This is a genomic window from Plantactinospora siamensis (genome assembly GCF_042434095.1).
Lineage (GTDB): Bacteria > Actinomycetota > Actinomycetes > Mycobacteriales > Micromonosporaceae > KBS50.
Genome location: NZ_JBHLUE010000036.1, coordinates 6,154 through 121,496, shown reverse-complemented (window position 1 = coordinate 121,496; position 115,343 = coordinate 6,154). Strand labels below are relative to the sequence as shown.

Here is a 115,343-nt window from a genome sequence, read left to right as displayed (position 1 = left end):
GCGACCGAGCTGACCATCGGGGTCGACCCGGCCGCGCCGCAGATCGCCGTCGACGGCGTACCGGTGGACCGGGAGATCCGCGGGCCGGAGGTGACGGCGGCCGTGTCGGCCGTGTCGGCCGTGCCCGAGGTACGCCGGCTGCTGGTCGAGCGGCAGCGCGAGCTGATTCTCGCGGCCGGCCGGATCGTCGTGGAGGGCCGCGACATCGGCGCCGTGGTGGCGCCGGACGCCGACCTGAAGGTCTACCTGACCGCGTCGGCGGACGCCCGCGCCCAGCGGCGCAGCGCCGAGTCCGCCGCGGACGTGGCCGCCACGGCCGCCGACCTGGCCCGCCGGGACCGGCTGGACTCCACCCGCAAGGCGTCCCCGTTGCAGCAGGCGCCCGACGCGGTGGTGCTGGACACCACCGAGCTGGGCATCGACGAGGTCGTCGAGCGGCTCCGCGAGCTGCTCGCCGGCCCGGTGTCCCGGTGAGCGGGGCCGAGGGCTGGGTCGAGCTGGGCGAGCCCGCCGTCGAGCGGGCCGAGCCCACCGGTCCGGTGCCGGTGGTGGCCGTCGTGGGCCGGCCGAACGTGGGCAAGTCGACGCTGGTCAACCGGATCATCGGCCGCCGCCAGGCGGTGGTCGAGGACACCCCCGGGGTGACCCGGGACCGGGTCCCGTACGACGCGCAGTGGGCCGGCCGGCAGTTCGTGGTGGTGGACACCGGCGGCTGGGAGCCGGACGCCAAGGACCGGGCCGCCGCCATCGCGGCCCAGGCCGAGATCGCGGTGGCCACCGCCGACGTGGTGGTGTTCGTGGTGGACGCCACGGTGGGTTCCACGGACGTGGACGAGGCCGCGGTGCGGATGCTGCGGCGCAGCGCCAAGCCGGTGCTACTGGTGGCCAACAAGACCGACAACGCGGCGCTGGAGATCGAGGCCACCTCGCTGTGGTCGCTCGGGCTCGGCGAGCCGTACCCGGTGTCGGCGCTGCACGGCCGGGGCTCGGGCGACCTGCTCGACCGGATCCTCGAGGCGCTGCCCGACCCGCCGCCGATCACCGAGCCCGGCGAGCGCGGGCCGCGCCGGGTGGCCCTGGTGGGCCGGCCCAACGTGGGCAAGTCGAGCCTGCTCAACCGGCTGGCCCGGGAGGAGCGGGCGGTGGTCGACTCGGTGGCCGGGACCACCGTCGACCCGGTGGACAGCCTCGTCGAGATCGGCGGCCAGACCTGGCAGCTGGTCGACACGGCCGGGCTGCGCAAGCGGGTGAGCCAGGCGAGCGGCACCGAGTACTACGCGAGCCTGCGCACCGCCGGCGCCATCGAGGCCGCCGAGGTGGCGGTCGTGCTGCTGGACGCCAGCGAGCCGATCAGCGAGCAGGACCAGCGGATCATCACGATGGTGGCCGAGGCCGGCCGGGCCATGGTCATCGCGTTCAACAAGTGGGACCTGATGGACCCGGACCGCCGCTACTACCTCGATCGGGAGATCGACCGGGAGCTGCGCCGGGTGCCGTGGGCGATCCGGCTGAACCTGTCGGCCAAGACCGGCCGGGCCGTGGACAAGCTCGCCCCGGCGCTGCGGACCGCCCTGCGCAGCTGGGAGCAGCGGATCCCCACCGGGCAGCTCAACCAGTGGCTCACCGCGCTGGTCCAGGCCACCCCGCACCCGGTACGCGGCGGACGGGCCCCCCGGGTGCTGTTCGCCACCCAGGCCGGGGTGTCCCCGCCGCGGTTCGTGCTGTTCACCACCGGTCCGCTGGACGCCGGCTACCAGCGGTTTGTCGAGCGCAAGCTGCGCGAGGAGTTCGGCTTCGAGGGCAGCCCGGTCGAGGTGTCGGTGCGGCCGCGCAAGAAGACCGGGCCGGGCGGCCGCGGCAAGGCGCACGGCTGAGTCCCGGTCCGGCCCCCCTTCCGGTACGACTCGACGGGTCCCCCGCGCGGACGCGTGCATTGCCGTCGCGCGAGACCCGGCCAACCCTCCTGGATCCCATCCTCCTAGGATGCTTTACGGAGTGTACGGCACACGACCTGACGGCATCGGCTTGCCGAGCAAAGAGCCCGCCGGGGCGGAAATGGCGCGGCGGGGGGCGCATGCGCCGGACGAGGCGGCTGCGCTACGCTGTACCGGCTGCCAAGCGGGAGACCGCGGGCGGCATCGGGACGTGGCGCAGCTTGGTAGCGCACTTGACTGGGGGTCAAGGGGTCGCAGGTTCAAATCCTGTCGTCCCGACGAGAAGTAGCAGGTCAGGGCCTTGATTCACTCTGTGAGTCGAGGCCCTTTCGCTTGCCCGTCTCACAGTCCATCACGTACGCGCGTACTGGACTCCGAGGAGTCAGCCGAACAGCCCCGTATCGAGGTGATCGGCCGCCACCCGCAGGTGACCGATGTCCGGGTGGACGTAGACCCGCTTGGCGAGCGTGCCGCCGTCCGCGTGCCCCGCCCATGCTGCCAGCACCACGTCCGGAACGCCTACCGTCGCGAGGTAGGTCAGGCAGGCGTGCCTGGCGTCGTACAGCCGTACCTTCCGCACCCCGACCTTCGCCATCAGCTCGTACGTCCGCCGGCGGAACCAGTCGGTGCGCTGCGGGGCGCCCAGCTCGTCGACCAGCACGTAGCCGGTCACCTGGTACGCCTCGCCCGCCTCCAACTTCTCCGCCTTCTGCCGGGTCCGGAACGTCTTGAGCGCCGTGGCCACCGCGGTGGGCATCGGTAGCCCCCGCTTGCCGGCCGCCGTCTTCGCCGCCTTCTCCTCGACCTGGCCGTCGACCAGCGTCCGGGTGTTCGTCCCGGCCGCCAACGTCCCGGCCTCGAAGTCGACATCTGACCAGCGCAGACCGCACACCTCGGCCGGGCGCAGACCCACCAGCGACAGCAGGCACACCGCGTACAGCCGCTCGCCTGCGATCCCCGCCAGGAACGTCTTGACCTCCTGCTGCGTCCACGGGCTGCGCGCCGCCCGGGCCTCGGCCGCCGCCTTCGCGGCCGCCCGGGGGATCGTCACGTACTGCGCCACGTTCCGGACCACCAGCTGCTGGCGCACCGCCACGTTCAGCGCCGTGCGCAGCCGGCCCAGCGTGAGCCGGACCGACCGCACCGACAACCCCGTACCAGGCTTGCCACCCCGGCGCCGACCCTCGGTCAGCATCCAGTCGACCAGGCCCTCGATGTCCGGCTCCGTGACGCCCTGCAGCAGCCGGCCGCCCAGCTTGGCGTGGACGGGCAGCAGGGCGTCACGGTAGTTCGCCGCGGTTCCCTTCTCCACGTCCCGGGTGGCCGAGGCCAGCCACCCGTCGAGGAACTCACCGACCGTGATCTTGTTCGGTCGCACGTACGTGCCCCGGTCCGTTTCGTGCTTGATCCGGGCGTACTCGGCCTTCGCCTCCTTCGCGGTGTCGAAGGTGTGCGTGACCTGCTTGCGCTTCCCCGTATCCGGGTCCCGGCCGACGTCGATGACGAACCGATACCGCACCTTGCCGTCCTTGAGCTCAATCCGCTTGATCGGTCCGGCCACCCGCGCCTCCCTTGTCGTGGATGACCAGGCTGTCGGGGTACTTCGACAGCCCGAGCTGGCGGATCGTCTCGATCCACGGCCGTGGCTTGGCGGGGGGAGTGACCCCGATGACCACCATGTCGTCGAGGGCGGTTGCCAGCCCCTGGAGTGCCTCCGCGTGTGCCGCCCGGGCGGCGGCCATGGTGGACTCGTCGCCGGCATACTCAGCCCGCCGCAGTGCAGTCGCCGCGGAGGCGACGGCTTCGGATTGCCGCTGCTCGTGCTGGTACAAGAAGACCGCCGTCCGGGCGCGCTCGAATTCGTCGACCCTGGTCACGAGAGCACTGCCCTCGGGGGAAGGCACCAGGGGCGGCTCCTGACCGGTGACCCACCGCCAGACGAGCCAGGGGTGTAGCTCGACCTGCGGGGAGATGGCGACGCTCTCTCCGGACTCCAAGTCCATGAGTAGCAGCGGCGGCGGTACCGCCAGGGCGTGCGCCAGCTGGAGCCATTCGTTGAGGCTCACACCCCGCTCGCCGTTCTCGATCTTCGAGATCACGCGGCGGTTGAGATCCGAGCCCAACTCGGCAAGCCGGTTGGCCAGGTCCTGAGCGGACAGCTTCCGCTCACCTCGCCACCGCCTGACCTGCCGGGCCAGCACGTCGCTCGGGGGACTACTCATGTTCCGGGTACCTCCTCGGCCGATTTCAGGCCACCCTAGCCCCAAACTTGCACTGAGTCCATTGCGTCTGTACCGTCCACCAAAACGGCCGGACATGCCCGATAGTAGGGCGTTGTCGGGCCGGAAATCGGCCATCCGCTCTGGAGGATTCGATGTCCAGCACCCGCACTCCGGTCGGCCCGACCCTTGAAGAGATCCGCGCCTGGCCGGCCGCCGTCAACGTCAACGACTACGCCCTGGCATGTGGCATCAGTCGAGCGCACGCGTACGAATCGCTTCGCGACACCAACTGCCCTGTTCGGACCCTCAAGGTCGGCGGGCGGATCAAGGTCCTGACGGCCTCGATCGTGTCCCTTCTCGACCCGGACGCTCGTGAGAAGGCGTGATACGGCCATGCGTCGGCGCAGGTCAGAGGCTCAGAACTCGTCGGCACTTGACCGACTGTCAACCGTTTGGAGGGTCCTGAAGTGACCCGGACGCGACGAAGCCCGGGGGGCGCATCCCGGGCTCCATCAGAGGCCATTTCGTCGGCGGCCGTGGCGAGCGTAACCGACCACGGACACCTGCCGCGAGCACGAGCGTTCGCCGGACCCCCGTGCCGCGGCCGCGCGCTGTGGCTGGTCATGGTCCTGACCTGCCCCCGGTGCGGTACCGCCCACGCCCACCGGGTCGGCGACGACGCCCGCCTGTTCGACCGCCAGGTGTCGAAATGCTGCCCGGTCACCGGCCTGTGGTACCTGCTCGGCCCCGTCCAGCGCCGGCGGGAGGCCCGCCGTGGATGAGCGCACCGGATGGTGCCCGCCGGGTGGCTGCCGCGCCCGGCTCGACCGCGAGCTCGAGCTGGCGGTCGCCCTGGCCTTCGAGCAGGGCCGCGCGTACGAGCGCGCCGAGCTGGCGCAGCTGGAATCGACGTGGCCGGCGCTGGCCCGCAAGACCTGGGAGGAGTCGGTTGCCGAGCGCGTCGCCCAGCTGGCCGGCTCGACCCCGCCGCCGCGGCTGCGGTTCAACGATCCGGACTGGCCTCCCGTCGCCGTGCCCGGCGGGGGCGGTATCCGGATCGGCCCGGGCCGGGGTGCCCACGAAGGAGTTGCAGCGTGAACCCGTTCGACCCTGGCAGCGAAGAGCACGCCGCGTGGGAGCGGCAGGAGCAGATCGAGGCTGCGCCGCCGCGGCGCCGCCTGGTGCTCACTCCCGCCGCCAACATCGAGCCGGAGCCGGTCGTCTGGGCGTGGGAGGACGACCCGGCCGGGCTGACTCCCAACAGCGGTCGTATCCCGCTCGGGTCACTGTCCGTGGCCGCCGGCCGCGAGGGCACCGGCAAGAGCAGTTTCGGGATCTGGCTCGCGGCGCGGATCACCCGCGGGGACCTGCCCGGTGCGCTCGACGGCCAGCCACGCGCCGTGGTGTACGCGGCCGTCGAGGACTCCTGGAAGCACACCCTCGTGCCCCGGCTCATCGCGGCCGGCGCCGACCTGACCCGCGTGTACCGGGTCGAGGTGGTCGAGGACGAACAGTACGGGGTGACGCTTTCCCTGCCCACCGACAACTCCCTGCTGGAGCGCGAACTCAAGAAGCTTCAGGCGGCCCTGCTGGTGCTCGACCCGCTCATGTCCACCATCGGGGCGGGCATCGACACCCACCGGGAACGGGACGTGCGGGTCGCGCTCGACCCGCTCGCCCGGCTCGCCGACCGCGCCCGGTGCGTAGTGCTCGGCATCGCCCACTTCAACAAGGGCGCTGGCACCGACCCGTCATCGCTCATCACCGGCTCTGGCGCGTTCAAGAACGTGCCCCGGTCGGTGTTCGGATTCGCCGTTGACCCCGAGGGCGATCGGGTCATGACCCAGACGAAGAACTCCCTCGGCCGCCTCGACCTGCCGTCGCTGAGCTACCAGATCGAGGGCACCGAGGTGCCCACCAAGCTCGGCCCGGCGCACGTCGGCCGGCTCGTGTGGCTCGGCTTCTCCGAGCGCAGCGTCACCGAGATCCTGAGCGACCGCGGGGACGCCGACGACCAGGGCGACCGGCTCGACGCCGTGGAATGGCTGCGCGCCTACCTCGCCGACAACGGCGGCGAGGCACCGGCGGTGGACGTGTTCAAGGCCGGCGACAAGGACGGGTTCAGCAAGGACGCGCTCAAGCGCGCCAAGCGCAAGGCCGGCGTGCTGTCGGAGAAGACCGGCATGGACGCCGGATGGATGTGGCGACTCAAGCCCGCCGAAGGGAGCGAAGGGAGCGAAGGGAGCAAGGGAGCAGACGGTGAGGGCCTCGCTCCCTTCGCGCTCCCTTCGGAACCCGACGACGCGAAGGGAGCACCGAAGGGAGCGCCGTCTAGGGGACTGCGCTCTTCGCTCCCTTCGCTCCCTTCGCTCCCTTCGCAGGGCGCCGGCCCGGCCGATGATCCCGATTCCGAACAGGAGTGGTCCGGATGAGCCCGGCCGATCTGCTCGCCGCAGCCCGCACCGCCGGCCTGGATGTCCGCACCGATGGCGGTCGGCTCGTCATCCGCGGCCCGCAGTCCGCCGGCGGCATCGCCCAGGCGCTGCTCGACCGGAAGGCCGACGTACTGGCCGAGCTGGCTCGCGACCCGGGCCCCGGTCACTGGCTCGGTGCCAGCCGCACCTTGCGCCGGCCCGTGCCCGTCGACGGGCAGTACCCGCACATCTGCGGCGCCCGAGTCACCGGCGCCGTATCCGGCAGGCCGCTGCGGCTGCAGCCGCGCGACTGCGCCGCCTGCCAGGAAGGCCGTCCCGAATGACCCCCTCCCGATCCGCCAGCGCCGGCCCGCTGAGCCAAGATTCCGCCGTGCCGAGGGGTACGGGCAGGGTCGAACCGCGAGGCGGTGACCGGTGATCCGCTGTGTCCTGTGTCCGGCCACCGAACCCGCCGCGTTCGCGGCCCTCTGCCACGGCTGGACCTCCCGCACCACAACCGAGCCCGTCGTCTACCGGTCCGCGTTCAGCGCCGGCCCGTTCGCCATCACCCCCGCCGGCGAGCACCACCTCTGCCCGGCCTGCACGGCGTGGCTCGCCGACCACCGCGACCGGCAGCTGCCCGAGGCCGTCACCGCGTCCATCGCCGAGACCATCGCCGGCGCCGAGCTGGCCACCGAGACCGCCCGCTACCTGCGGATGGAGCTGGTCGGCATGGTGCGGCACCTCGCCGAAGCCCTCGACCAGGCCGAGGTCCCGTGAATCCAGCCGGTCGGTGGCGGCCACCCGAGTCCTACGTCCACGGCGTCGACGGGCCCGCCGTCGTCGTCCCCGCCCGGGTCGCCGCGTGGCTGGAACGGGCCGCCCAACTGCGTGCCGTCCGCGCCCAGCACCGCGGCGCCGACCCGGAAGTCGACGCCGTGCTCGTCGCCCTCGCCACCGCCGCCGCGGCGTGGCGCACCACCCGCCACCTCGATACCGGACACGGCATCGAGCAGCGGAAACAGCCGGAACCCGAGGCAGGCTCGGCCCTGACAACCACACAAGCGGCCCACCTACTCGGCATCACCGACCGCGGGATCCGCGCCGCCATCACCGGCGGCCGGCTCACCGCCCAGCGCGTCGGAGACCGGTGGCACATCCAGCGGGAAGACCTGGAGCACTACCGGGCAGGACGGGCCGCCTGACCCACCGGGAGCCGACGTGACCACGCCCCGCGAGCAGCTGCTGCGCCTGGCCGATGACTACCGGCGCAAGGCCGCCGCCATCCGCGCCGACGACACCCTCAGCACCAAGGGCAAGCGGCAGCAACTCGCACAACTGTACGAAGACACCGAGCCCCGCCGCGCCGAGCTGGCCACCCAGATGCAGCGCCACGACTACACCTCCCGCAGCGACCTGCAACGCCGCCTGTTCGGCCTCCCCGCCGGCGCCACCGCATCCGACGCCATCAGCTTCCGCGACGCCCAGGACCGGGTGGCCGGCATCCGCGACCCCCACCAGCTGGCCGACCTGATGGAACGCGCCCACACCACCGGCGACCAGATGCTCCTGCGCGCCGGCTTCGCCCACGCCTACCAGCAGAGCCGCAACCCCCTCGCGTCCGACATGTTCGTCCACCTGGTCAACGAGTACGCCGACCAGCACCCGGCCGCGCAGCTGGACCTGCAAGAGCTGGAAGGCAAGGCCATCAGCCGTAACCAGGACCTGGCCGACCGGGCGCTCATGGCCGTACCCAAGCCGCGGGAGCTGGACGTGCCCGAGCCCGTCGACACCCCGGCCGACGCGGCATGACCGCGCCCAGCATGGACCGGCACGAGCCCGTGTCCACCCGGCAGCTACCCGGCGCGCTCGGCGTCGCCCGGGTCACGCCGTTCTGCCCCCGGTGCTGCGTGCCGTGGCCGTGCCCCACAGGCCTCCTGGCCGAGGAACGAGCGGCGATCGAGGTAACCGACAGTGACCTACCCCACCCGGGAGACCCCTTCGACCCAGGAAGCCAGGACCGCCGGGGAGGTCGCTTTCTGTCTGTACGGGTCCCCAGATCGACAGACCCGAACAGGGAGTGACGGTCGGTGGCCCGGATCCGGACGTACGCGCGGTTGCTGGAGTCGCTGCGGCGTACGTGCGAGGCGTGCGGGGCGCGGTTGCCGGCTCAGCCGCATCAGGGCAACCCGCGGCGGTTCGGCTGCGAGGCGTGCCGGGTGTGGTCGTACCGGCATCCGGAGCAGATGCGGCAGTGCCGGCGGTGTGACGCCGGCGCCGTGACAGATTGATCGAGACAGGAGCACGGCATGGCACTGCGCACGGTGGGCGTGAAGTTAACCGCTGAAGTCTCCTCGTTCATGGCCGGCATCCGGCAGGCCGGGGTGGCGACCAAGGGCTTCACGTCGGAGATGGACAAGGCCGCGAAGAGCGGGCACCTCGACCGGGTGGCCAACTCGGCGGGCGCGGTCGGCCTGTCGCTGGTGGGCATGGCGGGGTTCGCGATCAAGTCGAGCGCGGATTTCGAGAAGTCGATGTCGGCGGTGTCGGCTGCGACGCACGCCAGCGCCGGCGACATCGAGCGGCTGCGGGCCGCGGCTCTCCAGGCCGGCAAGGACACCAGCTTTTCGGCGACCGAGGCCGCGGACGGGATCACCGAGCTGTCGAAGGCCGGCGTGTCCACGGCTGACGTGCTGGGCGGTGGGCTGCGTGGCGCCCTGGACCTCGCGGCCGCGGGCCAGCTGGGCGTCGGGGAGGCGGCCGAGACCGCGGCGAGCGCGATGACGCAGTTCGGCCTGTCCGGTAAGGACGTGCCGCATGTGGCGGATCTGCTCGCCGCGGCGGCCGGCAAGGCGCAGGGCAGCGTCCACGACATGGGGTATGCCCTGTCGCAGTCGGGCCTGGTCGCGCACCAGTTCGGCCTGTCCGTCGAGGACACCACGGGCACGCTGGCGGCGTTCGCGTCGGCGGGCCTGCTCGGGTCGGACTCGGGTACGTCGTTCAAGACGATGCTGCTGGCGCTGGCGAACCCGAGCGCGAAGGCCCGGGACACGATGCAGGAGCTGGGCATCGAGACGTACGACGCCAGCGGCAAGTTCATCGGCATCACCGGGCTGGCGGGGCAGCTGCGCGACAAGCTGTCCGGCCTCACCCAGGAGCAGCGGAACAGCGCGTTGGCCACGATCTTCGGGTCGGACGCGATCCGGGCCGCGTCGATCCTGTACGACCAGGGCGCGCAGGGCATCCAGACCTGGATCGGCAAGGTCAATGAGCAGGGGTACGCCAGCGAGACCGCGGCGAAGATGACCGACAACCTGGCCGGCGACGTGGAGCGGTTGAAGGGCAGCCTCGAAACGCTGTCGATTCAGGCCGGCTCCAGCTCCAGCGGCGGCCTGCGGACGCTGGTCCGGGCCGCCGACCAGCTGGTCGGGTCCCTGTCGCTCATCCCGGGGCCGGTGCAGACCGCCGGCGTGGCGATCGCCGGTATCGGCGGTGTGGTGCTGCTGGTCGGCGCCGGCATGGCGAAGCTGCGGGCCGCGTCGGCGGGCGCGCTCGAGGAGTTGGCGAAGGCCGGCCCGGTCGGGGAGAAAGCCGCCGCCAGTCTGGATCGGGCCAGCAAGGCCGCCACCCGGGCCGGTATCGCCCTGGGCGCGATGCAGGTCGCGTCGGCGGTGTTCGGGGAGAGCATCAACCCGCAGATCGACGCCCTGAACAAGCGCCTGGAGACCTTCACCCAGACCGGCGAGGTGGGGGGCGAGGCGGCCCGGGTGTTCGGCGGGGACTTGGGCAAGCTGGACACGGCGTTGAAGAACGTGGCGGACTCGGGTGCCTGGTCGGACTTCGCCCGGGGCACGGCGGGGCTGATCGAGGGGATCTCGCACACGGGGGCGGTGTTCGACTCCAGCCTGCAGCACGACAAGGAGCGGGTCGACGCGCTCGACCAGGCGCTGGCGAACCTGGCGCAGTCGGGCAACGGGCAGCAGGCCGCGGCCCTGTTCGACAAGGTGGCGCAGCGCGCCGCGGCGCAGGGCGTGAGCGTGAACGAGCTGCGGAAGGCGCTGCCGCAGTACGCCGCGGCGCTGGACACGGCTGGCTCGGCCGCCGACGGGGCGGCGGGCAAGACGGGCGAGCTGACCGGGGCGCTGGGGTCGGGCGCGAAGGCGCAACGCGAGTACAAGACCGCCACCGAGGCCGCCGCCGGCGCCGCCCGCGGGGAGCGCGACGCGCTGGCCTCGCTCGCGTCGATGATGAAGGCGGAGACGGACCCGGTGTTCGGGCTGCTCAACGCCGAGCAGAAGCTGACGGAGGCGCAGAAGGCCGCCGCGAAGGCGATCAAGGAGCACGGCCGGAACAGCACCGAGGCCAAGGAGAAGACCCGCGACCTGGCGCTGGCCGCGATCGACCTGCAAGGCAAGGCCGGCGCCCTGGGCGACACGTTCGACGGCAAGATGACGCCGGCGCTGCGCAAGACGCTGCAAGCCGCGGGCCTGACCGGCCGGCAGATCGACGACGTGGCCAAGCAGTTCCGCGAGGCCAAGAAGGACGGCGACCAGTACGCGAAGCAGTACAAGGGCAGCGTGAAGCTGGACGGCTACCCGGCCGTGGAGAAGCAGCTGGACAGGCTGTCGGCGTGGCAGCAGGCGTTGAAGAAGGGCCTGAACCCGGCCTTCAACGGGCCGATCGTGGTCGGCGGGAAGGGCTACTCGGAGGGTGGTTGGACCGGTCCGGGCGCGACGATGGAGCCGGCCGGGGTGGTCCACGCCGACGAATTCGTGATCAAGAAGTCGTCGCGGCAGCGGATCGAGTCGGCCGCACCGGGCCTGCTGGACCAGATGAACGCCACCGGCCAGGCGCCCGGCTACGCCGGCGGGGGGATGGTGTGGCCGTACCCGATGACCGTGCGGGGCACCAGGATCCCGTCGCGGGGCGAGGTGGCCGGCGTGGTCACCCCGGCCGGTCCGGGTGGCGGGCAGACGTACCCGTGGATCCTGTCGGTCGTTCACGGCGCGTTCCCGGGGCTGCACGCCATCTCGACGTTCCGGCCGGGCGCCCGGACCCTGTCCGGCAACCGGAGCTACCACGCGGTCGGGCGGGCGGTGGACTTCCCGCCGTCGCGGGAGCTGGCCGAGTACTGGAATCGGCACTACATGGCCCGGACCAAGGAGCTGATCTCCCCGTGGAATGACCTGAACATCTGGAACGGCCGCCGGCACGCCTACACCGGCGCGATCTGGCGGCAACACAACTTCGCCGGCGGCAACGCCCACGACCACATCGCGATGGCCGGCGGCGGGGTGATCGCCGAGCCGGTGTTGGGCTACGGCGTCAACTCGGGCCGGTCGTACTCGTTCGGGGAGCGCGGCCCGGAAACGGTGACCCCTGGCCTGCCCGGCGCCGGCGGGCCGATGCGGGTCGAGGTGGTGCTGTCGGTGGACCGGGCTACGGCCTCAGCCGACCGGCAGCTGGTGCAGGGGCTGATGCGCAGCTTGCAGACCGAGGTGCGGATCCAGGGCGGGAACGTGCAGCAGGTCCTCGGTGGGACTCGTGGGCGGTGACGGGTTGCCCGCCGGGCCTATCGTCGGCAGCCATGGGCGCTCTCCGACCGTGGCACCTCGCGGTGACCATGTGCTGTCTACTGCCGTTCGCCGCTGCCGTCGTCGCCGCTGTACTGGTCCGGCGGCGTAGACGGTAGCGGTGGACACGCAACGGCCCGCCAGGATCGCCCTGGCGGGCCGTTGACCGTCGCGAGCGGCTACGGGTGGCAGACCGGGCAGCGGCAGATCAGCCGGCGGCCCTGGTAGCGGATCTCCGTCTCGCACCACGGATGCGGCCGGACGGCGGTCTCCACCGACACGGCGCACGTCATGCACATCGTCGGGTCGCCGGCGGCCGGCGGCACCGGAGGCTTGATCGGCGGGACGAGGCTGAACAGGCCGAACTCGCCCGCCGCCACCAGGTTGCCGATCGCGTTCGCCCGCGGCCAACACCGCCGCACCTCGCACCGGACGCACCGGCCGCCCCGGGTGGCGTGCTGGGCGAGGGTCTGCCAGTCCGCGGCGATCGCGCGCAGCTCCCCGGGGGAGCGGTGCGGGCCGCTCATCGGGGACGCTCCGGCCGCTCCGCCGGCGCCGCGCCCGGTGCGTACGCGCCGCGGCCGGCCAGGTAGGCCGTCGCGGGGCCCGTCCGGTCTTCGGGTTCCAGCTGGATCCGCCTGCGCCGCCACCACCTAAACACCGCGCCTCCCTCGAGGAAGGGCGCGGCCCCGGACGGGGACCGGGTACCGCGCCCGATCTGGGGGCGCGGCCGCGGCCGCGGGTCGGGTGCTGATGGGTACGGCCGCGCCCATCACCGACGCTATGGCCGGGGCGCGGCTGGAGAATTACCAGCGGTTATACGGCCACGGTGATGCCGACCCGGCGGGCCAGGATCCGAAGATCCTCCGACACCGACCGGCGGCGGGCCCGGTACACCATGCCGGCGACCGCCTCCCTGGCCAGCGGGTTCAACCCGAACGGAACCGGCGCGGCCCGCTCGGCGTGCATGAACGCCACCAGGGCCTCCCGGTCGGCGCGGCCCGAATGCGCCAGGGCCCGGCCCAGGTTCAGCCAGTACGACTGGTGACGGTTGGCCACCCGCAGCCCGTCCGGCCGGACCGTGCGGGCGAGCTCGACCACCCGACCGTAGTCGCCCAGCTCGGTCGCGACGGCCATCCGCCACAGCGTCACGTTCGTCGGCCCGAAGCAGCTCAGGTTGAAGCCCGTACCGTCCGGCGGGTCGCCGAGCGTCGCCGCTTCCCGCTCGGCCTCGCCCAGGTGCGCCTGGGCGTCGTCGGTGCGCTGGTCGACGGCCGAGGACAGCGCCGCGGTCAGGTGCAGCTGGCCGAGCATCTGCCGCACGTCCGGCCGGGCGGCCGCGGCCTGCAGGTCGCTCAGGGACCGGCCAGCGGTCCGGGCGGCGATCGGCGCAGCCTCGATCGGCAGCGCCAGCGTGTACACGAACCGGGCCGCCCCGATCCAGGCGTCGTGCCCGGCGTCCCGGGCGCCGGCCAGGGCGATCCGGGCCGCCGGCAGCGACAGGTGCCGGTATCCCAGGTTCCGCAGGCACACCGACGTCTCGTAGCCGACCTGAGCCAGCTCCAGCGGGCCCGTGGCCGCGGCGTCGAGTAGCAGGGCGGGCAGCTGCCGCGCCATCGTGGCGTAGTCGGACCGGGCCCGCAGATCCGCGGCCGCGGCGATCGCGGCGGCCACGTCCCCGGGCTCGCGGCCCGGGGCGCGCCGCTCGCCTTCCTCGATCTCGATCAGCGCCGCCCAGATCGCCGGCACGGCCTGGGCGGCGCCGGCCTTCGCCGGGTCGGTCGGATCCCCCGGCTGGCCGAGAAGGTCGAGCACGGTCACCTGCAACGCGGTGGCGATCGCCACCAGGGTGGACCGGCGCTCGATCGCCTTGCGGCCGGCCTCGATCTGCGAAATGTACGACTGGGTGACGCCGGCGAGCCCGGCCAGGGTCGCCTGGGTCATCCCGCCGCGGCGCAGTCGCCAGTACCGGATCCGTGCGCCGATGGTGTCAGCCATGGCCGTGCCTCCCAGGTAGCGGTCTGGGCGGCGCCCCGCCGACCGCTACAACCGGCGGGAGCGCCATCTCCCACGATAGGCAGCGGCCCGCCAGGGAGCACCCCGGCGGGCCGTTCGTCGTCCCCGGAATCAGACGGTCGCGTTCTCCGTGCTGCGGACCCAATCAACGAGATCCTGCCGTGAGTATAGATCGGCGTTGCCCCGCTTTCCCCTCGATTCGGGGACCGTTCCGACCCGCCGCTGCAAACGCTTCTTCGCGGCCTCGTACGTCCACGGGATCACAGCGTCGTCAACCGCGTCCCGCAGTGTCATCATGTCCCCGTCCCCGGGGACATCGCTGGCCAGCGGGCCTTCAGGGACTCGCGCCGACGTGAGGGCACGCACCTGCGCCTTGTTGAGGTAAGCGACCTGAACTTCAGTGGCCTGACCACCGACGACCATTTGCCACCGGCCGAGAGTGCGAGACGACCGGGGCATAGCGGCCTCAGGCACGAGCATTTTCCAGTTGTTCGTCGTGTACCTGGCCAGGAACCGGATCCCGAAATTCTCCCGAGCTTCCGGACCACCGATTGCCCGCGCCGTGAGCATCTGCGCGATGGCGATCACGTTCACCTTCGCCGAGCGGCCCATGAACAGCAGGTTCGCCAGCGCCGACACGGCCGGCGACCGCTTCGGCCCGCCCTTGGGCCGTGCCTCGGCCCAGTAGTTCACCAGCTGCCCGATCGTGGCGTTCAGTTCCTCGGCGATGACCAGCACCCGCGGCCCCGGATCCCAATCCTCGTCCTCGTGCAGCGCCAGGGTGTTCCGTTCGTCGGCCAGCTGGTCGGTGCGCAGCAGCGCGTCGTGCATCTGCTCGGGCCGGGTGCAGTAGTCGACCCCGGGCAGGCCGAGCAGCGACCGGTGCGAGCCCTTGCGGTCCAGGATCAGCACCCGGCCACCGCGGGCGAGGACCTGGACGGCGACCAGCAGCGCCAGGACGCTCTTACCGGCGCCGCTGCCGGCCGACACGGCCATGTGCGGGGAGTCGTCCCGCAGGCTGATGGTGACGGCCTGGCCGCCAACACCATCCCCGACGTAGAACTCCCACTCGGCCAGCTTCGGCAGCTCCTCGGCCACCCGGTCGTAGCCGACCCGGGCCGGCGGCCGCCGGCGGACCGTCCACCGGGCCACCACCCGCGGCCCGACCTGGTCCCACGCCTCGACCAGCCCGGATACGGGGATCTTGCTGTGGACGATGGAGGACACCAGTTCCCGCTGGTCCTTCGTCAGGTACGGCGTGTCGATGGTCAGCTCGATCCGCGGCCCGTACTGCGGGACCGGCCGGCGGAACACCTCGAGGCGGGCCGCCAGCGGCCGAGCCCGGCGCTGCGCCGCCCACAGCCCGCGCTGCACACGGTCGGGCAGCCACCGCAGGATCGGCTCCAGGTGCTCGCCGTACCACAGCCGGACCGCTTCCTCGGCCGGCGACAGCGGCTTGGCCAGCCGCGGCGTGAGGGTGCCGAGCGACGGGTCGACGTGCAGGTCGACGCCGGTCTGCAAGCCCAGCGGCGGGGCGATCGCGGCGAGGGTCGGCACCACGTACGCGGCGTTGAACCGGCGCCGGACCAGCCGCTGCCTGCCCTTGGCGGCGAGGACCAGGGCGACGCCGCCGCCGGTGACGCCGGCCTGTTCGGGGAACTCGGCGACCAGGCCGGCGGCGACGGGCAGGCCGAGCCGGTACGCCTGCCGCTGCCAGCCGGCGAGCCGGCCGGCGCCGCGGCTCAGGTACGGGTACCCGGTGCGTCCGGTGATGGGCCGGCCGGACAGGAACCGGTAGGAGATCCGCCAGACGGTGTGCCGGCGGTAGGTGCGCCGGATCGCACGCTCAAGGTCGTTCATACTGGGCATTCCCTTCGCGGGGAGCGGGCCCCGGCCGGGCTTGGTAGGCAGCGGCCGGGGCCCGCGCTGGTCACTTCTTCCGCTCGATCCGGCCGTCTTTGCCGGCCACCACCCGGGCCGAGACGATGCCCTTGACGGTCAGCTGCGAGCCCTGGGCGTCGGTCACCACGTACGTGTGGTTGTCGTCCCGCGCGTCCCGCCTGCGGGCCTCGGTGCGAGCCTTCTTCTTCTCATCGGGGGTGCGGTCTTCCCACGCCATCGGTCAACGCTCCTCGGTCTCGAACCGCTGCCAGCTGGTGACGCAGACGTGGAACCCGTTCGTCTCGCTGATGTGCTTCTCGATGGCCCGGACGTCGTCCAGGCTGCGGATCGGCGCCCGCAGGCTGAGGGAGGTGTTACCAACGCCCGCCGGGTGGGTGAAGACGATGAAGTAGGGGGTGTACGTCGGGGGTGGGGTGGGGCTGGTCATCGGGTTACCTCCATCAGTTCGTGTGACGCTCCGTTGACAGGGAATTCAGGTGTCGTTTCCGCAGGTACGGGCTCGGATGGTGACGCGCCACCAGCGACCGGCAGATGACGGCGGACGGTCGACGGGCTGACACCCGCCCGGGCGGCGATCTGCGCCACCGTCCCGTCCGGCAACTTCGCCGCGGCCTTGGCAACCTTCTGCGCGCTCGTGAGCGCCCGCGGCTGCCGCCGGGTGGTGCGCGCCGTCACCTGCTCGACCGCGTCAGCCGGCGCGTCAGGAACCGGCACCGGACCGATCGGCGTGGCGTACATCCACGGGTCCGGCGAGACCTGCTCGGCCGGCTCCGGGTCGGCGGCGGCCAGCGCCACGATGACGCCAGACTCACCGGAGATCCGGCCGCCCAACTCCACCAGGCAGATCGAGGCGACGACCACCAGGCCGTCGACCGACAGCGGCAGCATGTACTGCGCGCCGCCCGTCTCCCCGTACCGCGACGCCACCGCCGCCATGTGCCAGTACGACACCCACGCCGCGATCCCCGCGATGACCGCCGTGGCGGCCCACCGGCCCCACGCCAGGGTGCGCCGGTGAACCGGCACCCGGGAGATCAGCTCGATGGTCAGCAGCAGCGCCAGCGGCGACCACGCGGAGATGATCTGTGAGATCACCCCGCCGTGAGCGTGAAGCACGTTCCCCGCGATCGAGGCCGCGACCCCGAGCGACAGGACGGTCCGGACGCCCCACCGGATCCGCTTCAACTGGGACAGGTTCATCGGTGAGCCTCCTTCGCCATGGTCGACCAGCGGGTATCGGTGTGCGGGGCAGCGGTCAGGGCCAGCTGCGGGCCGAGGACGGCCACGACCCGGGCGCCCTTGCGCGCCTGCCACCGGGACCGGGCCGAGTACGCCGCCCGGCGGGAAGCCCGCCACAGCCGCGGCGACGCCCACACGATCAGGGCCACCAGGGCGATCAGCAGCAGCTTGACCAGCTGGAGCAGCTTGCGGAGCAGGAACAGGGCGCCGGCGGCGGCCGCGGTGGCGATGAACTCGCCGAGCCCGCCGGAACCGCGTCGGCAGCAGCACGTACCGGGGCAGACGCACATCAGGACGCACCCCCCGCCCAGCTGGTCGACACGCACATGCCGCCCGCGCCGACGCTGGCGCCGGTGCAGGGGTGCGCCGCGGTGTTGTGGGCGAACGCCAGCGACGCCAGCACGCCCAGGACGAAGACGGTCTTGTAGACCAGGCGGTTAATCCGGCGGGCCATCAGCGGGCACCGCCGTTCGACGCACCGGCCCGCCGGCCCATGCTGGCCAGCACCACGGCGAGCGCCACCGCGGTGGCCGGCTCCAGGATCAGCAGCTCGTCCGGCCGCCGGTCCGCCTCGGCCGGCTCGCCGGTCGGGTGGTCCTGCTCGACCGTCACCGCCGGCGCCGGGCCGTCCTGGATCAGCCGCACGCGGACCGTGGGGCCGACCTCGACCGCGGCCGACGTGTGCGCCCGGCCGCCCGAAGGCAGCTCGGCGCACTCCCGCGGGTCGCACCACACCGGGTGCTCGGCCGCGGTCACCGGCCGGTCCGCTCGTACAGGGCCCGCACGTCGGCGGCCGTGGCCAGGGAGATCCGCCACTCACGGGCCAGTCGCTCGACCGGCCACGTCAGCACCTCGGTACGGGTGATCTCCCGCTCGGCGCGCCGCTCGGCGGTCTCCGGCGGCAGCGAGGCGGCCAGGGCGTGGACGTCGGCCCGGTCGTGCAGCCGGATGCCGGCCCGGAACGCCTCGTACGGGGTGACGCCGGCGGCCGCGGCGATCTCGACCAGGGTCCGCGGCGGGGCGGCCGGCTGCGGGCGCCGCTGGCCGGGAATGCGGGGGATGCGCGCCATGTCGACGGTGTCGACCTCGGCCAGGTTCGCGCCGGTCGGCGCAGGTACGGATGCGATGATGCTCATGGGTCGGGGACTCCTCCCGATCAAGGCCCTCGGTCAGCGGTGCGAACGCTGCCGGGGGCCGCTCTGTTGGTGCTGAGCTATGCCACTGAGTGTGGCCTACTGATGTGGCTTACGTCAACGGTAGTGGCCACGTTGATTGGCAACGTCATGTGTGGGAGCATCGCCGCGTGACGAGACTCGAAGAGGCCGCCCGGGCGTACCGCAGGGCGAAGGCCGCACTCGACAAGGCCCGGCCAGCACTGGCCGAGGCGATCGTCGATGCGGCTCGCGCCGGTACGAAGCAGGCCGAGATCGTGAAGGTGACCGGCTACACCCGCGAGCAGGTACGCCGGCTCTGCCGGGCCGCCGGCATCGAGCCGGGGGAGTAGTGCCATGTCGTGTCTCACCGCCGTCTCACAGATCACTCAAATGCGAGTGGATCTCGCGGACGTGATGGACGGAATCAGGGCTCCTGACCGGCTAGATCCGTACCCGGCGGACGACCTAGACGCCCGGTAGTTCGCTGGGGGTCAAGGGGTCGCAGGTTCAAATCCTGTCGTCCCGACAGTGTGATGTCTCAGGACATCGGAATAGCCCGAACCTACGAAACGTAGGTTCGGGCTTGTTGTTTGGTGGGTGTGGGGCTCGGTGATCGAGTGAACGCCCCTAGGTTTTCGGAAACGGTTGGCGAGGACAGCGCAGCTGAGAGGCGCTCCGAGGCGGCCGGGAAGAGAGCCGGAAGAATCGCCGCCGGCAGCCGCTAGCGATGGGCTCTCCGCTGCTTGCCTTGTCGGGTGAACTGGCCTGGGCCCGTATCTGGATGGCCGAAGCGACTCACGGCCGATTCATGGAGAACGACCTCGACGGTGGTCGGCTCGGGGCGGAAGCTGCCGGCGGGAGGCGGCGACGCGGGGTCGTGAGCATCCCGACATCCGCCTTTGCGGCATCCACATGGCACACCGTGCAGCCGACCCACCCGCCGGACGTGCTTCGACCTGGCGGGGCAGGCCGGCTACCCCCGGGGAGGTAGCCGGGTGCCTCCCACCGGGGGTTCCGGCGTGACGTCGCTCCTTCGTAGCGTCGCGGGCACCGACACGAAAGTGGGTCGCGTCCACCGTGACCAACTGCCTGTCAGCGCCGACCCTGATGCGAGCCTGCCGGTGGTCCTCGGCGTTGCCGGAGCGGTCTTGTGTTCCTGGATTGCCTGGTGCTGGGCTGGCCAGCCCCGGTGCGCGCGACCAGTAAGGAGGATGAGCATGCACATCAACCGCAGAGGGCTGCTGCGGCTCGGCGGCGGCCTGGTCGCCGGTGCCGCGCTGGCATCGGGATGCCAGAGCCAACCGCTGGGCAACGGAGGCGGTAGCTCCGGCAGCACCGGTCGTCTGCTACGGAGTGCCGGACCGGCACCGCAGCCGTTCCAGGTGCCGCTGCCGGTGCCACCGGTGCTGAAGCCGGTACGCAGTGACGCGACCACCGACTACTACGAGATCACCGAGTCGGTCGGCTCGGCGCGGATCGTACCCGGTCGGGCCACCACCATCTGGGGATACAACGGCACTTTCCCGGGGCCGACCGTGGTCACCCGGCGCGGGCGGGCCGCGGCCGTTCTGCACCGTAACCGGTTGCCGGTGCCGGTGGTGGTGCACCTGCACGGCGGGGTGATCCCGCCGGGCGACGATGGTTATCCCACGCACCTCGTCCTCCCGGAGGGCGGCGCCAGCGCGACGGGCGCACACGCCGGTCACGCCGGGCACGGGAGGTCGGCCGTGTCGGGGAACATCGCGCAGGGTAGCCGCACCTACCGGTACCCGATGGACCAGAACGCGGCGACGCTGTGGTATCACGACCACCGGATGGACTTTACGGGTCCGCAGGTCTATAGGGGACTCGCTGGGTTCCACCTGCACCATGACGCGGTCGAGCTGGCGCTGCCGCTGCCCTCGGGCGAGCGGGACGTCCCGCTGATGATCTGCGATCGTGCGTTCACCGAGGACGGTTCGTTCCACTACCCGTCGCGGGACCCGACGCTGCTCGAAGAGGCCGGTGTCACCGACCGCTACAAGGACGGGGTGCTCGGCGACACCATCCTGGTCAACGGCGCTCCGTGGCCCGTGCTGGAGGTTGATGCGGTGCGCTACCGGTTCCGCATCCTCAACGCCTCCAACGCCCGACGGTACCGGCTGGCCCTCGATCCGCCGCCCCGCTCCGGCACGGCGTTCACCCAGATCGGCAGCGACGCCGGCCTGCTGGACCGGCCGGTGAGCCACGACCGCATCGACATCGCCCAGGCGGAGCGGTTCGACGTCGTGGTGGACTTCGCCGGTTATCCGGTCGGCAAAGAGGTCACGCTGCGCAACGAGTTCGGCAGTGGTGGCACCGGTCAGGTGATGCGTTTCCGGGTGGTCCGGGCGGCCCGCGACGACAGCGCCGTGCCGGATCGGCTGGCTGAGGTCGAGCCCCTGGACCGATCCGCCGCCTCGGTCACCCGCACTTTGGACTTCGACCAGCGGCCGGCCGGCTGGGCCATCAACGGGCGCACCTTCGACCCGAACCGCGTCGACGTCAGCAGCAGCCTCGGCAGTGTCGAGATATGGCGGTTGAACACCGATGCGCACCATCCCATCCATCTGCACATGGGTCACTTCCGGGTGCTGTCCCGCAACGGTCGCGCGCCGGGACGGTACGACAAGGGCTGGAAGGACACCGTTGACGTGCCCACTGGCACCGAAACGGAGATCATCGTGAGGGTCGGCGGCTACAGGGGGCGATATGTCTTCCATTGCCACAATCTGGAACACGAGGACATGGCGATGATGGGCAACCTGCAGGTGATTTGACCCCAGGCCGGCGGCGGCGCTGGTCGCGCCGCAGCTGGCTTCGTCCCTCGCGGTGGTCGGCTGATTTCGCTCATCCCGGATACCGGCGTCGTGGGCGCGCAACCGGCGCCTCCCGCGGGCAGTCCACACGAATTTCTTTCCTCAGGTTTGAACTGCCGGACGCCGCCGCTCGTACCCGAGGCTGCAGCATGGCGCGGCGGGGCTCACGCGCGTGGGCAGGGACGCCCGGCGCGGACGGTGGCAGGGGGTGTTCCGATGCGGGAACGTCGGTACGGCAGGCCGCGCAGGACGGTCGACCGGCGCTTCGCCGGGACCGCCGTCGCGCTGGTGGCGCTGGGCGCGCTCGCCGCCGGCACGGGGATGTCGTACGCGGGCCAGAACGGCCCGGGCGCCGCGGTCACCGCCGCCGCCACGGCGGACTGTTCCCTGGTCGTGCCGCCGCACCCGCTGACCGCGCGCGGCCTGGCCACGCCGTACGAGTTGGTGTCTGCCGACGGCGATCCGGGCGCCTGCCACGAGGCCGACGGGGGCCGGGCGGCGTTCGTACAGGCCAGCGTGGTGGACCCGGCAACCGGGCGGGTCTCCGTCTACAACCCCCTGGTGATCGACAAGGGTGCCCGGCCGGCGGTCCCACCGGTGGTGCCGGCGCTGCCCAGGAACGCCGTGGTCGGCATCTGGTTCGGCTTCAACGGGGACAATCTCACCCTGGACGACTCGCGCGGCAGCCTGGCGGCCGGCAACTGCGTCAACGGCGTGACGGGCTCGATCTTCGGTCAGTTCGCGTACTGCAACGCCCGGGCGTTCTTCACCGCGGCGACCGCGGCGATCAAGGCCGGCAAGCTCAAGGTGCCGCCGCTGGGCACCGGCCGGGACGGCAACCCCTGCCCGACCACCCGGGACTTCACGGTCGTCGACCAGGACCAGAGCGACAACGTGACCACCGCCTACCTCGTCCAGGGCACGACCGTCGCGCAGGACACCGCCGCCAACCGGGCCAGGCTGCCCAACGCCATCGTGCAGGTCAACGGCAGCGACAACCTGCTGCTCGTGCACTTCGTCGACCGGGCGCTCGGCTGCAGCCCGTTCCAGGCGCCCGACCTGGCCGACAACGGGACGCTCACCACCTCGCTCGCGCTCGATGAGCTGCAGGCGGCCGCCGACCAGGCTGCTCCGGTCGCGCTGGTCCCGCCGAACGACCCGATGACCGAAGCCGAGGGCCACCTCAGCGTCGCGAAACTCAACCTCTACCGCCAGGGCGTCGACATGCCGCCCGTCGCCGACACCCGGGACCTGGCCGCACCGTACTGCCAGCAGCTGGTCGAGCTGGCGCCGGCGCGGCTGCAGCGGGACCGCGACCTCACCCGGCGGGCCGCCTCGCCCGACCCCGGCGCGGCGAACAGCCTGTTCACGTTCCTCGCCCAACGGCTGAGCGGCTCCTACGGCAACCTCGGCTGCGGGAGGCTGATCAAGAGTCCCGATCCGGTCCGGCTCAAGGTCCGCGACGGCGTAGCGGTCGACGCCTCGTTCCTCCGCCCACCTGGCACCCCACCAAGCACGGCCCCCACGGCCAGCACGGGCCCGACGGGCAGGCCGTCGGCCAGCCCGGCCCCGACGCGGACGCCGCCGGCCAGCACCGCCCCGAGCCGGACGCCGCCGGCCAGCCCGCGGGCGACGGGCACGCCCCGGCCGACGAGGAGTCGGACCGCGCCGGCGCCGACGGCCCCGGCGCGGGACGCCGGCACCCCGAAGGCCTCGGCGCCGTCCCGCAGCGCCCCGGCGACCGCCACCCCCGCCACGCGCCACGGGACGGCCGGTGCGCAGCCGACGGCCGCGGCGGCGCGGACCGCCGCCGTCCAGCCGGCCCGGACGGCACCGCGGCGGGCGACGCCCACCACCCGGAGCGGCGCCGCGGGCACCCCGACGGCCCAGGGTTCCGACACCGCGGCGGCGGGCGACGGGACGGCGCCGGACGACTACAGCTACGCGAACGACGACGGCGTGGCCTACCCGAAGACCCGAGCGGCCATCGGGCAGGGCAATCTGGCGGCCGGGCCGCCGGCGGCCGGGAAGTCCGGGTTCTTCTCCCTCGCCGCCGACAACCCGCCCGCGCTGATCGGGGGCGGCCTGCTGCTGATCCTGGCGGGCATGTTGATCATGGCGCTGATCACCCGTCGGCGAGCCCGCCGCCCGTACCACCGGTAGGGACCGGCGGGCAGGTGGTCGGGGTGAGGGGCGAGGATGGGGGCATGAGTTCGTCGCAGCCTCTCGCCGGCCCCGGGTCGGCGCCCGAGCACCGCTACCTGCTGGACAACGCCCGGGTGGAGGCGGGGGAGCGGTTCGGTTGGCTGGCCGAGCTGTTCGACGGTGTGACGCGGGGGCATCTCGACCGGCTCGGGGTGACGGCGGGCTGGCGCTGCTGGGAGGTCGGCGCCGGCGGCCGCAGCATTCCTGAGGCGCTCGCCACGGCCGTCGGACCGACCGGTCACGTGCTGGCCACGGATATCAACCCGAGCTGGTTGGACCCGAACGCCGGGTACGAGGTGCGCCGGCACGACATCGTGGCGGATCCGCCGCCGCAGCCGGGCACGTTCGACCTGGTGCACGCCCGGCTCGTGCTCGTCCACGTGCCCGACCGGGCCCGGGCGTTGGCGACGATGGCGGCGGCGCTGCGGCCCGGCGGCTGGCTGCTGGTCGAGGACGCCGACACCGAGTTGCAGCCACTGGCCTGCCTCGATGAGATCGGCCCGGCACAGCGGCGCGCCAACGAGCTGCGGCGGGCCGTACGGGAGTTGATGACCCGCCGCGGCGCGGACATGCGCTACGGCCGCACGCTGCCGCGGGCGCTGCGGGCGGCGGGCCTGGCCGACGTCCGGGCGGCCGGCTACTTCCCGGTCGGCGGGGCGGTCTGCGGCCGGCTGGAGGCCGCGACGGTACGGATGGTCCGGGCCGAACTGATCGCGGCCGGGCTGGCCGACGACGCCGGGATCGACGCGCACCTGGCCGCCATCGACGCCGGCGAGCTCGACCTCACTCTCGCGCCGCTGATCTCGGCCTGGGGACGCCGCCCGAGATGACCGGTGACCTGATCCACCTGGCGGCCGGCGGGGTGAGCCTGGTGCTGGACTGCCGGGGTCCCCGGCTGCCCCGGGTGCTGCACTGGGGATGCGGGCTGCCGGACGCCACCCCCGCGGACCTCGACGCGCTGGCGCTGGCGTCGATCCCGGGCGGCCTGCCCGGCGGGCTGGACACTCCGGCCCCGCTGGCCGTGCTGCCCGAGCCGGCGACCGGCTGGTTCGGGCTGCCCGGCCTGCGCGGGCACCGGGACGGCGAGCAGTGGTCCGCATTGTTCACAGTGGACGAGGTCCGGTGCGCGGCCGACGGTCAGCGGGGCGGCGAACTGCTCGTACGGGCCCGGGACACCGCCAGCGGCCTGGAGCTGTCCCTGCGGGTCCGCATGCTGCCGAGCGGGCTGCTGCGGCTGGGCAGCGTCGTGCGAAATGCCGATCCCGGGCGGTCGTACACGCTGGATGGCCTGGTCATGGCGCTGCCGGTGCCCGGCAGCGCCACCGAGCTGTTGGACCTGACCGGCCGGTGGGGCCGGGAGCGGTCGCCGCAGCGTCGCGCGTTCACCGCCGGGGCGCACGTCCGGGACGGCCGGCGCGGCCGCACCGGGGCGGACGCGTCGCTCGTGCTGGTGGTCGGGGAAGCGCCGCTGGGGTTCCGGTCCGGACTTGCCTGGGGGGTGCACGTCGGCTGGAGCGGCAACCACCGCAGCTACGCGGAGCGGCTGCCCACCGGCGAGGCCGTGCTGGGCGGGGGCGAGTTGCCGCACAGCGGCGAGATCCGGCTCGCGCCGGGAGAGTCGTACGAGACCCCGTGGCTCTACGCCGGGTACGGCGCCGGCCTCGACGAGCTGGCGGCGCGGTTCCACGGCCACCTGCGGGCCCGGCCGACCCATCCGACCCGGCCCCGCCCGGTGGTCTACAACACCTGGGAGGCCGTGTACTTCGACCAGCGGCCGGACCGGCTGCGGGAGCTCGCCGACCTGGCGGCCGAGGTGGGCGCCGAGCGGTTCGTCCTGGACGACGGCTGGTTCCGCGGCCGGCGGCACGATCGGGCCGGGCTGGGTGACTGGTACGTGGACGAGACCGTCTGGCCCGACGGCCTGCACCCGATCGCCGACCACGTGCGCGCGCTGGGCATGGAGTTCGGCCTCTGGGTGGAGCCGGAGATGGTCAACCCGGACTCGGACCTGGCCCGCCGGCACCCCGAATGGATCATGTCGACGGCCGGCCGCCTCCCGCCGTCGGCCCGTAACCAGCAGGTGCTCGACCTGCGCCACGCCGGCGCGTACGACTACCTGCGCGAGCGGCTCGACGCGCTGATCCGCGAGTACGGCATAGCGTTCCTGAAGTGGGACCACAACCGCGACCTCGTCGACGCCGGCGTGCACGGCCAGACCCGGGCCGTGTACCGGCTGCTCGACGAGCTGCGGGCGGCCCATCCCGACCTGGAGATCGAGTCGTGCTCCTCCGGCGGCGCCCGGGTGGATCTGGGGATCCTGGAGCGCACCGACCGGGTGTGGGCCAGCGACTGCATCGACGCGCTGGAACGGCAGGGCATCCAGCGGTGGACGGCGCAGCTGCTGCCGCCGGAACTGATCGGCACGCACGTCGGCGCGCCCCGCTCGCACACCACCGGTCGCACCCAGACGCTCTCCTTCCGGGCCGGAACGGCCCTGTTCGGCCACTTCGGCATCGAGTGGGACCTGACCGCCACCTCCCCGGCCGACCGCGCCGAGCTGCGGGCGTGGGTCGAGACGTACAAGCGGATGCGCCACTGGCTGCACCGGGGCACGGTGGTCCGCGCCGACCATCCGGATCCCGCGCTGTGGCTGCACGGCATCGTGGCCGAGGACGCGGCCCAGGCGCTGTACGCGGTGGTCTCGACCGCCACGGCCGTCAGCGCCCAGCCGGGGCGGGTCCGGGTACCCGGGCTGGACCCGGACCGGCGGTACGGGGTCCGGGCGCTGCCTCCCGGCGACGCTCCCGCCGGCACCCTCACCACGCCGGTGCCGTGGCTGGGCGGCGGCCTGGTCACCAGCGGCCGCGTGCTGGGCGCGGTCGGCCTCACCATGCCGCCGATGCACCCGGAACAGCTGCTCCTGCTGCACGTCACCGAAGAGTGAGGCGCGGCCTCCTCCCCTTGAGGGCGGCGGACACATCAGATGACCCGCGCCTGCTCCCCGCCGGCCCCGGGATGCCGTCTGCCCGGTTCCCGACCGGTGGACGGCCGTTCCAGAGATGTTGCGAAGCCGCTTCGGTCCGACCTAACATCAGATTTCTAGGGATCGATAGGCTTCGACGTACTCGTGATCCCGCCGTCCGCCGAGTGGCGCTGGGAAGGAAGTCCGATGAGAATGCGTCGTCGCCTCTGGCTGGCGGCCGGGATGGCCGCGGTGATCGGCGGGTACGGGGCGGTCACCGTCTCGCCGGCGCAGGCCGCGGCTGGCTGCCGGGTCGACTACGCGGTGAGCAGCTCCTGGCCGGGCGGCTTCGGGGCCAACGTGACCGTCACCAACCTCGGCGATCCGGTCAACGGCTGGACGTTGACCTGGTCGTTCCCGGCCGGGCAGGCGGTCACGCAGTACTGGAACGCCGACATCAGCCAGTCCGGCGCCGCGGTGACGGCCCGCAACGTGTCCTACAACGGCAGCCTCGGCACCGGGGCGAGCACGTCGTTCGGGTTCAACGGCTCCGTGACCGGGAGCAACCCGGCGCCGACGAGCTTCTCCCTCAACGGGGTGATGTGCAACGGCGCCCCGCCCACCTCGGCCCCGCCCACCTCCGCCCCGCCCACCTCCGGGCCGCCCACGTCTGCGCCGCCGACCTCGGGTCCGCCCACGTCCGCGCCCCCAACCTCGGCGCCGCCGTCGTCCCCGCCGCCCGGCGCCACGACCACGGCCTGGCAGAACGGCCGGTTCGTGGTGGACACCCCGAACGTCGTACGGCGCTCGAACATCGTGCTCAACCGGCCCAATGGCGCCACCGGCCAGTTCCTGGGGCTGGGCAACGGGTCCCTGGGCGTCGCCGAGTGGGCCGCCAACGGCTTCACCGCGCAGCTCAACCGCAACGACACGCTCCCGGACCGCAGGTCGCCGGGTCAGGTGGTGATCCCGGGGCTGAGCCGGCTGACCGGGGCGGCGGACTTCCACGGCTACCTGGACCTGTACGACGGCACCCTGCACGAGTCCGGCGGCGGCATGACGATGACCGCGTACGTCCGCGCGGACGCGCCGGAACTGGTCGTGGACGTCACCGGCGCCGACCCGAACAGCAGCCAGAGCGCGCAGGTGAAGCTGTGGAGCGGGCGGAGCCCGAGCGCCCAGGCGTCCGGCTCGGTGGCCGCGCTGTCCCAGTCCTGGACCGACGGCAACGGCTCCGGCGGCACCTCCGGGCAGACCTTCGGGGCCATGGCGGCGGTCAGCGCCGGCGGCCGCAACGTGACCGCGTCGAACCCGAACAACCTGACCGGCCAGGTGAGCTTCCAGCCCAACGCCGACGGCTCGTACCGGGTGATCGTGGTGTCGCCGAAGTGGACCGGCGGGAACGCCATCAGCACCGCCACCAGCCTGCTGGGCAGCGACCTTACCCGCCCGGCGGGAGACCTGGCCGCGAGCCACCTGTCCTGGTGGCACAACTACTGGGACTCGGTGGGCCTGCTGAAGATCACCTCCACCGACGGCTCCGGTGAGTACTTCGAGAACATCCGAACGAGCTACCTGTACGACATCGCCTCGATCAACCGGGACACCCTGCCGGGCACCCAGGCCGGGGTGGCCGACCTGTTCAGCTTCAACCAGGACACCCAGCCGTGGTACCCGGCCGGCTACTGGTTCTGGAACCTGCGGATGTTCATGCAGGCCAACCTGTCGGCCGGCGCGTACGACATGAACACGCCGATGTTCACCCTCTACCGGACCAACGTGTCCAACATCGCCGCCTGGACCGCCGCCAACTACCCGGGCCACCAGGGCATCTGCGTCCCGGAGACGATGCGGTTCAACGGCAACGGCAGCTGGTACGCCGGCAACGAGTCCTGCGACTCGCGGATCAACCCGAGCTACAACGCCGAGACGGTCACCAGCGGCGCCGAGATCGGGCTGTGGATCTGGCAGACGTACCTGGCCACCGACGACCGGGCGTTCCTGTCCGCGAACTACCCGGTCATGCGGGAGTCGGCGAGGTTCCTGCTCTCGCACGCCACCACCGGCTCGGACGGCAAGCTGCACACCGTTTCCAACGCGCACGAGACGCAGTGGCACGTCAGCGACCCGATCACCGACATCGCAGCCATGAAGGCGCTGTTCCCGGTGGTGGTCCAGGCCGCGCAGACCCTCGGCGTCGACTCCGACGTGGTGAGCCAGCTCAACGCGGCCATCCCGAAGATCCGCGACTATCCCACCACCAGCTCCGGCGGCGTCACCGTGTTCACGAACTCGGCGCAACCGTCGGCCCAGCTGCACAACGTCGAGAACCTCGGCCTGGAACCGGTCTGGCCGTACAACCTCATCGGCGACAACGGCGGCCAGACCCAGCTGGCCCGGGACACGTTCAGCCGGCGGCCGTACCAGACGAACATCGACTGGAACTTCGACCCGCTGCAGGCGGCCCGGTTGGGCCTGGCCGGCGACGTGAAGTCCACGCTCAGCGCGCTGAACAGCAAGTGGCAGCTGTTCGCGAACGGCATCTACTGCTGGGACAACAACGCGGCCTCGCCGTACCTGGAGGGCACCGGGGTGGCCGCGGCCGGGCTCACCGAGGCGCTCGTGCAGGACTACGACGGCCTGCTGCGGGTGGCGCCGGCCTGGCCGAGCGGCTGGGACGTGGACGGCACGGTGTTCATCCAGCACAGGGGCCGGGCGCACGTGCAGATCCGGGGCGGGAACATCGTGACGTTCTCGGTCGACGCGGGCGCCACCGGCACGATCACGGTCCGCAATCCGTGGCCGGGTCAGAACGTCACCGTCGTCGACGGCGCCGGCAACACGGTGCTGAGCAACCAGACCGGCTCGACCATCGCGATCCCGGCCCAGGTCGGCGCGGCGTACCTGATCCAGCGCGCGTCGGCGCCCACCACCGCGCTGCCCTTCTGGGCCGTGTCCGGCAGCCCGGCCACCGCACCGAAGACGCTCGGCAGCCGCACGATCGGCGTCCGCTGACGGGGGCCGCGCCCGGGCAAGCCGGGCGCGGCCGATCCCTTACGATCATCCGGCAATGGACCCGCCGGAAATCGGGCTGCCGCGCGCTCGATCAGGGCCGCAGGGGATGGGTGTACGCAGGTGGACACGCGACGGTACGGCAGCGAGCCGGGTAGTCGGTCACGCTCCGGGCGTCTGGCGATTGTTTCGATCGTCTGTGCGCTGGCCGTGCTGGCGCTCGGGGCTTATCTGCTGCACCGCCGGGATGACGCGGCTCAGCGTCCACAGCGGCCGGTGGTGACGGCGGCACCGAGCAGGTCCCCCCGGGTCGCCGTCGTCCGCTACGAGATCAGCGGAAGGGGCCGGGCGACCATCACGTACACGGACCCGGGACGGTCGTCGAACGTGGTCCTCGCCAAGCACCGGCTTCCGTGGCACGTCGAGCTGCCCCGCCAGGCCGTGGACTTTGTTGAGGTCAACGCGACGCGGGAGGCCGGTTCCTACGACAAGGAGTGGACCGCCCGCGTTCTCGTCGATGGCGTGGAAGCCTGCGCCGAGACCAACTCCGCGTACATCAACGTCGGTTGCCAGGCCTTGGTTCCGCCGGTGTAAGGGGCGCGCCTCCGGATTTTCTGGCGGACGCGCCCTGCGCCGTTGAGACGGTCAGGACCGTACGCAGAACTCGTTGCCCTCGGGGTCGGCGAGCAGGTCACCGATCCCGTTGGCCCGCAGCCGCGCCAGCTCGGCGTCGTCGTACGGCGCCACCGCGTACCCGTCCAGGGTCGCCGCCCAGAACCGGGCCAGCGACGGGGGATGGCGGCTGTCGACGACGACGTCATGCAGGCGGGCCACGCCGCGAGGCTAGCGGCGGTTGATGGTCGCCAGCCAGGCCGGCGCGCCGGCCTCGTCGTGGTACGCCGTGCGGAGCCGCTCCGGTTCGATGGCGGCCACCGTCCACCCGTCGGCCGGGTCGAACGCGGCCACGATGTCCTGCCGGCTGACCGGATGCGGGCCGGTGTCGGGCCCCTCGTCGCTGAAGCACAGCAGCTGGACGGTGCCGCCGCTCGCGGTGACCGTCGCCAGGCTGTCCGCGTACGCCCGCCGCTCGTCGCCGTCGAAGGTGTGGAACAGGCCGCAGTCCAGCACGGTGTCGAAGGTGCGTCCCAGCCGTTCCAGGTGCAACGCGTCGCCCAGCACGAACTCGGCCGCGATCTGGAGTTCCTCGGCCTTCTCGCGGGCCATCGCCACGGCCGTCTCCGCCACCTCGACACCCAGCACGGGCAGCCCGAGCGCGGCGATGTGCAGGGCGTTGTCTCCGCTCCCGCAGCCGGCGTCGAGCACCGTACCGGAGAATCCGCCCGCGGCGGCGAGGCGTTCGACCGCCGGCTGCGGTCCGCCGATGTCCCACGGCGCCGGACCGTCCTGGTACGACGCGTCCCACGGCTGGCCGCTGCTGATCTCGTGACTGGTGGGGGGCCGGTCCTGGTGCGGCTCCTCGGCGAGGGTGCCTGATCGCTCCGACAACGTCATCCCCTTTCCGTGATCGACGCCCTACTGTACGTCAATGGTCGTTCGCACGGTGGCCTGGTCGATCTCGGAGACCCGCAGGGTCAGGCTGAGCTGCCAGCGCCCGGGCGCCGGGAAGACCACGTTGCCCAGCCCCTGGTTGCCGAGCAGGCTGCCCACCGGGTTGTCCATCGGCTCGATGCCCCGTTCCGGCAGCGCCGCGGTGACCTTCCACTCCAGCACCGGCAGCGGCTTGCCCTCGGGGGTGTAGACGAACGCGTGCAGCGCGTTGTAGTCGCCGACCTTGGCGGGGAACACCTCGAACTGCACCGAGTAGAGCGAGCAGGTGAGCGTCGTGGCGAAGCCCTCCGCCCGGCTGGCTGCCACGGCCTCCACGTCGACCGTGCGGGCCGGGTTGGTCTGCACCAGCACGGCGCTCACCGCGAGCACCACTGCCGTGATGCCCGCCTCGACGCGGACCAGCCGGACCAGCGCGCCGGGCCGGGCGGCGGCTCCGGGCCGGTCCGCGGCTCCGGGCCGGTCCGCCGTGCCGGGCCGGTCCGCCCGGGGGGTCGGCCCGGCCGCCACGGTCCGCCGGACCAGCCGGCGGGACAGCGCCGCGACGGCCAGGACCGCGGCCAGCAACGCCACCTTGACCAGCAACAACCGGCCGTACGCGGAACCGGTGAGCCCGGACACCGAACCGACCTGCACGATCGCCTGGAGCACCCCGGCCAGCACGAGCCAGTAGACCGACAGGGCGGCGAGCCGGGACCAGCGCGGCAGGACGACCCCCAGTTCCCGCGGGTCGGCGCGGCGCAGCAGGAAGGCCGCGAGGAAGACCAGCCCGCCCAGCCAGACGGCCATGGTGGCCAGGTGCACCACGTCGGCGCCGACCAGCAGCGCCGCCTCCGGTGACGCCGCCGGGTGGCCGCTGAGCGGCCAGGTCAGCAGGCCGGCCAGCGCCAGCGCCAGCAGCATGCTCCCGCGTGCCCGGCCGGTGGCGCGCCGGCGCACCCGGCCGACCTGGCTGGCCAGCGCCGCCGCAACCAGCAGGCGACCGAGCATGGCCAGCCCGAACCCGCTGCCGGCGATCTGCCGGAGCTCCACGGCGGAGACGTCGAGCGGGCCGGCGCCGGAGCTGGCTGGCGCCTGCAGCCAGAACCCGGCGGCGGCGCCGACCGCCAGCAGCGCCAGACCGGCCCGGACCAGGCGTACGGGTCCCCGCCGGGACAGCCGGCGCGGGTACCACCAGGCCAGCATCAACAGCGGGCCGCCGGCCAGCACCAGGCCGAGGTAGCCGAGGTAGCGGGCCACCGGCGTGGCCACCCGGACCACCGGGTCGGTTCCGGTGTCTGCCCGCGGCGCGTTGGCCGAGGGCGCGCCCACGGAGAAGGTGTACGCCCCGGAGATCGGGTGGCTGTCCGCGGAGATCACCCGGTAGCTGACCAGGTACGTCCCCAACGGACGGTCGGTGGCCCGCAGGGCGATCTCGAGGCGGTTCCCGGTCGACACCGGGTCGCCCACGTTGAGCCGCTTGCCGTCCGGGCCGACCACCTGGGTGCGGCCGGGCACGATCCCGACCGACTCGCTGAAGGTCATCACCACCCGCTGCGGCGCGGACGGGATCACCGAGCCCTGCGCCGGGGAGGCGGCGGTGAGCACCGCGTGCGCGCTCGCCGGTCGGGCCGGCCCGGCCAGCGAGCCGAACAGCGCCGCCAGGACCGCCACCAGGCAGCGCAGCACGCGCAGTCGCCGGAGCGACGGTCCCGCCTTCCCGACCGGACCCTCCGCCGCCAGTCTCGCCGCCACCCGTCACCGCCTCCGCTGTCGCCCGCTCAGCAGGGTACGGAGCGCACACCTGGACGGATCAACGAGCCGGCCGCCGGCCGGCCCCGCCCAGAGGGGTTGTTCCGGGCGTCCGCACCGGGTGTAGCCGGCAAGTCCAGGGCCACGGGGAACTTTCCGGCGGCGCCGGACGACCACTGACACGACTCCGAGAACCGAGATCAGCTCGACCAACCGGAAGGGTCGCCCGCAGATGAACCGCTCCCTCGTCCGCCGCGCCGCGGTCGTGTCGGCCGCCGTCACCGCCGCCGCCGTGCTCGGCCTCGCCGGCGCCGCCTCGGCGCACGTGACCGTAAACCCCAACACGGCCGCCCAGGGCGGCTACACCAAGGTGTCGTTCCGGGTGCCGAACGAGAGCGATTCCGCCTCCACCACGAAGGTCGAGGTCAACCTGCCCACCGGCACGCCCGTCGCCTCGGTGTCGCTGAAGCCGCTGCCGGGCTGGACCGCGACCACGGTGAAATCGAAGCTCGCCACCCCGATCAAGACCGATGACGGCGAGATCACCGAGGCCATCACGAAGATCACCTGGACGGCCGGGGCCGGCGCGGACATCAAGCCCGGGCAGTTCCAGGAGTTCGACGTCTCCCTCGGCCCGCTGCCCAGCGCCGACCAGCTCGTGCTCAAGACGCTCCAGACGTACTCCGACGGGTCGATCACCCGGTGGATCGACGAGCCGAGCAGCGACGGGAGCGAGCCGGAGCACCCGGCGCCGGTGCTCAAGCTGACCGCGGCCAAGGGTGGAGACACGGCCGCGCCGACCTCGGCCGCGGCCGCCGCGCCCGCCGGCGACGATTCGGCGGACGAGGGGAGCGACCCGGGCCTGGGCTGGGGGATCGCCGGTCTCGTGCTCGGGGTCATCGCGCTGGCGCTCGCCGTCCTCGCCTACCGCCGCGCCGGTCAGCGCCCGGCGGCCTGAGCCGCGGCGACCGCGTGGACGCATGGGCCAACCGGGGCCTCCGCGGCCGCGGAATATTGTCGGGCCGTCGCGGCGGCCCCTCGGCTACCGTGCCGGGATGAGCGCGAGTCCGTCGCTGGAGTTCCGCACCGATCCCGGCGAGTTCGTCGCCGTGGCCGGGGCTCATCTGGCCGCCGAGCCGGTCATCAACACCGTGGTGGCCACCGAGGCGTACCGGTCACAGACCAGGCGGGCCGAGCGGGTTGCCCCGGCCGACCCGGCCGACCGGCGGGGTTGGTGGCTCGTGGTCCGGGCCGACTCGGGCGCGGTGGTCGGTGCCGGGATGCGGACCGGCAGGTATCCGCCCTACCTGTTGTCGATGCCCGACACGGCCGCCGTGGCCGTCGCCCGGACGCTGCACGGCCGCGGCGAGCAGGTCCTCAAAATCAATGGCGTTCTGCCGGCGGTAGAACGGTGCGCCACCGAGCTGGCCCGGCTCGGCGGGGGCCGGGTCGAGGTCGCCCAGCACTCCCGGCTGCATGAACTGGGCGAACTGTCGGCGCCGGCCGCTGTGCCCGGCCGCCTGGTGCAGGCCACCGAGCATGACCTCGACCTCGTCGCCGAGTGGTTCGAAGCGTTCGACGGTGACGCTGCCGAACAGGCCGGCCGGCCCCGCGATGCCAGCCCGCACGACGCGCCCGACCGGGCCGAGTTGCTCGGCCGGATCCGCGCTGGCGGATTCTGGTTCTGGCTCGACGAGCGCGGCGAGCGGGTGCACCTCACCGGGGCCAACCCGCCGGCCCTCGGGGTGGCCCGGGTGGGCCCGGTGTACACGCCGCCAGCGCAACGCGGACGCGGCTGGGCCAGCAACGCGGTGGCCGAGGTGTCCCGGCGGATCCGCGCCAGGGGCGCCCGGGTGTGCCTGTTCACCGATCAGGCGAACCCGACCTCCAACCGGATCTACGCGGCCCTCGGCTACCGGCCGGTGGCCGACATGGCCAACCTGCTCATCGTCGGCTGACCGTCGCCCCGCGCGGGTCAGCGACACGACCCGAGTCCCCCTCAGGTGTAGCGGGCGCGCAGCTCGCCCCTGATCAGTTTTCCGGCGACGGTTCGCGGCAGGGAGTCGGCGAAGACCACCGACTTCGGCAGCTTGAACCGGCCGAGCCGGCTCGCGAGGAACGCGAGCAACTCGGCCGGCTCGACCTCGGCGCCGGGCCGCCGGACGACGATCGCCCGGCCGACCTCACCCCAGTGCTCGTCGGGCACCCCGATGACGGCGCACTCGGCCACCGCCGGGTGCCGGTAGAGGGCGTCCTCCACCTCGGCGGGGTAGATGTTCTCCCCACCGGAAATGATCAGATCGCCGATCCGGTCCCGGATCGTGACGTACCCGTCCTCGTCGGCCACCCCGACGTCGCCGGTCCGCAGCCAGCCGTCCGGGGACAGCGCCTCGGCCGTGGCGTTCGGCAGCCCCCAGTAGCCGGACATCACGGTCGGCCCGCGAACGAGAATCTCGCCCGGCTCGCCCGCTCCGGCGGGCGCGCCGTCCGGGCGGATCAGCCGCACCTCGGCGAAGAACACCGGCGTGCCGGCCGAGCCGGCCCGGCGCACGCTGTCGTCCCGGCGCAGCAGAAGCACCCCGGGGGACGCCTCGGTCAGGCCGTACCCCTGCAGGAAGCTGACCCCGCGATCCTGCCAGGCCGCGATGACCGCGGCGGGCACCGGGGCGCCGCCGCAGAGGGCCGACCGCACCGACCCGAGGTCCGCGCCCGGCCAGCCGGCCGCGCGGGCCATGGCCAGGAACATCGTCGGTACGCCGAACAGGTACGTCACCCGGTGCCGGGCCACGAGTTCGAGCGCCCGGTCCGGATCGAAGTGCGGGACCAGCACCACCCGGCCGCCCTTGAGCAGGGTGGGCAGCACCGTCTGGTTCAGCGCCGCGACGTGGAACATCGGCGCCACGACCAGCGTCACCTCGTCGGCGGCCAGGTCGACGTCGATGAGCAGGTTGAGGCAGTTCCAGGTGACGTTGCCGTGGGTGAGCAGCGCCCCCTTCGGTCGCCCGGTGGTGCCGGAGGTGTAGAGGATCATGCAGGTGTCGTCCGGCCCCACCTTGTCGCCGGGCTCGGCCGCGCCCTGCGCCGCGCCCCCGGCCAGCATCCGCTCGTACTCGGGGCCGACCTCGACGGTTCGCACGCCGGCGAGGTCGCGCAGCCGGGCCGCGGCCTCGGCCTGCTCCGGAGCCACCACCAGCACGCCGGCGCCGCTGTCGGCCAGCATGAAGGCCAGCTCGGGTACGGCGAGCCGCCAGTTGAGCGGCACGAAGACCGCGCCGAGCCGGCCGGCCGCGAACAGCGTCTCCAGGAACGCCGGATGGTTGGGGCCGAGGTAGCCCACCCGGTCGCCGCGCCGGACACCGAGCCCGGCCAGGCCGCGCGCCACCGCCACGGCCCGCCGGTGCAGGTGCGCGTACGTCCACTCGCGGTCGCCGTACACCACGGCCACCCGGTCCGGGGACATCCGCGCCCGGCGCTCGGTCCACGAGCCGATGCCCCGATCAGACATCGTCGCGTCCCAGTCGGAGCAGCCGGCCGCAGCAGCCTCGCACCCGCAGCGGCGTCGAGCCTGGTGGCACGGCCTCACCTCCATCTGGACGGCGGTCTGGTCCCTATCATGCGACACATAGATAATGGTCGCTGCTGCGGCGGATTGCCGTCCCACCGGGCGGTCGGTGTTCCGCCCGGGGGTGGTCGGGCCCACCTCGCGTCCGATTACCGGACGGACGGTGGGGCGCCCGGGGCAGCAGAGCAAAGCGTCCGGGTCGGGTGGTGGGGGAGCGGCGTCGCCGCCCGCCGGCTTGGCTGTTCCACCGCGTTTGCGCTGGTCAGGGACCCAGTAACGAGCGGGTGCCGACGTGCGGCACGACGATCGGACCGGCATCGCGGGGCGTCCGCGGAATGGGAACGGGTTGTGGCGCCGGTCCAGCAAGAGGCGGCCGCAAGCCGGGACGCTGGGACGCTAGCGAGGTTGCCCGGCCGGTGCGGGGGCGTCGGCCGGGCAGGCGCCGGGGGAGACGCCGGCGAACAGGTCGGCCACCGTGTGTGGGCTGATGTCCGGGGCGGGCTCCGCGGTGAACCGGGCCACCGTGGCCAGCACGTGCCGCAGCGCCGGCCCGGCGAGGCCGTCGTACACGGTCGCGAAGACCTCCCGGGCGTGCTCCCGGAGCCAGCCGGCGGGCATCAGCCGCATGGGCAGCCGGGGGTCCAGCGCCACGAAGCGCCGGTACGTCTCCATCACCTCGGTACGGGCCCGCAGCGCCTCCGTGCCGGAGACGGCGCCCGACCCGATCCGCGGCAGCAGGGGAGTCCACTGATCCACGAAGGACCGGTAGTGCTCGCCGATGGCCGCCACGTCCCAGGCGTCGAGCGGATCCCGGTCGGCCACCCCGGCCAGCGGGACGCCGCGGGCCCGGAACACGGTCATGGCGCCCCGGCTGATCCCGGTCAGCGCGGCGGCTGCGCGTTCGGGCTGGCCGTGCGGGGAGACCCACAGCCCGTCGTACAGCGGCGCGTAGCCGAGCCAGCGCAGCTGGGCGCGCAGCGCGCGTCGCTCGGCGTCCCCCTCGGTGGGCACCGAGAAGGCGATGAGGGTCCAGGTGCCGTCCCAGGACTCGGCCTGGGCGGCGAACCGCACCACGGACCGGCCGCCCACGGCGAGGGCCACGGCCGCCGGCTCGGTCAGCCGGTAGAAGGTGCTCCGCCCGCGGCGGCTGCTCCCGATCACGCCGCGCCGGGCCAGCCGGCTGATCGCGGTGCGAGCGGCGCCGCCGGTCACGCCGGACTCGGTCAGCAGCGCCACGATGGCCGCGGACGGCAACCAGGCCCGGGTCCGCAGGGTGTAGTCGGCCAGCAGCGTCACGGCCAGGCCCTGCGGCGATCCCCCGGCCTGCCGTCGGGGCAGGCGGACCGGATCGACGATGACGTCGGGGAGGATCTCGTCCAGATCGAAGGGGCGCGCCACGAGCGTCTCCGGCGTCCGGGGGCGGGTTCTCCGATCAACTCTAGCCGGAGCCCGGGCCGTGGCGACGATCAGACACATAGCATGTGGCCGATTGACAGTTTTTTGTCCGCTCGGGATACTCAGCGACGTATATCGATGAAACCCCGGGCCGTCCGGCCTCTCCGGCCCACCCGGACCACAACACACGAGGAGATGAGCGCGATGACGAGGATCCGCAGGGCCCTTGCCGGCCTGTCGGTGGCGCTGGCCGTGGGCGGCCTGTCGGTGCTGGTTCCGGCGCTGACCGGACCGGCCGCGGCCGCATCGTTGGTCCAGGTGACCAACTTCGGCAACAACCCCGGCGGCATGGAGATGCACATCTACGTGCCGGACAACCACCCGGCCAACCCCGCCATCGTGGTGGCCATGCACGGCTGCGGCGGCTCCGGGCCGGGCTTCTACTCGGGCAGCGAGTTCGCCTCGCTGGCCGACCGGTACGGCTACATCGTCATCTATCCGAGCGCCGAGCAGCAGGCCGGGTTCGGCAAGTGCTTCGACACGTGGTCGGACGCGGCCAAGCGGCGCGGCGGCGGCAGCGACCCGGTCTCCATCGTCTCGATGGTGACCTACGCCGAGCAGCACTACGGCGGCGACCCGAACCGGGTGTACGCCACCGGAAGCTCGTCCGGCGGCATGATGACCGACGAGATGCTGGCGCTCTACCCGGACGTCTTCAAGGCTGGCGCGGCGTTCATGGGCGTGCCGTTCAACTGCTTCGCCAACGCGGCCGACTATCCGCCCGGCAGCAGCAAGTGCACCGGCGGGAGCATGGACCGCACCCCGCAGCAGTGGGGCGACGCGGTCCGGGCGGCCTACCCGGGCTACACCGGTCCGCGGCCGCGGATCCAGCTCTGGCACGGCACCGCCGACACCCTGGTTCCGTACTCGCTGCTCCAGGAGGACATCGAGCAGTGGACCAACGTGTTCGGGCTGAGCCAGACGCCCACCCGGTCGGACACCCCGCAATCCGGCTGGAACCGCCGGCAGTACGCCGACTCCTCGGGCACCGTTCAGGTCGAGGCGTACAGCATCCAGGGCGCCGGCCACCAGCTGCCGATGTCCGGGATGGCCGCGGTGGCCATCGCGTTCTTCGGGCTGAACGGCGCCAACCCGACGACGCCGCCGCCCACCACGGCGCCCCCCACCACGGCGCCCCCGACCACGGCGCCGCCCACCACGGCGCCCCCGACGAGCAACCCGCCGACCGGCAACCCGCCGAGCGGCGCCTGCTCGGCGACGTACCGGACGATCAACTCGTGGTCCGGTGGTTTCCAGGGTGAGGTCACGGTGACCGCGGGCGGCGCGGCGGTCAACGGCTGGACCGTCCGGTGGACCCTGGCCGGCGGCCAGACCGTCACCCAGGTCTGGAACGGCACGCTGAGCGCCAGCGGAACCTCGGTGTCGGTGCGGAACGCGTCCTACAACGGCTCGATCCCGCCGTCCGGATCCACCACGTTCGGCTTCCTGGCCAACGGCTCCCCGTCCAACCCGACGCTGAGCTGCACCAGCCCGTAGCCGGACATGACGAACGGGTAGCCCGGTGTCCCCGGCCGGGCTACCCGTTCGCGTTCGCGGGACCCTAGTTGCGGGTCCACTTCTGGTCGGTCCCGCCGGTGCAGCTGGCCAGGACGATCGGGGTGCTGTTGGCGGTGCCGCCGCCGTTCGGGGCGAGGCAGAGTCCGGACTGGACGCCGGTGACGGTGCCGTCGCTGTTGGCGTTCCACTGCTGGTTCGTGCCGCCGTTGCAGTCCCAGATGATCACCTTGGTGCCCGGCGTGGTGCCCTGGCCGTAGGCGTCCAGGCACTTGCTGCCGTACACCTGGAACTGCTTGCCGGAGGTGTAGGTCCACTGCTGGTTGGCGCCGCCGTTGCAGTCCCAGAGGGTGACCTGGGTGCCGTTGGTCTGCGACTGGTTCGGCACGTCGACGCAGCGGCTGGCGCTGTTGTTGCGGAGCGGGCCGGTGGAGCCACCCGGGTTCGGGTTGCCGCCCGAGCCGGCCACCACGGACAGGTTGTCGAACTGCGCGGTCTCGCCCTGGCTGGTGCCGAAGCCCACCTGCCCGGCGCCGAACGTCGAATCGCTGGCCGTGCCCACCACGGCGCCGTCGACGGTGGCCGTGATGGCGCCGCCGGAGAACCCGAGGGCGAGGCTGTGCCAGCGGTTGGTGCCCAGCGCCGCGACGCTGCCGCTGCGCAGCGTGGTCAGCTGCCCGGCGGTGTTGTTGCGCAGAATCGACCAGGACCCGGTGTCGGTGACCCGCAGGAAGTAGCCGTTGTAGCGGCCGATCGGGTCCAGGTTCGTCGTGCCGACATGCCCTTCGAGCTGGGCGTAACCCGACTTCTCCAGCAGGACGTCCGCCGAGACGGTGTAGTTGCCCCAGTTCAGGTTCCCGCCGTAGGTGGCCGGGTCGGCGAGGGTCTTCCAGGTGATGGGGGCCTGCGCGGACATCTGCCGCAGGCACATGCCGGTCCGGCCGCCGCCGCAGGAGGCGGTCTCGAAGGCGCCCTGCATGTCCTGCAGGTAGCGCGGCATCCGGGCCGCCGGGTAGCTCTCGAAGTCGTCGGCGTACGGCAGGTTGAGCGAGCCCTGCGCGGGGCTGGCGGCCGTGCCCTTACCCTGCCCGGTGGTGGTGGTGATGCTGTAGAGGTAGCCGGGCTGGACGGTCAGCGAATAGTTGCCGCCCGACGGGGTGATGTCGGTGCTGTGCACGAAGAAGTCGCTCGCGTTGCTGGAGTTGAGGTTGGTGGCCCAGACGTGCACCGCCCCGGTGGACAGCCCGCCGGTGACGGTGAAGTTCAGCTGCTGGGCGGCCGTGGCGTCCATCGTCTCGATGATCGTGCTGTAGTCGCTGTTGTTGGTCGACTTCAGCGACACGTAGCTGCCGTTGTTGCGGTTGCCGCCGAGGTATCCGCTGGACGAGTCCAGGTAGTGCCAGCCGGGCGCGGTGAACTGGGTGGTGTGCGCGAGCGCCCAGCTGTCCTTGCCGACGGAATACCAGCCGGACCAGGGCTGGTTGGCCAGGATCAGTCCGACGGTGGCCCACGGGAGGTTCGGGGTGATCGCCGCGATCAGGTCCCAGTTGAGGTAGGCGACCATCTTCCCGTCGAGGTAGCCGCGGTTGATGCCCCGGGCGAGGGGCTTCGCGCCGTCGTTGTAGTCCTGCGAGCCGCCCTCGGAGTCCCACAGGGCCTCGCCGGAGTTGGTGGCGTTGGCCGACACCGTGCAGGTGGACTGCGCGGCGAGGTAGCCGCAGGGGTAGTGCCCGGACAGCACGTCGATCGCGTTCTTCAACGCCGAGTTGTTGACCACGGTGTTGGCCGGCCCCCAGTCGCCGGGCCAGGAGTCACCGAAAATGATCTTCACGCCTGCGTAGCCGTTGCTGTTCAACGCGTTGCGCAGGTTGATCGTCCAGTTCGCGTCGGTCTGCTTTTCGTTCTGCGCGGCGGTGATGTAGTCCATGGTCAGGTTGTGCTGTTTGGCGCAGCCCAGCCAGTCCACGAAATAATTGATCATGTCCTGGGACATGAAGGTGCCGTTGCCGATCCACCCCGGCGCGCCCCAGGGCAGGGCCGCCAGCTTGATGTTCGGGTTGCGGGCCTTGGCCTGCTCCATGATCCACCACTCGTACCCGCGGTTGCAGTTCAGGTCGCCGCGGGTGTGCTCGTGGCTGGGCTCCGACCCGGAGGTGGAGTTGGTGTCCCCACCCATCTCCACCTTGAGGATCTGCAACGCCGCCCCGTAACCGGGCTTGAACAGGTAGTCCAGGATCTGTCCGCGCTGCGGCTCCGGATAGTCGATCAGCAGGCGGCTGTTCCCGCCACCGCCGCTGACCGCGCCCACCCCGTCGAACGCCTTGCCTCCGGAGCCGCCGTTGATCGTGATCGACGTGGCCGCCAACGCCGGCGTCGCGGTCACCGCGACCAGACCGGTGGCGGCGACGACCGTGCCGACTATCGCCGCCCCCGCCGCCTTCCGGCCGCGGAGGAACTGCTGGAGTCTGGACATGGTGTGAGGTCCCTTCGGTGGTGGGTGGCGGTCAGCCGGCGGCGACGATCTTCCACTGCTGGTTGGTGCTGTTGGTGTCGCCGTACTGGACCAGCGGGGCGCCGCTGGCGCCGTTGCCGGCGCCGTCGACGTAGAGCCCGGTGGCGCGGTTGCGGATCCGTACGTTGTTGGCGTCGGTGAGCACCGACCACTGCTGGTTGGTGCTGCCGGAGGCCGCGTACTGGCCCACCGCGGCGCCGTTGCCGGTGCGGCCCATCCCGTCCAGATAGAGCCCGGTGGCGCGGTTGCGGATCCGGACGTAGCTGCCGTAGTTCTCCACGACCCACTGCTCGTTGGCGTTGGCCGCGTCGCCGCCCTGGGCGGCGGTCGATCCGTTGCCGGTGGCGCCCTGGCCGTCGACGTACCGGCCCGTGCTGGCGTTGCGGATCGCCACGTACGTGCCGCCGCCGTCGCCGATGCCCCAGGCGTACCGCAGCCGGGTCAGACCCGAGGCGTTGGGCAGGGTCAGCTGGATGCCCGAGCCGCTCCCGGTCCGGTTGGTCATGCTGTACCAGTCGCCGTCCCGCAGCCCGGGCCAGTACACGCTGCCCACCCCGAGGGTGCGCAGTTGGCTGCTCACCCCCCGGATGTAGTCGGCGAAGAAGGATCCGCTGGGGATGCTGTAGTCGATCGGGTCGTAGGTGACGCCGTTCTTGCTGCCCCGGGTCATCGGGCCGCCCCACTCGGTCACCACGGTCCGGCCGGCGTACGCGCCGATGTAGCCGTTGATGTGGTTGGCCCAGGAATTCTCGTCCTCGAAGCCGGCGAAGAACGAGTAGTCGTGGATGGCGATCAGGGTGCCGTTCAGCCGGGAGTCCCGACCCACCGGCGCGGCGTCCTGGGCGAGGCCGGACCCGTCCAGGATCACCCGGTCCCGCGGCACGCTCGGATACCGGTTCAGCCAGTCGTTGTACAGGTTGGCCAGGTCGGTGGCGCCGTACCCGGACGGCTCGTTGATGACCTCGAAGTAGGCGTTGGGGTTGCCGGCGTACTTCCCGACGATCCGGTCCCACATCTGGTAGAACGCGCTTCCGTTGGCCGGCCGCCCGCCGCTGTACGCCCAGTAGGTCAGGAACACGTTGCCCTTGCCGAGCGCGGTGTCGATGGCCCCGGTGTACGTCCCCCAGTAGCTGGCCACGGTCGGCTCGTTGACCGGCATCCGCACCGTGTTGGCGCCGGTGAGCGAGTACATCTGCCCCACGACCCGGTCGGCCACCGTGGCGGCCGAGGCGTACGTGTCGGCCGGCCCCAGGCCGGAGACGTAGAGGACGCCGTTGACGAAGTTGTCCCGCTGGTCGGCCCAGTTGACGCCCCGGAACTGGCTGGTGGCCGCGTCCGCCCGGTCCGGCCGGATGGCCACCGCGGCGACCGTGCCGACCGCGGCCAGCGCGCCGGCCAGCAGCAGCCCGAGGGTTCTGGACGGGCGCGTGCGGCGGGTTCGGAATCCGATTCGCATGTCTGTCTCCCCGGAGATCCTCGGCCTCAGCGCAGGGCCCACTGCTGGTTGGCGCCGCCGTTGCAGGACCAGAGGATGAGTTTGGTGCCGTTGGTGGTGCCGGCGCCGTTGGCGTCGAGGCACAGGCCGGATTGCACGCCGGTGATGGTGCCGTTGGCGTTGAGGTTCCATTGCTGGTTGGTCTGGCCGTTGCAGTCCCAGATGATCACGGTGGTGCCGTTGGTGGTGCCGCGGCCGTTGGCGTCCAGGCACTTGGTGCCGTACACCTGCAGTTGTTTGCCGGTGGTGTAGGTGAAGCGCTGGTTGGTGGCGCCGGAGCAGTCCCAGAGCTGGACCTGGGTGCCGTTGGTGGTGGTCGAGTTGGGCACGTCGACGCACCGGCCGGACTGCCCGCCCACGATCTGCTGACCACCGCCGGGCGGCGGGGTGGTCGGGCCGCCGGTGGGCGGCGGGGTGGTCGGGCTCGAGCCCTGCGGGCCGGCGTTGTTCATCACGGTCTGCGCGCCGGCGGGCCAGTTGCCGTTGCTCACCACCGTGTTGCCGGAGACCACGTTGCCCCGGTCACCGTTGCTGACGTTGGTGCTGCCGTTGGTCGACCAGTTGTTGGTGACGGTCCAGTTGCCCTGGTTCTCGCCGCCGCCGTAGTTGGCGGTGAGCCAGGTGCCGGTGTTCGAGAAGACGTTGTTGGTGACCGTGTAGTACTTCGATCCCTCGTCGAAGTAGACGCCGAAGTACCCGTTGGTCCGCAGGCAGTAGTTTTCGCTGATCAGCGCGTTCGGGTCCCAGCTGAGCGTGTAGATGCAGCCGCCGTCGTTCATCTGCTGCATGACGTCGTGGACGTAGTTGCCGATGACCCGGTTGTTGGACGCCGTGGTGGGGGTGGAGTATCGCGGCTGGTAGTTGTACAGGCCGCGGTTGGCGTACTGGTTGTTGCCGCCGGCGTCGTTGGCGCCCCAGCCGTACCCGATGGTCAGGCCCGAATACGGCAGGTTGTAGATCTCGTTGTGGCTGATCGTGGCGTTGGTGACGTATGTCGGCAGGACCGAGCTGATGCCCCGGTAGTCCACGCCGATGTCGTGGATTCGGCTGTTGCTGACCGTGATGTCCCGATTGATCATCCGGGAGTCGCTCGGGTGGTGGGCGTCGGCGCGTACCCCGCCGATGACCAGCCCGCCGGCCGCGTTCCGGGTGATCTCGGAGCGGGTGATCGTGATCCCGCTCGCGCCCAGCCCGACGCCGCTGGCGTGCGCGTTGGCGTCGTTGCCGATCCCGATCGCGGTCTGGCCCAGGTTGACGAACTGGGAGTCGCTGAACGTGATGGTGTTGGCCGCCGATATCTGCACCGCGGCCGGCATCTGGTACCAGTTCGGCCGGGCCGCCTCGAACTGCTGGCAGCCGGAGGAGCAGGCGCCGAAGGACGGCCAGGACCAGTTGCCGGCGATGTACGAGCCGGTCTGCTGGTCGACGTAGCCCTGGTTGCTGCTCGGGCCGAGCCAACTGGTGCCGGTGAAGGTGATGCCGGAGAACGCGATGTGGTGCGCCGGCGCGTCGTACGTGCCGCCGACGTCGACCAGGGACTGCACCAGCGGGAACTCGACGTCGACGCTGCTCATGTTCTCGCCGGACCGGGGGATGTAGTACAGCGTGCCGGTGCCGGTGTTGACGTACCACTCGCCGGGCGAGTCGAGGAACTCGTACGCGTTGGCCAGGTAGAACGGGCCGGCGCGGAACGGGCTCATCAGGGTGTCGTAGCCGAAGTTGTTGTTGTTCCACGCCGGCTGCTGCATGGTCAACATGCCACCGCTGATGCTCTGCACCGGCGAGTAGCGGTCGGTGAAGGAGTTCACGCCCTCCACCTCGACGCGGTTCTGGTTGGCCACGTTGTTCAGGTAGTTGAGATTCCCGTTGGTGATCCGCAGCCCGCTGGCCGAGGCGCTGAAGTCCGACCGGCTCACCTGGGTGCGCGCCCGGGTGGCGATCGCGCCGTTGACGTACAGCTGCCGGGTGTCCAGTCCCGCGCCGACGCTGGCCTGCCAGATGTTCTTCCCGGCGTCCGCGACCGACCAGCCGGTGACCTGCTTCGCCCCGCTGATCGCCGGGTGCGCGCCGGGAGCGGCCTGCCAGCGCACGGTGTGCCCGCCGGTGCCGGAGTCGGCCGCGGTGAAGCGCAGCGGCGAGGTCACCCGGTACACCCCGTCGGCGAGCTGCACCACGATGTCGTCCGACATGCCGCCGACCGCCGCCCGCACCGCGGCCTGCGCCCCGGACAGCGAACAGGGTTGCTCGGCCGAGCACGCGCTGCCGGCGCCGCCCGGTGCGGCGTACAGGGTGGTGGTGGCCGCCAGCGCCGGGCCCGCGAGGGCCACCGCGGCGCCCGCGGCGGTCAGGGCCGCGGCGGCGAGGCAGGCCAGGACCGGCCTGCGCGGGGGCGGTACGGAAGTCTGCACGGGTGCTCCTCGGGTCGAAAGAGGGCGAGCGGGGATGGCCGAGCGGGGACGCATGGGATCCGCGGCCGCCCGAGGCCGCGGGGGATCCAGCGCGAGGTGACGTCGACCGGGTGCCCGAGGCCCGGTGCCGCGTCCTGTCGGGTACGACTGACAGCCCGTCAATCGAACCGGCTCGGCCCGAACATAGGCCCGCCTAAAGCGGGTGTCAAGCAGCGTTCATCGATGTATTCGGGCCGGGCGAGGGTCGCCGTCGGGACGGATCCGGTTTGCCTCCGGCGGCCGAAACGGCAGCCCGAGGCGGTTGATGGCCGGCCGGATCCGACCGTCGGACCCTGCGCGCGCGGCCGGTCCGATCGGTAAGGCGGGGTAAATGAGTATGAAATATCTCCGTTGCCCGCTCCTCCCTCCCGCGACGCCGGTCGGCGGCCGTTTCGGCGTCGTGTCCGGGCGGTGTCGGCGGGAACCCGCTGTTGACTCTGGCAATGTTATCGATAACATCGATAAAGTTGTTTCTTTGAGTGGCCGTCGTGTCATCGCCCCGAAGGGAGAGCCGGATGCAGCTCGCAGGCGGAAACACGGATCCCCCGCGCCGTCCGTGGCGCCGCTGGTCGTTCGGGGCGGCGGCGCTGCTGCTGGTGCTCAGCGGCGCCGTCTGGTTCGTCGGCGTCCCCCTGGCGCCGCCGGCCCAGGCGCTCGGCAACGGGCTGGCGCTGACCCCGCCCATGGGCTGGAACGACTGGAACGCGTACGGCTGCAACGTGTCGGAGACGCTGGTCAAGCAGACCGCCGACAAGATCGTGTCAGCGGGCCTGGCCGCGGCCGGCTACCAGTACGTGAACATCGACGACTGCTGGATGCAGCACAGCCGCGACGGCAGCGGAAACCTCCAGCCGGACTACGCCAAGTTCCCGGACGGCATCTCCGGCACCGCGGCCTACGTCCACTCGAAGGGCCTGAAGCTGGGCATCTACGAGGATGCCGGCACCGCGACCTGCGCCGGCTATCCGGGCAGCCTGGGACACGAGACGCAGGACGCGCGGCAGTTCGCGGCCTGGGGGGTCGACTATCTCAAGTACGACAACTGCAACAACAACGGCAGCAGCACCACCCAGCAGTACATCCAGCGATACTCGGCCATGCGTGACGCGCTGGCCGCGACCGGCCGGCCGATCGTCTACAGCATCTGCGAGTGGGGCGTGAACGCCCCGTGGACCTGGGCGGGCGACGTCGGCAACCTGTGGCGGACCACCGGGGACATCGGCGCCAACTACAACAGCATGCTGTCGATCTTTCACCAGAACGTGGGGCTGGACGCGTACGCCAAGCCCGGCGCGTGGAACGACCCGGACATGCTCGAGGTCGGCAACGGCATGTCGGCCACCGAGGACCGGAGCCACTTCAGCCTGTGGGCCGAGATGGCCGCCCCGCTGCTGGCCGGAAACAACCTGGTCAACGCCAGCTACACCACGCTGTCGATCCTGGGCAACCGGGACGTGATCGCGGTCGACCAGGACTCGCTGGGCCGGCAGGGCCGGATGGTCAGCTCGTCCGGCGGGTTGGACGTGCTGGCCAAGCCGCTGTCCAACGGGGACGTCTCGGTGGTGCTGTTCAACGAGAACAGCGGCACGGCCACCATCAGCACCACGGCCGCGGCCATCGGCAAGAGCGGCGCCAGCAGCTACGCGCTGAAGGACCTGTGGTCCGGGGCCACCAGCAGCACCACCGGCACGATCAGCGCCAGCGTGCCCGGGCACGGCGTGGTGATGTACCGGGTCTCCGGCGGCACCACCGGCACGCCCAGCCCGACGCCCACGCCGAGCGGCTCGACCTTCGCGCTGCGCGGCGTCGGCTCCAACCGGTGCCTGGACGACCCGAACGGCGGCACCACCAACGGCGTCCAGCTGCAGATCTGGGACTGCACCGGCGGCGCCGGCCAGCGCTGGACATACACCGGCTCGGGGCAGCTGCAGGTGGTCGGCAAGTGCCTCGACGCCTACAACAACCAGACCAGCGCCGGCACCAAGGTGATCCTCTGGGACTGCAACGGGCAGACCAACCAGCAGTGGCGGATGAACTCCGACGGCACGGTCACCGGGGTGCAGTCCGGGCTGTGTCTGGACGTCACCGGCGCGGCGACCGGCAACGGCGCCCTCGTCGAGCTGTGGACCTGCAACGGCCAGAGCAACCAGCGGTGGACCCGGGTCTGACCGACACCGCGCCGCAGCACGCCGGGCCGGCCGGCCGCGAGCAATCGCGGCCGGCCGGCCGCTTTCGTGGCGCGTTCCCCGAGCGTGCGGGACGGTCGACCGGCGGGATGGGGGCTTCCATCGGACCCTTTCCAATCGAACATCACTCGCGTACCGTCGCGGGCCTTGGGTGAAGGAGGACCGCCATGCCTCGACCCGTCGATCCGCCGGACCGGCCCGCCGACCTCGAACAGTTCGGCTACCGCCAGGAGCTGAGCCGCTCGCTGAGCTTCACCGACCTGCTCGTCTACGGCCTGATCTTCATGGTCCCGATCGCCCCGTTCGGCATCTTCGGCAGCGTGTTCGCCGGCTCCGGCGGGATGGTGGCGCTGGCGTACGTGATCGGCATGGTGGCCATGATGTTCACCGCGCTGTCGTACTCGCAGATGGCCCGCGCCTTCCCGATGGCCGGCTCGGTCTACAGCTACGCCGGGCGCGGCATCGCGCCGCCGGTGGGCTTCCTGGCCGGCTGGGTGATCCTGCTCGACTACGTCCTGGTGCCCGGCCTGCTCTACCTGGTAGCCAGCGTGGCCATGCACTCCCTCGTGCCGGCCCTGCCGGTGTGGCTCTGGCTCGCCGGGTTCGTGCTGCTGAACACGGTGGTCAACTACTTCGGCATCGAGCTGACCGCCCGGGTCAACCGGATCATGCTGGCGGCCGAGGCGGTGGTGCTGGCCATCTTCCTGGTCATCGGCGTGGTGGCGCTGGCTCAGGGCAAGGGGCGGGGCTTCTCGCTGCGGCCGCTCTACGACGCCGGCACGTTCTCCTGGCCCCTGGTGTTCGGCGCCGTCTCGGTGGCCGTGCTGTCCTTCCTCGGCTTCGACGGCATCTCGATGCTGGCCGAGGAGAACCGGGAGGAGGCCCGGCAGATCGGCCGGGCCATGGTGGGCGCGCTGCTGCTGGCCGGGGTGCTGTTCATCGTGCAGACCTGGGTGGCCGCGCTGCTCGTACCGGATCCGGCCGGCCTGCTCGACAAGGGCGACCCGGAGGGGACGGCCTTCTACGACGCGGCCCGGGTGGCCGGCGGCGGCTGGCTGGCCGGCCTCACCGCGCTGGCCACGGCCATCGCCTGGGGCTTCGCCAACTCCCTGGTGGCCCAGGCCGCCACCTCCCGGCTGCTGTACGCGATGGCCCGCGACCGCCAGATGCCGTCGTTCCTGGCCCGGATCAACCCGCGGCACCGCGTCCCGGCCAACGCCACCCTGCTGGTGGCGGTCCTGTCGCTGGCGCTCGGTCTCTACATGGCCAGCCGGGACGACGGCATCTCGCTGCTGTCCACGCTGGTCAACTTCGGGGCGTTGACCGCGTTCCTCGCCCTGCACGTCTCGGTGGTGGTGCACCACGTCGTGCGGCGGGGCAGCCGGGACTGGTGGCGGCACCTCATCGTGCCCGTCATCGGGTTCGCCATCCTGCTCTACGTCGTGATCAACGCGCGGGTCGCGGCCCAGGTGCTCGGCTTCATCTGGCTCGGCATCGGGGTGATCGTGCTGGTGGTCCGGTACGCCACCGGCCGGCCGCCGGAACTGCCCGCCCTGGCCGGCGCCGACCCGGACGCCTCCACCGAGCCGACAAAGGAAACCGCATGACCGAGGTCGTCACCTACCGGCCGGGGCCGGAGGAGCTGTCGTACACCTTTGGCGGCCGGGACCCGGTCCGCCGGGTCCGGCCCGGCACGGTGGTCGAGCTGTACACGGAGGACTGCTTCGGCGGCCGGGTACGCGGGGTCGACGACCTGCCGTCCCGAGTGTGCGAGTTCCCGTTCCTCAACCCGGTGACCGGGCCCATCCACGTCGAGGGCGCCGAGCCGGGGGACACCCTCGCGGTGCACGTGGTGGCCATCGAACCGGCCCGGGACTGGGCGGTCTCCAGCACGTTCCCGCACTTCGGCGCGCTGACCGGCACGCACGCCACGGCCACCCTGCACCCGCCGCTGGACGAGCTGGTCTGGCTGTACGAGGTGGACCGCGCGGCCGGCACGGTCACCTACCGGGCCCGGCGCGGTGACTTCACCGTCGCGCTGCCGCTGGACCCGATGCACGGCACCATGGGGGTGGCGCCGGCGGCGTTCGAGTCGCGGATGACGATCGTGCCGGACGCGCACGGCGGCAACATGGACTCGCCCGAGCTGCGGGCCGGGGTCACGGCGTACTTCGGGGTGAACGTGCCGGGCGCGCTGTTCGCGGTGGGGGACGGGCACTGCCGGCAGGGCCACGGCGAGGTGTGCGGCACCGGGGTGGAGGCCGCGATGAACACCACCGTGATCCTCGACCTGATCAAGGGCGCGCCGACGCCGTGGCCACGGCTGGAGACCGACGACGTCCTGCTGAGCACCGGCTCGGCCCGGCCGCTGGAGGACGCGTACCGGATCAGCCAGCACGACCTGGTGACCTGGGTGGCCGCGCTGGCCGGGCTGGACCTGCTCGACGCGTACCAGCTGGTCAGCCAGGCCGGTACGGCGCCGGTGGGCAACGTCTGCGACCCGAACTACACGATGCTGGCCGGCATCCCGAAACGCTACCTGGGCCGGACCAGCGCGTACGAGGGTGTGCACGCGCGGCTGCGGGCGATCGCGGGGGAGTACCTGGCGCACCGCTGAGGTGACCGGCCGCCGGTCGTCCGGGCCCCGCCCGGCCGCCGGTCGTCGGGGCCCCGCCCGGCCGGCGGCGCGGAGCCAGGTCGGCCGGAGCGCCGGCCGGTCAGCCGGGGCCGAGCAGGTCGGCGGCCAGGGTGCGGTGGGTGACCAGGCCGCTCAGCATGCCGCTGCGCAGCGCCGCCCGCACCGCCGGCGCCTTGGCGACGCCGTACGCGATGCCGATGACGTCGGGCACGGCCCGCAGCTCGGCCGCGGAGATCCCGATCATGCGGTCGGTGAGCCCGGCCCGCACCGGTACGCCGTCGGTGTCGATGAGCACCCCGGAGATCTCGGCGCGGCCGCCGAGCCGGTCCACCAGCCGGCGGTCCCGTTCGCTGGCGGCGTCGTGGATGGTGGACTCGCCCGGCGCCCAGCGGCCGATCCCGACGACCGCCTTGGTGACGGCGTCGAACCGGGCGAAGGCGCGGGCGATCTCGGGCTGCTTCCGCATGGCCCGCGCGGTGCCGGCGGTCGGCACCACCAACGGAGCGTGGAAGAAGTACGCGGGCCCGCCCGCGGCGCGCGCGGCCTGCCGGACCAGGTCCACCGAGCTGTCGTGCAGGTCGGGCTCGGCGAGCGAACCGGTCAGCTGCACGACCGGGACGCAGGCCAGCCGCCGCAGGGCCGCGGTCATCGCGCCGACGGCGCGCGACCAGGCCAGGCCGAGGACGTCGGTCGGCACGACGATCTCGGTGAGCAGGTCCGCGGCCGCCGCACCGACCTGGCGGCGCGGGGACGGCTCGTCCTCGGCGTCCACCACCACGGCGTGCCGCAGCCCGAACTCGCGTTGCAGCCGGGCGGACAGCTCGACGTCGACGGCGCCCGGGTAGCCGATCTCGATCCGGACGATGCCGCTGGCCCGGGCGCTGGAGATCAGCCGGGCCACCTTGAACCGGCTGAGCTGGAACTCGTCCGCGATCTCCACCTTGGACCGGCCGTCCAGGTAGTAGCGCCGGGCCACGGAGGCGGTCAGCACGAGTTCCGCCGGACCGCCGGCGAACGGCGTGGACATCGACGGCTTCCTCTCTGTTGCTCATCTGAGCGGACGTATCGACCAGTGTGGCACGGACCGTTGACGACTCGACCCGGAGGCCAGCAGACTACGAACGAGCACCAGGGCGCTCATCTGCGCGGGCCGGCGGCGCTGCCGGCCGCACCGGGAGGCAGCGATGGCTCGACGGAACCCAGTTCGGATCGCCGCGCTCGGCCTGGTCACCGCGCTCGCGGCGACCGGGTGCGCGGGTTGGGGCGGCGGGGTCAGCGGCGGGAGCAGCAGCAGCATCAACGTGCTGATGGTGAACAACCCGCAGATGGTGGATCTCCAGCGGCTCACCGCGGCGAACTTCACCCGGCAGACCGGCATCCAGGTCAACTTCACGGTCCTGCCGGAGAACGACGTCCGCGACAAGATCAGCCAGGAGTTCTCCAGCCAGGCCGGCCAGTACGACGTGGCCTCGCTATCGAACTTCGAGATCCCGATCTACGCCCGCAGCGGATGGATCGCGCCGCTTGACGCGTACATCGCCGCGGACCAGCAGTTCGACCAGGCCGACATCCTCAAGCCGATGACGCAGTCGCTCACGGCCGACGACGGCAAGATCTACGGGGAGCCGTTCTACGGCGAGTCCTCGTTCCTGATGTACCGCAAGGACGTCCTGCAGGCCAGGGGCGTCACCATGCCGGCCAACCCGACCTGGCAGCAGGTGGCCGACATCGCGGCGCGGATCGACAACGCCCAGCCCGGGATGCGGGCCATCTGCCTGCGCGGCCAGCCCGGCTGGGGCCAGCTGTTCGCGCCGCTCACCACCGTGGTCAACACGTTCGGCGGCACCTGGTTCGACAAGGACTGGACGCCGCGGGTGAACGCGCCCGAGTTCCGCGCGGCCACCCAGTTCTACGTCGACCTGGTCCGGGCGCACGGCGAGCCCGGCGCGGCGCAGGCCGGCTTCACCGAGTGCCTCAACAACACCGTCCAAGGCAAGACGGCCATGTGGTACGACGCCACGTCCCCGGCCGGCTCGCTCGAGGCCGCCGACTCGCCGGTCAAGGGCAAGATGGGGTACGCCCCGGCGCCCGTCGCGCAGACCCGCAGCTCCGGCTGGCTGTACGCGTGGGCCTGGGGCATCCAGCAGGCCAGCCGCAAGAAGGACAACGCCTGGAAGTTCGTCTCCTGGGCCTCCAGTCGGCAGTACGAGGAGCTGGCCGGCGGCCAGCTCGGCTGGTCCCGGGTGCCGGCGGGCAAGCGCGCCTCGACGTACCGGAACGAGAAGTATCTCGCCGAGGCCGGCGCGTTCGCCGAGCCCACCCGCCGGGCCATCGAGAGCGCCGATCCGCGCAACCCGGGGGTCCAGCCCCGGCCGGCCATCGGCATACAGTTCGTCGACATTCCGGAGTTCACCGACCTGGCCACCCAGGTGTCCCAGGACGTCAGCTCGGCGATCGCCGGCCGGGAGAGCGTGCCGGCCGCGCTGGACAAGGGGCAGCGACTCGCCAGGGACGTGGCCGAGCGCTACCAGGCCCGCGAGAGCAAGTAGGAGGCCGGCCATGACCGTCGCGGTAGAGAAGACTTCGGAACGGCGTCACCGGGCGCCGGCCACCGACCGCCCGCGCGCCCCGCGCCGGGCCGGGGACTGGGCCCGGCGGGCGCCGCTGCTGCCCGCCCTGCTCTTCCTGATCATCGTGACCCAGTTGCCATTCGTGGCCACGCTGGTCATCTCGTTCATGGACTGGAACGCCTACTATCCGGCCGAGCGCCGGTTCGCCGGCCTGGACAACTTCCGCCGGGTCTTCACCGACATCAACATGCGCAACGCGGTGGTCACCACCATCCTGCTGACCGTGGCGGTGGTCCTGGTCAGCCTCGTCCTGGGGCTGCTGATCGCCCTGCTGCTGGACCGCCGGTTCCGGGGCCGCGCGGCCGTGCGCACCATGCTCATCGCGCCGTTCCTGGTGGTGCCGGTGGCGGCCGCCCTGCTGTGGAAGCACGCGCTCTACAACCCCGGGTACGGCCTGTTCAATGGGCTGCTGACCGGGCTGTGGCGGCTGTTCGGCGCGGACCGGCCGCCGCAACCGGACTGGATCTCCTCGATGCCCCTGCCGGCGGTCATCGCCGCGCTGGTCTGGCAGTGGACGCCGTTCATGATGCTGATCCTGCTGGCCGGGCTGCAGAGCCGGCCGCTGGACGTGATCGAGGCCGCGAGGGTGGACGGCGCCACGTCCTGGGAGATCTTCCGCTATCTCACCTTCCCGCACCTGCGGCAATATCTCGAGCTGGGCGGCCTGCTCGGGTCGATCTACGTGGTGCAGAACTTCGACGCCGTCTTCACCATCACCTCCGGCGGCCTGGGCACGGCCAACCTGCCGTACACGATCTACCAGATCTTCTACACCGCCCACGACTACGGGCGGGCCTCCGCCGCGGCGGTGGTGGTCGTGGTCGGCACGATCATCATCGCCACGTTCGCGCTGCGTACCGTGTCCACGCTGTTCCGGGAGGAGACCGCGCGATGAGTTCGATCACCGACACCGCGCCCGTGCCGGCCACCCGCACCGCCGGCGGAGCGCCGCGGGCGCGCCAGCGGGAGCGCGGCGGCCTGGTGCTGACGGTGCTGGCCTGGCTGGTCGGCGTCGTGTTCGTGCTTCCGGTGCTGTGGATGCTGCTCACCTCGCTGCACAGCGAGCCGGACGCGGCCACCAACCCGCCGTCGCTGGCGGCCCCGCTGACCCTGCAGGGCTACCGGGACTTCTTCGGCTCCTCGACCGGGGCCAGCCCCTGGCCGCCGCTGGCCAACTCGCTGTCCGCGAGCCTGGTGTCGACCGCGCTGGTGCTGCTGCTCGCCATCCCGGCCGCGTACGCGCTGTCGATCCGGCCGGTGCGGAAGTGGACGGACGTGCTGTTCTTCTTCCTGTCCACCAAGATGCTGCCGGTGGTGGCCGGCCTGCTGCCGATCTACCTGTTCGCCCAGCGGGCCAGCCTGCTCGACAACATCTGGCTGCTGATCATCTTTTACACCTCGATGAACCTGCCGATCGCGGTCTGGATGATGCGGTCCTTCCTGGCCGAGGTGCCGGTGGAGATGCTCGAGGCCGCGGCCATGGACGGCGCCGGGCTGCCGCGTACGTTGCGGGCCGTGGTGGCGCCCGTGGTGATGCCCGGCATCGCGGCCACCTCGCTGATCTGCTTCATCTTCAGCTGGAACGAGCTGCTGTTCGCTCGGGTGCTGACCGGTACGGTGGCACAGACCGCCCCGGTCTACCTCACCGGCTTCGTGACCAGCCAGGGCCTCTTCCTGGCCAAGGTCTGCGCGGCCGCCGTGGTGGTGTCGCTGCCGGTGCTGGTGGCCGGGTTCGCCGCCCAGGACCGGCTGGTCCAGGGCCTGTCGCTGGGAGCCGTGAAGTGACCGCACTGACCGAGGCCAACCTGGGCGCGCTGGGGGACCGGCTGCCGGTTCTCCGGTACGACCGGAGCCGGTTGCGCACCGGGATCGTGCATTTCGGGGTCGGCGGCTTCCACCGGGCGCACCAGGCCATGTACCTCGACCGGCTGATGGCCGGGGGCGAGGCGCTGGACTGGGCGATCTGTGGGGTGGGCGTGCTGCCCGCCGACCGGCGGATGCGGGACGCGCTGGCCGCCCAGGACGGGCTGTACACGCTCGTGGTGAAGGACCCGGACGGCGGGCTCGCGGCCCGGGTGGTCGGCTCGATCCGGGATTACCTGTTCGCCCCGGACGACCCCGCGGCGGTGGTGGCCCGGCTGGCCGACGAGCAGACCCGGATCGTGTCGCTGACCGTCACCGAGGGCGGCTACAACTTCTCGCCGGTCACCGGGGAGTTCGACGCCGGCCAGCCCGACGTGGCGCACGACCTCACCGCCGACGCGCCGCCGCGTACCGTGTTCGGTCTGGTCACCGCGGCGTTGCGGCGGCGTCGGGAGCGCGGCCTGCCCCCGTTCACGGTGATGTCCTGCGACAACATCCAGGGCAACGGCGACGCCGCGCGGCGCAGCTTCGTGGCCTTCGCCCGGCGCCTGGACCCGGACCTGGGCGCCTGGGTGGCCGCCGAGGTGGCCTTCCCCAACAGCATGGTCGACCGGATCACCCCGGTGACCACGCCGGAGGACATCGCCGAGGTGGAACGCCGGTTCGGGGTGGCCGACCGGTGGCCGGTGGTGTGCGAGCCGTTCACCCAGTGGGTGCTCGAGGACCGCTTCCCGGCCGGCCGGCCGCCGCTGGAGCACGTCGGGGTCCAGCTGGTGGCGGATGTCGAACCGTACGAGCTGATGAAGCTGCGCCTGCTCAACGCCAGCCACCAGGCGCTGTGCTACTTCGCCCACCTGTGCGGATACCGGCTGGTGCACGACGCGGCCCGGGACCCGCTGTTCGCCGACTTCCTGCTGGCCTACATGGACCGGGAGGCGACCCCCACGCTCGCGCCGGTGCCCGGGGTGGACCTGGCCGCGTACAAGCGGGAGCTGATCGAGCGGTTCTCCAACCCCGGCGTCCGGGACACCGTGGCCCGGCTGTGCGCCGAGAGCTCCGACCGGATCCCGAAGTGGCTGCTGCCGGTGGTGCGGCACAACCTCGCGCACGGCGGCGAGGTGCGCCGCTCGGCGGCCGTGGTCGCGAGCTGGGCCCGGTACGCGGAGGGCGTCGACGAGCAGGACGAACCGATCGAGGTGGTGGACCGGCTCGGGGACAGGCTGACCGCGGCCGCCCGCCGGCAACGCGCGGAGCCGCTGGCGTTCCTGGCCGACCGGGAGCTGTTCGGCGACCTGATCGAGCAGGAGCGGTTCGTGGCGGCGTACCGGGCCGCGCTGGACTCGCTGCACCACAAGGGCGCCCGGGAGACCCTGCGGGAGCTGGTCGCGGCGCCCTGAGCCGGCCGACCGTAGGGTCGCGCCCGGCTCGCGGATCCGGTGCCCGGCGTGCCGGCGGGCCGCCTCCGGCTGGGCGACCCGGCTGCGGCTGGGCGACCCGGCTGCGGCTGGGCGACCCGGCTGCGGCTGGGCGACCCGGCTGCGGCTGGGCGACCCGGCTCCGGACGGGTGACCGACCCGGCTCAGCCCGGGGCGATGCCGGCGAGGAGCGTGTCGATGATGTCCGGGACGCCCCTGGCCAGCTCGCCCCGGGCCACCCCGCCGACGACTTCGGCGAACCCGAGCATCATGGCCGAGCCGATGATCATCGTGACCGTGGCGTCGAGCGGAAAGTCGCCGAGCCGGCCGAGCCGTCGCTCGCCGGTGAGGTAGTCGGCGAGCGGTCCGATCAGTCGGTGGTGCCCCATCGGCTCCCGGTGGATCTCGACCATGAACCTGTGCAGCAGCGTGGGCTCGGACATCAGCCCGGTGACCACGGGCAACGTGTCGGCGATCAGCTTGTGGACGGCCTCCGCGTAGCTGACCAGGTTGGCCCGCACCTCGCCCGTGCCCGGCGCCGGCAGATCCCGCTCGAACGTGGCCAACTCGCCGGCGTACCGGCGCAGCAGGGCCGCCACCAGCAGGTCGTACTTGTCGGCGAAATAGTTGTAGAGCACCCCGTCCGACACGCCGGCGGCACGGGCGATCTCCCGAGTGGTGATGGCGCCGACCTGCCGCTCGGCGAGCAGCCGTTCCGCCGTGTCGACCAGCTGCTGCCGCAGCGCGACGGCCGGGTCGTCGCCGGCCCGGCCGCGCGTGGCTCTGGCCCGTCTAGGTGACATCGCGCCTAACGGTAACGGACGCGGCCAGCAGGACGAACACGGCCGCGTAGCCGGCCAGGGCCAGGCCGCCCGCCCATTGCGGCAGCAGGTCGATCCCCGGAAACGGCACGCCCTCCAGCGCCTGCGCGCTGCGGAACGGCAGCCAGCGGCCGAGGTCGCCCAGCAACTGCCCGGCGATGCCCTCGACCAGGGCCAACCACGCCAGTGCCGCCGCGACGGCCGCCGTGACGTTGCGGATCAGCGCGCCAACCCCGACGCCGACCGCCGCGAAGCAGGCGTTCCAGGCCACGCAACCGGCGACGGTGCCCCAGATCGCGGACGAGCCGAGATCCAGGGCGCCGCCCCTGGCGCTCAGCCACACGGCCGTGGCGGTCATCGCCACCACGGAGCTCACCAGGCCGAAGACCACGCCGGCGGCCGTGTGCACGGCGAGCTTGGCGGCGATCACCCGGCCACGACGTGGGGTGCCGAGGTAGGTGTCGGTGATGGTCCGGTGCCGGTACTCGCCGGCCACGGCGAGGATCCCGAGCAGCAGGGAGAAGAGCGACACCAGCCCGGCGTGCGCGACGGCACGTCGCGCGGTGACGGGATCGGCGGCGTCCGCTCCGCCGCCGAGGAACAGTCCGCTCACCCCGGCCACGATGACCAGTTGGGCGGCGAGCAGCAGCATCAGCGGAGCGCGTACGCTCCGAAGCTTGTCGATCTCGGTGCGCATGGTTGCCTCCTAGTCGGCTGCGGTGAGTTCGAGGAACGCGGACTCCAGTGAGTCGCCCAGGCCGTCCAGGGAGCCGGCGTACCGCAGCCGCCCCCGGTCGACGATCACGACCTGATCGACGGTCTGCGCGACCTCGCTGAGGACGTGGCTGGAGACCACGATGGCGCGCCCGCGGCCCGACAGCTCCCGCAGCAGCCCCCGCAGCCAGGCCATCCCCGCCGGATCGAGGCCGTTCGCGGGCTCGTCCAGGATCAGCACCTCCGGATCGCCGAGCAGGGCCCCGGCCAGCCCGAGCCGTTGCCGCATGCCCAGGGAGTAGCCGCGGATCCGTCGGTCGGCGGACTCCGACAGCTGGACGAGGTCGATCACCTCGTCGATCCTGGACGATGCGGCCCTCGCCGGGCCGGCGAGGATCCGCAGGTGGTCCCGGCCGGTGCGACCCGGATGAAGTCCGGTCGCCTCGAGCACGGCGCCCACCGTGCGGCGCGGGTGAGGCAGGTCGGCATACCGGCGCCCGCCGATCAACGCCGTGCCCGCCGTGGGGGTCACCAGGCCCAGGGCCATCCGCAGGGTGGTCGTCTTGCCGGCCCCGTTCGGGCCGAGAAAGCCGGTGATGACGCCGGCGGGCGCCTCGAAGGACAGCTCCGAGACGGCGTGCACCGCGCCGAAGTGCTTGGTCAGTCCGCGGACCGACAGGTCAGCCATGATCCCTCCTCGCCTGTGAGCGTACGCTCATGAACAAGCGCTCATGAGCATACGCTCATTTGCGCCGGGACGGGGGTCGGGACCGCCGCGGACCCGCCGGCATCGCCGGGCGGGTGGGGCGCCGCAGGGAGGGCGCAAATGGACCGGGCCGGTCGCCGCATCGCTGCGGCGGCCGGCCCGGCGGGCGGTGCGGTGGATCAGCCGAGGGTCAGCGCGGTGTCATCGACCACGAAGGACGTCTGCAGGGAGCTGTCCTCGGTGCCGCTGAACGAGACGGTGACCGTCTGGCCGGCCAGCGACGAGACGTCGAACGACTTCTGGCTGTAGCCGCTCGCGGCGTTGACGTTGGAGTAGGTGGCCAGGGTGGTGGAACCGGCCTTCACCGTCAGCTTGTCGTACGCCGTGCTGCCGGACTCCGCGGTGTCGATGTGCAGCCAGAAGCTGAGGGTCGCTCGGCATCCGGCGGGGATCGTCACGGACTGGCTGGCCGTGTCGGTGTGGGTGGTGCCGTAGCCGTTCAGCCAGGCCTTGTAGCTGCCGCTGTGCGCCGGCTCCGAGGCGGAGCTGTCGATCACGCCGGAGGTGGTGGACCAGCTGACGTTGCCGGACTCGAAGCCGGGGTTGGCCAGCTTCTGGCCAGAGCAGCCCCCGCCACCGGTGCTGGTGGGCGTCGGGGTGGGGCTCGGCGTGCCGCCGGTGCAGGTCGGGTCGCCGGACTGGGCCGGCACGCTCACCGCGTCCCACGCCGCCTTGACCGTGTTGAACTGGGTGCAGCTGCCCGGGAAGAGGTTCTTGGCCGCGGTCAGCGTCCAGGTGCGGTACTTCAGGTACGACGACGAGCTGGTCTTGAGCAGCATGGCGTTGTACATGATCTTCATGGCGTTCTGGATGCCCAGACCGGTGATCGTGGTGCCGTTGCAGGTGCTGCTGGTGGGCTGGCCGTTGGTCGGGTTGGTGCCCTCAGCGAGCAGGTAGAACCAGTGGTTGCCCGGGCCGGCCGCGGCGTGCACCTCCTGGGTCGGGATGCTGCTGGAGTAGCAGTTCGAGTCGCCCAGCGCCGACGGGTTGTACATGTTGCGGATCGGGCCGCTGCCGACCAGGTTGATCGTCTCGCCCACGGTGAAGTCGGGCGTGTCGTAGCCGGCGGGCTCATTGGCGTACCACTCGGTGGCCGCGCCGAAGGTGTCCGCCACGAACTCCTGGGTGTTGCCGTTGGAGATGCCGCCCGGCGTGTGGTCGTCCACGCCGTGCCCCATCTCGTGGCCGACCACGTCCAGCGAGCTGATCCACTGACCGGCGGTGTTCTTGCCGATCTGGACCTGGGTGCCGTCGTAGTAGGCGTTCTGGTCGTTCAGGCCGACCCGCATCGGCCACGAGCCGCCGCTGCCGTCCATGGCGTTGCGGCCGAGCCACTGCGACAGCATCTTGACCTCGGTCTGGGCCACGAACAGCGCGTCGGCGCAACCGGTCTCCCGGTTCGTGGCGTTGCCGTTGCCCCAGACGTCGTCCGGGCCGGAGAACGTCGTGTTGTTCGCGGCGTCCTGGCAGCTCAGGTTGGTGACCGTCGGGTCCTTCATGTAGTAGGTGCCACCCGACTGCGTGGTGTTCAGGGTGACCGGCTTCGGGCCGTTCCAGGCGGTGTTGCCGGTGCCCTCGACCACGTGCTCCTGGGTGTGCAGCACCTTGCCGGAGGCCGCGTCCACATCCACGGTGAGCCGGCTGTAGCCCTCCTTGCCGGTGCCCCGCACGGTGGTCTCCCAGGCGAGCGTGGGCGCGGAGTCCAGGGTGTACACCACCAGCCGGGTGCCCTCGACGGCCGTCACCGAGCGGAGCTGCTTGCGGGCGGTGGCCGCGGCCGATCCTGCCGTCAGCTTCGGCGAGGTCGCCAGCCCGCTGATGGTCTGGTTCTGGGCCACCGAGCTGGCCACGACCTGGCCGCTGGCGTTGGTGGCGATCACGAAGTCGCCGCCGACCACCGGCAGACCCTTGTAGGTCCGGTCGTAGGGGATGTACTGGGTGCCGGCCGACGAGATCACCGGGTGCTGGACGAAGGCGTCGTCGGCGCTGGCGTGCAGGTACGACGGGCGGCTGGCGACCAGCGCGGACGCCGCGTTGACGGCGAGCGATCGGGCCTGGGCGGCGTCGGGGGTTGGTGCCGGGGGCGCGGCCTGGACGGCCATCGCGGTCCCGGCGGCGGCCAGTCCGGCCGCCGCCGCGCCGCACAGCGCGGTCAGGCGAAACGAGAACTTCACGTGGCGCTCCTGTTTCTCGTGTGGTCCGGCCCGAATCCGGGTAAGGAGGGGAAGGACCGAGGGGGTAGACACAGAGACGTGGGGGATGGTCGCCTCTCCGGAGCTGCCGGCGTGCCCGGTTGTCTGATCGACCAGCCAGCCATCGATGGCTGCGCATAGGCACAATCACACATGCGGAAGCCGTTAACAATAGGCCGGGGCCAGCGAGTTTTTGCGAGTTACCGGCCGGTACGAGCGAACGCCCTAGCCAGGCCGGATGTGACGCCCCGGAACCCCACCCGACATGGGTGGTTACAGATGCGACGGCCGGGCGGTGTAACGGGTGGGCGACGCCCGCGTAACAAGAGCGTCATGCCGACGCCGGCGCCGGGGCGGACACGGCGCCGCCCACCGGACGGACCGAGCGGTCCGTCCGGTGGGCGGGGGTTCTGGCGACGGCCCCGGTCAGATGCGTCCGGTCGCGGCCGCGCGCCGCCGGGAGATCGCGTCGACGCTCGCGGCGATCAGCAGCACCAGGCCGGTGACGATGTAGACGACCGCGGAGGTCTGGTTGAGCAGGCCCATGCCGTTGGCGATGATGGCCACGACCAGGCCACCGAGCACGGCGTCCGCGACCCGGCCCTTGCCGCCGAACAGGCTCGTGCCGCCGATGACGGCCGCCCCCACGGCATACAGCAGCGTGGACGAGCCGCCGGTGCTGGGCGAGATGGAGTTGTCCCGGCTGGCCAGCAGCACGCCGGCCACGCTGGCGAGCGTCGAGCAGGCGATGAAGCAGATCAGCCGGACCAGCGAAACGTTGATGCCGGCCCGCCGGGCCGCCTCGGCGTTGCCGCCCACGGCGTAGACGTGCCGCCCGAACGGCGTGCGCGAGAGCAGGAACGTCAGGCCGCCGAGCAGGATGACCAGCACCGGCACCACCCACGGCACCCCCTTGATCGAGGTGACCTGGGGGTTGCGGCTGCGCTCGATGCTCAGGTAGTACGTCGGCAGGGCCAGCATGAGCGTCACGGCCGCGACCTTGAGCGCCCACACCGTGATGCCCTGGTTGTCCAGGCCGCCGGCGCGCCGGGTGAGCACCCGGCGCAGCGACACCAGCGCGTAGACCGCGGCCACCACGACCATGAGCGTCCAACCGAGCCAGACCGGCAGGTTGTTGTTCATCACCCGCAGCAGCGTGGGGTCGCGCAGCGGGATCGTGCCGCCCTCGCCGATCAGCTTCAGCATCACGCCCTGCAGGCCGAGGAAGGCCGCCAGGGTGACCACGAAGGAGGGGATCCCCAGCCGCGCCACCAGCAGGCCGAGCACCGTGCCGATCACCGCGCCGGTGACCAGGCAGATGAGCAGGCCCTCCCACCAGTTCAGCGAGGTGTGCTTCTGCAGCATCAGGCTCATCACGGCGCCGGCCGTGCCGGCCGTGTACCCGGCGGACAGGTCGATCTCGCCGATCAGCAGCACGAACACCAGGCCCATGGCGATCACGATGACCGCGGCGCCCTGATTGATGAGGTTGGCGAAGTTGAAGGCGTTGGTGAAGGTGTCCGGCCGCAGCGCGGCGAAGACGATGATCAGCACGACCAGCCCGAGGACCGCGGGCAGGCCGCCCACGTCGCCGCCGCGCAGCCGGGCCAGATAGTCGCCGAGGGCGGCCCGTACGCCCTGCGATCCGTTCCGCGGCGCCGGGGCCGGGGCGGACTCGCCGGATCCGGCCAGGGTGGATGCGCTCACTGGTCCGCCTCCCGCTGAAGCTCGTCGTCGGCCGTGCCGTCCCCGGCCGTGCCGTCCCCGGCCGTGCCGTCCCCGGCCGTGCCGTCCCCGGCCGTGCCGTCCCCGGCCGTGCCGTCCCCGGCCGTGCCGTCCCCGGCCGTGCCGTCCTCGGCCGTGCCGTCGCCGGTCGCGTCGTCGTCGGCCGCCGCGGCGGACCGGGGCGCCGGCGGCCGGCCGGCGGTGCCGCCCATGGTGATGAGTTCGACGACGCGGCCCTGGCTGACCTCGGCGGCCGGCACCTGCGCGGCCATCCGGCCCAGGTGCAGCACCGCGATGTCGTCCGCCACCTCGAACACGTCGTTGAGGTTGTGGCTGATCAGGATGACCGCCAGCCCGTTGTCGGCGAGCCGACGGACCAGCCGGAGCACCTGCTCGGTCTGCGCCACCCCGAGCGCCGCGGTCGGCTCGTCGAGGATCACCAGCCGGGAGTTCCAGAGCACCGCCCGGGCGATGGCCACGGTCTGCCGCTGACCACCGGAGAGGCTGGCCACCAGCTGCCGCATCGAGACGACCGTGCGGACCGACAGGCTGTCCAGGGTCTGGCTGGCCCGCTGCTCCATGGCGGCCTCGTTCAGCACGCCGCCGCTGGTCAGCTCGCGGCCGAGGAACATGTTGTGCACGATGTCGAGGTTGTCGCACAGCGCCAGGTCCTGGTAGACGACCTCGATGCCGAGCGCGTTGGCCTGCTTCGGCGAGGTGACGTGCACCTCCTGGCCGTCGTACAGGTACTGGCCGGAGTCGAAGGTGTGGATCCCGGCGAGGCCCTTGATCAGCGTGCTCTTGCCGGCGCCGTTGTCGCCCACCAGGGCGGTGACCCGGCCGGCACGGACGTCGAGGTCGACGTCCCGCAGCACGTGGACCGGGCCGAAGCTCTTGTTGATGCCGCGCAGCGTCAGTAGCGCTCGCGGCTCGCCGCTGGCGGCGTCCGCGGTAGGCGCGGCGGTGCCCGGTGTCGTCATGCTCACCTCGAAACAGGTTGTGGTGGCGGGCCTACGGACAGCCCGGCGCGCTCACCGGCCGGTGGTCCCGGGCGGGAGCCACCGGCCGGTGAGCGGCCGGGCGGAAGGGTTCAGGAGATGCCGTGCTGCGTGCAGGCCTGGGCGAACTCGCCGGTGCAGATGTCGCTGGCCTTCCAGTACCCGTCGGCGATGACGTCCTTGACGTTGTCGACGGTGATGGCCTGCGGGACCTGCAGGGCGGACGGCACATCCTTGCCCAGCACGGTGTCCTTGACCGTGGCGCTCGCCACGCTCGCGGCGTCCTGGCCCTTGATCAGGGCCTGCGACAGCTGGGCCGCGGCGTCGGCCTCCTTCTTGATCGCCTTGTAGACCGACATGCACTGGTCGCCGGCGAGGATCCGCTGCAGGCCCTCCTTGCTGGCGTCCTGCCCGGTCACCGGGACCTTGCCGTTGAGCTTGTTGGCCTTGAGTCGGGCGATGATGCCGCCGGCCATGGTGTCATTGGCCGAGACCACGCCGTCGATCTTGCCGCCGTTCTGCGTGAACAGCTGCTCGAAGGCGGTGCCCGCGATGTTGGCGTCCCACTTGCCGGTCTGGTCACCGACCAGCTTGTACTTGCCGCCGTCGATCAGCGGCTTGAGCGCCTCGACGTAGCCCTGCTTGAAGAGGGTGGCGTTGTTGTCGGTCGGGTCGCCGTTGATGTAGACGATGTTCGCGCTGGTCTTGCCGGCCTTGTCGAGGCAGCCCTTGAGCCCCTCGCCGATGAGCTTGCCGACCTGCACGTTGTCGAACGACACGTAGTACGACGCGCCGCCGCCGAGGGTCAGCCGGTCGTAGTCGATGGTCTTCACGCCAGCGGCCTGGGCCTTCTTGAGGCACGCCGAGCCGGTCTCGGAGTCGAGGTTGGTGATCAGCAGGACCTTGACGCCCGCGTTGATCATGCTCTCGCAGAGCGTGCCGAACTTCGCCTTGTCCCCGTTGGCGTTCTGGATGTCCGCCTGGATGCTCAACGCGTCGAACGCCTTCTTCAGCAGCGGCCGGTCGTTCGACTCCCACCGCGGGGAGGTGGTGGCGTCCGGCAGGATCACACCCACCTTGCCCGTGCCGCTCGAGCTGCCGCCGCCCGACGAGCCACCGTCGGAGTTGCCACACCCCACCAGGGCCACCGCGCTGGCCAACGCCACCGCCACGGCGCTGAGCTGTCTGATCCGCATCTCAAGTCCTCCACACGTCGGTGCAAAGGGGGCAGCCCGCCGACCGAAAATGGCGCTGCTGCGGGCCCGGGGCGGCGCACTCCGCTGTGGACCGTGCCGTGCCTCCTGTGTCGCTGGTCAAGGTATTTCGATCAAGACAGGTCTGGCTAGATGCGTTCGAGATACAGCTTGGTCACGATTGCGCATCTCTATCGCCCCAGCTGAGTGGAAACTGTTATCCGCCGATGCGCCGCATGCCCGTCCCCGCGACGGGGTAGGGGGACAGGCGTCGATCCGCGGCTCGCGCGGCGATCCGGCGGGGCTGCGCCCGCTGCCGTCGTGACCGCCGTGGTCAACGCCGACCACCAGGGAGACACGCATGCGAGCAGCCCGTACCCTCCTCGCCGCGGCGGCGGCCACCTCGCTGGCCGTACCGGTCGGCGCGTCGGCCGGTTGGGCGGCCGGGGACACCGCGGCCGGGAACACCGCGACCGGCCGGAGCGCGGCGGCCCGCGGGGACGCCCCCGGGGCGCCCGGCGCCGCGCCCAACTGGACCTCCGCGGACAAGAGCGGCTTCGGCACCGCGTACGGCGCGAAGGAGAGCCCGGTGTGGTTCACCGTCGGCGCCCGGGGAGGCCTCACCGAGGTCTACTACCCGGACCTCGGCACGCCCAGCGGGCGCAGCCTCGACTTCGTGGTGTCCGACGGCCGCACGGCGGTGCGCGCCGGGGAGGCCGGCGCCGGACACACCGAGGCGATCGACGGCGCCGGCCTGACCTTCACGCACACCGACACCGCCGCCGGGAAGTGGCGGCTGACCACCCGGTACGTCACCGACCCCGCCCGCGCCTCGGTGCTGGTCGACGTGAGCTTCACCAGCCTGGACCGCCGCCCGCGGACGCTCTACACGGTGTACGACCCGGGGCTCACCAACGACGGCAGCGACGACACGGCCGCCAGCGCCGGCGGGGCGCTCACCGCGGCCGACGGCCACACGGCGAGCGTGCTGAGCGCCACCCCGCGGTTCACCGCCACCTCCTCCGGGTACGCGGGCGCCAGCGACGGTTGGACCGATCTGCGGGACGGCCGGATGGACTGGCGGTACGCCTCGGCGCGGACCCCCGGAAACGTCGTGCAGACCGCCCGCACGGCGGTGACCGGCGTCCGCGGCCGGCAGCACACGACGCTGGCCCTGTCGTTCGGCCCGGCCGTGGCGGCCGCCCGGTCCGCCGCCGGCGCCTCCCTGACCGGCGGCTTCCCCCGGGCCGCCCGGGCGTACGCCGACGGCTGGCAGCGGTACCTGCGCTCGCTGGACCCGGCGCCGGCGAGCCTGCGCGGCGACCCGCAGCGCCGGCTGTTCCGGGTGTCCGAGATGGTGCTGGCCGCGAGCGAGGACAAGACGCACCCGGGCGCCTTCATCGCCTCGCCGTCCATGCCCTGGTACTGGCGCGAGGAGGTGAAGTCCGGCCCGTACCACCTGGTCTGGTCCCGTGACCTCTACCAGATCGCGACCGGGCTGATCGCCGCGGGCGACGTGGCCGGCGCCCGGCGGGCGCTGAACTTCCTGTTCGACTCCCAGCAGCGGCCGGACGGTTCGTTCCCGCAGAACACCGACGTGGCCGGCGTGCCGGTCTGGGACAACCTGCAGCTCGACGAGGTGGCCCTGCCGATCGTGCTGGCCGCCCAGCTGCGCCGCACCGACCCGGGGACCTGGTCGCACGTCAAGCGGGCCGCGGACTTCCTCATCGGGTTCAGCCGGGACGGGCACACCGCCCCGTGGACCCCGCAGGAGCGCTGGGAGAACCAGAGCGGCTACTCGCCGAACACGATCGCCGCGGAGATCGCCGGCCTGGTCTGCGCCGCCGGCATCGCCCGGGCCAACGGCGACGGGGCCTCGGCCGACCGCTACCTGGCCACCGCGGACGACTGGCAGTCCAAGGTGGACTCGTGGACCGTGACCAGCACGGGTCCGTACGATCCGAAGCCGTACTACCTGCGGCTGAGCAAGGACGGCGACCCGAACGCGGCCACCACGTACGCGGTGGGCGACTCCGGACCGTCCGCGGTCGACCAGCGTGCGGTGGTGGACCCCAGCTTCCTCGACCTGGTCCGGCTCGGCGTGCAGCCCGCCGACCACCCGGCGATCCGGAACACGCTGGCCGTGGTCGACCGGCAGCTCGGCTACACCACCGCGGGCGGGCGGTACTGGCACCGCGCCTCGTTCGACGGCTACGGCGAGACGCTCACGGGCGCGGACTGGAACTTCAACTTCCCGGCGGACAGCCGGGCCACCCGCGGTCGCGGATGGCCGCTGCTGAACGGCGAGCGCGGCGAATACGACCTCGCGGCCGGCAACGGGGCGGGCGCCGGTCGGGAGCTGGCGGCCATGGCCAACACGGCCAGCCCCAGCCTCATGCTGCCCGAGCAGGTGTGGGACGACCAGCCGCCGTCCGGGCAGCCCGGGTACCGCCCGGGCACGGGCACCCGGTCGGCGACCCCGCTGATCTGGACGCACGCCCAGTACGTGCGGCTCGCGGTGGATCTGGCCGCGGGTCGGGTCGTCGAGCAGCCCGCCGAGGTGGCGGCCCGCTACCGGTGACAGCGCCGCGCCCCCTGCCGCCGCCTCGGGTACGGCAGGGGGCGCGCCGCCGCCGCGGCGGCGGCGGGACAATGGCGGCATGGCCTGGGGCATCAGCGCGGTTCGCTTCCTGGTGGACTATCTCCTCGTCGCGGGCGGCGCGGCGCTGGTCGCCCTGCTGCCGCGCTGGCTGGTCGGCGCCCGTACCGGGGACCCGGGCCGGGCCTGGTGGAGCTGGCGTACCTCACCGACCGCGCGGGCCTGGCCTGCCACCTCGGGATCGCCGCGCTGCGCCGGGCCGGCGCGGTCCGCGCCGCGCCGCTGTCCACGCTCGTCGCGGACGGCCCGCCGCCGGCCCGATCGGCGCCCCTGGTACGCGCCCTGCACGCCGCCACCCGGTCGCCGGCCACCTGGAGCGCCGTCCGGAACGCCCCGGCGGTGGTCGCCGTGCTACGCCAACTGGTGTCCCGGCTGCACCGCGACGGATGGCTGCTGAGCCGCCGCCAGCGACGGGCGATCCGGCTGGCCGTCGTGCCGCTGTACCTCGTACCCGCGCTCGTGCCGATCCGGCTGGTGGCCGGCGGCGGCCGGACGGGTGGACCGGCAGCGGTGGTCGGCCTGCTCTTCGCCGGCGCGGCGACCCTGCTGACCGCCTGGCGGCTGTCCGAGATCCCCGAGGTGGGCCGGGCGGGACGGCGGCTGCTCCGCCGGGAACGGCGGGAGCACGCGGAGCTGGCGCCCGGCCGCCGCCCCCGGTACGGCGAACGGCCCGCCGGCGACCTGCTGCGCGCGATGGCGCTGTTTGGACCGCGACCGCTGCTGACGCTGGATCCGGCCTTCGCCGGCCTGGTGGGCATCCAGGAGGTGACGCTGACGCCGTTCCCCGGCGACGTGCGCCCCGCGCCGGAGGGTCGCGACGCCACCCGCGCCGGCGGATCACGTCTGGTGGCCGCCCTCAGCGGCCGGGACCCGGCGGCCAGGATCCGCCGAACCCGGTGACCGGGTCGGCGAAGCCGGCGACCGGGGTGCCGAAGCCGGCGACCGGGGCGCCGAACCTGGTGACCGCCGCGGCCCGGGCCGGACCGGCGGTGGTGGTGGTGGTGGGTACGCCGGCCGCCAGCGCCAGCGCGCCCCTGACCACGGCCTGCACCCGCGGCACCGTCGCTGCCTCGTCGATGGCCGCTGCGGGGTCGCTGAGCAGCACCGCCGCCACGAAGGTCCGCCCGTCGACGGTCCGGGCCAGATAGTTCATCGTCAGCACGCCCGGCTCGGAACCGCCCTTGTACCAGGTGGTGGACCAGCCGGCCGGATCGAGCCAGATGCCGGAGTCGTTCGCGGACAGCGCCTCGCCCACCGGCTCCAGTCCGGCCGTGCGGGCCTGCCGGTCGAGGCCGGCGAAGACGCGGCACAGGTCGGCGGCCGAGGCGAACCACTCGGCCGCGTCGATGCCGCGCGGTGCGGTCCAGTCGCTCGCGTCCGAGAGCGCCGGCAGCGGCAACCGGTCGACGACCGTGTCGAGCAGGACCCGGCGGGCCGGGCGGGGCAGCGCCGCGTACGCGTTCAGCAGCGCCGGATAGCGGGTCAGCTTGAGCTGGAACAGTTCCCGCGTGGTGAGGAACGGAGCGTTCCGCCCGGGATTCCGGGTCCCGAACCGGACCTGCTGCGCCGTGACGGTCGACCGGCCGAGCCGGTGGATGAGGTGGTCGGCCGCGGTGTTGTCGCTGATCGCGATCATCAGGTTCGCGTAGTCGCGCAGCGGCAGCGACGTGCCGGCGGGCACATCCTGCAACACCCCGCTGGGCAGGCTTTTCCAGTCGTCCCGGAGGGCCAGCTGCTCGTCCCAGCCGGCCCGTCCGGCCGCGATCTCGTGCGCCAACGCGGCCAGCACGTACAGCTTGAACGCCGAGCCCAGCGGCCGGGCCAGGTCGGCGTTCACCCCGTGCACCGGACGGCAGCGACCATCCCGGTCGTCCACCCGGCTCACCTGCATCGACACCCGCGGCGCAAGCTCGCTCAGCGACCGGTCCAGCTCCGCCCACGATGCCGGCCCCGGCAGGTACGGGAGGATGGACAGCGCGCTCAGCAGCCCGTCCGGCGTCACTGCCAGGCCCAGCTCCCAGGTGCCGACGTCGCTGACCACGAGCGCCCGCGCCGCGGTTTCCGACCCGGCCTCGTAGCGCAGCAGACGCAGCCCGGTGCCGCCGGAGATCATCTCAAGGTACCGGTTGACCGCGTCGACGCCGCCGGCCTGCTCCAGCACCGCCGGGTCAAGGTGCGCGACGATCTCGGCGGCCGGTGCGGGCAGCCGGTGCGACACGTCCAGCAGCCAGCTCAGCTGGCGGCCCACGACGGTGTCCGGCGGCGTCACCGCGCCCGGGGCGGTCTCCGGGGGCGCCACCGCGTCCGGGGAGCGCGGCGGTGCGGCGCCCGCGGCCACCGCGGGGGACAGGACCAGGGACAACACCAGCAGCGGTACGAGCTGCCACCTGCGCATGCCGCCATGCTCGCCGGTCGAACACTGAACGTCAATGCCGGGATACCGACCGTACCCGGCCGCGGCCGTGCGGACCGGCTGGCATAGTTCGCGGTGAAAGGGGGCGGCGTTGACGGAGCTGATGGGACGGGTGGCGCAGGCGTTCGAGCTGATCGGCGTGGCCGTGCTCGTGGTGGGTCTGCTGTGGTCGGCGCTGCTCGCCGCCCGGGCCTGGCGGGCCCGCGGGGGCCGGGCCGGCTACCTGGCGCTGCGCGAGATCTTCGGCGGCGTGTTGCTGCTCGGCCTGGAGATCCTCGTGGCGGCCGACCTGATCCGGACGGTGGCCGTCTCGCCCACCCTGCAGAACGTCGCCGGGTTGGGCCTGATCGTGCTGATCCGCACCTTCCTCAGCTTTTCCCTGCAGGTCGAGATCGACGGGGTGGCGCCCTGGCGCCGCGCCCTGACCACCGGGCCCGAGGCGGTGGCCCGGGCGGCCCGCGCACACCGCGGCGATCAACCCGCCGGCTGAGCCACCGGCCGGCCCGCCGGCTGAGGCTCGCGGCCGGCCCGCCGGCTGAGGCTCGCGGCCGGCCCGCCGGCTGAGGCTCGCGGCCGGCCCGCCGGCTGAGGCCCGCCGCCGGCCCGCGGGGTAGAGACCGGTCGCGTAACCGCTCCGCGACGGGGTATGTCGATCTTATGCGACTACGACGTCCCCCCTACGGCTCCGGGTATCCGCAGGGCTACGGATACCCCCAGCCGGGCAACTACGGGTACCGGCGAGGTTACGGCGGCGGTGGCAACTCCTGCCTGCGCGACGCCTGCCTCATCGAGTCGGGCTGCTGCGTGGCCGAGGCGTTGGACGGCAACTGCCTGATGACCTCGATGCTGTTGCTGCCGGCGCTGGCCGGCGCCGCACTGCGCGGCATGCGGGCCGAAACCGGCGGTACGCCGGCCGGTGCGGCCGGTACGCGGGCCGGCGCCGGCGGGGGAGTGATCGGGGCCGTCCGGTTCTACCAGCGGAACATCAGCTCCCGGCGGCCCGCCGTGTGCCGGTTCAGCCCGAGCTGCTCGGAGTACACCGCCCAGGCCGTCGAGCGGCACGGCGCGCTGCGCGGCCTGCGGCTGGGCGCGGCCCGGTTGCTGCGGTGCCGGCCGGGCGGGGCGCGCGGTCTCGATCCGGTGCCGGCCGCGGCCTGATCCGCGCGACGTTCCGCCCCGCCCTCGGCCGGCCGACCGGCCCCTAGCCGACCGGCCCTCGGCCGACCGGGCGCCGGCGTCTCCGGCCGGGGCGTCAGCGTGGCTGCGCGCCGCCCTGGCGGGGCGGGGCGCCGGCTGTCCGCCCTGGCCGGCCGGGGCGTCAGCGTCGTTGCCCGCCGCCGGCGTAGCGGGGGGCGGACAGGAGTAGCGGGGGCGCCCGGACCAGCCGGGCACCCCCGCGACATTCGCTCCAACCAGCGGCGGACGCCCGCCGTCAGCTCACCCCGGTGAGCGCCTTGATGGCGTTGATGCCGAAGTAGAGCAGGAACGCGGCCGAGACCGCCCACATCAGCGGGTGGACCTCCCGGGCCCGGCCCTGGACCAGGCGGATCAGCACCCAGCTCAGGAAGCCGGCGCCGATGCCGTTGGTGATCGAGTACGTGAACGGCATGAGCACCATGGTGAGGAACGCCGGGACCGCCACCCCGACATCGGTGAAGTCGATGTCCCGCACCTGGCGGATCATCAGGGCGCCCACGATGACCAGCGCCGGGGCGGCGGCCTCGCTCGGCACCAGCGACACCAGCGGCGTGAGCAGCAGCGCCGCCAGGAAGAGCACGCCGGTGACCACGCTGGTGAGGCCGGTCCGGCCGCCCTCGGCGATGCCCGAGGAGGACTCGACGTAGGTGGTGGCCGACGAGGCGCTGGCCGCGCCGCCGGCCGCCGCGGCCACGCCGTCGACGAACAGCACCTGCCCCAGCCGGGGGATGTCGCCCTCCGGCGTGACCAGGCCGGCCTGCCGGGACAGCCCGACGGTGGTTCCCATCACGTCGAAGAAGTCGGCCAGCACCAGCGTGAAGATCAGCAGCAGCGCGGTCATCACCCCGACGTTCGCGAACGCGCCGAACGACACGTTGCCCAGCAGGTGCAGGTCGGGCGCCTTGAACAGCGGATCGGGCAGCGTCGGGACGTTGAGCTGCCAACCGGTCGGGTTGGGTTTGCCGTCCACGAACGCCGGGCCGGGCTTCACCACCCGGTCCACGATCACCGCGACGACGGTGGTCGCCAGGATGCCGAGCAGGATGCCGCCGCGCACCCGCCGAGCCACCAGGACGGCGGTGAGCAGCAGCCCGATGATGAAGACGATCGTGGTCCAGCCGCGCAGGGTGCCGTCGGCGCCCAGCTGCACCGGGACGGTCGTACCGGCCGCGTCCGGCACCCGGCGGACCAGGCCGCCGTCGACCAGGCCGATGATCGCGATGAACAGGCCGATGCCGGCGGCGATCGCGGCCTTCAACTCCCCGGGGATGGCCCGGAAGACGGCCTGGCGGAAGCCGGTGATCACGAGTATGGCGATGATCACACCCTCGATGACCACCAGGCCCATGGCCTGGGCCCAGGTCATCCGGGAGGCCACGCTGTACGCCACGAACGCGTTCAGGCCCAAGCCGGTGGCCACGGCGAACGGCACCCGACCGACCACGCCCATCAGGATTGTCATGACGGCGGCGACCAGGGCGGTCACCCCGGCCACCGGGGCGATGCCGAGGATCTTGCCGCCCTGGTCGGGCGCGGTCCCGATGATCAGTGGGTTGAGGACGACGATGTAGGCCATCGTCGCGAAGGTGGTGACACCGGCCACGATCTCCCGCTTGACCGTGGAGCCGCGCCGGGTGATCTCGAAGAACCGGTCGAGGGCGGTGCTGCCGTCGGCCGGGTCGGGGCCGGCGGCGGGGGAGGCGGCGTCCGCTGTGGTGACGCTCATGCCGGCACTCCGCTTCGCTGCACGCGGTCAGTGCGCTCGCTCATGGCGTGGCTTGCTCCGTTCCGGGTTGGCCCACCGGCGTACCGGTCGGGCGGTGCCAAGGGGGTGGCCCGTCCCGATTCGGTTGGCCCGGAGAACGTCGGGACGGGTGCGCCGGGCGGATGTGCCCGACGCCTGCGGGCGCCACCGGTCCGGCGACGCCCACCGGGCAAGCCTACCGGTCGGTACCGCCGGGCCGACCTGCCCGTACGGGTTCGGCCGCCGGTGATGTCGGCAACTTCCGCCCGGCACCCCGGCCGCGCCCGGGTCCGCCACCACGGGCCCCCGGCCCGGCGCCAGCCCCCGGCACCGGCGGCACCCGGCACCGCCAACCCCCGGCACCGCCAACCCCCGGCACCGCCAGCACCCGGCACCGCCAGCACCCGGCACCGCCAGCACCCGGCACCGCCAGCACCCGGCACCGGCGGCACCCGGTCGCGCCCGGCGTGGTCAGCGCACCTCGGCGTCCTTGCGCACGTGATCGCGGAGTCGATCGAGGCAGGACTCCCAGCCATCGATGTGGTTCTGCCGGTCGGTGTCGTCGGTGAAGCCCTCGTGGCAGATCGACACCTCGGTGCCGAGATCGACCGTGCGGAACCGGACGGTGACGAGGGTCTGCGCCGGATCGCCGTCCCACTGCCAGCTGAAGACCAGCCGCTCGGGCCGGTCGACCTCGCGGTAGACCCCGGACACGGCGATGCCACCGCCGGGTCCGGCGATCCGGAACCGGCCGTCGGGCCGGGGATCGAGTTCGGCCGCGGTGTCGAACCGTGGCGGCCAGAACCAGTCGGTCAGCACCTCCGCATCGGTCCAGGCGGACCAGACGCGGTCGCGGGGAGCGGGGATGGGCATGCCGAGGGTGAATTCCAGCATCGGTCCTCCCGGTTTCCGGTGCGGGCGTCAACGCCGACGCCCGCGCCGATGAACCGAACCTATCCCGCGGAACCGACAATGTCCTCCCCGGCAGCATCGTTTGGGACGATCAGGTCCACCGGAAGCGGGACCGGACGCTTGGCCACCCGGTCGTCGCCGGAGGATCGGCCGTGCACATGCCGGAGCAGCCAGGGCGCCAGGTGCCGGCGGGTCCACGCCAGCTCGGCGCGGACCACCTCGGCCCGACGCCGCCGGGGCGCCGGCTCCAGCGGCCGGGACCAGCCGTCGTCCGCGCCGGGCAGCCCCGCGGTGTACGCGAGCGCCGCGGCGATCCGCTCGTGGCCGGGGGTGTTCGCGTGCAACCGGTCGTCGCTCCACAGCCGGGGATCCGAGGCCACCGGGTACGCGCCGAGGTCCAGCAGGGTGGCGCCGGTCCGCGCGGTGGCCCGGCGCAGCTCCTCGTTGAGCGCCACGACCCGGCCGCGCAGCGGGCGGGCGATCGGCATCACCGGCGCCGGGTCGGGCAGCGTGAACGTCAGCACGGTGGCGCCCTGATCAACCAGGGCCCGCTGCATGGCCTCGACCTCGGCGCCGACCTCTCGGGCGTCGAATGAGGGCCGCAGCACGTCGTTCATCCCGGCCACCACGGTGGCCAGGTCGGGGGCGAGCTCGAGAGCCGCGGGCAACTGCTCGGCCCGGATCCGCCGGGCGGTGCGGCCCCGGATCGCCAGGTTCGCGTACTCGAGCCCGCCCTGGGCGCGGGCGACCGCGAGCGCGAACCGGTCGGCCCAGCCCCGGTAACCGCCGGCGCCGTCCGGGTCGTCGAGCCCCTCGGTCGTGCTGTCGCCGATGGCGACGTACCGCTGCCACATCATTCCCCGAGCGTAGGCGCAGGCCAGGGGGCGCCCGCCCGCCACCCCGAGGATCGCGCCGGTGCCGGCGTGTCGACCGACACGGCCATAATGGACCGATGGTGAAGTGGGAATATGGCCTCCTCGTCCGCCGCCGGCAGGCCGAGGGCCAGGCTTGGGGCCTCTATTACTACTGGTACGGGCCGGACGGCTCCAGAGTGGATGTGACCGCGTACGGCGACACCGCGATCGCGCACCTCAACCGGGTCGGGGCGGACGGCTGGGAGCTGGTCTCCGCGGCCGAGGACGTGAACAACCTCCAGGGCACCACCGAGGTCTTCCGCTATCACCTGAAGCGGCCGATCCGGGTGTCCTGAGGACGCGCCGACCCGTCACCCCCCGGAAAGCGACATGTCGGGCACGGCGCCCGCCTAGCATGACCTCGGTGGGCGCCGCTGCGCGCACAGCGAAGACACAGCCTTTCTCCGGCCACGTGTCAGCCCGACGAAGGAGCATGGCCAGCGACGGCGGAGCGGCGAACAGGGACGGTGAGCGGTGGCGTTGACCGGCGTACCTCTGCTGGCGATGGTCGCCGTCCTCACCGCGGCCGTGATCGCCGCCACCGTCCTCGGCTGGCGGCGGGGGAACCGGCCGCGCCGGGTCCTGACCCGGGCCGTGGGCGTCCTGCTGGCCGAGTCGCTCGTGTTGTTGACCATCGGCCTGGCGGTCAACCGGTCGGAGGGCTTCTATCCCAGCTGGCACGATCTGCTGCATCCGGGCGGACCCAGCGAACCCGTCCTGACCAGCCGGGCCGGCGCGCTGGACGGCTGGCTGCGGGACCACGTCGGCAACCTCGCGACCGGTGCGGCCAGCTTCCCCTGGCGGCCGGCCGGCTGGGCGGACTGGCGCCTGGGCGGGCCGCCGACGCTGGTGGTGCCCGCCGGCTATCTGGATCACCCGAGCTGGAGCTACCCGGTGGTGCTGGTGCTGTCCGATTCCGCCGGCGGCTGGTCGGAGGCCGACGCGGCCGCCGCGGCGCTGGCCGTGGAGGATCCGCGCCCCGCCCCGAGCGGCGCTCGGGGCGCCACCCCGGCCACCCCGGCCGGCGCGGCGGTTGCCGGTGACGCGGCCGTCTTCGTGCTGGCCCGGGTCGAGCCGGCCACGACGCCGGCCGCGCTGACCCGGTCGATGCCGGCGAGCCTGAGCCAGGATCTGCGGGTCTCCGGGCACGGCTGGGCCCTGGTCGGTTCCGCTGGCGCCCAGACCCTGGCCCGGCGGGCCGTCGCCACCGACCCGGCCCGGTACGGCGCCCTCGCCGTCCTGTGGCCGGTGCCGCCGGATTCGGGTCGGCAGCTGCCGGCGGGCTCGACGTCGGGGCCGGCCGGAGACCCGTCCGGGCGCCCGACGCTGCCGGTCGGCGTGCCGGTCGCCGCGTTCGGCACCGAGCCGCACACCGTGTCGCCGGTCGCCGGCGTGCCTGCCGAGCTGCGCCGGGCTCTGCTCTGGGCCGTCCGGCAGACACCGCCGCCGATGGCCGCTCCCGCGCCGTTGATCCCGCCGCCGAACCCTCGGCACGCGCCGGGCAGGCACCGTCACGGTCGGCCGGCGCCGAGCGGGGCGCCGAGCGGCTCACCGCCGGCCGTCCCGGCCCCCGCCACCCGGGCCCGGCTCGTCGGGAGGAACGGCCATGGCGCCTGACAGCGCGGGCGCCGAACTGGTCGCTGCCGGGCTCGCCGTCGCGGCGGTCGTGGCGCTGGCCCTGACCTGGGACACGGGCCGCGGGTGGCGGCGTGCCGCGCTGCGGTCGGTGGCCCTGCTGCTGTGCCTGGCCACGACCTCGGCCACCGCGCTGCTCTGGCTGAACCGGCAGGTGGAGACGTACCCGACCTGGTCGGATCTGTTCGGCGGCGGTGGGGATGTCGCCGCCACCCACGCGGCGATCACGCCGGTCGGCGCGCCTTCCGGGCGACGGGCCGGGCGCGTGGTGCGGCTCACGGTGGCCGGCCGGACCAGTCATCTGACCATGCCGGTCTACGCGTACCTGCCGGCGGACTACGGTCGGCGCCCCGCCGAGCGGTATCCGGTGATCGAGGCCCTGCACGGCTTCCCCGGCTCGCCCATGTCCTGGCTGCGCCGGCTCGGGGTGAGCACCATGCTGGACCGGGAGATCGCCGCCGGTCGGATGGCGCCGACGGTCGTCCTGTTTCCGTACATCACCCCGGACCCGGCCCGGGACACCGAGTGCACCAACCTGGTGCACGGCCCGGCGGCCGAGACCTTCCTGACCGTCGACGTGCCGTCGGCCGTCGAGTCCCAGCTGCGGGTGCGGCAGGACCGGGCCGGCTGGGGGCTGATCGGATACTCGGCCGGTGGCTTCTGCGCGACGAACCTGGTGCTGCGCCACCCGACCCGCTATGCCGCCGGCGCGAGCCTGTCGGGCTACTCCGACCCGGGGATAGTGGTGGGGGACGGCAGCGAGCACACCTTCAACAACGATGACTGGCGGCTGCGTCACCTGCCGGTGCCGGCGGTGGCGCTCTACCTTGCCTGTGCCCGCTCCGACCCGACGGCCATGCGCGACACCGCGGCCCTGGCCGGGCTGGTGCGCGCGCCGGCCACGGTGACCACCGAGTACGTGGACACCGGCGGCCACAACGGGCCAACCTGGGAGGCGATGGAACCCCCGGCCTTCGACTGGCTCTCCGGCTGGTTGGGTCGCCCCGAGGGCTGATCCGCCCCGACAGCACACCGGACGGAGTCGGGGGCCGAGGAGCGTCGGGGATCCGGGTCGGCGCCGCCGCACCGGGGGGTGGGGGGATGCGGCGGCGCCGTGCTCAGGGGGTGCGGGCGGTGCGGAAGCACCGGCCCGCGGGTGGGACGGTCAGCGGCCGTCCAGCACCGGGTCGCGCTCGGCCCGCCGGGCCAGGTAGAGCGCCGTGACGGTGTCCACGGCCGTGCCGCGGGACGTCGTCGGCCGGTATCTCACCGTCGCGGCCCGGGTCGAGCAGGACTCGACCACGCCGGCGCACCAGGCGCTGCCGCGGTGCACCCAGACCCGGTCGGCCGGGCGGTAGCTGTCGGTGGGGGGCAGGTTGACGGTGTCGCGCTGCGCGGGTTCGAGCGTGGGCACGGACAAGGATCACACCTCCGCGATGCTGGCATGGTCGAGGGGAAGGACTGCCGAGGTGAGGCTCTTGGCCTGGTACATGTCGGAATCGGCGCTGGACAGCACGTCCGACAACCGGCTGGGACCGGTGACCGGGGCGAGTCCGACGGAGGCGGTCACCCGGACCGGGCCGCCGGTGACGTCGATCGGGGTGGCGATCACCGCGGTGAGCCGCTGCCGGGCCTGCTCGCGGCTGTCCGGATCCACCGGAACGTTGCCGATCAGCGCCGCGAACTCGTCGCCGCCAAGCCGGGCGACCGCGCCGTCGCCGGCGAACTGGGAGAGCCGGCGGCCGACCGCGGTGAGCACCCGGTCGCCGGCGGCGTGGCCGAAGCGGTCGTTGATCCGCTTGAAGTCGTCGAGGTCCAGCACGGCCGCCAGCAGGGGGAACTGGGTGCGGTCGGTGAGCAGGACCTGGCCACGCTGGTGGAAGCCACGCCGGTTGTACAGGCCGGTCAGCGAGTCGTGGCTGGCCGCGTGCCGGGCCGCCTCCAGCTGCCCGGCGAGCCCGGCGAGGCGCGTCTCGGCCCGGATGGCCCGGGACCGCATCCGACCCGCCGCGGCCGCGCCGGCCAAGGCGGCCCCCGCGGCCAGCACGGTGAAGGGCTCCACCATGGTCGTGCCTCCGTCACCGGTTGTCGACCGAAGTCGGGCGTTTTGCCTGCTTATGACACGGTCATGATCACCAAAAGTGATCGACCAGGTACGCCTGTACTGGGCTATCATGCTCCCCGTCGATTGCAGATGCAATAGCGGATGCACGTGCATCTGCGCGCGACAACGACGTTCCGCGATCCCGCCCGGTGCGTCGGAGGCGGCGCCTCGGCGGGTTCTGGCGAAGAGAGGCTCCAATGCAGCAGCTACCGAACGGCGTACCAACCACTGAACTGCCGCCGCTGGCCTGGCAGAAGAGCCGGCGGAGCAACCCCAGCGGCAACTGCGTAGAGATGGCGGGCCTGCCCGACGGCGCCGGGATCGCGGTCCGCAACTCCCGGTTCCCGGAGGGACCGGCCCTCATCTACACGCTGGACGAGATCACCGCCTTCCTGGGCGGCGTGCGGGACGGCGACTTCGACAACCTGATCGCCTGACGACGACGGCGGCGGCCCCACCGCCCGGGCGGCGGGCGACCGGGTGGCGGGGCGGTCGAGCGCGGGCGGTGACGGGTCGGACCGCGCGGCGGTGACCGGTGGTGTCCCGATCGCCGGACGGCACCGGGACACCGGTCGCCCGGGCGATGGGGTGACCGGGAACACTCCGATTACCCGAAGCCGCATCACCGGTTCGGCCGCTTCTGGCCCGTGGGGCGCAGGTCAGGGCGGCTGGGCCGGCCGTCGCGGGGCAGAGATCGCGGCGAGGACTTCGCCTCACTGTCGGTTCATGGCATGCTTACCCGGCAGTGGAACAGGCCCGTCGGGCCGTGCGGAAAGCCGGAGGTCGGTGGGTTGGCGACGGATCAGGCCGGAAACGGTTCGGCCACCGGGCCGACCGTGCTGCGCATGCTGCTCGGAGCGCAGTTGCGTCGCCTCCGGGAGGGCTGCGCCGTCACCCGGGAGACCGCCGGCTGGGAGATCAGGTCCTCGGAGTCCAAGATCAGCCGGATGGAACTCGGCCGGGTGGGCTTCAAGGAACGGGACGTGGCCGACCTGCTCACCCTGTACGGCGTCACCGATGCGGCCGAGCGGGAGAGCCTGCTCGGCCTCGCCCGGCAGGCCAACACCCCGGGCTGGTGGCACCGGTACGGCGACGTGCTGCCCGGCTGGTTCCAGGCGTACCTGGGGCTGGAGGCCGCGGCGAGTCTGATCAGGACGTACGAGGTGCAGTTCGTGCCCGGCCTGTTGCAGACCCGGGACTACGCGCGGGCGGTGATCGTGCTGGGGCACGACCGCGCCGACGACGCCGAGATCGAGCGCCGGGTGGACCTGCGCATGGACCGGCAGCGGCTGCTGGCCCGCGCCGACGCGCCCCGGCTGTGGGCGGTTATCGACGAGGCCGCGCTGCGTCGGCCGATCGGCGGCGTCGAGGTGATGCGCGCCCAGATCACCGCGCTGATCGAGGCCACCAAGCTGCCCAACGTGCGGCTGCAGATCATGCCGTTCGCGGCGGGGGGACATTCCGCGGCTGGCGGCAATTTCAGCATCCTGCGATTTCCGGATGCCGACCTGCCCGACGTGGTCTACATCGAACAGCTCACCAGCGCCCTCTACCTGGACAAGCGGGACGACATCGACCACTACGCCGCGGCCATCGAGCGGGTCTGCGTGGAGGCCGAGCCGCCGGAGCGGACGACGGAGATCCTCGAGGGCGTGCTACGCGACTACGAGCGCGTGTCCGTCTGAGTCGGCGGGCCGGCACGGCCGATCGGGCCACATTGGACGTACGATTCGGCCGCCGGACGGGCGGCGCGAGGGAGGCACGGGTGGGCACGGTCACGGGACCCGCGGGGGACGACCGGATCGACACCTCGGTCATGCACCCCGCCCGGCGGTACAACTACTGGCTCGGCGGCAAGGACAACTTCCAGGCCGACCGGGACTCCGCCGACCAGATCGCCGCCGCCTTTCCCGCCGTCCGCACCGCGGCGCTGGAGAACCGCAGGTTCCTGCGCCGGGTGGTCACCTTCCTCGCGGCCGAGGCCGGCATCGACCAGTTCCTGGACATCGGCACCGGCATCCCGACGGCCGACAACACCCACGAGGTGGCGCAGCGGATCCTCCCGCGGTCCCGGGTGGTGTACGTGGACAACGACCCGATCGTGCTGGCGCACGCCCGGGCGCTGCTGACCAGCGCGTCGGCGGGCGTCACGGCCTACCTGGACGCGGACCTGCGGGATCCGGAGAAGATCCTGGCCCATCCCGACCTGCGCCGCGCCCTCGACCTCAACCGGCCGGTCGGTCTGCTGCTGATCGCGGTGCTGCACTTCATCCGGGACTCCGAGGACGCGTACGGGATCGTCCGGCGGCTGCTGGCCGAGCTGCCCTCGGGCAGCTACCTCGCCATCTCCAACGTCACCACCGACTTCATGCCGCCGGAGGTGGCCGAGCAGGCCCGGCTGGCCGGCGCCGGCGGCGGCCCGCACGGCGTGCTGGCGTTCCGCAGCCGGGAGGAGTTCGGCCGGTTCTTCGCCGGGCTCGACCTGGTCGAGCCCGGCGTGTGTCCGGTGGCACGCTGGCGCCCCGAAGGCGAGCCGGAATCCCGCCCGGCCGACGCGGACGCTGCCGTCTACGGCGCCGTGGCCCGCAAGCCCTGACGCACCGTCGACCATGGAGTTGTGGTGCCGACAAAGGTGCGGCACGGTCGCCGGCGGCCACCACAACTCCATGATCGACTGAGGACGGCGCGGTGGGTCAGGAATCGGCCTTGGCGGGGGCCTTCTTGACGAAATCCGTCGTGTACGTCTTGGCCAGGTCGATCGAGTCGGCCTTCGGCCGGACGTTCTCGGAGAACGCCTTGAGGACATTGAGGACGGTGGGCGGGCCGTCGGTGGGCATCACCCCGTCGGGCGTGAACATGCCGATCGAATCGGCCACGGACTTCGCGTACAGCTTCGAATCACCCGCGGCGTAGTCGGCCGGCATCTTGGCCGCGACCTCGTCGGGTTGGTGGGTGGAGATCCACCGCAGGGTACGCACGAACGCGTTGGCCACCTTCTGCACGGTCTCGGCGTGCCCCTGAACGTACGCGCAGTCCATGTACAGCGAGCTGGCCGGGTACAGCCCGCCCAGCGCGGCCTGGGTGCCCTCCTTGGTGCGCATGTCCAGCAGCACCTTGCCCTTGCCGGTGGAGAGCAGCCGGGCGACGGTCGGGTCGGTGGTCATCCCGGCGTCGATGCCGCCGTTCTCGATGGCCGCCACGAACGTCTGGCCGGCGCCCGCCTTGACCGTGGTGTACCGGCTCGGGTCGACGCCGCCCTTGGTGGCCAGGTAGCGGGTGAGGAAGTCGGTGGAGGAGCCGGGGCTGGTGACCCCGAGCTTCTTGCCAGCGAAGTCCTTCGGCCCGGTGATCGAGCCGGCCTTGTCGGCCGCCACCACCTCCACCTCGCCGGGCACGTCGGCGAGCTGCACGACGCTCTCGATGCACTTGCCCTTGGTCTGCAGGTCGATGGTGTGGTCGTAGAAGCCCACCACCCCCTGCACGTCGCCGCTGAGTAGGACGTTCTCCGCCTGCGCGCCGGCCGGCTCGGTGAGCAGCTGGACCTTGACCCCCTCGGCGTCGAAGTAGCCGAGCTGCTCGGTGAGCTTGGCCGGCAGGTAGATGACCTTGTCGATGCCGCCCACCATGATCTTCACGCTGTCCGCCTGGCCGCTCGCGGCCTCCTTCTGCTGCGATCGGCAGGCGCCGAGGGCGGTGGCGGCCAGGATCGGCACGGTGAGCAGGGCAAGGGTACGGGTGATGCGCATGGGTGCTCCGTTTCTCAGAGGTTCGCGCCGGACGAGGAGGGCTCGGGACGCCAGGCCATCAGCCGCTTCTCCAGCAGCGTGAGCAGCCACTCCGCGAGCAGGGCGATCACCGTCACGATGATCATGCCGGCGTAGATGCCGGCCGCGTTGAACGTGCCCTGGGCGTTGGCGATCAGCAGGCCCAGCCCCTTGTCGGCGCCGGTGAACTCGCCGACGATCGCGCCGATCAGCGCGAAGCCGAACGCCGTGTGCAGGCTGGCCAGGATCCATGAGGTGGCCGAGGGCAGCACGATGCTGGTCATCAGCTGCCGGCGATTGGCGCCGAGGATCCGGGCGTTGTCGTTGACCACCCGGTCCACCTCGCGGGCGCCCTGGAAGGCGTTGAAGAAGACCGCGAAGAAGACCAGGACGATGGCCGTGGCCACCTTGGAGGACATGCCGAGGCCGAACCAGATCACGAACAGGGAGGCCAGCACGATCCGCGGGATCGCGTTGGCGGCCTTGATGAACGGCGCGCAGACATCGGCCAGGAACCGGCTGCGACCGAGCAGCACGCCGAGGATGACGCCGCCGAGCGCGCCGATCACGAAGCCGTACACGGCCTCGGCCAGGGTGACGCCGATGTTCGTCCAGATCGACCCGAAGGCCGTGCCGGTGGTGAACCAGGCCACCAGTTGGTGCCAGATGGCGCTGGGCTTGGAGTAGTAGAACGGGTCGATCCAGTACGTGGCCGACAGCTCCCAGCTGCCCAGCCAGGCCACGATCAGGACGAGCCGGGTCAGCTGCACCGACCAGCGGCCGCGTACCCGCCGGGTCAGGCTCGCGGGTGGCCGCAGGCGCGCGGCCTCCGCCGCCACGGCCGGGGCGTCAAGCGACACGACGGGCTCCTCTCTGCCGGGAGATCTCGACTTCCTCGCGCAGCGCGTCCCAGACCCGGCGGTAGATGTCCAGGAAGGCCGCCTCCAGCCGGATCTCCTCGACCCGGCGCGGCCGGGGCAGCTGCACCGGAATGCTGGCCTTGACCGTGGCCGGCGCCGCGGTCATCACCAGCACCCGGTCGGCCAGCGCGATGGCCTCGGTGAGGTCGTGGGTGACGAACACGACGGCCGCGCCGGTGCCGGCCCACAGCCGCAACAGCTCGTCCTGCATCAGCTCCCGGGTCTGCACGTCCAGCGCGCCGAACGGCTCGTCCATCAGGATGATCGAGGGGCCGGTGATCAGCGTCTGGGCCAGCGAGACCCGCTTGCGCATCCCGCCGGACAGCTGGTGCGGGTAGTACTTCTCGAAGCCGCCCAGGCCGACCCGGCCGATCCAGTCGCGGGCCCGCTCCCGGGCCTCGGTCCGGCGGGTGCCGGTGTACCGCAGCCCCAGCGCGACGTTGTCCAGCACCGTCCGCCAGGGCAGCACCGCGTCGGTCTGGAACATGTATCCGACGCCGGGCGGGATGGCCCGTACCGGCGCGCCGGCCACCTCGACGGTCCCGCCGCTGGCCGGCTCCAGCCCCGAGATCAGGGCCAGCGTCGTGGACTTGCCGCAGCCGGTCGGCCCGACTACCGAGACGAACTCGCCGGGCGCGACCGACAGGTCGACGTCGCGCAGCGCGGTGAACGGCGCGCCGCCGCCGCCGGCGAAGGTCTTCGTTGCGGAGCGTAGCTGGATCGCCGGTCCATCCGCCGCGGCGGCGGGCGGCGGATCCGGCACGGCTGTGTGCTGGGTCATAGCTCGGGGACCGTACGGATGGCCCAGTCATTGCGGGAGTGTTAACCGCGTTGTGCGGCCAAGCGACGCAAACCGCGTTCTGCGCGTTTTGCTCGCGGTCCCGCGGCCCGGCCCCGGCGGTACGGTGTCGGGCGTGACCAGGCGACCGAGGCTCGCCACCCAGACCATGTTGTCGCAGGTGGTAATCATCGCCGTGCTCGCCGGCGCCGGTTTCCTGCTGGTCGCCGGCCTGCTGCGCCGGGAGCTCGAGTGGCAGTTCGAGCAGCGCGCGCTGGGCGTCGCCCAGGCGGTGGCCGAGCACCCGGGGCTGGGCGACGCGGTCCGGACCGGCCGGCCGGACCCGGCCGGCGCCGTCGAGGCGTACGCGGAGCAGGTGCGGCAACGGACCGGCGCGCTCTTCGTCGTCGTCACCGACAGTAACGGCGTCCGGTTCTCCCACCCGGACCGCGGGCAGATCGGCCGGCGGGTCAGCACCGACCCGTCGGAGCCGTTGGCCGGGCGGGAGGTGGCCAACCTGGAGGTGGGCACCCTGGGCCTGTCGGCCCGCGGCAAGGTCCCGCTGTACGACTCGGCCGGGGCGATCGTGGGCGAGGTCAGCGTCGGCATCGACGCCAACGAGGTCACCGGGCGGCTGGACGACCTGCTGCCGCTCGCCGAGCTGTTCACGGTGCTCGCGCTGGTGCTCGGCGGGCTCGGCGCGGCCGGCCTCGCCGCCCGGCTCAAGCGCAGCACCCTGGGGCTGGAGCCGACCGACCTGGCCGACCTGCTGCGCGAGCAGGTGGCCGTGATGGAGGGGATCGGCGAGGGCGTGCTCGCGGTGGACGCCGCCGGGCGGGTCTCGGTGTGCAACGCCGAGGCCAGCCGGATCCTGGGCGGCACGCCGGCCCGCTCCGCCGACCTGCCGGCCGAGGCGCGCGAGCTGCTGGTGGCGGACGATCTGGTCGGCACGCTGCGGGTGGTGGGCGATCGGGTCGTCCGGGTGACCCGGCGACCGGTGACCCGGGCCGGCCGGGACCTCGGGGTGGTGCTCACCCTGCGCGACCGCACGGATCTCGACGAGCTGTCCCGGGAGCTGGAGGCCACCCGGGCGCTCACCGACGCGCTGCGGGCCCAGTCGCACGAGTACACCAACCGGCTGCACACGCTCACCGGCCTGCTGCAGCTCGGCCGCGCCGAGGAGGCCAGCGCCTACCTGACGGAGCTGTCCGCCGAGTCGATCGGCGGGGGCCAACTGGGCGACGCGTACCTGGACGGGTTGCTCACCGCGAAGGCCGCGGTGGCCTCGGAGGCCGGCGTGGTGCTCGAGCTGGGGGACGACAGCTGGGTTCCGGGCCGGGTGACCGCGCCGCTCGACGTGATCACGGTGGTCGGCAACCTGGTGGACAACGCGATCCGGGCGGCGGCCGGCGGTCCCCGGCGGCCGGCCCGGGTGGCGGTCAGCCTGCTGGCCGCCGGCGCGGACCTGCACGTGTACGTCGCGGACAGCGGCCCGGGAGTTCCGGCCGAGCGGGCCGCGGACGTGTTCCGGGCCGGGTGGACCACCAACGAGGAGGTCGACCGCCCGCACGGCCTGGGGTTGTCGCTCGCCCGGCAGACCGCCCGCAACCATGGCGGCGACGTGACGCTGTCGACGGCGTCCGGGCCGCACGGTGGCGCCGTCTTCCTCGCCGTGCTGCCCGGGGTGCTGCGGCCCGATCCCGGGCTCGCCTGGCGGCCGGGCGCGGCGGAGGAAGCGCCGGTCCGTGTCGGAGAAGCGCCGGTCCGTGCCGGGGAAGCGCCGGTCCGTGTCGGGGAAGCGCCGTCGCGAGCAGGGGAAGCGTCAGCCTCCGCCGCGGAGCGGCGGGTGGTCGGATGATCCGGGTGCTGATCGTCGACGACGACTTCCGGGTGGCCGGGCTGCACGCGTCGTACGTGACGGCGGCCGGCATGACCGTGGCCGCGGTCGTGCATACCGCCGCCGAGGCGGTCGCGGCCTGCCGCCGGCTGCGTCCGGACCTGGTGCTGCTCGACCAGTACCTGCCCGACGAGCTGGGCACCCGCATCCTGCCGCAGCTGGAGGCCGATGTGATCATGCTGACCGCCGCGGCCGACGCCGACACCGTCCGGACCGCGTTCGGTCGGGGCTCGCTCAACTTCCTGGTCAAGCCGTTCAGCGCCGGGCAGCTGATCGGCCGGCTGACCGCGTACGCGCACTACCGGGCGCACCTGCACGCCGGCCGGGAGATGGACCAGGACGCCGTCGACCGGGCGGCGGCCCTGCTGCACGAGCACGACGTGCCGGACGCCGGCCTGCCGAAGGGCCGGTCGGCCGTGACGGTACGGCGGATCCTCGCCGCGGTACGCGGCGGCGGCGCGGCCGTGACGGCGGCGGACGTCGCCGACGCCATCGGGGTGTCCCGGGCCACCGCGCAGCGCTACCTGGCCGACCTGGCCCGGGCCGGGAAGGTGGAGCTGACCCTGCGGTACGGCACGACCGGCCGACCCGAGCACCTCTACCGCTGGCGGGCCACCACCCCGAACTCCTGAGCCAGCAGGTCTTCCAGCCGGGTCAGCCGCGCCGGCCGGCCCGCGGTCGGCATGGCGCGGCTGGGCATCTCCACCCACATGATGAGGTAGAGGTGCAGCCGGTACAGCGCGAGCCGCCGCCGGGCCGCGGCGTCAAAGGCGCCGGCCGCCGCGGCTGCCCCCGGCCCGCCCGCCGCGCCCGGCCCGCCCGGTGCGGCGATCGCGGTCCCGCCCGCCGCGGCGATTGCGGTCCCGGCGCCCGCCGCCGGCGCGGTCGCCGCCCGATAGCCGGCCAGGAAGGGATGGCCCGGCTCGTCCTCGATCCGGCCGAAGAGGGCCGGCGACACGAGGTCCATGAGCGGGTCGCCATAGAGGAACCGCTCGCCGTCCACCAGGCCGGTGAGCCGGTGCCGCCCGGCGCGGTCGGGGGCGCTCAGCACGTTGCCGTCCCACAGGTCGAAGTGCAGCAGCGCCGGCGCGTCGACCCGATCGAGGGCCGCCGAGTCGGCCAGCTCGCGCAGCACCGCGGCCGGCGCCGGCAGCGGAACCCGCCAGTCGACGGCATCGGCCAGCAGCTCGTCGACCATCGCCATGAAGGCCGCCCGCCAGGTCGGCGCCGAGCACCGGCCGCCGTCGTAGCCGAACTCCCGGCCGGTCACGGTGTGCAGCCGGGCCACCAGGCCGCCCAGGCCGCTCCGGATGGCCGTGTCGTCCCGGCGGCCGTCGGGCGCGGGGACGCTGAGCGGCTCGCCGGGCAGCCGGGTGCTGATCAGCCAGTCGCCGTCCAGCAGCGTCGGGTCGCGGCCGTACGCCAGCACCCGGGGCATCGGCAGCTCCGGCAGTCGGTCGGCCACCAGGCGCAGATACCGCGCCTCCGCGGCGATCATGTCCCGCTCGTACCGCAGCAGCCGAACCCCGGCCGGTGGCCCCACCTTGACCACCACCTCGCGGCCGTCGCCGAGCCGGACGGCCCACACGGTCGCGAACCCGCCGCCGGTCAGCGGCGCGCACTCGACGATCCGACCGGCGGCGCCGAGGGACGCCTCGACCAGCCGGCCCAACAACCCGGGCGTCAGCTCCCGCTGCGTCGGACTCCCACCCACCGCAGCAACCTATCCCATGAAAGGAAGGGCCCCTTCTTATCGCTTTTTGTATAGGAAGGGCCCCTTGTTAACGGACGCGCACCCCGGGCCAGCGCTCGGCGGGGCGGTGCCGGGCCAGCCGCTCCCGGGACCGCTCCGGGGTCACCCGCGCCGGGTTGCGCCGCCACACCCCGTCGAGCAGATCCGACAGGCCGTACGGGGCGCACACCGCGATCCGGTCGTCCACATCGAGTCGGACCGCCACGGCGGTGGCGAACTCGGGCCAGCTCGCCACCGCATCGGGGATCCCGTGAAACGGTTCGACCGGCGGGCCACCGAACTTCGCCGCGTACCAGGTGTGCACCGCGGCCTGGTTGCGCGCCTCCCACGGTGGCTCGGCCCAGGCCGCCGCGAGGTCCATGGTGGACCGATGGTCGCGGTCCCGGCTGAGGTCGGCCGGGCCGAAGAACACCACGTCCACGTCCCGCACGGCGGCCGGATGGAAGCCGGCGCCGTACCGCTCGCCCCAGACCAGGTCCCGCAGGGTCCCCGCGCCGATCCAGGCATCCGGCAGGCCCGAGTCGCGGACCACCGCCAGCGCGCGCAGCAGCCAGGCGCTGCCGCGGACATGCTCCCGCAGCTCGTCGTCGGGGGGCGGCATGGTGTGCAAGCTACCCGACGGGCGGAAGCGCGCCCGGCTCGCGTGCCCGGGTCAGCATGCGGCCTTCGTGAAGTGCCAGATGAGCATGATCGGGGCGCCGGCGAAGGCCGCGGCGGCGGCGTCCGGGGCCAGTGCGTCGAGCGACCAGGGCCAGTCCGACCACGGACCGAGGTCGCCGCCTATCGGGCCGCCGGGAGCGGGTACGTCGGCAGGTCGATGGCCACCGCCGTCTTCGTCGCCATCTTCTTGATCATGCCCTTCGTCGGCAGATAGGGCAGCACCCGGAAGAACCGGTTCCGCCAGTGGATCGCCCGCCAGGTGGCCGGGGCCAGCATGCCCGCGCCGCCGGCCGCCTGCTTCTGCCCGGCGGCGACGAGCCCGCGCAGCAGCCTCTCGTACCGCTCGAACGCGACGGTGTGGTCGCCGTCGGCCCGGGCCAGTTCCCCGGCCAGCACGTACGCGGCGACGACGGCGGTGCCCGTACCGTTGCCGCCCGGGCCGGCGCCGTAGCCGGCGTCGCCGGCCAGCGCGATGCGGCCGGTCGACCAGCGGTCGAGATGGATCTGGCGGGACGAGTCGAAGTAGAAGTCGGGCGCCGTCCGCATCTGCCGCAGCAGTTCCGGTACGTGCCAGCCCGCGCCCGCGAACCGCTCCTCGACGATCCGCCGCTGCTGCTCGACGTCGTGGTGGTCGTACGCGATCGGCTCGGGGCTGTTCAGGCTCAGCATGGCGGTGGTGGCCCCGCGGACGCTGAAGATGCTGGCCATCCGGCCGGGTTCGTTGTAGAGGTGGGCCTCCCGGTCGAGGCCGAGGAAGTTCGTGGTGCTGAACACGGCGCCGTAGAGGCCCGCCTCCTCGACCCGGGCCCCCGGGAAGGCGAGCCGCCGGACGATCGAGTGGGCCCCGTCGGCGCCGATGACCAGGTCGAACCGGCGGGGCGGCCGATTGGCGAAGGTCACGTCCACGCCGTCGGCGTCCTGGCGCAGCGCGGTGATCGTGTCATCGAACAGGTATTCGGCGCTGCCGCGGGTGGCGTCGTAGAGCACCTTGGCGAGGTCACCCCGGCGGATCTCGATGTCCCCGGCGAAGATGTACGCCGGCATGCCGGCCACCCGCCGACCATCGCCATCCACGTAGGACATCGTGCGCAGCTGGGTCTCGTTGGCGCGCAGCTCGTCGAGGATGCCCATCTGGCGCAGCACCGAGAGGTGGACGTGGCCGCGGAAGTCGACCGCGTATCCGCCGCCGCGCAGCTGCGGCGCGCGTTCGACGACGGTCGGGGCGAAGCCCTGCCGGTGCAGCCAGTACGCGAGGGCGGGTCCGGCGACGCTCGCGCCGGAGATGAGCACGGTCCGGTTCATCATGATCGTTATTGTACGTATGTATAGGACAGATGTATAGGACGGGTGTTCACGGGTCGCTATGATCGGCGCATGGGCCATCGGGAAGACCTGCTCGCCGGCGCCGTGACCTGCCTGCGGGCCAAGGGGTACGCGCGGACGACGGCCCGGGACGTGGTGGCCGTGTCGGGCACCAACCTGGGCTCGATCGGCTACCACTACGGCTCGCTGGAAGCGCTCATGAACGCCGCGGTCGAGCGGGCGATGGAGGAGTTCGCCGACGAACTCGCCGAGGTGATGGCGACCGGGCTCGACCCCGGCGCGACCGTGCTGGAGCGGTTCGAGGCGTTCTGGACCCGTGTCCTCGACTCGTTCGAGGCCAACCGGCAGCTGTGGCTCTCGACGTTCGACCTGTTCGGCCTGCTGGACCGGGTTCCTCAGGTCCGCACGCTGCTTCAGGAGGGCATGCGGGACGGGCGGCTGGCCTGGGCGCAGCTCATCCATGGCGCCGACCCGGCCACCCGGGCGGCGTTCACGGTCGGCGCGATCCACCAGGCGCTGCTGAGCGGCGTGCTGGTGCAGTGGCTCATCGATCCCGAGCACGCCCCGACCGCGCAGGATCTCTCCGACGGGCTGCGCCGGCTCGCGGCCGACGTCGGCGCGGGACGCGAGCCCGGGCGTTAAGAAGGGCCCCCTGCTATACAAAAAGCGATAACAGGGGGCCCTTCCTTACCACCAGACCTCAGTGGTGCTTGAGCAGTTGCAGCAGGTCGTACGACCAGATGCCGCGGCCGTGGGTGGCCGCGTACACCCGGAGGCCGAACGGCCCGGTCTTCACCTGGAGGGTGGCCGTGGTCGGCAGACCGCGACCGAGGACCGCCCAGTTCCGCTGGCCCGGCGCCCGGTACAGCACGCCGAGGTCGGTGCCCAGGACGAGCCCGCCGCCCCAGACGTACTTGACCGTGTTGGCGGGCACGTCCGGCAGGTTCGCCGAGATGTCCGTCCAGTGCGCACCGGCGTCGCGGGACTCGAAGACGTGCCCGACGCCCGCGCCCGGTCCCTCGGTCCACTTCCGGCTGAACCCGTTGATGGCCACGATGACGTGGTTCGGGTTCGTCGGGTCGACGTCGAAGCCGGAGACGTACCGGTTGGGCAGCGTGCCGTCCACCGGCAGGGTCAGCTGGTGCCAGCCGGTCCCGTCGGTGTGCCCGACGGCGATGCCCCGGGTGAAGCCCTGGTTGTTGCACGGGCCGCACCAGCCGACGTACGCCATGCCGCCGCTCGCGGCCACCCCGGTGGCCACGTGCCCGGCGCCGAGGTCGAAGGCGTTCTGCCACTCGTCACCGGACTGGATCTGCCAGCCGTGGTGCTGGATCCAGACGTGCTGGCCGCCGGCCACCCAGGTCTTGGGGTCCCGGGTGTCGTACGTGAACGGCGCGATGAACCGGGCCAGGCCCGCATCGGCGTCCGGCGGGGCGATCTCCCGGGTGGTGGCCTTCGACGGGTCCGCCAGCCACGATCCGTCGTTCACCGCGCAGTTGTTGGTGACCCGCATCTCGAGGTAGACGTACTCGGCGGCGATGTCGCAGCCCTTGACCGGGTTGACGATGGTGTCGCCACCGTCGCCGCCGAAGTTGGAGCCCATCACCCGGTCACCCGGGCGCTTGATGGACTCGCCGTTGTCCTGCAGGCCGCCGCTGATGGCCGTGCCGAGGCCGCGGTCCAGGCCCACGCCGACCGAGTAGTACTGCAGCGTGTCCATGGTGCCGTCGTTCAGCGACTTCCAGTCGGTGGCGTGGCCGGAGGCGTCGGCCTGGCCGCGGACCGGCCGCCGGAAGGTGCCGCCGTCGTCGCCGACCACCACGAACCGCTTGCCGTGGTCGGAGCCGATGGCCACCGAATGCTGGTCGGCGTGGGTGGTCTGGTGGCAGTCGCCGGTCTGCTTGCTCGGGTCGATGCTCCAGCACGGGAAGTAGAAGTTCCAGTACGGGCCGGGCGTCGTCCAGCTCGTCCCCGCGTTGGTGGTCTCGAAGACCTCCTCGAGGCCGAGGTAGACGTGGTTCGGGTCGGCCGGGTCCACCTGGAGGAACTGGTTGTACCAGGCCTGGATGCCCGGCATGTAGCCCGGGTCGGTGAGCGCCGAGCCGGAGGCGGCCAGCTTGTGGTAGTCGGCGATCAGCCGCCACGGACCGAACGGCGAGCCGCTGTCCGAGACGTACACGCCCTTGAGCGCGCTGTCCGGGTTGGCGAGCATCGCCGGCGACTGCTCGATGGCGTAGTACTTCGAGCCGTCCGCGGCCGGCGCCATGGTCACCGTGCCGACGTCCTGCGGGGCGCTGGAGATGTCGCCGGCCAGCGTGATCCGCTGCCAGCTGCCGCCGACCTTGGTGTAGAAGCCGTTGTACGCGTCGCCGCTGCGCCAGCCGATGGCCAGCACGATCCGGCCGTCCCGGCCCACCGCGATGTCGTTGGCGAAGTTCTTGTACGGCGCGTTCGGGTCGTTGGCCTGCGAGCCGCCCGGCAGGTACGTCGGGTTCGGGGCGAACTCCAGCGTCCAGGCGCCGGAGAGGGTACGCGTGGAGTGGCTCCACACGCCCCGGTTGGTGGCCACCCAGGCCCGGTCGCCGACAAACCGGAGCTTGCGGATCACCGTGCTCTCCAGCTCGGTGCCGCCCACCCGGTCGTGCGCGGCGAAGGTGCCGTGCTGCGGGTTGCGCAGCACGTAGACGCCGCTGCCCACGAACGCGGTGCCGCCGGTGTTGCCCTCGCCGGTGGCGTACCAGAGCCGGCCCCGGGCGTCCAGCCGCAGGTCGCCGGTGGAGCTGGTGGGCAGGCCGTCGGAGATGTTCCGCCAGTGACCGCCGCCGGAGCTGGACCGGAACACGCCGCCGTTGGCCGCGCCGGCGTACACGTTGCCGTTGTCGTCGGCGGCCAACCCGGTGACCCGGCCGGTCACCAGTCCGGAGCCGCCGGAGGAGTTGGAGTCGATGTCCCGGTAGCGGGGATCGTCCGAGTTGTACGGCAGGGCCGTCTCGTCCTTCCAGCCGCCCGAGGTGTGCGGGAGGGACCGCAACTGCGCCCAGGCCGCCGAGTAGGCGCCCGGGGCGATCGTGCCGGGGGCGCTGCGCGCCTCGGCGTACTGCTCGGCGGCCTCCATGATCTCGCTGGCGCCCTCCTCGTCCCCGTCCTCACCCGCGAGGGTGCGGTTCGTGGCGGACTTGGCGAACGTGTGGTGTGCCGTGCGGGCGAGGTCGCCCGCGGTCCCGGGTCGCGGGCTCGGCGGGCCGGCCAGTCCGGGAGTCCCCGCGGCGGTCAGCGCGAAGACGGACAGCGCGCCGACCAGCAGGAGCCTTGCCTGCCTGGTGGGCAGTCTTCCGATTGACAATGCCTTCCCCTTCCAAGGGGTGCGTCGGACAGGGGGTCCGGCGTGCACTGTCGCATTCTGGAACGGGTCCGATCGATGCGAAAGTCGTGGATGGGAAATCCGCCGTTCGGCTGATCGACCCCTCAGTCGGTCCGCGCCGGCGCGGCGTCCAGCTCGACGAACCGGCTGGCCTCGGTGAAGCCGAGCCGCCGGTAGAGCGCGATCGCGGCGGCGTTGTCGGCCCGCACGTTCAGCGCGATGTGGTCGACCGCCGGCCGCAACCGCCGGACCAGCGCGGTCACGGCGGTCCCGGCCAGCCCCTGCCCGCGTACGTCGGGACGGGTGGTGACGTTGCCCAGCGCGGCCACCCGGTAGGCGGGCGACCAGACGTGCACGCCGGCCACCGCCAGCAGCTCGCCGCCGCGGCGGATCCCCACGTACTGGCCGGTCTCCAGCATCCGGGCGTCGAACCAGTTCTCCGGGTACGCGGCCGCGTACAGCGCGGCCAGCTCGGCCAGGTCGGCCGGGCCCAACGCGACGACCGGAACGTCGGCGGCGGGCGCGGCCGGTCGGGGCTCGCCGGTGAGCGCCATCCGCAGGTGCGGCTCGACCGAGGTGATCCGCCGGTCGCCGGTCTCGAGCGCCTTCTCCAGTCCGATGCTCAGGTGCGCGTGGAACCGGGCCGGCAGCACGGGCTCGAGCTGGTCGATCAGCTCACCGGCCGCGCCGGCCGGGTCGCCGAACAGCAGCAGCGTCGCCGTGCCGGCGCCGTGATAGAGCAGCGCCACCGCGTCCTCCAGCGCGTACCAGGTGGTGTGCGGCCAGAAGAAGTCGTCCAGGTCGCCGAGCTCGTACGCGTGCCGGACCGGGTCGCGACTCAGCAGGGCGGCCAGCTCTGCCCGATCGTGCACACTCCGCATCCGCATGGCCGCCATGTTTGCACGGGGACTGCGCAGCTCAGGGGGCGGCCTTTAAGTTCCGCTTAACCGCGAATTAGAACGGGGTGTACGGGAAGTGATCAAGTTACTCCGCCGGGTAGCGTCCCCGGGCATCGTCCTTCAGGAGTGACCCAGATGCATACGAAGCGCACCCTCTATTTCGTCCTCGGCGCCCTCGGCGTGGCCGCGCTGCTCGGCGGCACGTTGCCGCTGCTGGCTGACGACTCCGGCAGCACGACCGTCGGGGCGATGGCGGACACGACGGCCACCCAGGTCGTCCAGGATGGCGACAACGGCGCCAAGACCACCCTGGCCACCTGCCCGCAGACCTGCGACAACAATCCCCGGGGCTGGCGGGACGCGGTGCTCGAGTTCGCCGTCACCGGGCTGCCGGCCTCGGCCGGCCACCTGCGGGCACGGCTGCGGCTGCACGCGTGGACCGACACGGCGGCCCGGGTGGCCGCGTACGGCGGCGGGCCGGCCGCCGACGGTCCCGGCGTGACCACCAGCCGGCCCAACCTGCCGCTGGCCGCCCAGCTGGACGTCAAGGACGCGGTGGTGAGCGGCTTCAACGAGTGGGACGTCTCGGCGGCGGTCCGCGGCAACGGGACGTACACGTTCACCCTGCGCCAGGAGACCCTCAACACCCGCGTCTACTGGGCGTCCCGGGAGAACCAGCGGGCGGCGATCCGCCCGGAGCTCACCATCACGTACGACAACTCGGGGCCGCCGGCCCCGTCCACCGCCCCGGTGCCCTCGGCCGCCCTGCCGGCGCCCAGCAGCGCCGCCCCGGCGCCCAGCCCGACCAAGGGTGACCCGAAGCCGTCGGAGGTGACCGTGACCCGCAGCCCGGCCGCGCCGACCAGCGCCGCCGCGCCCGGCTGGCGGCTGGTGTGGTCGGACGAGTTCAGCGGGTCGGCCGTGGACCTGAAGCGCTGGAACCTGCGCGGATCCGAGGGCCGGGACATCGACCGCGGGTGCAACACGAACAGCCCGAAGAACACCTTCGTCTCCGGCGGCCTGCTGACCCTGCGGGCGCTGCGCGAGCCGGCCACCTGCAGCTCGCAGCAGCGCCAGTACACGCAGAGCTACCTGGACACCATCGGCAAGGCGTCCTTCACGTACGGCCGGTTCGAGATGCGGGCCAAGTCGCCCAACGGGCCGACCAACTCCCGCGGCCTGTGGCCGGCGTTCTGGCTGCGCCCGAACGACGGCGGCAACGGGGAGATCGACGTGGTCGAGCTGCCCGGCGGCGCGCAGTACTACCGGGCCGCGACCCAGGCGATCTTCTGGGACTACACGCCGGTCAAGCAGGACCAGCGGTACCCGTTCGCCAAGGGCTACCCGGGGGACGGCTTCCACACGTACACCACCGAGTGGGAGCCGGGCCGGCTGCGCTGGTACATCGACGGGCAGCAGGTCTACGAGCGGGACCGCGGCACCACGCCCTGGTTCGACAAGGCGTTCTCGAAGCCGTACAACATCCGGCTGAACTTCCAGGTCGGCGGCTGGCTCGGCGACCCGGACGCCAGCACGGTCTTCCCGGCCGACTTCCAGGTCGACTACGTCCGCGTCTGGCAGCGCTGATGCCCACCCCACCCCGAACCCGTGTTGGTCATGGTTCTCGCTGCGAGATGTTTGCCGGATCGCGCAGTAAGAACCATGATCAACGCTGCCGGCCGGGGAGCGGGGGGTGAGCGGGCGGGTGCGGAACGTCGCCGGGGTGGCCTATCGTGACGGCCAGCGCGGCGCCGGGCGGGCCGCGCCGGGACGGGGGCGACGATGGCCGCAGGGTTCGACCGCGCCGACGACCCGCGGAGCCGGCGGGACGGGCTCGGCTGGGTGAGCCGGGCCGTGTTCCCGGATCCCCGGCTGTGGCTGGCGGTGCGCGAGCCGGGCGTCGCCGCGCCGCCGGGATGGCGGGTGGCCGCCCGGTACGCGGTCGTCCCGTCCGCGGACCGGGCCCGGTTCCTGCTGCCGCTCGCCTCCCGTCGCGTCGGCGCGGCCTCCACGCTCGCCTACAACGCGCTCCGCCCGCCGCGGGTGCGGGCCAACCGGCTGGCCGTCGGCGTGCTCGCCGGCCTCGGCGGCACGGGCTTGGCCGGCATGCCGGAGCTGACCGTCGCCGTGCCGGCGAGCCTCGATCCGGCCGAGGCGGTGCTGACCGTCCACCTCGGCCGGCTGCTGGAAGCGCCGCTGCACGCGGCGATCGGCATCCGGCCGCCGGATCCGCACCACAAGCCCACCCTGCAGCTCTTCGACGATCGAGGCCGGCCGCGGGCGTACGCGAAGATCGGCTGGAACGACGGCACCCGGGCGATGGCCCGGGCCGAGGCCGCGGCGTTGCGCCGGCTTGGCCGGTCCGCCGGCCTGCCCGACGTGCCGCGGCTGCTGTGCGCGTTCGACTGGGGTGAGCTGGCCGTCACGGTGCTGGAGCCGATGCCCGCGCGGGTACGCCGGCTGCGTCACCCGGACCGCCCCCGGCTGGCCGCCATGCTCGCGGTCGCGCGGCGCGGTGGGGCGCCGGGGCGGCCCCGACCGCTGGCCGGCTCGGCGTTCCTGGCCGAGCTGCGCCGCCGGGCCGGCTCGGCCCACCCGGACGGCGCCGACCGGGTCCGCCGGGCCGTGACGGCGCTGGCCGAGCGGCACGGCGGTACGACGATCGAGTTCGGCGACTGGCACGGCGACTGGGTCCCGTGGAACCTCGGCACCCACCGGCGCCGGTTGATCGTGTGGGACTGGGAGAACAGCGGCCCCGACCGGCCGGTCGGGTTCGACCTGGCCCACCAGGGCTTCCAGACCGCGCTGTCGATGCACGGCGCGCCGGCGGCCCGGGCGGCCGAGCGGATGTCCGAGGTGGTCGACCGGCACGGCCCGGCCCTCGGGCTGGGCCCGGATCAGCGCCGGCTGGTCTGCGAGGCGTACCTGCTCGAGCTGTGGCTGCGCACCTCGGAACTCGCCGTCGGCGGCGCCGGGTGGAACGACCGGCTGCACCCGGCGCTGCTCGACCTGCTGGCCCACCGGCCGACCGGCTGAGCCGCCAAACAACTGAGTGGCGGGACGGTCGATTGTGAACGCCGGATCAGTGGTGCCGATTCCCGCCAATCGGGCAAGGCGCCGCGAAAGGCTACCTGCGACGAGCGACCAATGCAGCAAAGTCCCACAATAATTTTCGGCTCCCTATCGCTGGAACGAATGTTCATCTACTGTTCGGTCCTTTGAGGGCAATTTGTGGGGTCCACAGTGCAGTGCCACGCTCCAGCTGCGGGGGTCAATGGTGCTCATCCTTTACGTATTCGCCGTGCTCGCGGTGCTGGTGCCGGTGGTGGTCACGCCACTGCTGGCCCGCTGGGCGCGGCCGTCACCGGCCGGGCCGGTCGGGCGGGTCCGCCGGGCCGCCGCGGCGCTGACCGACATCCTCGGCCCGGGGTGGGCCGCCCTGGTGGCGCTGCTGGCCGGCGCCGCCGCCGTGGTGGCCGTCTGCTGGCCGCTCGGTGAGGCGCTGTCCCGGCTCGAACCGGTGGTCGATCATCCGGTCTTCGACTACGTGCACGCCCGGCGCGACGCCGACTGGGCGCGGCTGACCGGCTTCGTCACCGCCATGGGCGACCGGGATCCGCTCAAGGTCGTCACGGTGGTGGCGGCCGTGCTGCTGGCCGTCGCCTGGCGGCGGCGCTGGTGGATCCCCGTCGTGGCGCTGCCGCTGCAGTTCGTCCTCGAGCAGTACACGCAACAGATCCTCAAGCTGGTGGTCGACCGCGGTCATCCACCCACCGATCTCGGCAGCTACCCGTCCGGCGGGTGCGCCCGGGTGCTGATGACGTTCGGCACCATCGCCCTGCTGGCGTCCTGGGCCTTCCGCATACCCCGGGCCGGGCGGGTCGGGCTGGTCACCGCGCTGGCCGTGCTCGCCTCGGTCGAGGCGTACACCCGAATCTATGCCGAGAAGCACTGGCTGACCGACGTGGTCGGCGGCCTGGTGTTCGGTTGGCTGCTGCTCGGCGTCCTGGCCGGCAGCCTGACGATCCTGGCCGGCCGGTCCGCTCCACCGGTCGTGCCGGATCCGGACGCGCCGGATCCGGGCGTACCCGCCCGGACGGCCGCGGCGGAGCGGGCACCCGCCTGACCGGCGCTGCCCGGCGGCTGCCGGCCCTCCGGCGGGCCGCTTCACACGGATCACCTTCGCCCCCGGCGCCGACCGGGCGGGCACCGACGGGATCGGGAAGAACGGGGCAACGACGTGACCACCCTTCTGGTCGCCTCCACCGGCGGCCACCTTGCCGAACTGCACGACCTCGCGCCCCGGCTGGGGGTTGCCGACGACTGCGTCTGGGTCACCTTCGACTCGCCGCAGAGCAGGTCCCTGCTCGACGGCCGGGAGGTCATCCACGTGCCCTCGGCCAGCACCCGGGACGCCGTCGGCACCCTGCGCGACTTCCTGGCCGCCCGGCGGGTGCTGCGGTCCCGCCGGGTGCGCCGGGTCATCAGCACCGGCGCCAGCGTGGCCATGTCCTTCTTCGTGCCGGCCTCGCGGGCCGGGCTGAGCTGCGCCTACATCGAGAGCGCCACCCGCACCTCCGGGCCCTCGCTGACCGGCCGGCTGGCGGCCCGGCTGCCCCGGGCCGAGCTCTACACCCAGTACGCGTCCTGGGCGGGCGGCCGGTGGCGGTACGGCGGGTCCATCTTCGACCCGTACCTCGCCAGCCCGGTGCCGCGACCCGCGACGCTCTCCCGGATCGTGGTCGCCCTCGGCACGCACGACCGGTTCGGCTTCCCCCGACTGCTCAGCCGGCTGGTGACGATCATGCCGACGAACGCCGAGGTGCTCTGGCAGGTCGGGTCGACCCGGATCCCGCGAATGCCGCGGGACGCCCGCCGCCAGGTCCCGTTCGACGAGCTCGAGCAGGCGATGCGGGAGGCCGACGTGGTCATCACGCACGCCGGGGTCGGATCGGCGCTGACCGCCATGCGCGCCGGTCGGCGGGCCATCCAGGTCCCCCGCCGGCAGCGGTACGGCGAGCACATCGACGACCACCAGGTGGAGTTGGCCCGCGAACTCGACCGGCGGGGCCTGGTCCTCGCCCGGGAGGCCGACGCGGTGACGATCGACGACCTGTGGTCGACCGCCGGCTGGGCGATCCGCACCGGGGAGGAGGTCACACCGTTCCGGTGGACGGAAGCCACCTGACCGATCGGACAGTCGGGGGTGGACTTCGGACACCTCCGACCTGCGCCCGGGCCGGCCCGGTCGGTTGATGACGCCGACCCGCCCGCGCCCACAAGCTACGCACGTTCACCGCTTCCTTTCCTTTGGGGGACCCGTGGTTGCGACAACACTCTTCCGATCCAGACGCCGCGCCGCCCTGCGCCGGCTCACCCTCGGGCTCGCCGTACCGATCCTGGCGCTGGCCGTGGTCGGGGCGCCGGCGCGGGCGTCCGGCCTGCCGCCGGTGACCAGCACCCTCACCTCGGCCAACCCCTCCGACACCACCCCGCACGCGAAGAACGGCGACGTCAAGGCGTTCGCCGAGATCGGCACCACGGTCTACGTCGGCGGATCGTTCACCACGGTGCGCGCGGCCCAGGACACGGACTTCACCACCCGCAACTACCTGTTCGCGTACGACCGCAGCACCGGGGCGTTGAGCACCTCGTTCCTGCCCGCCCTGGACGGCGCCGTACACGCCCTCGCGGTCAGCCCGGACGGCAAGCTCATCGTGGGCGGGGCGTTCGGCACGGTGAACGGGGTGGCCCGCAAGAACCTGGTGGAGCTCGATCCGTCCACCGGCGCCACCGTGGGCAGCTGGGTGGGTCGCAGCGACGGGGGACTGGTCCGCCGCACCATCGTGCGCGGCAACCAGCTCTACATCGCCGGCGCGTTCCACTGGGTCGACGGCACCCAACACTCCCTGCTGGCCCGCCTGAACGCCAGCACCGGGGCGATCGACCCCACCTTCCAGGTCGACGCGTCGGTGGCTCGGGCCAGCAGCGAGCTGGTCTGGGGGCTGGCGCTGGCGCCCGACGGCAACACCCTGGTCGCGGTCGGCAACTTCACCCAGGTCAACGGGCTGCCCCGCAACCAGGTGGTCGTGATCGACACGTCCGGCGCGCCCACCGTGGCCGACTGGAGCACCCAGCGGTACGTGGCGCCCTGCTACAGCGGAACGTTCCCGTTCTACGCCCGCGACGTGGACTTCTCCGACGACGGCAGCTACTTCGTCATCATCGCCGACGGCGGCCGCGGCGACGCGTACTGCGACGCCATCGCGCGCTGGGAGACCAACGCGCGGGGCAGCAGCCTGGACGCCACCTGGGTGGACTACACCGGCACCGACTCGGTCACCTCGGTCGAGGTGGCCGACAACGTGGTCTACGTGGCCGGTCACTTCCGCTGGCTGAGCAACGCCAACGGCAACGACTCGGCGGGCGCGGGCGCGATCAACCGGTACGGCTACGGCGCGCTGGACCCGATCAACGGGCTCCCGATGAACTGGAACCCGACCCGCTCGGGCGCGCCGTCCGGCACCACCGCGTGGGGACCGATCGTCTGGGAACTGTGGCGCGGCAGCACCGGGGTGTACGCCGGCTTCGACAACGACGGCGCCGGCAACGAGTACCACGGTCGGATGGCCATGTTCCCGTTGAGCGGCGGCCGGGTGGTCCCGGCGGTGAACGCGCCGAGCACCACTCCCGGCTACCTCTACCTCGGGGGCTCGGACGGGCAGCTCACCAGGGTGGCGTTCGACGGCGCCGCGCTCGGTGCGGCCACCGTCACCAGCCAGCCGAACCTCACCGGGGCCGGCGCGGCGTTCATCCTCGGCAACAAGCTCTACTGGTCGAAGACCGACACGGCCGCGCCCAACGGCAGCTACCTGGACGTCTCGGTCTTCAGCGGGGGATCCGTCGGCGCGCCGTGGATCTCCAGCGACTACAACTCGTGGTTCCGGGCGGCCACCATGACCGGGGCGTTCGCGCTGGACGGCCGGATGTACTACACGAAGGCCGGCGACAACCGGCTGTTCTACCGCTACATCGAGCCGGACGGCTACATCGTGGGCTGCACCGAGTTCACCCTGCCGAGCCAGGGCGTGAGCTGGGGCGCCGTCCGCGGCATGACCTGGGTGGCCGGCCGGATCGTGTACGGGAACACCGCGGGCTCGCTCTGGTCGGTGCCGTTCGACGGGTCCGCCGTGGACGGCGCCGCGGCCACCCAGGTGGACACCACGGCGGTGACCGCGGCCTGGTCCAGTCCGACGCTGTTCTACGCCACGAACTGACCAGCGTGCCGCCGCCGGTCCGCCGGGCCCGCACGGGCCCGGCGGACCGGCGCCGACCGACGCGCAAGGTGACGGTCGGAACACGGTCGGCGCATAATCGGCCACAATGGCCGGTCATCGCCGCGCCCGTCGACACCGCGGGCGCGACCTCCACCTGATGGGACTGATGTGATGGACGTGACGGACGCCGCCTCCTCCCGGCAGCGCCCGGTCGGCCTGGCGGAACTGGCACGCATTCCCCTGCGGCGCTGGCGCATCCTGTTCGGCAGCGTGTTGGTGCTGCTGCTCGCGGCCGTCGGCTACCTGTGGGTCGTGCCCGCCAGCTACACGGCCACCTCGGTCGTGGTGGTCCGGCCGGTGGTCACGGACCCGTTCACGCTGCCCTCCGGCGGCGCGGACCGGGCCGTCAACATGACCGCCGAGAGCGGCTTCGCCACCAGCAACGACGTCATCGACCGGGTGGCCGCCGCGGTGGGCCGGCCGGCCGACGAGGTGGCCGAGGCGCTGACCGTGGAGACGCCGGTGGGCGGGCAGCTGCTCCGGTTCAGCTACGCCGGCACCAGCGAGCGGCAGGCGCTCGACGGCGCCAACGGCGCGGCCGACGCCTACCTGCGGCTGCGCAAGGGAATGTACGAGAGCCAGCGTTCTGCCGTGCTCAAGTCGTACGAGGACACCATCGCGCTGGTCACCGCGCAGCGGACCACCGTGCAGGGCAAGCTGCCGAACGGCCGGTCGAACAGCAGCCCCAGCCCGCAGACCAGCGCCCTGCTGGACCAGCTGCGCGGGCTGAACGACCAGCTGGCGCAGCTCGCCGAGCAGCGCTCGAAGATCGCGTCGGCCGACCTGACTCCCGGCACGGTCACCGCGACGGCCCGGCCGCCGGTGCAGACCAGCCGGGACGGCCGGGCGCTCATCGTGCTGGCCGCGCTGCTCGGCGGGGTGCTCGTCGGCGCCGTGCTCGCGCTGGTGCGGGAGTCCTTCGACCGCCGCATCCGATCCGCTGACGACGCGGCCGAGCTGATCGGGGCGCCGATGCTCGGGTCCGTTCCCCGGCCGGGGCGGCGGGGGCTGCCCGAGCCGGAGCTGCGGTACCTGGCGCTGGCGGTCGAGCGGTGGACCGGCGATCGGGACCGCCCACTCGTGCTGCTGGCCGACGGGCCGGGCGCCGTCCGTACCCAGCTGGCCGCCGGCCTGGCGGCGACGCTGGCCGAGGCCGGCGACCGGGTCCGGCTCGGTGCGACGGCCGAGGACCTGCGGTCGATCCGCCCGGCGCTGCTGACCGCGCAGCGGCGGATTCCCACCGTCCCGCCCGGCGCCGCCGACCGACCCGGACCGGCGCGCCGGCCGGCGCCGGCGGCGAACGGTCGCGCCGATACCGCGGCGGCGTCAACCGCGGCACAACCCGGCGGCGCACCATCCGGCACCGCACCATCCGGCATCGCACCATCCGGCATCGTGCCGGCCGACATCGTGCCGGCCGGCGGCGCGCCGGCCGTGGCGCGCACCGCCGGCCAGGCGGGTTCCGGCGAGCCGGACGCGCCGACGGTCGTCGTTCCGGCGGTTGATCCGGCCGCGGCGCCGCCCGCCCGCCGGCCGCGGCCCTACCCGGCCCGGGAGTCGAACAACGGCGCCGTATACCGGTCCTTCACCCTGGAGGAGGAGCCGGTCGCGGAGCGCCGGCCAGCCGAGAGCGGGTCGGCGCCGCCGGCGGCCCCGGCCGAGGCCATGCCGGCCACGGCCGTGCCGACCGACCCGATGAACATCGGGCTCCGGTCGGGCGGCTCGGCCGAGGCATTGTCGCTGGACCAGAGCCTGCTGCGGATCGGCGCGGGCCGGGTCCAGCTGGTCGGCATCGACGCGCCGGACGGCGAGGGCACCCTGTTGATCACGGCGCCCGACGGGGACCAGCGCGGCGTCCGGGCCGCCCGGCTCGGCGTGGCCGTCCTCGTGGTGGCCCGGGACCGTACCCGCAGCCGGCAGCTGGACCGGTCGCTCAGCCGGCTGGCGGCGGCCGGGGTCCGGCCGGTCGGCTTCGTCCTGACGGGAGACGGGCGTGCCTGAGCCGGATCGTTCCGCACCGGGACCGACCGACGCCGCCGACCGGTATCCCCCGGTGACCGCGGTGGTCGCCACCCGGGACCGGCCGGGGCTGCTGGAACGGGCGGTCCGCGCCATCCTTGCGCAGGACTACCCGGGCGAGCTCGAATGCGTGGTGGTGTACGACCACGTGGACATCCGCCCGCTGGACGTTCCGGTGCCGGCGAACCGGACGCTGACCTACCGGAACAACACCCACCGGCAGGGCCTGCCCGGCGGCCGGAACACCGGCGCGGACGTGGCCCGGGGGGAGCTGATCGCGTTCTGCGACGACGACGACCTGTGGCTGCCGGCGAAGCTGCGCCGCCAGGTGGAGCTGCTGGCCGCCCGGCCGGACGCCGCCGCGGCCGGGTGCGGCATCCGGCTGCGCGGTCCGGGCATCGATCGGGAGCGACGACTGTCGATCCCGGAGGTCACCCTGCCGCACTTCCTCGCCGACCGGGTGATGGAGGTGCACTCCAGCACCGTGCTGGTCCGCCGGTCCACCTGGGACGCCGTCGGCCCGGTCGACGAGGAGATCCCGGGCGGGTACGGCGAGGACTACGAGTGGCTGCTGCGGGTGGCCGCGCACGGTCCGGTCGTGCTGGTGCCCGAGGTGCTGGTGGAGGTCGACTGGCACGGCGGATCGTTCTTCTTCGGCCGGTGGGCGTTGATCGTCGAGGCCCAGCGGTACCTGCTGGACCGGCATCCGGAGCTGGCCGGCAGCCGCACCGGACTGGCCCGCATCCACGGGCAGATCGCGTTCGCCCTGGCCGCCGGCCACCGCCGCGGGGAGGCGCTCCGGGAACTCGCCCGGGTCGTCCGGCTCAACCCGTACGAGAAGCGGGTCCTGGTCACCCTGCCGGTGGTGCTCGGGCTGCTCTCCGGGGAGCGGGTGCTGGCCCTGGCGCAGCGCCGGGGGCGCGGTGTCTGACCGCCACCCCGTCCGGCCCGCCCGCCCCGCCGGGACGCCGGCGCCGGTCCGCGAGCTGCCGCTGTGGCCGCTCACGCTGATGTTCGGCCTGGTGCCCCTCTGGTGGGCGGTGGGCGCCTTCTACCTCGGCTGGAGCGCCTTCGGCGTGCTCCTGCTGACGCTGCTGGTGGTCCGGGGGCGGGTGGCGCTGCCGGCCGGCACCGCCCTGTTCCTGATCTTCCTGGCCCTGGCGGCGCTGAGCTTCACCCGGCTCGAGCGGACGACCGCCTACCTCAGTTCGGGACTGCGCTGGGGTCACCTCGGCACGGCGCTGGTCGTCTGCGTGTACGTCTACAACCTGGCCCGCGACGGCGTCCCCTGGGAACGGGTGCTGCGCCCGCTCGCCCTGTTCTGGCTGGGCGTGGTGGCGCTGGGCTGGCTGGCCGTGCTGCTGCCGACGCTGTCGCTGCCCAGCCCGACCGAGGCGGCGCTGCCGGCCGGGGTGGCCGGTCAGCGGTTCATGCAGGCCATCACGCACCTGCGGCTGAACGAGTTCAACCCGGTGTCGCGCAACCCGATCTACCGGACGGCCGCGCCCTTCCCGTACACCAACAACTGGGGGACGGCGTACGCGCTGCTGGTGCCGTTCATCCTGGCGTACCTGTCGGCGGCGCGCCGGGGTCCGTTCCGGACGCTGCTGCTGGTGTCCCTGCCCGCGTCGGTGGTGCCGGCATTCTTCACCCTCAACCGCGGGATGTTTCTCGGCCTCGGCTTCGGGCTGCTCGTCCTGGCGATCCGGGCGCTGGTCCGGGGCAACGCCCGGCTGATCGCGTCGATCGGCGGCGTTGTGGTGCTGATCTGGATCGTCAGCCTGGTCGTCCCGGTTCAGGACATGATCAACGCCCGGGTGAGCAGCACCGACACCAACGTGGACCGGATGGACCTGTACGTCCGCACCTGGGCCGCCGTGCGGGAGTCGCCGCTGCTCGGCTACGGCGCGCCGCGGACCGTCGACACCACCATCGCCGAGGATCCGCTGGGCACCCAGGGCCTGCTGTGGCAGGTGCTCTACAGCTACGGCATCCCCGCCATGGCGGCCGTGCTGGGCTGGTTGGTGTGGGTGGCCATCCGGCTGGGCCGGGCGGTTTCCACGGCCGGGCAGTGGCTGAGCATCATCCCGCTCATCGCGCTGGTGGTCATCCCGGTCTACTCGTACATCGACCCGAACCTGTCCGTGCTCTGCTACGCCGTCGGCGTGGGGTTGGCCGCGGTGGACGGTCCGGTGAACCGGACCCTCCGCGCCGCGGGCCCGCCGCGTCGCCCCACGGCGCCGGCCGGTCCGGCCGGTCCGCTTCGGCCCCCGCCGGCCGGGTGGCCAGCGCCGGGCGGGTCCGGCGCTGTCGCGCCCGGACCGGCGGCGACCCGCTCCGGTACGGCGGTTGCCGGATCCGGTACGGACGCGGGCGGATCCGTGCCGCCGTCGGCCGACTCCCGGCCGGTGGTGGCGACCGCCGGGCCGGTGGTGGCCGCGTCCGGGTCGGTGGTGGCCGACTCCGGGCCGGTGGTGGCCGTGTCCGGGCCGGTGGCCGTGTCCGGGTCGGTGGTGGCCGCGTCCGGGTCGGTGGTGGCCGACTCCGGGCCGGTGGTGGCCGTGTCCGGGCCGGTGGCCGTGTCCGGGTCGGTGGTGGCCGCGTCCGGGCCGGTGGTGGCCGCGTCCGGGCCGGGCAACGGGCGGTCGGCGCCGCGGCGCGTACCGGATCAGGTCGGTGGATCGACGGAGGAGGCACGATGAGCGCACCCCGGCCCGTCGCGGCGCCCGGACCGGACCGGACCGGCGACCCGGCTGCGGATCCGGCGGTGGCGGCAGCCGCGGACCCGGCGGCGGATGGCGGCGCGGACCCGGTGGTCGCCGGCGGCGCGGACCCGGCGGCGGACGGCGGCGCGGACCCGGTGGTCGCCGGCGGCGCGGACTCGGCGGTCGGTGGCGGCGCGGACTCGGCGGTGGGTGGCGGCGCGGACTCGGCGGTGGGTGGCGGCGCGGACTCGGCGGTCGGTGGCGGCGCGGACCCGGCGGTGGGTGGCGGCGCAGACCCGGCGGTCGGTGGCGGCGTGGGTCCGGCCGAGGGGCGTCGCGAGCTGCGCGGGACCGCCCGCAGCGGGTCGGTGGCGCTGCTCGGCGCGGCCGTCAACGGCCTGCTCGGGTTCGTGCTCACGGTGGTCATCGTGCGGGCGTTCGGCCCCGCCGGCGCCGGAAAGTTGTTCACCGCGATCGGGGTGGTGAGCATCCTCGGGGTGCTGTGCTGCGTGGGCGCGGACACCGCGCTGGTGTGGTCGCTGTCCCGGCGGCGGCGTGGACCCGGCGGCGACGCCGCGCGGCTGCTGCCGGTGGCCCTGCTGCCCCCGCTCGCGGTGACCGCCGCGGTGACGGCGACCGGCATCCTGCTGGCCCACCGGCTCGCGCCGCGGCTGTTCGACGGCGGCGGCGTGGGCCTGCTGCGACTCGCCTTCGCGGCGCTGCCGGCGATCGTGGCGCTCACCCTGCTGCTGGCCGCCGTTCGGGCGGTCCGCCCGGTGACCGCCGTGGTGGCCGTCCAGTACGTCCTGCTGCCGGCCGCCCGGCCGGTGCTGGTGCTGGCGGCCGCGGCGACCGGCGCCGGGCTGGTGGCGGCGTTCGCCGGCTGGCTGCTGCCGGTGGCGGCGGCAGTGCTGGTGGCCGCGGCCCTGCTCCTGCGGCCGCTCGCGCTCACCACCCGGGGCGTGCTGCGGCCGGTGGCCGCCGACTGGCGGCTGATCTGGCGGTTCGCGCTGCCCCGGGCCGCCTCGGCGGCGATCGACGCCAGCAGCATGTGGCTGACCGTGGTGCTGACCTCGGCGCTGGCCGGGTCGGCGCAGGCCGGCATCTTCGGCGCGGCCGGCCGGTACGCGCTGGCCGGCCTGCTGATCATGCAGGGGCTGCGGGTGGCCGTGGGGCCGCAGCTGTCCCGGCTGCTCGGCGCCGCGCGGCGCGCCGACGCCGCGGCGATCTACCGCACCGTGACGATCTGCGTGATCGCCCTGTCCTGGCCCGGGTACGTGCTGCTGGCCACGTTCGCGCCCGGGTTCCTCGGCCTGTTCGGCTCCGGCTTCCCGGCCGGCGCGACCGCGCTGACCCTGCTCGCCGCCGCCATGCTGGTGAACTCCGGGGTCGGCATCGTGCAGACCGTCCTGCTGATGAGCGGCCGCAGCGGACGGCACCTGCTGGCCACGGTGGCCGGGCTGGTGCTCACGGTCGGGTTCGGCGTCCTGCTCATCCCGCGGCACGGCGCCGGGGGCGCCGCGCTGGCCTGGACGGCCGGCATCGTCACCGAGAACGTGCTGGCCGCGCTCGCCGCGCGGGCCGTGCTCGGCGTGCCGCTCTTCGACCGGCCGGTGGCGCTGACCGCCGTCCTGGCCGGCGGCGGCGCGGCCGGGCTGGCGGCGGTGGCCGCGCTGCTGGCCGGGCGCGGCGTACCGGGACTGGCCCTCGCCATCGCGTTGTTCGCGGCCACCGCGGCCGTGGCGTTGGCGAACCGCCGCGTCCGGGCGCTCGCCCGGACGGCGTGGTCGATGATCAGACCGAGCCGAGGAGGGGCAACGCCATGACCATGAAGGACCGGGTCAAGGAGGCGGTGCCGGAACCGCTGCGGGTCGGCGTACGCCGCACCCTTACGCGGTACGGCGAGCGGACCAGCGACCGGCGGCCGCTGCCGGACTTCCTGATCGCCGGCACCAAGCGGGGCGGCACCACCTCGCTGTGGCGCTACCTGCTGGCGCACCCACTGGTGCCGCGGCTCTTTCCGGCCTGGAACACGAAGACCTCGCACTACTTCGAGGAGAACTGGGGCCGGGGCGAGGCGTTCTACCGGTCGCACTTCCCGACCCGGCGGCAGCGGCTCGCGCTCGAGCGGCGGCACGGTGGCCCGAGCCGGGTCGGCGAGGCCGCGCCGCTGTACATGTTCCACCCGCTCGCGCCCGAGCGGGTGGCGGGGCTGCTGCCCCGGGTGCGGCTGATCTTCCTGCTCCGCGACCCGGTGGAGCGGGCGTACTCGCACTGGAAGGAGCGGCGCACCGAGGGGACCGAGCCGCTGGAGTTCGCGGCGGCGCTGGCCCGGGAGGAGGAGCGGACCGCGGGGGAGCGGGAGCGGCTGATCGCCGACCCGTATCACGTGAGCCGGCCGTACGACTGGTACACCTACCGGGCCCGGGGCCGCTACCTGGAGCACCTCGAGCCGTGGCTGGACCGCTTCCCGCCCGAGCAGCTGCTCATCCTGCCGAGCGAGACGCTGTACCGGGAGCCGGCCGCGACGTACGCCCGGGTGCTGGACTTTCTCGGCCTGCCCCCGCACGAGCTGGCTCGCTACGAGGTGTTCAACGACCGCCGCAGCGCGGCGCTGGACCCGGCACTGCGGGCGGAGCTGAGCGCCTATTTCGCGCCACACAACGCGGCGCTCGAGCGGCGGCTGGGGATGCGGTTCGACTGGTCCTGACGCGCCGCGCGGCGTTGCAGGGTGCGCGGCCGTAGCCGTATCGGGCGGGACTGGCCTGCGACTATCCGCGCCGGCAGTCGTCAAACGGACTGCGCCGGCCGCGGGTCGGAGCGCATCGTGAGGGCTGGACACCCCGGCCCGGGGTAGGTCGAGAGGGAGGCCGTCATGGAGCCGGACAGGCGGTTGGCGCTGGACCCGCCGGAGCGCAGCGCGAGCGAGGCGACCGGACCCCGGCTGCTGGGCCGGGTCTACCGGCCAGATCCGCGGGACTGGTCGCTGTCGCGGCTCATGGAGATCGCCGAGCCGCCGGACTCGATCCGGCAGCGGACCATCGAGCAGGTGTTGAGCGAGACCACGTACTTCACCGACTGGCCGGCGTACCTCGTCTTCTGGCGCTGGCTCAAGAAGCAGGCCGGCGGCGCCCCGCCGGCGCCGGGCCCGACGCCGGCCGGCGACTCGACCCCGGCCTGGCAGCTGCCGATCCAGCTGGACCAGGGCGACACCGGGCACTGCGTGGGCTTCGGCTGGTCGGGCTGGGTGGACGCCACGCCGGTCCCGGGGGAGTATCAGAACGCCGACGCGCACGCGCTGTACTACGAGTGCAAGGTGATCGACGGCGAGCCGCGGGCGGAGAACGGCTCGACCGTCCGGTCCGGGGCGTTGGCGCTGCGCAACCGGGGCCGGCTCGCGGCGTTCGCGTTCGCGAAGTCACTGGCCGAGATCGACCAGTGGGTCAACGCCCAGGGCTCGGTGGTGGTCGGCACCAACTGGACGGACGACATGTTCCACCCGGACGCCGGCGGCTATGTGAAGCCGACCGGCAAGGTGGCCGGCGGACACTGCTACGTGCTGCTGGACCGGCTGGACGACGAGCAGGCGTACCTGTTCCAGAACTCGTGGGGCGCCGGCTGGGGCCAGCACGGCCGATTCAAGATCAAGTGCTCGGACTTCGACGGCCTGCTCTCCGCCGACGGCGAGGCCTGCTGCGCCGCCGAGCTCCCACACTGATACGAAGGAAGGGCCCCTTGTTATCGCTTTTTGTATAGCAAGGGGCCCCTCTTAACGCCGACCTCCGGCTTTTCGGGAGAGCCGCTCGGCGTGCTCGTGTTCCAGCCGGGTGGCGAAGCGCAGAAAGTCGGCCAGCCGGGCCAACGTGTCGGCGTCCAGACCGCGCAGGTACGCCTCACCGTCCTGGACGAGCGACCCGTACACCTCGCCGGCCAGCTTCCACGCCCGGTCGGTGGGGCGTACCACGACCCGGCGCCGGTCGCCGGCGTCGCGTTCCCGGACCGCGTAGCCGGCCCGTTCCAGCCGGTCGATGGCGGTGGTCACCCCACCAGTGGTGAGGCCGGCGGCGTCGGCCAGCTCGCCGGGGCTCAACGACCGGCCGCCGAGGATGAGGTCGAGGCACCGCATGTCGGTGCGGTTCAGCCCCAGGTGCTCGGCCACCCGCTGGTCGAAGACGTCCAGCGAGCGCTGGTACTCCCGCATGGCCACGCCGACCTCCGCCACCAGCGCGGCCTGCTGATCATGCTCGGCCTGCCCGGTCCGGGACGGCGTACCGGAGTCGGGCGGATCCGACGTGCCGGTCGACTCGTTCGACGTGCTCACGGCGAACATCTTACGGTCCTCTTGTCTCTAGAATTTCTAAGCGCTAGATTCGCCAACAACTAGAACTTCTAGAGATTGGACGACCATGCGCGTTGTGGTGATCGGCGCCGGCACCGGCGGCATGTGCCTGGCCCACGGCCTGCGCCGGGCCGGCATCGAGGTGGCCGTGTACGAGCGGGACCGCACCCGCGCCGACGGTCTGCACGGCTACCGGGTCGGCATCGACCCCACCGGCAACCGGGCGTTGCACGCCTGCCTGCCACCCGAGCTGTTCGCCACGTACCTGGCCACCTGCGCCCGGGCGCCGCGGTACTTCAACGTGCTGACCGGCCGGATGCGCCGGACCGCCACCTTCCCGCTGCGCCCCGACACCGACCCGGTGCGCAGCGAACGCTCGGTGTCCCGGATGACGCTGCGGCAGGTGCTGCTGACCGGGCTGGACGAGGTCGTGCGCTTCGACAAGACGTTCACCCACTACGAGCGGCACCCCGACGGCACGGTGACGGCGCACTTCGCCGACGGCACCTCCGACACCGGCGACCTGCTGGTGGCCGCCGACGGCACCCGCTCGGCGGTGCGCCGGCAGCACCTGCCGGCGGCCCGGATCCGGGACACCGGAGTCGTGTCGATCACCGCGAAGGCGCCGCTCGGCCCGGAGCTGCGCGACGCGCTGCCGGCGGAGGTGTTCCAGGGCCTGTCGCTGATCTTCGCCGGGCGCGGGCTGATGGGCATCCTGCACGTGATGGAGTTCGGCTGGGACGAGCGGGGGACGCCCAAGGCCGGGATCGGCACCGCCGACGCCGACCTGATCGCCCGCTGGCCCGGCCTGCTCTACGACAACACCCGGGACTACGTGAACCTGGCCGTCTGGAGCGCCGCCGAGCGGTTCCCCGCGGACGTACGGCAGCGGCGCGGCGCCGAGCTGCTCGACCTGGCCGGCGAGCTGACCCGGGACTGGCATCCCACGCTGCGCGGGATCTTCGCGGCCAGCGACCCGGCCAGCTGTTTCCCGGTCTCGCTCGCCACCTCGGAACCGGTCCGGCCGTGGCCCACCAGCACCGTCACGCTGCTCGGCGACGCCATCCACACCATGACCCCGGGGCAGGGGGTCGGGGCCAACACGGCGCTGCGGGACGCCGCCCTGCTCACCCGACAGCTGTCCGCGGCCGCCGCGGGGGAGAAGCCGCTGCTGCGGGCCGTCGCCGACTACGAGGCCGAGATGATCCCGTACGGCTTCGCCCGGGTCGCCGACTCCCTGCACAACAACGGCACCAGCGGTGACGATCCGCTGTACCGGCCGGTGGCCGGGCGGTTCGCCCTGGCCGGCGCCCGGACCTATTTCGGGCTGTCCAGCCGGGTGCCGCCGCTGCGCCGCCGGTTCCTCGCCAACCTGTACGACTACCGCGGCGCCTAGCCGGCCCTGGTCGCGCGGCGCCGGTCGCGCGGCGCCGGTCGCGCGGCGCCGGTCGCGCGGCGTTAACAGGGGACCCCTGCTATACAAAAAGCGATAACAAGGGGCCCTTCCTTTCAGCCCCGGCTGCGGTGGGACCAGACGTCGGCGAGGGCGGTGGCGAGCGACACCAGCACGAAGGCGATGGTGACCATCAGCGCCTGGCGGACCGCGCTGGCGTACCCGATGCCGGGCCGGCCCAGCGCGGAGAAGAACACCGAGCCGACCCCGGCGATGCCGAGCGCCGCGCCGACCCGCTGGCCGGTCTGCAGCATGCCCGCGGCGCTGCCGGCCTGCGGCACCGGCACCTCGGCCAGGGTGAGCGTCTGGTTAGGGGTGATCACCAGGCCGCTGCCGAGCCCGGCCAGCGCCAGCGGCGCGGCCATGGCCAGCGGCGCGCCCCGACCGGGCACGAAGTGCAGCACCAGCACCACCGCGCCGAGCCCGACGGCCACCAGGCCGAGGCCCGCGGCCACCAGCGGCCGGCCGTACCGGTTGACCACCCGGCCGCCGAGCGCCGACGACGCGGCGGCGCCCAGCGCGAACGGGGTGATCGCCAGGCCGGCCACCAGGGCGCTGTACCGCAGCCCGCTCTGCAGGTAGAGCGTGAAAACGAAGAAGATCGCGGTGAACCCGGCGAAGTAGATGAGGCCGATGAGCGAGCCCAGCGTGTACGAGCGGATCCGGAACAGCGCCAGGTCGAACACCGGTTGGCTGTGCCGGCAGTACCGGCGCTCCCAGCCGACGAACCCGGCCAGCACCGCGAACCCGGCCACGACCAGCAGCCACTTCGGCCAGCCGGGCCACTGCTGGATCTCCACCAGCGGCAGCAGAATGAGCACCACCCCGACGCCCAGCAGGGCCACCCCGACCGGGTCCAGACTTTCCCGGCTGGGTCTGGCCCGGGACGGCAGCAGCTTCATCGCGAACGCGATGGCGGCCACGCCCACCGGGATGTTGACGTAGAACACCCAGCGCCAGCCCTCGTGCGCTCCGAACGCCTGGATCAGCAGGCCGCCCAGCAGCGGACCGACGGCCGTGGAGATGCCGATGGTGGCGCCCAGCAGGCCGAACGGGCGGCCCCGCTCGGCCGGCGCGAACAGCTGCTGGATCAGGCCGGTCACCTGCGGATTCACCAGACCCGCCGCGCCGCCCTGGACGAGCCGGGCGCCGATCAGCCACTCGGGGGAGCGGGCCAGCCCGGCCACGGCGCTGGCGAGGGTGAACAGCGCGAGCCCGAAGACGAAGATGTTGCGCCGGCCGCGCGCGTCGCCGTACCGGCCGGCCGGCACGAGCACCAGGCCGAAGGTGAGCGCGTAGCCGGAGAGCACCCACTGCAGGGCGTTCGGTCCCGCCCGCAGCGACTGCTGGATGGACGGGACGGCGACGTTCACGATGCTGACGTCCAGCAACGTCATGAAGGCCGCCACCAGCCCGAGGGCGAGCGCCTGCCAGCGCTGCCGGTCGGTGAGCCGGACCGGGGGGTGGTCGCTCACCTGATCACGCGGGCTGCACGGCGCACCAGCGCGGACCGAAGTCCAGGCCCTCCAGCGGCGAATCCTCCCGATGCAGCAGATTCTTCTCCCCGAGCAGGTGCAGCGGGCCGTGGATGTCGTCCTCCGCGATCCCCGACTCCCGCGCGATGGCGTCCGGGTACGGCACCTCGCCCCGCGCCTCCAACGCGGTCACCGCCCCGTACACCCGCTGTTCCGCCTCCGACAGATCGACGCCCTGCATGATGGCCTCCTCGCCCCCCGGTCCGCGCAGTCCGCGGACCGCCCGGATACCCGGTCGGGGGCGAATGATGCCGGGAAGCCCCGGTCGCTGATCATGGCGGCCCGGGTGGCCTACCCTGCTCGGGTGGACGCATGGGATGTCGTGGTGGTCGGCGCCGGGCCGGCCGGCCTGTCGGCCGGCTACGAGGCGGCGCGGGCGGGCGCCCGCACGCTGGTGCTGGAGCGGGCCGAGCACCCCCGGTACAAGACCTGCGGCGGCGGGCTCATCGGCACCTCGCTGGCGGCCGTGCGGGACCGGATCGAGGTCCCGGCCGAGGACGAGGTGAACCGGATGACGTTCACCATGAACGGCCGGCACGGCTTCACCCGGCGGTACGATCGCCCGCTGCTGGCCATGGTCCGGCGGGAGCGGTTCGACGACCGGCTGCGCGCGGCCGCCGTGGCGGCCGGCGCGCAGGTACGGCAGCGGACGCCGGTCCGGGCCGTCGAGCAGCATCCCGACGGCGTACGGCTGCGGCTGGCCGGCGGGGACGAGGTGGCCGCCGGCGTCGTGGTGGGCGCGGACGGCTCCTCCGGGGTCACCGCCCGGCACGTGGGCGTCGAGTACGAGCAGGTGGACCTCGGGTTGGAGCTGGAGCTGCCCACCCCGGCCGACCAACGCGAGCGCTGGCGCGGCCGGGTGCTGCTGGACTGGGGACCGCTGCCCGGGTCGTACGCCTGGGTCTTCCCCAAATCCGACCGGCTCACGGTGGGGGTGATCGCGAGCCGGGGCAGCGGTGAGGCCACCCGGCGCTACCTGACGGACTTCGTCGAGCGGCTCGGGCTGACCGGTGTCGAGGCCCTGCAGGACTCCGGGCACCTCACCCGGTGCCGCACCCCGGCCTCGCCGCTGCACCGCGGCCGGGTGCTGGTGGCCGGGGACGCGGCCGGACTGCTGGAGCCGTGGAGCCGGGAGGGGATCAGCTTCGCGCTGCGCTCGGGCGCCCTCGCCGGCGCCGCGGCCGCGGCCGGCGACCCGGAGCGGTACGTGGCCGGCGTGGACGCCGAGCTGGCGCCGGAGATGCGCGCCGGCCGCCGCATGCTGGCGGCCTTCAGTCGGCACCCGGGCGCCTTCCACGCCGTGGTGGCCACCCCGCCGGGATGGCGGCTGTTCGCCCGGTTCTGCCTGGGCGAGACCTCGTTCGCCCCGATCGTCGACCGGCTGCCGGTGCGGACCGCGCTGAGCCTGCTGAGCTGAGCCGCAGGGCCGATCCCGCGCCGCCGGTCCGATCCGCCGGTGACCCGGTCCGGTCCGCCGGTGACCCGGTCCGATCCGCCGGTGAGCCGACCCGACCGGCCGGCGGCTCAGGCCTCGACCGGGACGCGGCCGCGGGCGAAGGCGTCGACCCGGCCCCACCGGCCGGGGATGTCCAGCAGCTCGATCCGGCCCATGCTGGTGGGCAGCGCCGGGTCCACCGCGAGGTGACCCTCGTGCGGCTCCAGGCCGAGCATGGTGCGCAGCAACAGCAGCGGCGCGCCGCTCGACCACCCCTGCGGGCTGCACGACAGCGGATGCTGCACCGGATACCGGGTGGCCCGCCGGTCGTACCCGGCGAAGGCGGTGGGCAACCGGCCCTCGAAGAGCTCGGCGGCGGACAGGATGCCCTCGGCGACCCGGGCGGCCTCCTCCACGAACCCGTACCGGCGCAACCCCCACGCGATGAAGGAATTGTCGAACGGCCACACCGTCCCCGTGTGATAACCGATCGGGTTGTACCGACCCTCCCCCTCGGCCAACGTCCGAACCCCCCAGCCGGAGAACAACCGGTCACCCATCAGATGCGCCGCCACCTTGCCCGCCCGCTCCTCGGTGACGATCCCACTCCACAACAGATGCCCGATGTTCGAGGACAACGCGTCCACCTGCCCACCCTCGGCATCCAACGCCAACGCGTAATACTCCCCATCG

General features: G+C 72.9%; 99 protein-coding genes, 1 tRNA gene and 1 pseudogene (1 of these 101 running past the window's edge). 55 read left to right on the top strand and 46 right to left on the bottom strand.

The genetic code is table 11. The annotated features are described in order from the left end of the window. The 3 genes from cmk to ACFFHU_RS31490 form a co-directional block, all read left to right on the top strand. Window positions 1-474, top strand: partial view of a (d)CMP kinase gene (gene cmk / locus ACFFHU_RS31500; RefSeq protein ID WP_377344230.1) — the 3' portion only. It extends 207 nt beyond the left edge of the window; 474 of the gene's 681 nt are visible here — the last part of the coding sequence; its start codon lies off the left edge, out of view; it ends in the stop codon at window positions 472-474. Continuing rightward, a complete protein-coding gene (gene der / locus ACFFHU_RS31495) occupies window positions 471-1,874 on the top strand; it encodes a ribosome biogenesis GTPase Der (RefSeq protein WP_377344202.1) in 1,404 nt (467 codons plus the stop codon). The genes cmk and der overlap by 4 nt, the downstream gene beginning before the upstream one ends. Before the next feature lie 265 nt (window positions 1,875-2,139). After that, window positions 2,140-2,213, top strand: a tRNA-Pro gene (locus tag ACFFHU_RS31490). 103 nt (window positions 2,214-2,316) lie between these two features. On the opposite strand, the gene ACFFHU_RS31485 is transcribed toward ACFFHU_RS31490, so the two are convergent. Beyond that, the gene (locus ACFFHU_RS31485; RefSeq protein WP_377344201.1) at window positions 2,317-3,495 is read right to left on the bottom strand and encodes a site-specific integrase; all 1,179 of its coding nucleotides are present in this window, start codon (window positions 3,493-3,495) and stop codon (window positions 2,317-2,319) included. Continuing rightward, the gene (locus tag ACFFHU_RS31480; protein ID WP_377344200.1) at window positions 3,470-4,156 is read right to left on the bottom strand and encodes a helix-turn-helix domain-containing protein; all 687 of its coding nucleotides are present in this window, start codon (window positions 4,154-4,156) and stop codon (window positions 3,470-3,472) included. The genes ACFFHU_RS31485 and ACFFHU_RS31480 overlap by 26 nt, the downstream gene beginning before the upstream one ends. Before the next feature lie 152 nt (window positions 4,157-4,308). On the opposite strand from ACFFHU_RS31480, the gene ACFFHU_RS31475 reads away from it, so the two are divergent. The 9 genes from ACFFHU_RS31475 to ACFFHU_RS31435 all read left to right on the top strand — a co-directional run bounded on the left by ACFFHU_RS31475 (window position 4,309) and on the right by ACFFHU_RS31435 (window position 12,125). Continuing rightward, on the top strand, window positions 4,309-4,542 hold the full coding sequence (locus ACFFHU_RS31475) for a hypothetical protein (protein ID WP_377344199.1): 234 nt from the start codon (window positions 4,309-4,311) through the stop codon (window positions 4,540-4,542). Window positions 4,543-4,930: 388 nt separating this feature from the next. Continuing rightward, window positions 4,931-5,254: a hypothetical protein gene (locus ACFFHU_RS31470; RefSeq protein WP_377344198.1), complete on the top strand. Its 324-nt coding sequence runs from the start codon at window positions 4,931-4,933 to the stop codon at window positions 5,252-5,254. After that, window positions 5,251-6,588, top strand: a complete 1,338-nt coding sequence (locus tag ACFFHU_RS31465) for an AAA family ATPase (RefSeq protein ID WP_377344197.1) — start codon at window positions 5,251-5,253, stop codon at window positions 6,586-6,588. Before ACFFHU_RS31470 ends, ACFFHU_RS31465 begins: the two co-directional genes overlap by 4 nt. Next, window positions 6,585-6,914 carry a hypothetical protein gene (locus ACFFHU_RS31460; RefSeq protein WP_377344196.1) on the top strand — a complete coding sequence of 110 codons (330 nt, stop codon included), beginning with the start codon at window positions 6,585-6,587 and terminating at the stop codon, window positions 6,912-6,914. Before ACFFHU_RS31465 ends, ACFFHU_RS31460 begins: the two co-directional genes overlap by 4 nt. Window positions 6,915-7,005: 91 nt before the next feature. Next, entirely contained in the window at window positions 7,006-7,350 is a 345-nt protein-coding gene (locus tag ACFFHU_RS31455; protein WP_377344195.1) for a hypothetical protein, read from the top strand. Continuing rightward, window positions 7,347-7,775, top strand: coding sequence for a helix-turn-helix domain-containing protein (locus ACFFHU_RS31450; RefSeq protein ID WP_377344192.1), 429 nt, complete (start codon window positions 7,347-7,349; stop codon window positions 7,773-7,775). Before ACFFHU_RS31455 ends, ACFFHU_RS31450 begins: the two co-directional genes overlap by 4 nt. A gap of 16 nt (window positions 7,776-7,791) precedes the next feature. Then, a complete protein-coding gene (locus ACFFHU_RS31445) occupies window positions 7,792-8,382 on the top strand; it encodes a hypothetical protein (protein ID WP_377344191.1) in 591 nt (196 codons plus the stop codon). Between the two features lie 278 nt (window positions 8,383-8,660). Next, a complete protein-coding gene (locus ACFFHU_RS31440; RefSeq protein ID WP_377344190.1) occupies window positions 8,661-8,861 on the top strand; it encodes a hypothetical protein in 201 nt (66 codons plus the stop codon). A gap of 18 nt (window positions 8,862-8,879) precedes the next feature. After that, entirely contained in the window at window positions 8,880-12,125 is a 3,246-nt protein-coding gene (locus ACFFHU_RS31435; protein WP_377344189.1) for a phage tail tape measure protein, read from the top strand. 197 nt (window positions 12,126-12,322) lie between these two features. Here the strand turns inward: ACFFHU_RS31435 and ACFFHU_RS31430 are convergent, their stop codons facing one another. The 10 genes from ACFFHU_RS31430 to ACFFHU_RS31385 form a co-directional block, all read right to left on the bottom strand. After that, window positions 12,323-12,670 (bottom strand): hypothetical protein, encoded by a 348-nt coding sequence (locus ACFFHU_RS31430; RefSeq protein WP_377344188.1) that lies wholly within the window; start codon window positions 12,668-12,670, stop codon window positions 12,323-12,325. A gap of 289 nt (window positions 12,671-12,959) precedes the next feature. After that, window positions 12,960-14,141: a helix-turn-helix domain-containing protein gene (locus ACFFHU_RS31425; RefSeq protein WP_377344187.1), complete on the bottom strand. Its 1,182-nt coding sequence runs from the start codon at window positions 14,139-14,141 to the stop codon at window positions 12,960-12,962. A gap of 129 nt (window positions 14,142-14,270) precedes the next feature. Further along, window positions 14,271-16,019 (bottom strand): helicase HerA domain-containing protein, encoded by a 1,749-nt coding sequence (locus ACFFHU_RS31420; RefSeq protein ID WP_377344186.1) that lies wholly within the window; start codon window positions 16,017-16,019, stop codon window positions 14,271-14,273. A gap of 70 nt (window positions 16,020-16,089) precedes the next feature. Beyond that, window positions 16,090-16,278, bottom strand: a complete 189-nt coding sequence (locus ACFFHU_RS31415; RefSeq protein WP_377344185.1) for a hypothetical protein — start codon at window positions 16,276-16,278, stop codon at window positions 16,090-16,092. Between the two features lie 3 nt (window positions 16,279-16,281). Further along, window positions 16,282-16,488 carry a hypothetical protein gene (locus ACFFHU_RS31410; RefSeq protein WP_377344184.1) on the bottom strand — a complete coding sequence of 69 codons (207 nt, stop codon included), beginning with the start codon at window positions 16,486-16,488 and terminating at the stop codon, window positions 16,282-16,284. Next, window positions 16,485-17,261 (bottom strand): DUF2637 domain-containing protein, encoded by a 777-nt coding sequence (locus ACFFHU_RS31405; protein WP_377344183.1) that lies wholly within the window; start codon window positions 17,259-17,261, stop codon window positions 16,485-16,487. Before ACFFHU_RS31405 ends, ACFFHU_RS31410 begins: the two co-directional genes overlap by 4 nt. Further along, on the bottom strand, window positions 17,258-17,590 hold the full coding sequence (locus ACFFHU_RS31400) for a hypothetical protein (RefSeq protein WP_377344181.1): 333 nt from the start codon (window positions 17,588-17,590) through the stop codon (window positions 17,258-17,260). Before ACFFHU_RS31400 ends, ACFFHU_RS31405 begins: the two co-directional genes overlap by 4 nt. Then, complete coding sequence (locus tag ACFFHU_RS31395) at window positions 17,590-17,754, bottom strand: hypothetical protein (protein WP_377344180.1); 165 nt, start codon at window positions 17,752-17,754, stop codon at window positions 17,590-17,592. The genes ACFFHU_RS31400 and ACFFHU_RS31395 overlap by 1 nt, the downstream gene beginning before the upstream one ends. Further along, window positions 17,754-18,056 (bottom strand): hypothetical protein, encoded by a 303-nt coding sequence (locus ACFFHU_RS31390; protein WP_377344179.1) that lies wholly within the window; start codon window positions 18,054-18,056, stop codon window positions 17,754-17,756. The genes ACFFHU_RS31395 and ACFFHU_RS31390 overlap by 1 nt, the downstream gene beginning before the upstream one ends. Then, window positions 18,053-18,436 carry a hypothetical protein gene (locus tag ACFFHU_RS31385; protein WP_377344178.1) on the bottom strand — a complete coding sequence of 128 codons (384 nt, stop codon included), beginning with the start codon at window positions 18,434-18,436 and terminating at the stop codon, window positions 18,053-18,055. The genes ACFFHU_RS31390 and ACFFHU_RS31385 overlap by 4 nt, the downstream gene beginning before the upstream one ends. Window positions 18,437-18,603: 167 nt before the next feature. Here ACFFHU_RS31385 and ACFFHU_RS31380 point away from each other — a divergent pair, with 167 nt between their 5' ends. From ACFFHU_RS31380 to ACFFHU_RS31350, 7 genes are all read left to right on the top strand, one after another. Further along, window positions 18,604-18,804: a hypothetical protein gene (locus tag ACFFHU_RS31380; RefSeq protein ID WP_377344177.1), complete on the top strand. Its 201-nt coding sequence runs from the start codon at window positions 18,604-18,606 to the stop codon at window positions 18,802-18,804. A gap of 867 nt (window positions 18,805-19,671) precedes the next feature. Further along, a complete protein-coding gene (locus ACFFHU_RS31375; RefSeq protein WP_377344176.1) occupies window positions 19,672-21,252 on the top strand; it encodes a multicopper oxidase family protein in 1,581 nt (526 codons plus the stop codon). A 255-nt stretch (window positions 21,253-21,507) separates the two neighbouring features. Continuing rightward, complete coding sequence (locus ACFFHU_RS31370; RefSeq protein WP_377344174.1) at window positions 21,508-23,454, top strand: hypothetical protein; 1,947 nt, start codon at window positions 21,508-21,510, stop codon at window positions 23,452-23,454. Between the two features lie 44 nt (window positions 23,455-23,498). Further along, window positions 23,499-24,326 carry a methyltransferase domain-containing protein gene (locus ACFFHU_RS31365; protein ID WP_377344173.1) on the top strand — a complete coding sequence of 276 codons (828 nt, stop codon included), beginning with the start codon at window positions 23,499-23,501 and terminating at the stop codon, window positions 24,324-24,326. After that, complete coding sequence (locus ACFFHU_RS31360; protein ID WP_377344172.1) at window positions 24,323-26,440, top strand: alpha-galactosidase; 2,118 nt, start codon at window positions 24,323-24,325, stop codon at window positions 26,438-26,440. Before ACFFHU_RS31365 ends, ACFFHU_RS31360 begins: the two co-directional genes overlap by 4 nt. Window positions 26,441-26,665: 225 nt before the next feature. Next, a complete protein-coding gene (locus ACFFHU_RS31355; RefSeq protein ID WP_377344171.1) occupies window positions 26,666-29,473 on the top strand; it encodes a cellulose-binding domain-containing protein in 2,808 nt (935 codons plus the stop codon). A gap of 120 nt (window positions 29,474-29,593) precedes the next feature. Beyond that, a complete protein-coding gene (locus tag ACFFHU_RS31350) occupies window positions 29,594-30,064 on the top strand; it encodes an MmpS family transport accessory protein (RefSeq protein ID WP_377344170.1) in 471 nt (156 codons plus the stop codon). Window positions 30,065-30,115: 51 nt separating this feature from the next. Here ACFFHU_RS31350 and ACFFHU_RS31345 read toward each other — a convergent pair whose 3' ends face one another. The 3 genes from ACFFHU_RS31345 to ACFFHU_RS31335 are packed head-to-tail and all read right to left on the bottom strand — an operon-like array spanning window position 30,116 to window position 32,770. Next, on the bottom strand, window positions 30,116-30,304 hold the full coding sequence (locus ACFFHU_RS31345; RefSeq protein WP_377344169.1) for a hypothetical protein: 189 nt from the start codon (window positions 30,302-30,304) through the stop codon (window positions 30,116-30,118). A 9-nt stretch (window positions 30,305-30,313) separates the two neighbouring features. Beyond that, window positions 30,314-30,976, bottom strand: coding sequence for a class I SAM-dependent methyltransferase (locus ACFFHU_RS31340; protein ID WP_377344168.1), 663 nt, complete (start codon window positions 30,974-30,976; stop codon window positions 30,314-30,316). 27 nt (window positions 30,977-31,003) lie between these two features. Continuing rightward, window positions 31,004-32,770, bottom strand: coding sequence for a copper resistance CopC/CopD family protein (locus ACFFHU_RS31335; protein ID WP_446687017.1), 1,767 nt, complete (start codon window positions 32,768-32,770; stop codon window positions 31,004-31,006). A gap of 229 nt (window positions 32,771-32,999) precedes the next feature. Here ACFFHU_RS31335 and ACFFHU_RS31330 point away from each other — a divergent pair, with 229 nt between their 5' ends. Together ACFFHU_RS31330 and ACFFHU_RS31325 are read left to right on the top strand one after the other, a co-directional pair. Then, on the top strand, window positions 33,000-33,725 hold the full coding sequence (locus ACFFHU_RS31330; RefSeq protein WP_377344166.1) for a YcnI family protein: 726 nt from the start codon (window positions 33,000-33,002) through the stop codon (window positions 33,723-33,725). 97 nt (window positions 33,726-33,822) lie between these two features. Next, window positions 33,823-34,725: a GNAT family N-acetyltransferase gene (locus ACFFHU_RS31325; protein ID WP_377344165.1), complete on the top strand. Its 903-nt coding sequence runs from the start codon at window positions 33,823-33,825 to the stop codon at window positions 34,723-34,725. A gap of 41 nt (window positions 34,726-34,766) precedes the next feature. Here the strand turns inward: ACFFHU_RS31325 and ACFFHU_RS31320 are convergent, their stop codons facing one another. Continuing rightward, the gene (locus ACFFHU_RS31320; protein ID WP_377344164.1) at window positions 34,767-36,272 is read right to left on the bottom strand and encodes an acyl-CoA synthetase; all 1,506 of its coding nucleotides are present in this window, start codon (window positions 36,270-36,272) and stop codon (window positions 34,767-34,769) included. A gap of 453 nt (window positions 36,273-36,725) precedes the next feature. Continuing rightward, window positions 36,726-37,727 carry a PaaX family transcriptional regulator gene (locus ACFFHU_RS31315; protein ID WP_377344163.1) on the bottom strand — a complete coding sequence of 334 codons (1,002 nt, stop codon included), beginning with the start codon at window positions 37,725-37,727 and terminating at the stop codon, window positions 36,726-36,728. Between the two features lie 201 nt (window positions 37,728-37,928). On the opposite strand from ACFFHU_RS31315, the gene ACFFHU_RS31310 reads away from it, so the two are divergent. Next, window positions 37,929-39,281 carry an extracellular catalytic domain type 1 short-chain-length polyhydroxyalkanoate depolymerase gene (locus ACFFHU_RS31310; RefSeq protein ID WP_377344162.1) on the top strand — a complete coding sequence of 451 codons (1,353 nt, stop codon included), beginning with the start codon at window positions 37,929-37,931 and terminating at the stop codon, window positions 39,279-39,281. Window positions 39,282-39,345: 64 nt separating this feature from the next. On the opposite strand, the gene ACFFHU_RS31305 is transcribed toward ACFFHU_RS31310, so the two are convergent. From ACFFHU_RS31305 to ACFFHU_RS31295, 3 genes are read right to left on the bottom strand one after another with little or no spacing between them, the layout of a single operon-like run. Then, a complete protein-coding gene (locus ACFFHU_RS31305; protein ID WP_377344161.1) occupies window positions 39,346-41,772 on the bottom strand; it encodes a ricin-type beta-trefoil lectin domain protein in 2,427 nt (808 codons plus the stop codon). A gap of 31 nt (window positions 41,773-41,803) precedes the next feature. After that, window positions 41,804-43,267, bottom strand: coding sequence for an RICIN domain-containing protein (locus ACFFHU_RS31300; protein ID WP_377344159.1), 1,464 nt, complete (start codon window positions 43,265-43,267; stop codon window positions 41,804-41,806). A 26-nt stretch (window positions 43,268-43,293) separates the two neighbouring features. Then, window positions 43,294-45,768, bottom strand: coding sequence for a ricin-type beta-trefoil lectin domain protein (locus ACFFHU_RS31295; RefSeq protein ID WP_446687016.1), 2,475 nt, complete (start codon window positions 45,766-45,768; stop codon window positions 43,294-43,296). Between the two features lie 500 nt (window positions 45,769-46,268). Between ACFFHU_RS31295 and ACFFHU_RS31290 the strand changes: the two genes are divergently transcribed. From ACFFHU_RS31290 to ACFFHU_RS31280, 3 genes are all read left to right on the top strand, one after another. Further along, window positions 46,269-47,921 (top strand): ricin-type beta-trefoil lectin domain protein, encoded by a 1,653-nt coding sequence (locus ACFFHU_RS31290; protein WP_377344156.1) that lies wholly within the window; start codon window positions 46,269-46,271, stop codon window positions 47,919-47,921. A gap of 185 nt (window positions 47,922-48,106) precedes the next feature. Continuing rightward, window positions 48,107-49,546, top strand: coding sequence for an APC family permease (locus ACFFHU_RS31285; RefSeq protein ID WP_377344155.1), 1,440 nt, complete (start codon window positions 48,107-48,109; stop codon window positions 49,544-49,546). Further along, complete coding sequence (locus tag ACFFHU_RS31280) at window positions 49,543-50,556, top strand: acetamidase/formamidase family protein (RefSeq protein ID WP_377344153.1); 1,014 nt, start codon at window positions 49,543-49,545, stop codon at window positions 50,554-50,556. The genes ACFFHU_RS31285 and ACFFHU_RS31280 overlap by 4 nt, the downstream gene beginning before the upstream one ends. A gap of 100 nt (window positions 50,557-50,656) precedes the next feature. Here the strand turns inward: ACFFHU_RS31280 and ACFFHU_RS31275 are convergent, their stop codons facing one another. Continuing rightward, complete coding sequence (locus ACFFHU_RS31275) at window positions 50,657-51,604, bottom strand: sugar-binding transcriptional regulator (RefSeq protein WP_377344152.1); 948 nt, start codon at window positions 51,602-51,604, stop codon at window positions 50,657-50,659. 157 nt (window positions 51,605-51,761) lie between these two features. Between ACFFHU_RS31275 and ACFFHU_RS31270 the strand changes: the two genes are divergently transcribed. From ACFFHU_RS31270 to ACFFHU_RS31255, 4 genes are read left to right on the top strand one after another with little or no spacing between them, the layout of a single operon-like run. After that, complete coding sequence (locus tag ACFFHU_RS31270; RefSeq protein WP_377344151.1) at window positions 51,762-53,126, top strand: ABC transporter substrate-binding protein; 1,365 nt, start codon at window positions 51,762-51,764, stop codon at window positions 53,124-53,126. Window positions 53,127-53,136: 10 nt separating this feature from the next. Next, on the top strand, window positions 53,137-54,102 hold the full coding sequence (locus ACFFHU_RS31265) for a carbohydrate ABC transporter permease (RefSeq protein ID WP_377344150.1): 966 nt from the start codon (window positions 53,137-53,139) through the stop codon (window positions 54,100-54,102). Then, window positions 54,099-54,992: a carbohydrate ABC transporter permease gene (locus ACFFHU_RS31260; protein WP_377344149.1), complete on the top strand. Its 894-nt coding sequence runs from the start codon at window positions 54,099-54,101 to the stop codon at window positions 54,990-54,992. The genes ACFFHU_RS31265 and ACFFHU_RS31260 overlap by 4 nt, the downstream gene beginning before the upstream one ends. Further along, a complete protein-coding gene (locus ACFFHU_RS31255; RefSeq protein WP_377344148.1) occupies window positions 54,989-56,467 on the top strand; it encodes a mannitol dehydrogenase family protein in 1,479 nt (492 codons plus the stop codon). Before ACFFHU_RS31260 ends, ACFFHU_RS31255 begins: the two co-directional genes overlap by 4 nt. Window positions 56,468-56,649: 182 nt before the next feature. Here ACFFHU_RS31255 and ACFFHU_RS31250 read toward each other — a convergent pair whose 3' ends face one another. From ACFFHU_RS31250 to ACFFHU_RS31220, 7 genes and pseudogenes are all read right to left on the bottom strand, one after another. Continuing rightward, window positions 56,650-57,288, bottom strand: a complete 639-nt coding sequence (locus ACFFHU_RS31250; protein ID WP_377344147.1) for a TetR/AcrR family transcriptional regulator — start codon at window positions 57,286-57,288, stop codon at window positions 56,650-56,652. Continuing rightward, a complete protein-coding gene (locus ACFFHU_RS31245) occupies window positions 57,278-58,003 on the bottom strand; it encodes an ABC transporter permease (RefSeq protein WP_377344146.1) in 726 nt (241 codons plus the stop codon). The genes ACFFHU_RS31250 and ACFFHU_RS31245 overlap by 11 nt, the downstream gene beginning before the upstream one ends. A 9-nt stretch (window positions 58,004-58,012) precedes the next feature. After that, window positions 58,013-58,708 (bottom strand): ABC transporter ATP-binding protein, encoded by a 696-nt coding sequence (locus ACFFHU_RS31240; protein WP_377344145.1) that lies wholly within the window; start codon window positions 58,706-58,708, stop codon window positions 58,013-58,015. A gap of 197 nt (window positions 58,709-58,905) precedes the next feature. Further along, window positions 58,906-60,960 (bottom strand): M4 family metallopeptidase, encoded by a 2,055-nt coding sequence (locus ACFFHU_RS31235; RefSeq protein ID WP_377344144.1) that lies wholly within the window; start codon window positions 60,958-60,960, stop codon window positions 58,906-58,908. A 444-nt stretch (window positions 60,961-61,404) separates the two neighbouring features. Next, window positions 61,405-62,685: a sugar ABC transporter permease gene (locus ACFFHU_RS31230; protein WP_377344143.1), complete on the bottom strand. Its 1,281-nt coding sequence runs from the start codon at window positions 62,683-62,685 to the stop codon at window positions 61,405-61,407. Window positions 62,686-62,789: 104 nt separating this feature from the next. After that, window positions 62,790-63,683 (bottom strand): annotated as a pseudogene (locus tag ACFFHU_RS31225) (ATP-binding cassette domain-containing protein); the annotation flags it as partial. Window positions 63,684-63,793: 110 nt separating this feature from the next. After that, a complete protein-coding gene (locus tag ACFFHU_RS31220) occupies window positions 63,794-64,897 on the bottom strand; it encodes a sugar ABC transporter substrate-binding protein (protein ID WP_377344142.1) in 1,104 nt (367 codons plus the stop codon). Window positions 64,898-65,255: 358 nt separating this feature from the next. Here ACFFHU_RS31220 and ACFFHU_RS31215 point away from each other — a divergent pair, with 358 nt between their 5' ends. Next, entirely contained in the window at window positions 65,256-67,475 is a 2,220-nt protein-coding gene (locus tag ACFFHU_RS31215; protein WP_377344141.1) for a glycoside hydrolase family 15 protein, read from the top strand. Window positions 67,476-67,682: 207 nt separating this feature from the next. After that, window positions 67,683-68,453, top strand: a complete 771-nt coding sequence (locus ACFFHU_RS31210) for a TIGR04222 domain-containing membrane protein (RefSeq protein ID WP_377344140.1) — start codon at window positions 67,683-67,685, stop codon at window positions 68,451-68,453. Here ACFFHU_RS31210 and ACFFHU_RS31205 read toward each other — a convergent pair. Continuing rightward, entirely contained in the window at window positions 68,410-69,948 is a 1,539-nt protein-coding gene (locus tag ACFFHU_RS31205; RefSeq protein WP_377344139.1) for a serine hydrolase, read from the bottom strand. The genes ACFFHU_RS31210 and ACFFHU_RS31205 overlap by 44 nt on opposite strands. A gap of 109 nt (window positions 69,949-70,057) precedes the next feature. On the opposite strand from ACFFHU_RS31205, the gene ACFFHU_RS31200 reads away from it, so the two are divergent. Beyond that, on the top strand, window positions 70,058-70,456 hold the full coding sequence (locus tag ACFFHU_RS31200; RefSeq protein ID WP_377344138.1) for a DUF1622 domain-containing protein: 399 nt from the start codon (window positions 70,058-70,060) through the stop codon (window positions 70,454-70,456). A 167-nt stretch (window positions 70,457-70,623) separates the two neighbouring features. After that, a complete protein-coding gene (gene yidD, locus ACFFHU_RS31195; protein WP_377344137.1) occupies window positions 70,624-71,124 on the top strand; it encodes a membrane protein insertion efficiency factor YidD in 501 nt (166 codons plus the stop codon). Between the two features lie 274 nt (window positions 71,125-71,398). Here yidD and ACFFHU_RS31190 read toward each other — a convergent pair whose 3' ends face one another. The 3 genes from ACFFHU_RS31190 to ACFFHU_RS31180 form a co-directional block, all read right to left on the bottom strand. Continuing rightward, window positions 71,399-72,889, bottom strand: a complete 1,491-nt coding sequence (locus tag ACFFHU_RS31190; RefSeq protein ID WP_377344136.1) for an NCS2 family permease — start codon at window positions 72,887-72,889, stop codon at window positions 71,399-71,401. A gap of 489 nt (window positions 72,890-73,378) precedes the next feature. Beyond that, the gene (locus tag ACFFHU_RS31185) at window positions 73,379-73,801 is read right to left on the bottom strand and encodes an SRPBCC family protein (protein WP_377344135.1); all 423 of its coding nucleotides are present in this window, start codon (window positions 73,799-73,801) and stop codon (window positions 73,379-73,381) included. Between the two features lie 59 nt (window positions 73,802-73,860). Next, window positions 73,861-74,676: an SGNH/GDSL hydrolase family protein gene (locus ACFFHU_RS31180; RefSeq protein ID WP_377344134.1), complete on the bottom strand. Its 816-nt coding sequence runs from the start codon at window positions 74,674-74,676 to the stop codon at window positions 73,861-73,863. Between the two features lie 95 nt (window positions 74,677-74,771). Between ACFFHU_RS31180 and ACFFHU_RS31175 the strand changes: the two genes are divergently transcribed. From ACFFHU_RS31175 to ACFFHU_RS31165, 3 genes are all read left to right on the top strand, one after another. Next, window positions 74,772-75,029: a hypothetical protein gene (locus tag ACFFHU_RS31175; protein ID WP_377344133.1), complete on the top strand. Its 258-nt coding sequence runs from the start codon at window positions 74,772-74,774 to the stop codon at window positions 75,027-75,029. A gap of 184 nt (window positions 75,030-75,213) precedes the next feature. Then, window positions 75,214-76,350 (top strand): hypothetical protein, encoded by a 1,137-nt coding sequence (locus ACFFHU_RS31170; RefSeq protein ID WP_377344132.1) that lies wholly within the window; start codon window positions 75,214-75,216, stop codon window positions 76,348-76,350. Next, window positions 76,340-77,383, top strand: coding sequence for an alpha/beta hydrolase (locus ACFFHU_RS31165; RefSeq protein WP_377344131.1), 1,044 nt, complete (start codon window positions 76,340-76,342; stop codon window positions 77,381-77,383). Before ACFFHU_RS31170 ends, ACFFHU_RS31165 begins: the two co-directional genes overlap by 11 nt. Window positions 77,384-77,533: 150 nt before the next feature. On the opposite strand, the gene ACFFHU_RS31160 is transcribed toward ACFFHU_RS31165, so the two are convergent. Then, a complete protein-coding gene (locus tag ACFFHU_RS31160; RefSeq protein ID WP_377344130.1) occupies window positions 77,534-77,788 on the bottom strand; it encodes a hypothetical protein in 255 nt (84 codons plus the stop codon). Window positions 77,789-77,791: 3 nt separating this feature from the next. After that, on the bottom strand, window positions 77,792-78,433 hold the full coding sequence (locus ACFFHU_RS31155) for a GGDEF domain-containing protein (RefSeq protein WP_377344129.1): 642 nt from the start codon (window positions 78,431-78,433) through the stop codon (window positions 77,792-77,794). Between the two features lie 236 nt (window positions 78,434-78,669). Here ACFFHU_RS31155 and ACFFHU_RS31150 point away from each other — a divergent pair, with 236 nt between their 5' ends. From ACFFHU_RS31150 to ACFFHU_RS31140, 3 genes are all read left to right on the top strand, one after another. Continuing rightward, window positions 78,670-78,909 carry a DUF397 domain-containing protein gene (locus ACFFHU_RS31150; RefSeq protein ID WP_377344128.1) on the top strand — a complete coding sequence of 80 codons (240 nt, stop codon included), beginning with the start codon at window positions 78,670-78,672 and terminating at the stop codon, window positions 78,907-78,909. A 354-nt stretch (window positions 78,910-79,263) separates the two neighbouring features. Next, on the top strand, window positions 79,264-80,157 hold the full coding sequence (locus ACFFHU_RS31145) for a Sco1979 family transcriptional regulator (protein ID WP_377344127.1): 894 nt from the start codon (window positions 79,264-79,266) through the stop codon (window positions 80,155-80,157). Between the two features lie 80 nt (window positions 80,158-80,237). Continuing rightward, window positions 80,238-81,068 (top strand): SAM-dependent methyltransferase, encoded by an 831-nt coding sequence (locus tag ACFFHU_RS31140; RefSeq protein ID WP_377344126.1) that lies wholly within the window; start codon window positions 80,238-80,240, stop codon window positions 81,066-81,068. Window positions 81,069-81,165: 97 nt separating this feature from the next. Here ACFFHU_RS31140 and ACFFHU_RS31135 read toward each other — a convergent pair whose 3' ends face one another. Genes ACFFHU_RS31135 through ACFFHU_RS31125 form a run of 3 tightly spaced genes read right to left on the bottom strand, consistent with a single transcriptional unit; the run spans window position 81,166 to window position 83,937 of the window. Then, window positions 81,166-82,218 (bottom strand): ABC transporter substrate-binding protein, encoded by a 1,053-nt coding sequence (locus ACFFHU_RS31135; protein WP_377344125.1) that lies wholly within the window; start codon window positions 82,216-82,218, stop codon window positions 81,166-81,168. 14 nt (window positions 82,219-82,232) lie between these two features. After that, complete coding sequence (locus ACFFHU_RS31130; RefSeq protein ID WP_377344122.1) at window positions 82,233-83,096, bottom strand: ABC transporter permease; 864 nt, start codon at window positions 83,094-83,096, stop codon at window positions 82,233-82,235. Then, window positions 83,086-83,937, bottom strand: a complete 852-nt coding sequence (locus ACFFHU_RS31125; RefSeq protein WP_377344121.1) for an ABC transporter ATP-binding protein — start codon at window positions 83,935-83,937, stop codon at window positions 83,086-83,088. The genes ACFFHU_RS31130 and ACFFHU_RS31125 overlap by 11 nt, the downstream gene beginning before the upstream one ends. A 133-nt stretch (window positions 83,938-84,070) precedes the next feature. Here ACFFHU_RS31125 and ACFFHU_RS31120 point away from each other — a divergent pair, with 133 nt between their 5' ends. Continuing rightward, window positions 84,071-85,792, top strand: a complete 1,722-nt coding sequence (locus ACFFHU_RS31120; protein ID WP_377344119.1) for a sensor histidine kinase — start codon at window positions 84,071-84,073, stop codon at window positions 85,790-85,792. Then, window positions 85,789-86,463 (top strand): response regulator, encoded by a 675-nt coding sequence (locus ACFFHU_RS31115; protein ID WP_377344118.1) that lies wholly within the window; start codon window positions 85,789-85,791, stop codon window positions 86,461-86,463. The genes ACFFHU_RS31120 and ACFFHU_RS31115 overlap by 4 nt, the downstream gene beginning before the upstream one ends. Here ACFFHU_RS31115 and ACFFHU_RS31110 read toward each other — a convergent pair. The 3 genes from ACFFHU_RS31110 to ACFFHU_RS31100 form a co-directional block, all read right to left on the bottom strand. Beyond that, a complete protein-coding gene (locus tag ACFFHU_RS31110) occupies window positions 86,430-87,545 on the bottom strand; it encodes a phosphotransferase family protein (protein WP_377344117.1) in 1,116 nt (371 codons plus the stop codon). The two genes, ACFFHU_RS31115 and ACFFHU_RS31110, sit on opposite strands and share 34 nt — an antisense overlap. Before the next feature lie 67 nt (window positions 87,546-87,612). After that, a complete protein-coding gene (locus ACFFHU_RS31105; protein ID WP_377344116.1) occupies window positions 87,613-88,185 on the bottom strand; it encodes a nucleotidyltransferase family protein in 573 nt (190 codons plus the stop codon). 179 nt (window positions 88,186-88,364) lie between these two features. Then, complete coding sequence (locus tag ACFFHU_RS31100) at window positions 88,365-89,549, bottom strand: FAD-dependent monooxygenase (RefSeq protein ID WP_377344115.1); 1,185 nt, start codon at window positions 89,547-89,549, stop codon at window positions 88,365-88,367. A 69-nt stretch (window positions 89,550-89,618) separates the two neighbouring features. Here ACFFHU_RS31100 and ACFFHU_RS31095 point away from each other — a divergent pair, with 69 nt between their 5' ends. Continuing rightward, window positions 89,619-90,209: a TetR/AcrR family transcriptional regulator gene (locus ACFFHU_RS31095; protein WP_377344114.1), complete on the top strand. Its 591-nt coding sequence runs from the start codon at window positions 89,619-89,621 to the stop codon at window positions 90,207-90,209. 58 nt (window positions 90,210-90,267) lie between these two features. On the opposite strand, the gene ACFFHU_RS31090 is transcribed toward ACFFHU_RS31095, so the two are convergent. Then, window positions 90,268-92,910 carry a glycosyl hydrolase gene (locus ACFFHU_RS31090; protein ID WP_377344112.1) on the bottom strand — a complete coding sequence of 881 codons (2,643 nt, stop codon included), beginning with the start codon at window positions 92,908-92,910 and terminating at the stop codon, window positions 90,268-90,270. A 122-nt stretch (window positions 92,911-93,032) separates the two neighbouring features. Beyond that, a complete protein-coding gene (locus tag ACFFHU_RS31085; protein ID WP_377344111.1) occupies window positions 93,033-93,815 on the bottom strand; it encodes a GNAT family N-acetyltransferase in 783 nt (260 codons plus the stop codon). Window positions 93,816-93,962: 147 nt separating this feature from the next. Here ACFFHU_RS31085 and ACFFHU_RS31080 point away from each other — a divergent pair, with 147 nt between their 5' ends. The 11 genes from ACFFHU_RS31080 (at window position 93,963) to ACFFHU_RS31030 (ending at window position 109,606) form a co-directional block, all read left to right on the top strand. After that, window positions 93,963-95,414, top strand: coding sequence for a family 16 glycosylhydrolase (locus ACFFHU_RS31080; protein WP_377344110.1), 1,452 nt, complete (start codon window positions 93,963-93,965; stop codon window positions 95,412-95,414). Window positions 95,415-95,609: 195 nt separating this feature from the next. Next, the gene (locus tag ACFFHU_RS31075) at window positions 95,610-96,863 is read left to right on the top strand and encodes a hypothetical protein (RefSeq protein ID WP_377344109.1); all 1,254 of its coding nucleotides are present in this window, start codon (window positions 95,610-95,612) and stop codon (window positions 96,861-96,863) included. A 238-nt stretch (window positions 96,864-97,101) separates the two neighbouring features. After that, the gene (locus tag ACFFHU_RS31070) at window positions 97,102-97,953 is read left to right on the top strand and encodes a phosphatase PAP2 family protein (RefSeq protein WP_377344108.1); all 852 of its coding nucleotides are present in this window, start codon (window positions 97,102-97,104) and stop codon (window positions 97,951-97,953) included. Window positions 97,954-98,067: 114 nt separating this feature from the next. Further along, window positions 98,068-99,015 carry a glycosyltransferase gene (locus tag ACFFHU_RS31065; RefSeq protein WP_377344107.1) on the top strand — a complete coding sequence of 316 codons (948 nt, stop codon included), beginning with the start codon at window positions 98,068-98,070 and terminating at the stop codon, window positions 99,013-99,015. A gap of 175 nt (window positions 99,016-99,190) precedes the next feature. Then, the gene (locus ACFFHU_RS31060) at window positions 99,191-101,104 is read left to right on the top strand and encodes a delta-60 repeat domain-containing protein (protein WP_377344228.1); all 1,914 of its coding nucleotides are present in this window, start codon (window positions 99,191-99,193) and stop codon (window positions 101,102-101,104) included. Between the two features lie 171 nt (window positions 101,105-101,275). Next, window positions 101,276-103,165, top strand: a complete 1,890-nt coding sequence (locus ACFFHU_RS31055; protein WP_377344105.1) for a YveK family protein — start codon at window positions 101,276-101,278, stop codon at window positions 103,163-103,165. Beyond that, complete coding sequence (locus ACFFHU_RS31050; RefSeq protein ID WP_377344104.1) at window positions 103,158-104,114, top strand: glycosyltransferase family 2 protein; 957 nt, start codon at window positions 103,158-103,160, stop codon at window positions 104,112-104,114. The genes ACFFHU_RS31055 and ACFFHU_RS31050 overlap by 8 nt, the downstream gene beginning before the upstream one ends. Next, window positions 104,107-105,885 (top strand): O-antigen ligase family protein, encoded by a 1,779-nt coding sequence (locus ACFFHU_RS31045; protein ID WP_377344103.1) that lies wholly within the window; start codon window positions 104,107-104,109, stop codon window positions 105,883-105,885. The genes ACFFHU_RS31050 and ACFFHU_RS31045 overlap by 8 nt, the downstream gene beginning before the upstream one ends. Then, on the top strand, window positions 105,882-107,714 hold the full coding sequence (locus ACFFHU_RS31040) for a polysaccharide biosynthesis C-terminal domain-containing protein (RefSeq protein ID WP_377344102.1): 1,833 nt from the start codon (window positions 105,882-105,884) through the stop codon (window positions 107,712-107,714). Before ACFFHU_RS31045 ends, ACFFHU_RS31040 begins: the two co-directional genes overlap by 4 nt. Before the next feature lie 2 nt (window positions 107,715-107,716). After that, a complete protein-coding gene (locus ACFFHU_RS31035) occupies window positions 107,717-108,598 on the top strand; it encodes a sulfotransferase domain-containing protein (protein WP_377344227.1) in 882 nt (293 codons plus the stop codon). Window positions 108,599-108,763: 165 nt separating this feature from the next. Then, window positions 108,764-109,606, top strand: a complete 843-nt coding sequence (locus tag ACFFHU_RS31030; protein ID WP_377344101.1) for a C1 family peptidase — start codon at window positions 108,764-108,766, stop codon at window positions 109,604-109,606. A 51-nt stretch (window positions 109,607-109,657) separates the two neighbouring features. Here the strand turns inward: ACFFHU_RS31030 and ACFFHU_RS31025 are convergent, their stop codons facing one another. After that, a complete protein-coding gene (locus tag ACFFHU_RS31025) occupies window positions 109,658-110,209 on the bottom strand; it encodes a MarR family winged helix-turn-helix transcriptional regulator (RefSeq protein ID WP_377344099.1) in 552 nt (183 codons plus the stop codon). A gap of 85 nt (window positions 110,210-110,294) precedes the next feature. Here ACFFHU_RS31025 and ACFFHU_RS31020 point away from each other — a divergent pair, with 85 nt between their 5' ends. Then, complete coding sequence (locus ACFFHU_RS31020; protein WP_377344097.1) at window positions 110,295-111,623, top strand: FAD-dependent oxidoreductase; 1,329 nt, start codon at window positions 110,295-110,297, stop codon at window positions 111,621-111,623. A 113-nt stretch (window positions 111,624-111,736) separates the two neighbouring features. Here the strand turns inward: ACFFHU_RS31020 and ACFFHU_RS31015 are convergent, their stop codons facing one another. Then, window positions 111,737-113,077 (bottom strand): MFS transporter, encoded by a 1,341-nt coding sequence (locus tag ACFFHU_RS31015; RefSeq protein ID WP_377344225.1) that lies wholly within the window; start codon window positions 113,075-113,077, stop codon window positions 111,737-111,739. Between the two features lie 82 nt (window positions 113,078-113,159). Further along, on the bottom strand, window positions 113,160-113,396 hold the full coding sequence (locus ACFFHU_RS31010; RefSeq protein ID WP_377344095.1) for a hypothetical protein: 237 nt from the start codon (window positions 113,394-113,396) through the stop codon (window positions 113,160-113,162). A gap of 123 nt (window positions 113,397-113,519) precedes the next feature. On the opposite strand from ACFFHU_RS31010, the gene ACFFHU_RS31005 reads away from it, so the two are divergent. After that, on the top strand, window positions 113,520-114,632 hold the full coding sequence (locus ACFFHU_RS31005; RefSeq protein WP_377344094.1) for a geranylgeranyl reductase family protein: 1,113 nt from the start codon (window positions 113,520-113,522) through the stop codon (window positions 114,630-114,632). A gap of 107 nt (window positions 114,633-114,739) precedes the next feature. Here the strand turns inward: ACFFHU_RS31005 and ACFFHU_RS31000 are convergent. Next, window positions 114,740-115,343, bottom strand: a 604-nt coding sequence (locus ACFFHU_RS31000; protein ID WP_377344093.1) for an amylo-alpha-1,6-glucosidase, incomplete at its 5' end; no start/stop codon positions are given.

Coding starts and splice junctions, on each gene's coding strand:
- ACFFHU_RS31085 (WP_377344111.1), bottom strand. CDS start 93,815: ATGCGGATGCGGAGTGTGCACGATCGGGCAGAGCTGGCCGCCCTGCTG.
- ACFFHU_RS31190 (WP_377344136.1), bottom strand. CDS start 72,889: ATGAGCGTCACCACAGCGGACGCCGCCTCCCCCGCCGCCGGCCCCGAC.
- ACFFHU_RS31260 (WP_377344149.1), top strand. CDS start 54,099: ATGAGTTCGATCACCGACACCGCGCCCGTGCCGGCCACCCGCACCGCC.
- ACFFHU_RS31240 (WP_377344145.1), bottom strand. CDS start 58,708: ATGGCTGACCTGTCGGTCCGCGGACTGACCAAGCACTTCGGCGCGGTG.
- ACFFHU_RS31070 (WP_377344108.1), top strand. CDS start 97,102: ATGGTGCTCATCCTTTACGTATTCGCCGTGCTCGCGGTGCTGGTGCCG.
- ACFFHU_RS31435 (WP_377344189.1), top strand. CDS start 8,880: ATGGCACTGCGCACGGTGGGCGTGAAGTTAACCGCTGAAGTCTCCTCG.
- ACFFHU_RS31270 (WP_377344151.1), top strand. CDS start 51,762: ATGGCTCGACGGAACCCAGTTCGGATCGCCGCGCTCGGCCTGGTCACC.
- ACFFHU_RS31180 (WP_377344134.1), bottom strand. CDS start 74,676: ATGATGTGGCAGCGGTACGTCGCCATCGGCGACAGCACGACCGAGGGG.
- ACFFHU_RS31175 (WP_377344133.1), top strand. CDS start 74,772: ATGGTGAAGTGGGAATATGGCCTCCTCGTCCGCCGCCGGCAGGCCGAG.
- ACFFHU_RS31020 (WP_377344097.1), top strand. CDS start 110,295: ATGCGCGTTGTGGTGATCGGCGCCGGCACCGGCGGCATGTGCCTGGCC.
- ACFFHU_RS31055 (WP_377344105.1), top strand. CDS start 101,276: ATGGACGTGACGGACGCCGCCTCCTCCCGGCAGCGCCCGGTCGGCCTG.
- ACFFHU_RS31405 (WP_377344183.1), bottom strand. CDS start 17,261: ATGAACCTGTCCCAGTTGAAGCGGATCCGGTGGGGCGTCCGGACCGTC.
- ACFFHU_RS31215 (WP_377344141.1), top strand. CDS start 65,256: ATGCGAGCAGCCCGTACCCTCCTCGCCGCGGCGGCGGCCACCTCGCTG.
- ACFFHU_RS31115 (WP_377344118.1), top strand. CDS start 85,789: ATGATCCGGGTGCTGATCGTCGACGACGACTTCCGGGTGGCCGGGCTG.
- ACFFHU_RS31410 (WP_377344184.1), bottom strand. CDS start 16,488: ATGACCAGCCCCACCCCACCCCCGACGTACACCCCCTACTTCATCGTC.
- ACFFHU_RS31400 (WP_377344181.1), bottom strand. CDS start 17,590: ATGTGCGTCTGCCCCGGTACGTGCTGCTGCCGACGCGGTTCCGGCGGG.
- ACFFHU_RS31310 (WP_377344162.1), top strand. CDS start 37,929: ATGACGAGGATCCGCAGGGCCCTTGCCGGCCTGTCGGTGGCGCTGGCC.
- ACFFHU_RS31105 (WP_377344116.1), bottom strand. CDS start 88,185: ATGCCGCCCCCCGACGACGAGCTGCGGGAGCATGTCCGCGGCAGCGCC.
- ACFFHU_RS31290 (WP_377344156.1), top strand. CDS start 46,269: ATGCAGCTCGCAGGCGGAAACACGGATCCCCCGCGCCGTCCGTGGCGC.
- ACFFHU_RS31305 (WP_377344161.1), bottom strand. CDS start 41,772: ATGTCCAGACTCCAGCAGTTCCTCCGCGGCCGGAAGGCGGCGGGGGCG.
- ACFFHU_RS31155 (WP_377344129.1), bottom strand. CDS start 78,433: ATGGTGGAGCCCTTCACCGTGCTGGCCGCGGGGGCCGCCTTGGCCGGC.
- ACFFHU_RS31385 (WP_377344178.1), bottom strand. CDS start 18,436: ATGAGCATCATCGCATCCGTACCTGCGCCGACCGGCGCGAACCTGGCC.
- ACFFHU_RS31010 (WP_377344095.1), bottom strand. CDS start 113,396: ATGCAGGGCGTCGATCTGTCGGAGGCGGAACAGCGGGTGTACGGGGCG.
- ACFFHU_RS31125 (WP_377344121.1), bottom strand. CDS start 83,937: ATGACCCAGCACACAGCCGTGCCGGATCCGCCGCCCGCCGCCGCGGCG.
- ACFFHU_RS31430 (WP_377344188.1), bottom strand. CDS start 12,670: ATGAGCGGCCCGCACCGCTCCCCCGGGGAGCTGCGCGCGATCGCCGCG.
- ACFFHU_RS31355 (WP_377344171.1), top strand. CDS start 26,666: ATGAGAATGCGTCGTCGCCTCTGGCTGGCGGCCGGGATGGCCGCGGTG.
- ACFFHU_RS31395 (WP_377344180.1), bottom strand. CDS start 17,754: ATGGCCCGCCGGATTAACCGCCTGGTCTACAAGACCGTCTTCGTCCTG.
- ACFFHU_RS31460 (WP_377344196.1), top strand. CDS start 6,585: ATGAGCCCGGCCGATCTGCTCGCCGCAGCCCGCACCGCCGGCCTGGAT.
- ACFFHU_RS31135 (WP_377344125.1), bottom strand. CDS start 82,218: ATGCGCATCACCCGTACCCTTGCCCTGCTCACCGTGCCGATCCTGGCC.
- ACFFHU_RS31015 (WP_377344225.1), bottom strand. CDS start 113,077: ATGACGTTGCTGGACGTCAGCATCGTGAACGTCGCCGTCCCGTCCATC.
- ACFFHU_RS31280 (WP_377344153.1), top strand. CDS start 49,543: ATGACCGAGGTCGTCACCTACCGGCCGGGGCCGGAGGAGCTGTCGTAC.
- ACFFHU_RS31420 (WP_377344186.1), bottom strand. CDS start 16,019: ATGAACGACCTTGAGCGTGCGATCCGGCGCACCTACCGCCGGCACACC.
- ACFFHU_RS31475 (WP_377344199.1), top strand. CDS start 4,309: ATGTCCAGCACCCGCACTCCGGTCGGCCCGACCCTTGAAGAGATCCGC.
- ACFFHU_RS31075 (WP_377344109.1), top strand. CDS start 95,610: ATGGCCGCAGGGTTCGACCGCGCCGACGACCCGCGGAGCCGGCGGGAC.
- ACFFHU_RS31330 (WP_377344166.1), top strand. CDS start 33,000: ATGAACCGCTCCCTCGTCCGCCGCGCCGCGGTCGTGTCGGCCGCCGTC.
- ACFFHU_RS31360 (WP_377344172.1), top strand. CDS start 24,323: ATGACCGGTGACCTGATCCACCTGGCGGCCGGCGGGGTGAGCCTGGTG.
- ACFFHU_RS31095 (WP_377344114.1), top strand. CDS start 89,619: ATGGGCCATCGGGAAGACCTGCTCGCCGGCGCCGTGACCTGCCTGCGG.
- ACFFHU_RS31035 (WP_377344227.1), top strand. CDS start 107,717: ATGAAGGACCGGGTCAAGGAGGCGGTGCCGGAACCGCTGCGGGTCGGC.
- ACFFHU_RS31480 (WP_377344200.1), bottom strand. CDS start 4,156: ATGAGTAGTCCCCCGAGCGACGTGCTGGCCCGGCAGGTCAGGCGGTGG.
- ACFFHU_RS31375 (WP_377344176.1), top strand. CDS start 19,672: ATGCACATCAACCGCAGAGGGCTGCTGCGGCTCGGCGGCGGCCTGGTC.
- ACFFHU_RS31285 (WP_377344155.1), top strand. CDS start 48,107: ATGCCTCGACCCGTCGATCCGCCGGACCGGCCCGCCGACCTCGAACAG.
- ACFFHU_RS31415 (WP_377344185.1), bottom strand. CDS start 16,278: ATGGCGTGGGAAGACCGCACCCCCGATGAGAAGAAGAAGGCTCGCACC.
- ACFFHU_RS31185 (WP_377344135.1), bottom strand. CDS start 73,801: ATGCTGGAATTCACCCTCGGCATGCCCATCCCCGCTCCCCGCGACCGC.
- ACFFHU_RS31150 (WP_377344128.1), top strand. CDS start 78,670: ATGCAGCAGCTACCGAACGGCGTACCAACCACTGAACTGCCGCCGCTG.
- ACFFHU_RS31300 (WP_377344159.1), bottom strand. CDS start 43,267: ATGCGAATCGGATTCCGAACCCGCCGCACGCGCCCGTCCAGAACCCTC.
- ACFFHU_RS31165 (WP_377344131.1), top strand. CDS start 76,340: ATGGCGCCTGACAGCGCGGGCGCCGAACTGGTCGCTGCCGGGCTCGCC.
- ACFFHU_RS31245 (WP_377344146.1), bottom strand. CDS start 58,003: ATGCGCACCGAGATCGACAAGCTTCGGAGCGTACGCGCTCCGCTGATG.
- ACFFHU_RS31370 (WP_377344174.1), top strand. CDS start 21,508: ATGCGGGAACGTCGGTACGGCAGGCCGCGCAGGACGGTCGACCGGCGC.
- ACFFHU_RS31425 (WP_377344187.1), bottom strand. CDS start 14,141: ATGGCTGACACCATCGGCGCACGGATCCGGTACTGGCGACTGCGCCGC.
- ACFFHU_RS31220 (WP_377344142.1), bottom strand. CDS start 64,897: ATGCGGATCAGACAGCTCAGCGCCGTGGCGGTGGCGTTGGCCAGCGCG.
- ACFFHU_RS31365 (WP_377344173.1), top strand. CDS start 23,499: ATGAGTTCGTCGCAGCCTCTCGCCGGCCCCGGGTCGGCGCCCGAGCAC.
- ACFFHU_RS31100 (WP_377344115.1), bottom strand. CDS start 89,549: ATGATGAACCGGACCGTGCTCATCTCCGGCGCGAGCGTCGCCGGACCC.
- ACFFHU_RS31080 (WP_377344110.1), top strand. CDS start 93,963: ATGCATACGAAGCGCACCCTCTATTTCGTCCTCGGCGCCCTCGGCGTG.
- ACFFHU_RS31275 (WP_377344152.1), bottom strand. CDS start 51,604: ATGTCCACGCCGTTCGCCGGCGGTCCGGCGGAACTCGTGCTGACCGCC.
- ACFFHU_RS31040 (WP_377344102.1), top strand. CDS start 105,882: ATGAGCGCACCCCGGCCCGTCGCGGCGCCCGGACCGGACCGGACCGGC.
- ACFFHU_RS31205 (WP_377344139.1), bottom strand. CDS start 69,948: ATGCGCAGGTGGCAGCTCGTACCGCTGCTGGTGTTGTCCCTGGTCCTG.
- ACFFHU_RS31030 (WP_377344101.1), top strand. CDS start 108,764: ATGGAGCCGGACAGGCGGTTGGCGCTGGACCCGCCGGAGCGCAGCGCG.
- ACFFHU_RS31250 (WP_377344147.1), bottom strand. CDS start 57,288: ATGTCACCTAGACGGGCCAGAGCCACGCGCGGCCGGGCCGGCGACGAC.
- ACFFHU_RS31320 (WP_377344164.1), bottom strand. CDS start 36,272: ATGTCTGATCGGGGCATCGGCTCGTGGACCGAGCGCCGGGCGCGGATG.
- ACFFHU_RS31265 (WP_377344150.1), top strand. CDS start 53,137: ATGACCGTCGCGGTAGAGAAGACTTCGGAACGGCGTCACCGGGCGCCG.
- ACFFHU_RS31325 (WP_377344165.1), top strand. CDS start 33,823: ATGAGCGCGAGTCCGTCGCTGGAGTTCCGCACCGATCCCGGCGAGTTC.
- ACFFHU_RS31295 (WP_446687016.1), bottom strand. CDS start 45,768: ATGCGTCCCCGCTCGGCCATCCCCGCTCGCCCTCTTTCGACCCGAGGA.
- yidD (WP_377344137.1), top strand. CDS start 70,624: ATGCGACTACGACGTCCCCCCTACGGCTCCGGGTATCCGCAGGGCTAC.